Origin of the sequence: Bacillus sp. IS1, from assembly GCF_032461585.1 — a bacterium.
In the GTDB taxonomy this organism is placed as follows: domain Bacteria; phylum Bacillota; class Bacilli; order Bacillales; family Bacillaceae; genus Bacillus; species Bacillus velezensis.
This window is the reverse complement of record NZ_JAWCWR010000004.1, coordinates 173,014-278,753: the sequence shown is the minus strand read 5'-3', so window position 1 is coordinate 278,753 and position 105,740 is coordinate 173,014. Positions and strand designations below refer to the sequence as shown.

104 protein-coding genes, 1 rRNA gene and 1 pseudogene are annotated in these 105,740 nt (G+C 47.6%); 37 read left to right on the top strand and 69 right to left on the bottom strand.

Features of this window, described 5'->3' with window-relative positions:
• Both RUW00_RS16680 and RUW00_RS16675 read right to left on the bottom strand, forming a co-directional pair.
• Positions 1-124: ribosomal RNA gene (locus RUW00_RS16680) — 16S ribosomal RNA — on the bottom strand; the annotation flags it as partial.
• Between the two features lie 229 nt (positions 125-353).
• Positions 354-1,238: a nucleotidyltransferase-like protein gene (locus tag RUW00_RS16675; protein ID WP_014417244.1), complete on the bottom strand. Its 885-nt coding sequence runs from the start codon at positions 1,236-1,238 to the stop codon at positions 354-356.
• A gap of 202 nt (positions 1,239-1,440) precedes the next feature.
• Between RUW00_RS16675 and RUW00_RS16670 the strand changes: the two genes are divergently transcribed.
• Positions 1,441-1,794 (top strand): YgzB family protein, encoded by a 354-nt coding sequence (locus RUW00_RS16670; RefSeq protein WP_007408568.1) that lies wholly within the window; start codon positions 1,441-1,443, stop codon positions 1,792-1,794.
• 34 nt (positions 1,795-1,828) lie between these two features.
• On the opposite strand, the gene perR is transcribed toward RUW00_RS16670, so the two are convergent.
• Positions 1,829-2,266: a peroxide-responsive transcriptional repressor PerR gene (gene perR, locus RUW00_RS16665; protein WP_003155465.1), complete on the bottom strand. Its 438-nt coding sequence runs from the start codon at positions 2,264-2,266 to the stop codon at positions 1,829-1,831.
• Between the two features lie 124 nt (positions 2,267-2,390).
• Complete coding sequence (gene bcp, locus RUW00_RS16660) at positions 2,391-2,864, bottom strand: thioredoxin-dependent thiol peroxidase (RefSeq protein ID WP_003155466.1); 474 nt, start codon at positions 2,862-2,864, stop codon at positions 2,391-2,393.
• 157 nt (positions 2,865-3,021) lie between these two features.
• On the opposite strand from bcp, the gene RUW00_RS16655 reads away from it, so the two are divergent.
• Entirely contained in the window at positions 3,022-4,311 is a 1,290-nt protein-coding gene (locus tag RUW00_RS16655) for a glutamate-1-semialdehyde 2,1-aminomutase (protein ID WP_061890505.1), read from the top strand.
• Positions 4,312-4,520: 209 nt separating this feature from the next.
• Positions 4,521-5,585, top strand: a complete 1,065-nt coding sequence (locus RUW00_RS16650; RefSeq protein WP_007610190.1) for an aromatic acid exporter family protein — start codon at positions 4,521-4,523, stop codon at positions 5,583-5,585.
• Between the two features lie 79 nt (positions 5,586-5,664).
• Here RUW00_RS16650 and RUW00_RS16645 read toward each other — a convergent pair whose 3' ends face one another.
• The 5 genes and pseudogenes from RUW00_RS16645 to fabL form a co-directional block, all read right to left on the bottom strand.
• On the bottom strand, positions 5,665-7,407 hold the full coding sequence (locus RUW00_RS16645) for an ABC transporter ATP-binding protein (protein WP_280144958.1): 1,743 nt from the start codon (positions 7,405-7,407) through the stop codon (positions 5,665-5,667).
• An 83-nt stretch (positions 7,408-7,490) separates the two neighbouring features.
• The gene (gene ntdP, locus RUW00_RS16640) at positions 7,491-8,021 is read right to left on the bottom strand and encodes a nucleoside tri-diphosphate phosphatase (protein ID WP_003155475.1); all 531 of its coding nucleotides are present in this window, start codon (positions 8,019-8,021) and stop codon (positions 7,491-7,493) included.
• 135 nt (positions 8,022-8,156) lie between these two features.
• A complete protein-coding gene (locus tag RUW00_RS16635; protein WP_003155476.1) occupies positions 8,157-8,423 on the bottom strand; it encodes a YgaB family protein in 267 nt (88 codons plus the stop codon).
• Positions 8,424-8,583: 160 nt separating this feature from the next.
• Positions 8,584-8,736: pseudogene (locus RUW00_RS16630) on the bottom strand (gamma-type small acid-soluble spore protein); the annotation flags it as partial.
• A gap of 83 nt (positions 8,737-8,819) precedes the next feature.
• Positions 8,820-9,572: an enoyl-[acyl-carrier-protein] reductase FabL gene (gene fabL, locus RUW00_RS16625; protein WP_003155478.1), complete on the bottom strand. Its 753-nt coding sequence runs from the start codon at positions 9,570-9,572 to the stop codon at positions 8,820-8,822.
• Positions 9,573-9,653: 81 nt separating this feature from the next.
• Here fabL and RUW00_RS16620 point away from each other — a divergent pair, with 81 nt between their 5' ends.
• Positions 9,654-9,878, top strand: a complete 225-nt coding sequence (locus RUW00_RS16620; RefSeq protein WP_013351495.1) for a hypothetical protein — start codon at positions 9,654-9,656, stop codon at positions 9,876-9,878.
• 6 nt (positions 9,879-9,884) lie between these two features.
• On the opposite strand, the gene mutY is transcribed toward RUW00_RS16620, so the two are convergent.
• Entirely contained in the window at positions 9,885-10,982 is a 1,098-nt protein-coding gene (gene mutY, locus RUW00_RS16615) for an A/G-specific adenine glycosylase (RefSeq protein WP_022552792.1), read from the bottom strand.
• Between the two features lie 225 nt (positions 10,983-11,207).
• Here mutY and RUW00_RS16610 point away from each other — a divergent pair, with 225 nt between their 5' ends.
• Positions 11,208-12,191, top strand: coding sequence for a metal-dependent hydrolase (locus RUW00_RS16610; protein WP_017419155.1), 984 nt, complete (start codon positions 11,208-11,210; stop codon positions 12,189-12,191).
• Here RUW00_RS16610 and RUW00_RS16605 read toward each other — a convergent pair.
• The 6 genes from RUW00_RS16605 to RUW00_RS16580 form a co-directional block, all read right to left on the bottom strand.
• Positions 12,188-14,773 (bottom strand): YfhO family protein, encoded by a 2,586-nt coding sequence (locus RUW00_RS16605; RefSeq protein ID WP_280144957.1) that lies wholly within the window; start codon positions 14,771-14,773, stop codon positions 12,188-12,190. The two genes, RUW00_RS16610 and RUW00_RS16605, sit on opposite strands and share 4 nt — an antisense overlap.
• A gap of 36 nt (positions 14,774-14,809) precedes the next feature.
• A complete protein-coding gene (locus RUW00_RS16600) occupies positions 14,810-15,790 on the bottom strand; it encodes a glycosyltransferase family 2 protein (protein WP_003155484.1) in 981 nt (326 codons plus the stop codon).
• Between the two features lie 210 nt (positions 15,791-16,000).
• A complete protein-coding gene (locus tag RUW00_RS16595; protein WP_267543760.1) occupies positions 16,001-16,861 on the bottom strand; it encodes an alpha/beta fold hydrolase in 861 nt (286 codons plus the stop codon).
• Complete coding sequence (locus RUW00_RS16590) at positions 16,854-17,189, bottom strand: SdpI family protein (RefSeq protein ID WP_017419152.1); 336 nt, start codon at positions 17,187-17,189, stop codon at positions 16,854-16,856. Before RUW00_RS16590 ends, RUW00_RS16595 begins: the two co-directional genes overlap by 8 nt.
• 85 nt (positions 17,190-17,274) lie before the next feature.
• Positions 17,275-17,802: an SH3 domain-containing protein gene (locus RUW00_RS16585; RefSeq protein WP_015417063.1), complete on the bottom strand. Its 528-nt coding sequence runs from the start codon at positions 17,800-17,802 to the stop codon at positions 17,275-17,277.
• A gap of 131 nt (positions 17,803-17,933) precedes the next feature.
• Positions 17,934-18,203: a YfhJ family protein gene (locus RUW00_RS16580; protein WP_003155492.1), complete on the bottom strand. Its 270-nt coding sequence runs from the start codon at positions 18,201-18,203 to the stop codon at positions 17,934-17,936.
• Positions 18,204-18,326: 123 nt separating this feature from the next.
• Here RUW00_RS16580 and RUW00_RS16575 point away from each other — a divergent pair, with 123 nt between their 5' ends.
• The 3 genes from RUW00_RS16575 (at position 18,327) to RUW00_RS16565 (ending at position 19,887) form a co-directional block, all read left to right on the top strand.
• Entirely contained in the window at positions 18,327-18,479 is a 153-nt protein-coding gene (locus RUW00_RS16575; RefSeq protein ID WP_003155495.1) for a small, acid-soluble spore protein K, read from the top strand.
• A gap of 144 nt (positions 18,480-18,623) precedes the next feature.
• A complete protein-coding gene (locus RUW00_RS16570; protein ID WP_029973980.1) occupies positions 18,624-19,535 on the top strand; it encodes a trypsin-like serine peptidase in 912 nt (303 codons plus the stop codon).
• Positions 19,498-19,887 (top strand): DUF2606 family protein, encoded by a 390-nt coding sequence (locus RUW00_RS16565; protein WP_022552786.1) that lies wholly within the window; start codon positions 19,498-19,500, stop codon positions 19,885-19,887. Before RUW00_RS16570 ends, RUW00_RS16565 begins: the two co-directional genes overlap by 38 nt.
• 39 nt (positions 19,888-19,926) lie before the next feature.
• Here RUW00_RS16565 and RUW00_RS16560 read toward each other — a convergent pair whose 3' ends face one another.
• From RUW00_RS16560 to recX, 3 genes are all read right to left on the bottom strand, one after another.
• Positions 19,927-21,120: an MFS transporter gene (locus RUW00_RS16560; protein ID WP_025284446.1), complete on the bottom strand. Its 1,194-nt coding sequence runs from the start codon at positions 21,118-21,120 to the stop codon at positions 19,927-19,929.
• A 144-nt stretch (positions 21,121-21,264) separates the two neighbouring features.
• Positions 21,265-21,579, bottom strand: a complete 315-nt coding sequence (locus tag RUW00_RS16555) for a YfhH family protein (RefSeq protein ID WP_007408553.1) — start codon at positions 21,577-21,579, stop codon at positions 21,265-21,267.
• 6 nt (positions 21,580-21,585) lie between these two features.
• Positions 21,586-22,377 (bottom strand): recombination regulator RecX, encoded by a 792-nt coding sequence (gene recX, locus RUW00_RS16550; RefSeq protein WP_003155502.1) that lies wholly within the window; start codon positions 22,375-22,377, stop codon positions 21,586-21,588.
• A 91-nt stretch (positions 22,378-22,468) separates the two neighbouring features.
• Between recX and RUW00_RS16545 the strand changes: the two genes are divergently transcribed.
• The 3 genes from RUW00_RS16545 to RUW00_RS16535 all read left to right on the top strand — a co-directional run bounded on the left by RUW00_RS16545 (position 22,469) and on the right by RUW00_RS16535 (position 23,798).
• The gene (locus tag RUW00_RS16545; protein ID WP_095273209.1) at positions 22,469-23,368 is read left to right on the top strand and encodes a TIGR01777 family oxidoreductase; all 900 of its coding nucleotides are present in this window, start codon (positions 22,469-22,471) and stop codon (positions 23,366-23,368) included.
• A gap of 57 nt (positions 23,369-23,425) precedes the next feature.
• On the top strand, positions 23,426-23,536 hold the full coding sequence (locus tag RUW00_RS16540; protein WP_003155504.1) for a YfhE family protein: 111 nt from the start codon (positions 23,426-23,428) through the stop codon (positions 23,534-23,536).
• A 70-nt stretch (positions 23,537-23,606) separates the two neighbouring features.
• Positions 23,607-23,798, top strand: a complete 192-nt coding sequence (locus RUW00_RS16535) for a YfhD family protein (RefSeq protein WP_003155508.1) — start codon at positions 23,607-23,609, stop codon at positions 23,796-23,798.
• Between the two features lie 39 nt (positions 23,799-23,837).
• Here RUW00_RS16535 and RUW00_RS16530 read toward each other — a convergent pair whose 3' ends face one another.
• The 3 genes from RUW00_RS16530 to mprF form a co-directional block, all read right to left on the bottom strand.
• A complete protein-coding gene (locus RUW00_RS16530) occupies positions 23,838-24,422 on the bottom strand; it encodes a nitroreductase family protein (RefSeq protein WP_007408549.1) in 585 nt (194 codons plus the stop codon).
• A gap of 76 nt (positions 24,423-24,498) precedes the next feature.
• Complete coding sequence (locus RUW00_RS16525; protein ID WP_022552781.1) at positions 24,499-25,383, bottom strand: PhzF family phenazine biosynthesis isomerase; 885 nt, start codon at positions 25,381-25,383, stop codon at positions 24,499-24,501.
• A 95-nt stretch (positions 25,384-25,478) separates the two neighbouring features.
• Complete coding sequence (gene mprF / locus RUW00_RS16520) at positions 25,479-28,049, bottom strand: bifunctional lysylphosphatidylglycerol flippase/synthetase MprF (protein WP_280144956.1); 2,571 nt, start codon at positions 28,047-28,049, stop codon at positions 25,479-25,481.
• Between the two features lie 168 nt (positions 28,050-28,217).
• Here mprF and RUW00_RS16515 point away from each other — a divergent pair, with 168 nt between their 5' ends.
• Both RUW00_RS16515 and RUW00_RS16510 read left to right on the top strand, forming a co-directional pair.
• Complete coding sequence (locus tag RUW00_RS16515) at positions 28,218-28,700, top strand: MarR family transcriptional regulator (RefSeq protein ID WP_014417231.1); 483 nt, start codon at positions 28,218-28,220, stop codon at positions 28,698-28,700.
• A gap of 108 nt (positions 28,701-28,808) precedes the next feature.
• The gene (locus tag RUW00_RS16510) at positions 28,809-30,401 is read left to right on the top strand and encodes an MFS transporter (RefSeq protein ID WP_280144955.1); all 1,593 of its coding nucleotides are present in this window, start codon (positions 28,809-28,811) and stop codon (positions 30,399-30,401) included.
• Here RUW00_RS16510 and bstA read toward each other — a convergent pair.
• The 5 genes from bstA to RUW00_RS16485 all read right to left on the bottom strand — a co-directional run bounded on the left by bstA (position 30,361) and on the right by RUW00_RS16485 (position 35,574).
• On the bottom strand, positions 30,361-30,903 hold the full coding sequence (bstA, locus tag RUW00_RS16505; RefSeq protein ID WP_007610139.1) for a bacillithiol transferase BstA: 543 nt from the start codon (positions 30,901-30,903) through the stop codon (positions 30,361-30,363). The genes RUW00_RS16510 and bstA overlap by 41 nt on opposite strands.
• Before the next feature lie 25 nt (positions 30,904-30,928).
• Positions 30,929-31,201 carry a ribonuclease inhibitor Barstar gene (locus RUW00_RS16500; protein ID WP_007408543.1) on the bottom strand — a complete coding sequence of 91 codons (273 nt, stop codon included), beginning with the start codon at positions 31,199-31,201 and terminating at the stop codon, positions 30,929-30,931.
• Positions 31,202-31,223: 22 nt separating this feature from the next.
• Positions 31,224-33,635 carry a PEP/pyruvate-binding domain-containing protein gene (locus RUW00_RS16495; RefSeq protein WP_280144954.1) on the bottom strand — a complete coding sequence of 804 codons (2,412 nt, stop codon included), beginning with the start codon at positions 33,633-33,635 and terminating at the stop codon, positions 31,224-31,226.
• 257 nt (positions 33,636-33,892) lie between these two features.
• Positions 33,893-34,981 carry an acyltransferase family protein gene (locus RUW00_RS16490; protein ID WP_280144953.1) on the bottom strand — a complete coding sequence of 363 codons (1,089 nt, stop codon included), beginning with the start codon at positions 34,979-34,981 and terminating at the stop codon, positions 33,893-33,895.
• Positions 34,972-35,574, bottom strand: a complete 603-nt coding sequence (locus tag RUW00_RS16485; protein ID WP_280144952.1) for an NAD(P)H-dependent oxidoreductase — start codon at positions 35,572-35,574, stop codon at positions 34,972-34,974. Before RUW00_RS16485 ends, RUW00_RS16490 begins: the two co-directional genes overlap by 10 nt.
• A gap of 233 nt (positions 35,575-35,807) precedes the next feature.
• Between RUW00_RS16485 and RUW00_RS16480 the strand changes: the two genes are divergently transcribed.
• Positions 35,808-36,359, top strand: coding sequence for a PadR family transcriptional regulator (locus RUW00_RS16480; protein WP_014417225.1), 552 nt, complete (start codon positions 35,808-35,810; stop codon positions 36,357-36,359).
• A 35-nt stretch (positions 36,360-36,394) separates the two neighbouring features.
• Here RUW00_RS16480 and cyoE read toward each other — a convergent pair whose 3' ends face one another.
• The 20 genes from cyoE to RUW00_RS16375 form a co-directional block, all read right to left on the bottom strand.
• Positions 36,395-37,342, bottom strand: coding sequence for a heme o synthase (gene cyoE / locus RUW00_RS16475; protein ID WP_014417224.1), 948 nt, complete (start codon positions 37,340-37,342; stop codon positions 36,395-36,397).
• Between the two features lie 361 nt (positions 37,343-37,703).
• Positions 37,704-38,561: a catechol 2,3-dioxygenase gene (gene catE, locus RUW00_RS16470; protein WP_032870709.1), complete on the bottom strand. Its 858-nt coding sequence runs from the start codon at positions 38,559-38,561 to the stop codon at positions 37,704-37,706.
• A 16-nt stretch (positions 38,562-38,577) separates the two neighbouring features.
• A complete protein-coding gene (gene catD, locus RUW00_RS16465; protein ID WP_007408534.1) occupies positions 38,578-38,982 on the bottom strand; it encodes a DoxX family oxidoreductase CatD in 405 nt (134 codons plus the stop codon).
• 167 nt (positions 38,983-39,149) lie between these two features.
• The gene (locus tag RUW00_RS16460; protein ID WP_280144951.1) at positions 39,150-40,967 is read right to left on the bottom strand and encodes an ABC transporter ATP-binding protein; all 1,818 of its coding nucleotides are present in this window, start codon (positions 40,965-40,967) and stop codon (positions 39,150-39,152) included.
• On the bottom strand, positions 40,948-42,681 hold the full coding sequence (locus RUW00_RS16455; RefSeq protein ID WP_280144950.1) for an ABC transporter ATP-binding protein: 1,734 nt from the start codon (positions 42,679-42,681) through the stop codon (positions 40,948-40,950). Before RUW00_RS16455 ends, RUW00_RS16460 begins: the two co-directional genes overlap by 20 nt.
• 281 nt (positions 42,682-42,962) lie before the next feature.
• Positions 42,963-45,287 (bottom strand): peptidase G2 autoproteolytic cleavage domain-containing protein, encoded by a 2,325-nt coding sequence (locus RUW00_RS16450; RefSeq protein ID WP_280144949.1) that lies wholly within the window; start codon positions 45,285-45,287, stop codon positions 42,963-42,965.
• A 176-nt stretch (positions 45,288-45,463) separates the two neighbouring features.
• Complete coding sequence (locus tag RUW00_RS16445; RefSeq protein WP_108654886.1) at positions 45,464-47,050, bottom strand: alpha-glucoside-specific PTS transporter subunit IIBC; 1,587 nt, start codon at positions 47,048-47,050, stop codon at positions 45,464-45,466.
• 16 nt (positions 47,051-47,066) lie between these two features.
• Positions 47,067-47,828 (bottom strand): MurR/RpiR family transcriptional regulator, encoded by a 762-nt coding sequence (locus tag RUW00_RS16440; protein WP_045206999.1) that lies wholly within the window; start codon positions 47,826-47,828, stop codon positions 47,067-47,069.
• Positions 47,829-47,896: 68 nt separating this feature from the next.
• Positions 47,897-49,246 (bottom strand): maltose-6'-phosphate glucosidase, encoded by a 1,350-nt coding sequence (gene glvA / locus RUW00_RS16435; RefSeq protein ID WP_007610111.1) that lies wholly within the window; start codon positions 49,244-49,246, stop codon positions 47,897-47,899.
• Positions 49,247-49,416: 170 nt separating this feature from the next.
• Entirely contained in the window at positions 49,417-49,599 is a 183-nt protein-coding gene (locus tag RUW00_RS16430; protein WP_003155535.1) for an H-type small acid-soluble spore protein, read from the bottom strand.
• 66 nt (positions 49,600-49,665) lie between these two features.
• A complete protein-coding gene (locus RUW00_RS16425) occupies positions 49,666-51,474 on the bottom strand; it encodes a sigma-54-dependent Fis family transcriptional regulator (RefSeq protein ID WP_061861980.1) in 1,809 nt (602 codons plus the stop codon).
• Between the two features lie 106 nt (positions 51,475-51,580).
• Positions 51,581-52,960 (bottom strand): dihydrolipoyl dehydrogenase, encoded by a 1,380-nt coding sequence (gene lpdA / locus RUW00_RS16420; protein WP_315956677.1) that lies wholly within the window; start codon positions 52,958-52,960, stop codon positions 51,581-51,583.
• 14 nt (positions 52,961-52,974) lie between these two features.
• Positions 52,975-54,168: a dihydrolipoamide acetyltransferase family protein gene (locus RUW00_RS16415; protein WP_315956676.1), complete on the bottom strand. Its 1,194-nt coding sequence runs from the start codon at positions 54,166-54,168 to the stop codon at positions 52,975-52,977.
• Between the two features lie 14 nt (positions 54,169-54,182).
• On the bottom strand, positions 54,183-55,211 hold the full coding sequence (gene acoB / locus RUW00_RS16410) for an acetoin:2,6-dichlorophenolindophenol oxidoreductase subunit beta (protein WP_315956675.1): 1,029 nt from the start codon (positions 55,209-55,211) through the stop codon (positions 54,183-54,185).
• Position 55,212: 1 nt separating this feature from the next.
• A complete protein-coding gene (gene acoA / locus RUW00_RS16405) occupies positions 55,213-56,214 on the bottom strand; it encodes an acetoin:2,6-dichlorophenolindophenol oxidoreductase subunit alpha (protein ID WP_003155540.1) in 1,002 nt (333 codons plus the stop codon).
• Positions 56,215-56,490: 276 nt separating this feature from the next.
• A complete protein-coding gene (locus tag RUW00_RS16400) occupies positions 56,491-56,970 on the bottom strand; it encodes a DUF6884 domain-containing protein (protein ID WP_267543776.1) in 480 nt (159 codons plus the stop codon).
• 157 nt (positions 56,971-57,127) lie between these two features.
• The gene (locus tag RUW00_RS16395) at positions 57,128-58,111 is read right to left on the bottom strand and encodes a tRNA dihydrouridine synthase (protein ID WP_115941307.1); all 984 of its coding nucleotides are present in this window, start codon (positions 58,109-58,111) and stop codon (positions 57,128-57,130) included.
• 847 nt (positions 58,112-58,958) lie between these two features.
• Positions 58,959-59,240, bottom strand: a complete 282-nt coding sequence (locus RUW00_RS16390; RefSeq protein ID WP_088056273.1) for a YfzA family protein — start codon at positions 59,238-59,240, stop codon at positions 58,959-58,961.
• Between the two features lie 643 nt (positions 59,241-59,883).
• Positions 59,884-61,284 (bottom strand): 23S rRNA (uracil(1939)-C(5))-methyltransferase RlmD, encoded by a 1,401-nt coding sequence (gene rlmD, locus RUW00_RS16380; RefSeq protein ID WP_007408520.1) that lies wholly within the window; start codon positions 61,282-61,284, stop codon positions 59,884-59,886.
• Between the two features lie 134 nt (positions 61,285-61,418).
• The gene (locus RUW00_RS16375; RefSeq protein WP_280144947.1) at positions 61,419-62,282 is read right to left on the bottom strand and encodes a DNA-3-methyladenine glycosylase family protein; all 864 of its coding nucleotides are present in this window, start codon (positions 62,280-62,282) and stop codon (positions 61,419-61,421) included.
• A gap of 106 nt (positions 62,283-62,388) precedes the next feature.
• On the opposite strand from RUW00_RS16375, the gene corA reads away from it, so the two are divergent.
• The 3 genes from corA to RUW00_RS16360 all read left to right on the top strand — a co-directional run bounded on the left by corA (position 62,389) and on the right by RUW00_RS16360 (position 64,970).
• The gene (corA, locus tag RUW00_RS16370) at positions 62,389-63,348 is read left to right on the top strand and encodes a magnesium/cobalt transporter CorA (protein ID WP_280144946.1); all 960 of its coding nucleotides are present in this window, start codon (positions 62,389-62,391) and stop codon (positions 63,346-63,348) included.
• Positions 63,349-63,411: 63 nt separating this feature from the next.
• Entirely contained in the window at positions 63,412-64,059 is a 648-nt protein-coding gene (locus RUW00_RS16365; RefSeq protein ID WP_043020672.1) for a hypothetical protein, read from the top strand.
• A gap of 50 nt (positions 64,060-64,109) precedes the next feature.
• Positions 64,110-64,970, top strand: coding sequence for an NAD(P)-dependent oxidoreductase (locus RUW00_RS16360; RefSeq protein ID WP_280144945.1), 861 nt, complete (start codon positions 64,110-64,112; stop codon positions 64,968-64,970).
• 37 nt (positions 64,971-65,007) lie between these two features.
• Here the strand turns inward: RUW00_RS16360 and pdaA are convergent, their stop codons facing one another.
• The gene (gene pdaA / locus RUW00_RS16355) at positions 65,008-65,799 is read right to left on the bottom strand and encodes a delta-lactam-biosynthetic de-N-acetylase (protein ID WP_003155556.1); all 792 of its coding nucleotides are present in this window, start codon (positions 65,797-65,799) and stop codon (positions 65,008-65,010) included.
• A gap of 100 nt (positions 65,800-65,899) precedes the next feature.
• Positions 65,900-66,085 carry an SE1561 family protein gene (locus RUW00_RS16350; RefSeq protein ID WP_003155558.1) on the bottom strand — a complete coding sequence of 62 codons (186 nt, stop codon included), beginning with the start codon at positions 66,083-66,085 and terminating at the stop codon, positions 65,900-65,902.
• Positions 66,086-66,231: 146 nt separating this feature from the next.
• Here RUW00_RS16350 and yfkAB point away from each other — a divergent pair, with 146 nt between their 5' ends.
• The gene (gene yfkAB / locus RUW00_RS16345) at positions 66,232-67,353 is read left to right on the top strand and encodes a radical SAM/CxCxxxxC motif protein YfkAB (RefSeq protein WP_032872324.1); all 1,122 of its coding nucleotides are present in this window, start codon (positions 66,232-66,234) and stop codon (positions 67,351-67,353) included.
• 6 nt (positions 67,354-67,359) lie between these two features.
• Complete coding sequence (locus RUW00_RS16340) at positions 67,360-68,193, top strand: mechanosensitive ion channel family protein (RefSeq protein WP_095273227.1); 834 nt, start codon at positions 67,360-67,362, stop codon at positions 68,191-68,193.
• 28 nt (positions 68,194-68,221) lie between these two features.
• Here RUW00_RS16340 and RUW00_RS16335 read toward each other — a convergent pair whose 3' ends face one another.
• Positions 68,222-69,016, bottom strand: coding sequence for a YfkD famly protein (locus RUW00_RS16335; protein ID WP_088056277.1), 795 nt, complete (start codon positions 69,014-69,016; stop codon positions 68,222-68,224).
• A 70-nt stretch (positions 69,017-69,086) separates the two neighbouring features.
• On the bottom strand, positions 69,087-70,142 hold the full coding sequence (gene cax / locus RUW00_RS16330) for a calcium/proton exchanger (RefSeq protein ID WP_007408511.1): 1,056 nt from the start codon (positions 70,140-70,142) through the stop codon (positions 69,087-69,089).
• Between the two features lie 158 nt (positions 70,143-70,300).
• Here cax and RUW00_RS16325 point away from each other — a divergent pair, with 158 nt between their 5' ends.
• Complete coding sequence (locus RUW00_RS16325) at positions 70,301-71,479, top strand: MFS transporter (protein ID WP_029974039.1); 1,179 nt, start codon at positions 70,301-70,303, stop codon at positions 71,477-71,479.
• A 186-nt stretch (positions 71,480-71,665) separates the two neighbouring features.
• On the opposite strand, the gene RUW00_RS16320 is transcribed toward RUW00_RS16325, so the two are convergent.
• The 3 genes from RUW00_RS16320 to RUW00_RS16310 are packed head-to-tail and all read right to left on the bottom strand — an operon-like array spanning position 71,666 to position 73,330.
• A complete protein-coding gene (locus tag RUW00_RS16320) occupies positions 71,666-72,505 on the bottom strand; it encodes a YihY family inner membrane protein (protein ID WP_007408509.1) in 840 nt (279 codons plus the stop codon).
• Between the two features lie 11 nt (positions 72,506-72,516).
• Positions 72,517-72,843 carry a hypothetical protein gene (locus RUW00_RS16315; RefSeq protein WP_014417197.1) on the bottom strand — a complete coding sequence of 109 codons (327 nt, stop codon included), beginning with the start codon at positions 72,841-72,843 and terminating at the stop codon, positions 72,517-72,519.
• Between the two features lie 13 nt (positions 72,844-72,856).
• Positions 72,857-73,330 (bottom strand): low molecular weight protein-tyrosine-phosphatase, encoded by a 474-nt coding sequence (locus RUW00_RS16310; protein WP_012117078.1) that lies wholly within the window; start codon positions 73,328-73,330, stop codon positions 72,857-72,859.
• Positions 73,331-73,485: 155 nt separating this feature from the next.
• Here RUW00_RS16310 and RUW00_RS16305 point away from each other — a divergent pair, with 155 nt between their 5' ends.
• The 5 genes from RUW00_RS16305 to RUW00_RS16285 all read left to right on the top strand — a co-directional run bounded on the left by RUW00_RS16305 (position 73,486) and on the right by RUW00_RS16285 (position 78,131).
• On the top strand, positions 73,486-73,701 hold the full coding sequence (locus RUW00_RS16305; protein ID WP_003155571.1) for a DUF1128 domain-containing protein: 216 nt from the start codon (positions 73,486-73,488) through the stop codon (positions 73,699-73,701).
• Between the two features lie 329 nt (positions 73,702-74,030).
• Positions 74,031-75,224: an MFS transporter gene (locus RUW00_RS16300; RefSeq protein ID WP_280144944.1), complete on the top strand. Its 1,194-nt coding sequence runs from the start codon at positions 74,031-74,033 to the stop codon at positions 75,222-75,224.
• A 28-nt stretch (positions 75,225-75,252) separates the two neighbouring features.
• Entirely contained in the window at positions 75,253-76,014 is a 762-nt protein-coding gene (gene aroD, locus RUW00_RS16295; RefSeq protein WP_280144943.1) for a type I 3-dehydroquinate dehydratase, read from the top strand.
• A 65-nt stretch (positions 76,015-76,079) separates the two neighbouring features.
• The gene (locus tag RUW00_RS16290; RefSeq protein WP_014720860.1) at positions 76,080-76,964 is read left to right on the top strand and encodes a shikimate dehydrogenase; all 885 of its coding nucleotides are present in this window, start codon (positions 76,080-76,082) and stop codon (positions 76,962-76,964) included.
• A gap of 135 nt (positions 76,965-77,099) precedes the next feature.
• Complete coding sequence (locus RUW00_RS16285; RefSeq protein WP_017419112.1) at positions 77,100-78,131, top strand: LacI family DNA-binding transcriptional regulator; 1,032 nt, start codon at positions 77,100-77,102, stop codon at positions 78,129-78,131.
• Positions 78,132-78,151: 20 nt separating this feature from the next.
• Here the strand turns inward: RUW00_RS16285 and RUW00_RS16280 are convergent, their stop codons facing one another.
• Positions 78,152-78,667 (bottom strand): type 1 glutamine amidotransferase domain-containing protein, encoded by a 516-nt coding sequence (locus tag RUW00_RS16280; protein WP_017419111.1) that lies wholly within the window; start codon positions 78,665-78,667, stop codon positions 78,152-78,154.
• Between the two features lie 220 nt (positions 78,668-78,887).
• Between RUW00_RS16280 and RUW00_RS16275 the strand changes: the two genes are divergently transcribed.
• The 3 genes from RUW00_RS16275 (at position 78,888) to RUW00_RS16265 (ending at position 85,287) form a co-directional block, all read left to right on the top strand.
• Positions 78,888-83,180 carry a multifunctional 2',3'-cyclic-nucleotide 2'-phosphodiesterase/3'-nucleotidase/5'-nucleotidase gene (locus RUW00_RS16275; protein WP_280144942.1) on the top strand — a complete coding sequence of 1,431 codons (4,293 nt, stop codon included), beginning with the start codon at positions 78,888-78,890 and terminating at the stop codon, positions 83,178-83,180.
• A 209-nt stretch (positions 83,181-83,389) separates the two neighbouring features.
• Positions 83,390-84,529 carry a YibE/F family protein gene (locus RUW00_RS16270; protein WP_280144941.1) on the top strand — a complete coding sequence of 380 codons (1,140 nt, stop codon included), beginning with the start codon at positions 83,390-83,392 and terminating at the stop codon, positions 84,527-84,529.
• Positions 84,526-85,287, top strand: a complete 762-nt coding sequence (locus RUW00_RS16265; protein WP_094296478.1) for a YibE/F family protein — start codon at positions 84,526-84,528, stop codon at positions 85,285-85,287. The genes RUW00_RS16270 and RUW00_RS16265 overlap by 4 nt, the downstream gene beginning before the upstream one ends.
• A gap of 35 nt (positions 85,288-85,322) precedes the next feature.
• Here RUW00_RS16265 and RUW00_RS16260 read toward each other — a convergent pair whose 3' ends face one another.
• The 4 genes from RUW00_RS16260 to treP all read right to left on the bottom strand — a co-directional run bounded on the left by RUW00_RS16260 (position 85,323) and on the right by treP (position 90,035).
• Positions 85,323-85,988, bottom strand: a complete 666-nt coding sequence (locus RUW00_RS16260) for an NAD(P)H-dependent oxidoreductase (RefSeq protein ID WP_061861964.1) — start codon at positions 85,986-85,988, stop codon at positions 85,323-85,325.
• Positions 85,989-86,120: 132 nt separating this feature from the next.
• A complete protein-coding gene (gene treR, locus RUW00_RS16255) occupies positions 86,121-86,837 on the bottom strand; it encodes a trehalose operon repressor (RefSeq protein WP_128496508.1) in 717 nt (238 codons plus the stop codon).
• 21 nt (positions 86,838-86,858) lie between these two features.
• Complete coding sequence (gene treC / locus RUW00_RS16250; protein WP_280144940.1) at positions 86,859-88,544, bottom strand: alpha,alpha-phosphotrehalase; 1,686 nt, start codon at positions 88,542-88,544, stop codon at positions 86,859-86,861.
• A 75-nt stretch (positions 88,545-88,619) separates the two neighbouring features.
• Positions 88,620-90,035, bottom strand: a complete 1,416-nt coding sequence (gene treP / locus RUW00_RS16245; protein ID WP_280144939.1) for a PTS system trehalose-specific EIIBC component — start codon at positions 90,033-90,035, stop codon at positions 88,620-88,622.
• Positions 90,036-90,304: 269 nt separating this feature from the next.
• Here treP and RUW00_RS16240 point away from each other — a divergent pair, with 269 nt between their 5' ends.
• From RUW00_RS16240 to RUW00_RS16230, 3 genes are read left to right on the top strand one after another with little or no spacing between them, the layout of a single operon-like run.
• On the top strand, positions 90,305-90,565 hold the full coding sequence (locus tag RUW00_RS16240) for a spore germination protein (protein ID WP_007408496.1): 261 nt from the start codon (positions 90,305-90,307) through the stop codon (positions 90,563-90,565).
• Positions 90,566-90,579: 14 nt separating this feature from the next.
• Entirely contained in the window at positions 90,580-90,822 is a 243-nt protein-coding gene (locus RUW00_RS16235; RefSeq protein WP_003155595.1) for a spore germination protein, read from the top strand.
• A gap of 15 nt (positions 90,823-90,837) precedes the next feature.
• Positions 90,838-91,269: an Hsp20/alpha crystallin family protein gene (locus tag RUW00_RS16230; protein WP_280144938.1), complete on the top strand. Its 432-nt coding sequence runs from the start codon at positions 90,838-90,840 to the stop codon at positions 91,267-91,269.
• A 9-nt stretch (positions 91,270-91,278) separates the two neighbouring features.
• On the opposite strand, the gene RUW00_RS16225 is transcribed toward RUW00_RS16230, so the two are convergent.
• Positions 91,279-91,656, bottom strand: a complete 378-nt coding sequence (locus RUW00_RS16225) for a DnaJ family domain-containing protein (RefSeq protein WP_003155597.1) — start codon at positions 91,654-91,656, stop codon at positions 91,279-91,281.
• A gap of 245 nt (positions 91,657-91,901) precedes the next feature.
• Here RUW00_RS16225 and ltaS point away from each other — a divergent pair, with 245 nt between their 5' ends.
• Positions 91,902-93,839, top strand: a complete 1,938-nt coding sequence (ltaS, locus tag RUW00_RS16220) for a lipoteichoic acid synthase (protein ID WP_017419102.1) — start codon at positions 91,902-91,904, stop codon at positions 93,837-93,839.
• Positions 93,840-93,879: 40 nt separating this feature from the next.
• On the opposite strand, the gene RUW00_RS16215 is transcribed toward ltaS, so the two are convergent.
• Positions 93,880-94,323 (bottom strand): YfmQ family protein, encoded by a 444-nt coding sequence (locus RUW00_RS16215; RefSeq protein ID WP_061861961.1) that lies wholly within the window; start codon positions 94,321-94,323, stop codon positions 93,880-93,882.
• A 126-nt stretch (positions 94,324-94,449) separates the two neighbouring features.
• Complete coding sequence (nagE, locus tag RUW00_RS16210) at positions 94,450-95,832, bottom strand: N-acetylglucosamine-specific PTS transporter subunit IIBC (RefSeq protein WP_017419100.1); 1,383 nt, start codon at positions 95,830-95,832, stop codon at positions 94,450-94,452.
• A gap of 164 nt (positions 95,833-95,996) precedes the next feature.
• Between nagE and map the strand changes: the two genes are divergently transcribed.
• The 4 genes from map to RUW00_RS16190 all read left to right on the top strand — a co-directional run bounded on the left by map (position 95,997) and on the right by RUW00_RS16190 (position 97,666).
• The gene (gene map / locus RUW00_RS16205) at positions 95,997-96,746 is read left to right on the top strand and encodes a type I methionyl aminopeptidase (RefSeq protein ID WP_014417181.1); all 750 of its coding nucleotides are present in this window, start codon (positions 95,997-95,999) and stop codon (positions 96,744-96,746) included.
• A gap of 56 nt (positions 96,747-96,802) precedes the next feature.
• Positions 96,803-97,114, top strand: a complete 312-nt coding sequence (locus RUW00_RS16200; protein ID WP_003155607.1) for a DUF3243 domain-containing protein — start codon at positions 96,803-96,805, stop codon at positions 97,112-97,114.
• Between the two features lie 82 nt (positions 97,115-97,196).
• A complete protein-coding gene (locus RUW00_RS16195; RefSeq protein WP_003155608.1) occupies positions 97,197-97,352 on the top strand; it encodes a hypothetical protein in 156 nt (51 codons plus the stop codon).
• A gap of 179 nt (positions 97,353-97,531) precedes the next feature.
• Complete coding sequence (locus RUW00_RS16190; RefSeq protein WP_003155609.1) at positions 97,532-97,666, top strand: YflJ family protein; 135 nt, start codon at positions 97,532-97,534, stop codon at positions 97,664-97,666.
• A gap of 40 nt (positions 97,667-97,706) precedes the next feature.
• Here RUW00_RS16190 and RUW00_RS16185 read toward each other — a convergent pair whose 3' ends face one another.
• Positions 97,707-98,366, bottom strand: a complete 660-nt coding sequence (locus tag RUW00_RS16185; RefSeq protein ID WP_061861959.1) for an MOSC domain-containing protein — start codon at positions 98,364-98,366, stop codon at positions 97,707-97,709.
• A gap of 67 nt (positions 98,367-98,433) precedes the next feature.
• Between RUW00_RS16185 and RUW00_RS16180 the strand changes: the two genes are divergently transcribed.
• Positions 98,434-98,706, top strand: coding sequence for an acylphosphatase (locus tag RUW00_RS16180; RefSeq protein WP_014417178.1), 273 nt, complete (start codon positions 98,434-98,436; stop codon positions 98,704-98,706).
• Here the strand turns inward: RUW00_RS16180 and nosA are convergent.
• The 6 genes from nosA to RUW00_RS16150 all read right to left on the bottom strand — a co-directional run bounded on the left by nosA (position 98,700) and on the right by RUW00_RS16150 (position 105,508).
• Complete coding sequence (gene nosA / locus RUW00_RS16175) at positions 98,700-99,791, bottom strand: nitric oxide synthase (protein WP_061890486.1); 1,092 nt, start codon at positions 99,789-99,791, stop codon at positions 98,700-98,702. The two genes, RUW00_RS16180 and nosA, sit on opposite strands and share 7 nt — an antisense overlap.
• A gap of 123 nt (positions 99,792-99,914) precedes the next feature.
• The gene (locus tag RUW00_RS16170) at positions 99,915-100,709 is read right to left on the bottom strand and encodes an MBL fold metallo-hydrolase (RefSeq protein WP_014417176.1); all 795 of its coding nucleotides are present in this window, start codon (positions 100,707-100,709) and stop codon (positions 99,915-99,917) included.
• A gap of 51 nt (positions 100,710-100,760) precedes the next feature.
• On the bottom strand, positions 100,761-102,059 hold the full coding sequence (gene citM / locus RUW00_RS16165; RefSeq protein ID WP_014417175.1) for an Mg(2+)/citrate complex secondary transporter CitM: 1,299 nt from the start codon (positions 102,057-102,059) through the stop codon (positions 100,761-100,763).
• A gap of 192 nt (positions 102,060-102,251) precedes the next feature.
• On the bottom strand, positions 102,252-103,214 hold the full coding sequence (locus tag RUW00_RS16160) for a tripartite tricarboxylate transporter substrate binding protein (RefSeq protein WP_280144936.1): 963 nt from the start codon (positions 103,212-103,214) through the stop codon (positions 102,252-102,254).
• Between the two features lie 12 nt (positions 103,215-103,226).
• Positions 103,227-103,907 (bottom strand): response regulator, encoded by a 681-nt coding sequence (locus RUW00_RS16155; RefSeq protein WP_007610021.1) that lies wholly within the window; start codon positions 103,905-103,907, stop codon positions 103,227-103,229.
• Complete coding sequence (locus RUW00_RS16150) at positions 103,904-105,508, bottom strand: sensor histidine kinase (RefSeq protein ID WP_014417172.1); 1,605 nt, start codon at positions 105,506-105,508, stop codon at positions 103,904-103,906. The genes RUW00_RS16155 and RUW00_RS16150 overlap by 4 nt, the downstream gene beginning before the upstream one ends.
• Between the last annotated feature and the right edge of the window lie 232 nt (positions 105,509-105,740).

The following is a 105,740-nucleotide window of genomic DNA, read 5'->3' as shown; positions in this document are numbered from 1 at the left end:
CCCACGTGTTACTCACCCGTCCGCCGCTAACATCAGGGAGCAAGCTCCCATCTGTCCGCTCGACTTGCATGTATTAGGCACGCCGCCAGCGTTCGTCCTGAGCCAGGATCAAACTCTCCGATAAAGTAGTTTGACTGACTACGCACATCGCTGTGCGATTTATTTAAAACTTTGAATTAACAGGTACGTTTTGTCTTGTTTAGTTTTCAAAGATCATCTCAACCTCATCTCGAGGCGACTTTTTCAGTATAACATTCCAGCAAGTTACTGTCAAATGTTTTTTTGTTTTTATTTCTCCGCCGCTGTGAGCTTTTTGTTGAAGCGCATCAGCGACGTTTAATAATATACCATGCCTATGATTCAGCGTCAACACTTTTTTTGAAAGAATATCCTCGATGATATACTTCCTGCCCTTTGGTCTCTATTTGAGATACTTCAACAAAGCCTTTTTCCGTCAGGTAATCAAGCATGACACCAAGATCTTGGGTGAAGTGCAGCAGTTCAGGGTGCTGAAGCAATTCTCCAAACTGCCACATTTCTTTTTCTTTCATCACTTGAAAAAGGTGCGCAGAACCGATTTCAGCTTTTGAATGGATGAGAAAATCATTTGCTAAGAATAATAATTCGAGCCTTTTCTCCAAACTTTCGTGACTCTCGACAAGTTCGGAATATAGCTTATATACCTGCGGCTCAATGTGACGGACCTGGTTCCAGACTGTCGTTTCGGGATAAAACCCCCGGTCAATCACTTCTATGCGGGCCAAATGGTGAAGAGCATGCACTACCGCATAATATGCATCCAGAAAATGATCAGCTTCAAAAAACGCTTTTCCTTCTACAAATCTTCTGATCAGCTTGCCGTATTCCATTCCGATCTTTAATTTCCGCTCGGCGAAAGGAAAAGTGCTGAGCCGGTCATTGAGTTCAGATATATATTCATTGCGGTCAAACAGCACTTTGCCGTTGATGATCCAATCTATGACTCTTCTATTTGTCCCAAGCAGAATCCATTCCTGAAGCAGAGCATCCGTTACAATATGTAAAGAAGCGGTTTTTTGTTCGAATTCATAATGCTTTATAAAAAGAGGTTCATCAGCCTGTTTGACAATGACAAGCATGACCGCATCAAAGTTATCCGTGATGGATGATGCTTTACTCCTTCTCTCAATCATAAGGACGGCCAGCGTATCGGGATGACTTGCTCTTTCTTGGTAAATTGGACGGAGAAGATTGTCCATTACGATTCCTCCAATGCGATTGTTTCACTAGCTATTGTTTCTACATTTCTATGATAAAACATGAAAGTCCTTTTTTCTAAACACATTGCACTATTATAACAAATTTCCTTTCAGGTGCCATATTTATTCTTCCCTTTTCTTACGAAAACATGAAGAATATGCCATCTGTTTTGTGCTATAGTTAAACGAGAGGGGGATGGACATGGCGAAATACTCAAGCAAAATTAATAAGATCAGAACGTTTGCGTTAAGTTTGGTTTTCGTTGGGTTTATCATTATGTACATCGGGCTGTTCTTTAAACAGTCTGTTTTGCTTGCCAGCTTGTTTATGATTCTCGGCCTGCTGTCGATCGGGCTCAGCACCGCCGTTTATTTTTGGATCGGCATGCTGTCCACAAAAGCGGTCCGGGTGATGTGCCCCGCTTGCGAGAAAGAAACGAAGATTCTGGGCAGAGTGGATATGTGCATGCATTGCAGAGAGCCGCTTACATTGGATAAAGGATTGGAAGGCAAAGCGTTCGATGAGTCTTATAACAGAAAAAACAGTGTAAAATAAACGAAGCTGACCGTATCAAAGCGGTCAGCTTCGTTTAGTGGTTTTCTTTTTTGGAACATTCTTGGCAGACGCCGTAAATCTCCAAACGGTGGTGGCTTACCTTAAACCCCGTGACGTGAGCCGCAAGCTGTTCCACTTCGTCAAGCCCGGGATAATGGAAGTCTACGATTTTTCCGCAGCTTTCACAAATGGCGTGATAATGGTCAGAGGTGACAAAGTCAAATCTGCTGGACGCATCTCCGTACGTCAGTTCCTTTACAAGCCCCGCTTCCCGGAATACACGCAAATTGTTATACACTGTCGCAACACTCATATTAGGGAATTTCCCTTCCAAGGCTTTATATATATCGTCCGCTGTCGGATGTGCCATAGAATCCACGAGATATTCCAGAATGGCATGACGTTGAGGAGTAATCCGGACTCCCGTATCCTTCAACGTGTCTAAGGCTTCTTTTAATTCATGTGCAGCCATCCGTCATGCACCTCTCTTCTAAAAAAGATTCTTACTTTATAATGTTTATAATTAGTGTACATCTTTTTCCGGTCTCCTGTCAAATGTAATCTGAAGAAAACCCCGTGAGTTCAGCATTTGTCCATTAATTAGACGCAATTTGTTCCAATTCGCGAAGCGCCTCGGCAACGTGATCTTTCACTTTTACCTTTCTCCACTCCTTCACAAGACGGCCTTCTTTGTCTAACAAAAAAGTAGATCGCTCGATACCCATATATTCTTTCCCAAAATTCTTCTTCAGCTTCCACACATCAAAAGCTTCCGCCAGTTTGTGCTCATCGTCAACGAGGAGCTGGAAAGGAAGATCGTGTTTTTGCTTAAATTTTTCATGTTTATCACGGCTGTCAGGGCTTACTCCGATGATAACCGCATCAAGTCCCGCGAAACTTTCGTGCTGATCACGGAAATCACATGCTTCCGTCGTGCATCCGGGTGTCATGTCTTTCGGATAAAAATAGAGAACGACGTACTTCCCTTTAAAATCCGTCAATGCTACTTCTTCCCCGCTGTCATTCACTAATTTCATATCCGGTGCTGTTTGTCCGATTTCAATCGTCATTTCTTATACCTCCGGGTTTTTTATTAAGCGTATCCAATTCACGTTAAGATTACAACCGTTATCCTCCCGCTCTTTTCTGGAAGCATGAACCGTTGTGCTTGCAATGAAGCATGCTACAATAGAACATGATGTAAGGAGATATTAGGAGGGTCATTTTTTGTATACAAAATCAGTTGAACTTCATAAGGAAGCGTTAGAGCATATCGTCGGAGGCGTGAACAGCCCGTCCAGATCCTATAAAGCGGTAGGCGGCGGTTCACCCGTTGCGATGGAAAAAGCGAACGGCGCTTATTTCTGGGATGTAGACGGGAATCAGTATATTGATTATTTAGCGGCTTACGGCCCGATTATTACCGGACATGCCCACCCGCATATTACTCAAGCAATTAAAACAGCGGCTGAAAACGGTGTGCTGTACGGGACGCCGACCAAACATGAGGTCACTTTCGCCAAAATGCTGAAGGAGGCCATTCCTTCACTTGATAAAGTACGATTCGTAAACTCAGGCACTGAAGCGGTAATGACAACGATCCGGGTTGCACGCGCTTATACAGGCCGGACAAAAATCATTAAATTCGCAGGCTGCTATCACGGCCATTCTGATCTCGTACTTGTCGCTGCGGGTTCCGGTCCGTCTACGCTCGGCACCCCTGATTCCGCCGGCGTGCCGAAAAGCATCGCCAATGAGGTGATTACCGTTCCTTTCAATGACATTGAAAGCTACAAAGCCGCGCTGGATAAATGGGGTTCGGAAATTGCAGCGGTTCTCGTCGAGCCGATCGTCGGCAACTTCGGCATCGTTGAACCTGAAGAAGGATTTTTAGAACAGGTAAATGAATTGACCCATAAAGCGGGCGCGCTCGTCATTTATGATGAAGTGATCACGGCGTTCCGTTTTATGTATGGAGGCGCGCAGGATCTTCTTCAAGTGAAGCCTGATTTAACGGCGCTCGGTAAAATTATCGGGGGCGGCTTGCCGATCGGCGCTTACGGAGGCAAAAAAGAGATCATGGAGCAGGTTGCTCCGCTCGGCCCGGCATATCAAGCCGGTACGATGGCCGGAAACCCGGCATCTATCCTATCAGGCATCGCCTGCCTGGAAGTGCTGAAGGAAGAAGGCGTTTATGAGCGGCTTGATGAGCTCGGCGCCAGACTTGAGCAAGGCATTCTCGCCCATGCGGAGACACATGGCATTACCATCACCGTAAACCGTTTAAAAGGCGCGCTCACGGTTTACTTCACTGATGAAAAGATCGTCAATTACGAGCAGGCGGAAAATACGGACGGAGAAGCATTCGCCAAGTTCTTCAAGCTGATGCTTGAGCGCGGCATCAATCTCGCTCCATCGAAGTATGAAGCTTGGTTTATCACAACCGCACATACTGAAGAGGATATCGACGCCACTTTACAAGCCGTTGAAGATGCGTTCAGACATATGAAAAAATAACTGCTAAAACAAGCGGGAGCCCGGGGCTTCCGCTTTTTCTTTTTGTCCGATTTGTGAGATAATGGTTTTTTCAAAAAAAGACCTTGAATAATTGGTATGATCCCTGTATATTACTTTATTGTTTAGCAAATCAGCCGACAGGGAAATGTAAGTGTCAGCCGTTCGTTCGGCACATAATTTATTAGAGAAAGGAATGCACGCACAAACCAATGAAACTTGGTGCCCGCATTTTTAAAACAGGGATTGCGATTACGCTCGCGCTCTACTTAGCATCATGGATCGGACTTCCGTCGCCGATCTTTGCCGGGATTGCAGCTATATTTGCCATACAGCCCTCTATTTACAGGTCTTTTCTTATCATTATTGATCAGGTTCAGGCAAATATCATCGGCGCTGTCATCGCTACGGCATTCGGACTGATTTTCGGACCGAGTCCGATTATGATCGGATTGACCGCAGTGATTGTCATCACGATCATGTTAAAACTGAAAATTGAACACACCATTTCGATTGCGCTCGTGACGGTTATCGCGATTTTAGAAACACCGGGAAACAGCTTCCTGACGTTCGCTCTGATACGAACAAGCACCGTTATTTTAGGCGTGCTGTCTTCTTTTATTGTGAACCTTGTGTTTCTTCCGCCTAAATACGAAACGAAGCTGACTCATCATACGGTTGAATATACCGATGAGATCATGAAATGGATCAGGCTGACGATGCGCCAGTCCACGGAACACTCGATATTGAAAGAGGATATTGAGAAACTGAAGGAAAAGATGATGAAGCTTGATCATACGTACCTTCTTTATAAAGAGGAGAGAAGCTACTTTAAGAAAACGACGTATGTAAAGTCGCGCAAGCTTGTATTGTTCAGACAGGCGATTATTACGGCGAATCGGGCGCTTGATACGCTGAAAAAGCTGCACCGCTATGAAAACGAGATTTATCATATGCCGGAGGAATTTCAGGAGACGCTGACAGAAGAAATTGATTATCTGCTTCATTGGCACGAAAGGATTCTGATGCGGACGGTCGGCAAGATCAAGCCGCATGATGACGATGCTGAAGAAAGCATAAGATATAAACAGCTTTTGACGAAGTCTTTCTTGAAAAATCAGCAGAACTGCGAGGATGAACTGCTTGATTACAATATGCTCAGCATTATGGCTGCGGTTGCGGAATACCGCGAGCAGCTGGAGCATCTCGATACATTAATTACAAGTTTTCAGACATACCACCCGAAAGACAGCGAATTAGAAACAGACGAAGAGTAACCCGGTGCTTCCGTAAAACCGGGTTTTTTTGCATTCAAAAAAACTTATGCCGCCCATTCGGACGGCATAAGTTTTTGTATCAGTTCAAATTCTGAATCGTAAATAAGTGTCTGTACTGGCCGCCTTGGGCCATTAATTCCTCGTGCGTGCCGGTTTCGACGACGGCGCCGTTTTCCATGACGACAATTTTATCCGCATGCGTAATCGTGGACAGCCTGTGGGCGACGATAAATGTCGTCCGGTTTTTCGCAAGCTTTTCCATCGCTTCCTGAATGTAGTGTTCACTTTCAAGATCAAGAGCCGATGTCGCTTCATCCAAGATTAACAGCGGCGGATTTTTTAAGAATACACGCGCGATGGAAATCCGCTGTTTCTGCCCGCCTGACAATTTGACGCCCCGTTCGCCGACTTTGGTTTCGTAGCCTTCGGGGAAGTTCATAATAAATTCATTGGCATTTGCCGCTTTCGCTGCCGCAACCACCTCATCCAGAGACGCTCCCGGTTTACCGATGGCGATATTTTCACGAATCGTCTCACTGAACAGAAACGTATCCTGAAGCACCATACCGACTTGATTGCGGAGGCTTCTCGCTTCATAATCGCGAATATCTGTGCCGTCAATCAGCAGGCTGCCGCCGGATACATCATAAAAACGCGGTATGAGGCTGACAAGCGTCGATTTTCCGCCGCCGCTCATCCCGACGAGCGCGACGGTTTCCCCTTTTGTCACCTTTAAGGAAACGTCCTGCAAAATCGTTTCTTTTCCTTCCTCATAACGGAACGAGACATTTCGGAATTCAACTTCGCCCTTAATGCCGTCAGCTTTTACTGCATTCGGTTTATCAGTCAGCTCATACGGCTCGTCGATAAATTCAAATATGCGGTCCATCGAAGCGATCGACTGGGTCAGCGTCGTCGATGAGTTGATCAATCTTCTGACCGGGTTGTACATTCTGTCAATGTAGCCGACGAACGCAACCATCGTCCCTACCGTCAGCGGGCCGTTTATGACAAAATAACCCGCAAACGCGATAACAAGCAGCGGCGCCAAATCCGTAATGGTATTCACGACTGCAAACGTTTTTGCGTTCCAATTCGTATGACGGATCGCTCTGTCCAGAAAATGTCCGTTTTTTTCATCAAAATTGGCTTGTTCATAATCTTCAATGGCAAAACTTCTGATGACGGGCATCCCCTGAACTCTTTCGTGCAAATGTCCCTGAACTTGGGCGAGTGCCTGAGAACGCTCACGTGTCAGTTTTCGGAGGCGGGCGTAAAAGTATTTCACTGAAATTCCGTATAACGGAAACAAAATGACAGATATCAATGTCAGCTTGACATCGAGTGTAAACATAATGCAGATGACGATCAGCACCGTCATCATATCAAGCCAGATATTCATCAGTCCCGTAATGACAAAGTCTTTTGTCTGTTCGACATCATTTATCACCCGGGAAATGACTTCGCCCGTTCTGGTGTTGGCATAAAACCTCAGGCTCAATTTTTGAATATGATCAAACAATACCCCCCTGATATCGTAGAGCACCCGGCTGCCCGTCCATTGCGCGAAGTATTGCCGATAGTACTCTACCGGGGGACGCAGAATTAAAAACAGCACGAACATGATGCCCATTATCGTGAATAGCGATGATGTTTTAGCGCTTGCCGTTCCGCTCCCTTGAATAATGTCATCGACCACGTATTTTAACAGAAGCGGGAGAGCCAGCGGGATGGAGAATTTTATGATGCCGATTAACACTGTGATAAAAATTTGTTTTTTATAAGGTTTTACAAATTGCATATAGCGTCTGATTACGCCCACACTTTATCCCCCTCTCTCTTTAAGGCGTGTGAGCCCATGTGAAAAACCTGTTGACACCCCAACAGGTTTTTTTATTGTATTCTTTATTTTGTATAGCGCAGATACCGTTCATACCACATATCAACAAATTCCGGAGCAAACGGTCCTTTCCGCTGATGAATCCAGTGCAGCAGCGTATTCAGATACTCCTTCAGAATGCTGTCGATCTCTTTAGGGTAATTCATTGATTTGCGGTGGTCATCGTATTCATCCTCGTCAAGAATGTTATACGTCATATCCGGAAACACCTTGACATCCAAATCGTAATCAATATATTTGATGGCCTCTCCGTCATAAGCGAACGGCGAGCTGATGTTGCAATAATAGTGTACCCCGTCATCTCTCAGCATTCCGATGACGTTAAACCACTGACGGGCATGAAAGTAGCAGATCGCCGGTTCTCTCGTCACCCACGTCCGTCCGTCGGATTCCGTCACCATTGTCCGGTCGTTGGCTCCGATGATACACAATTCCGTACTTTTTAAAATCGTCGTTTCATTCCAAATTCGATGAAGCAGCCCGTTATGCTTATAGCTGTGAATTTGAATGGTTTCTCCTTCCTTGGGATATCCCATATTTCTCCCCTACTTTCTGTAAAGCCCTGCAGTCAATGCAGCCGCAATTGCTTTCCGACAAGTCTTTTCACTATTATAACGTTACGAATTAAAAAATGAAAATAAAAGAACCACTCCGCTTCCGGAATGGCACATTCATTTCTGCACATAGGAAGACGGCTTTTCCGTGCTGCGATAAGACTGGATGACTTGCTCTGTCTGCCTTTGGAATAACTCCTGTATGCCGGCCAGGTCTTTTCGCTTTGTCGCAATTTCGTCCTGTACATTGTCCAGCTTTGCATCTCTTTCCAGACTGATGAGTTCCGCTTCCACCTGCCGGCAGCGGTCAAGTTCTGACTGCAGCTCGAGAAGCTGATCCATGATTTTCATCTGTTCACTTACAAGCTTTTCAAACTCTGACATCGGGTTCCTCCTTAGGCTTTTAGGTTGATACTCCTTACCATTTCGATTTTCCGCCGGAAAACCCTTTGACTCATTCTGTAGAGGAATCACAAGTTTTGTCGTTTCGGCAACAGAAAAAAGCACTTCCATCCGAAGATGAAGTGCTTTTTCGTTTCAGTGATTAGCTGTTTTGCTGTTTGTTTTGTTCAGCAGATTGGTTTTGCTTTCTAACCTGCTGCGCATCAGTTTCACTGCCGAATTCAGTGCCGAATTGACCCTGACCGGAAGCTGATTGCTGGTTTTGTCTTTTCACCTGCTGAACGTCTGTTTTGCTGAATTTTGAGTTTGCCATTGTTATCACCTCCACGCACTATAGAATGCGCAGGAGACGATAAGGCTATTCATCTTTTTTAAAACTTATACGAGCAGAGAGCGTCCGCCGTCAATTATGATGGTCTGGCCGCGGATCATGTCCGCTTTTGAAGAAACTAAAAACTCCACCGTATCGATCATATCTTTAATTTCGACCATTCTGCCGGCCGGCGTATTTTGGCGGGCATCTTCCAGCAGTTCATCTCTGTTAGGGAAATGCTTCAGCGCGTCCGTATCAATCGCTCCGCCTGACACCGCGTTTACGATGATATTTTTCGGAGACAGCTCAACCGCCAGATAACGGGTTAACGATTCTAAAGCGGCTTTTGAGACACCGACCGTCGTATAGTTTTCAAGATAGCGGATGCTGCCGAGCGAGCTGATGCTGACGATGTGGCCGCCTCCGTTTTTCTCCATCATCTTTGCCGCTTCCTGGGCGCAGAAAAGCAATGCTTTCGCATTGATATTCATCGTCCAGTCCCAGTGTGTTTCTTCGAGTTCCATAACCGGTCTCAGCACGCCTGAAGCCGCATTATTGACGAACACGTCCAGTCTGCCGAATGTTTCGTCAATCTGGCGGAACATGTCTTTGATTTTTGCCGGCTGGCCGACATTGGCTTTAATGACGAGCGTTTTAACGCCGAGTTTTTCAATTTCTTCGGCGGTTTCTAATGCCGCTTTTTTACTGCGGGCGTAATTGATGACGATGTTGTATCCTTTTTCCGCGAGTCTGATGGCGGCTGCTTTCCCGACGCCGCGGCTGCTTCCCGTGATCAGTGCGCATTTATTTTGTTCCATTTTTCCTCAGCTCCTTGCTGTGTATAGTTCTTTTCATTCAACAAACAATAAAAGCAATATGTGTTGAAAGGGGTCTTTTATATGTATGTCGGACGTGATATGGGCGAATTGGCCATGATGCCCAAAAAAGATTGGAAAGATTCAGAGCTCGCCTATTTCCATCATGCCTTCCAGCAAATTATGCCGTATTTAAACGAAGAAGGCCAGTCCAAATACCGGGAACTGATTCAGGAAATCGAAGCCCGCGGCGGACTGAAACGGAATGAAGCGGATTACGGCCACGGCACTCGCGTCAGCTATGACTGACGCTTTTTACAGGCGGCCGCTTTCTTCCGCCATTTTCCATATCTTTTGATGGGAAACGGGAAATGCGTATTCCTCGAGCTCCTCTTTTGTAACCCGTATGAATTCCGTTGTATCCGACACTTGTTTTACTTTACCGAAAAAGACCGAAATATTCCAGACGAGATGGGTGAAAACATGCTCTACGATGCCTTCCAGCTCCCCGATTTCAGCGGTTGTTCCCATCTCTTTTTCTAAATAGGTTTCAAGCTGCTCTCTCTCGGTTTTGATTCCTTTCTGGGTTTCGGTATTCGGAAACTCCCACAAGTTGGCGAGCAAGCCTTTTGGCGGCCGTTTATGAATATAGACATCGCCTTGATCGTCTGTCAGCACAACGGCTGCCATTGTTTTTATTCCGGGCTTTTTCTTTTTGCTTTTAACGGGCAGCTCCCGCTCTGTCCCTTCCGCAAATGCCGAACAGTGCTTTTGTACGGGGCAAAGCAGACAGGACGGCGATTTCGGGGTGCAGATGATCGCGCCGAGCTCCATTAAACCCTGATTGAATTCAGATGGTTTTTCATGAGAAATGAAAGCGGATACCGCCTGTTCGAAAATAGTTCTCGTTTTAGGTTTTGCGATATCGTCCCATATGGAAAGAATTCTCGACATGACACGCATCACATTGCCGTCTACGGCGGGAATCGGTTTGTTGTATGCGATGCTGAGCACGGCGCCTTTTGTATAAGGGCCGACGCCTTTCAGTCCGCCAAATTCCTTTTCCTCGGCAGGGACGACTCCCCCGTACCGCTCATGCACTTCTTTTACGGCACTTTGCAGATTTCTTACACGGGAGTAATAACCTAGCCCTTCCCAGGCTTTGAGCACTTTTTCCTCATCGGCTTCAGCGAGCGCCGAAACGGTCGGAAATTGCTCAACAAACCGCCGGAAATAAGGAATGACGGTTTCTACGCGCGTCTGCTGCAGCATCACCTCTGATACCCACACCCGATACGGGTCCTGATTTTCTCTCCACGGCAGAATTCTCTGTTCTCTTTCGAACCATGTAATTAAGTCCTCGCGAAATTTGTCTATATCTTTTTGTTTCATTTTTTCTTCAAGTGCGTTCATATCTTCTCCTCAGATGTTTCGGGTTCCGCTTTTCTTGACACCGTATTTTGGTGTAAACTTAGGGCACGTTACGATAATATGTTACATTAAATAGTGATAAAGAAAAAGCGGAAACATATGAGAACGGCGGATAAACGCCATGATTGGGCAAACAGAAAATGGGGAATATCTTATAATGCGAAATATGCGGGCGACTGATTTTTAACGCCTGCTAGGAGGTCAACAATGGATACTGGCACTCACGTTGTCATGGGTATCGCGCTTGGCGGAATCGCAACTCTTGATCCTGCCGTCGGCATGCACACCCCCATGTCTCAGGCAGTTATGATCGCCGCTCTTGCCGGCTCTCAGGCACCTGATATTGATACCATATTGAAGCTGAAAAATAATGCCGTTTATATTCGAAATCATAGAGGGTTCACGCACTCCATTCCCGCCGTATTATTTTGGTCCGTTCTGATTCCGGGTATTTTGTTTATGTTTTATCCGGAAGCGAACTTATTGCACCTGTGGCTGTGGACGCTTCTCGCTGTCGTTTTGCATGTGTTTGTTGACATTTTTAACGCGTACGGCACGCAGGCCATCCGCCCGTTTTCGAGAAAATGGATCGCTCTCGGTTTAATCAATACCTTTGATCCGTTTATTTTCGTCAGCCATTTGGCCGCGATTGCCGTGTGGTATATCGGAGGTCATCCGGGCGTGACATTTCTGATGCTTTATATCATCCTCGCAGGGTATTACGCCGTCCGGTTTTTGATGCAGCTGCGGATAAAGCGAAGGCTGCGCGAGATGATTGAAGAGGAGATTGAAACCATCATTATTTCGCCGACGATGAAATTCAGGCAGTGGCGTATCGCCGTGACGACGGCGCATGCCTTTTATGTCGGCAGAAGCCTTGACGGCCATGTCGTGATATTGGATACATTCAACCGCGTGCCCGTTCCGGAAACCGATGTGATGAAGGCCGCGAAACAGGACGAAAATATTGCGGCCTTTCTTTCCTTTTCTCCCGTTTACAGGTGGGAGGTCGATACCTTTAAAGATCATTATGAGGTGCGCTTTATTGATTTGCGCTACCGGAGCAAAGGCCACTATCCTTTTGTCGCCATCGTCCATCTCAGTCATGATTTAGAGCTTCTCTCTTCTTACACGGGCTGGATTTTCAGCGAGGAAAAACTGCAGAAAAAATTAAAGCTCGGCTCTGTTTAAGAGCCGGGCTTTTTTTGTCTTCTCACATATATAGCGGCAAACACGAGGCTGATCACCGATAGAGCGGCCGCGGGTTTAAAAAACGGCGGGTAATACGTTAATTGAATATCGTTTTTTCCTTTTTGCGCTTTAAATCCGATAAAGGAATAATCCGCTTTTTCAATCTGCTCTTTTCTGCCGTTTATCTTCAGCTCCCAGCCTTTTTCATATGGAATCGGAAGCATGATATACGGCGCGCGGGTTTTGTTATCATACGAGATATGAAGCGTATTTCCGCGCCAGCTGAGATCGGCCGGCGGTTCTTTTTCCGCTTTTCGGTATGCACTTTTCAGCGTATCGTACCGCTCTTCGTAAAGCGCCAGTCTGTCAAGCTGATACGATCCTTTCGGCAGACGGATTTGGATGTTTTTTGTTTTCGGCACTCTGACAGTAAGATCGTTGACACCTGTTTTGTAAATGGATTGATTCGATTTTCTCGTTGTCGTGTAATCGTTCACTTTTAATGTAAAGCCCTGGTCCTTCGCTTTATTCTTCAAATAAAAGCTGACGTAATAATCGCCGCCGTCCATCTTAGCGGCTTGCGGCTTAATGATCAGGCCGCCGCCGTCTTCGTTTACCGTCAGGATGCCGTTATGATAATCGCCATGTTCGGCCGCTACCTCTGCATGGCGGATCATATTTTTCGCCTCAGGCGCTTTTTTCGTGTTGGTTGTGCTTGATTCCATGACGATCCCGTCAAGCATTGCCCGTTCCCTGGCAAGGGCGGGCGCTTTTTTCAGACCGCCCTCGTTATATACGCGATCGGCTGTCCGTACGAACGGAAGCATATATTGATTTTGATAAACCGCATAATGGGATGATTCCATGATTTTTTTGAACCCGTACGGCACGCCGGCCTCGTTTGTTTTTTCCGTCATATAATATTTTCCGTAAAGCAGGCTGTATAAATTAGCCCTGTTTCCTAATGTCGCATAGCGGCTGACGCTTTCTCTGCCCATGTCAATCCGGAGGTCGTTCCAGTAAAAGGACAGCAGATTGCGGTTCAGTATGCTTGAGTATACGCTGAATCCGTTGAATCCGTATATGATCGGGGTGTTATTGAAAACACCGTTCATCCAATCTAAACGGGCAAACGGATCAGGGTCTTTTTCTTTCAGACGCTGAATGAGCTCTGATTGCTCTTTGCCTTTATAGTCAGCACCCGTCATAAATGTATGCGATACCGTATAAATCTTCCCGCCTTCTGATAAAGCATATTTTTCATATGTATTAGCCGTAAGCACCGCCGTAAGCAAAATGACGGCATAGACGGCGGGCACCGCGCCTTTCAGTCTTGTCTTTGCTGCGAAGAAAGCGGCTATGGTCAGCACCAGAAGAAGGATGACGGGCAGGTTGGCGTGATCAGAAATATCCAGACTGTACCGCCTCACCTGGCTCCAATAGAGCAGAACGACGAGTACGGCGGACATCAGCATACTCTTCATGCTGATGTCTGAAAGCTTAGAAAGCCCGGCTGAAACCGTTCCGGCAATCGTGAAGCATAGGACGTATTCAAACCTGTTCTGCGGAGCTGAAAAACCGTTAAAGGCACTTGCCGCGAACGGACTGAAGTGAAACAGAATATACAGCAGACTGATTCCCGCAAACAGCCGGAACAAGCGGTTTTTGTATAAAGAAAATGTAAATAGAAAGAGCAAAAAAGCCGCCGGCAGGATGATAATCCGGCTTGAAAATAAAATGTTGTCGGAAAAATCAAGCCATGCAATATGCTCTGAATACGGCGGCCGCAGATTATGAAGGTATCCGTATACGACAGGAATAAAGGAAACTGCGCTTATGCCGAACCCGAGAAGGCCCGACAGAATAAATATCCTGCATTGAGTGAGCCTTTTCGCCTCATTGCCTTCAAGAGGAATCATCCACCTGAATAAGATATAAATGCCGATGAAAATTAGATTAATATACGCAAAATAAAAGTTGTTGATCAATGTCAGCGCACAGGCGAAGATAAACCACGCCGGCTTTTTTTCCCTGATGATTTTTTCCGCGCCGAGCACGAGCAGCGGCAGCCACACCATACTGTCAGTGAAAAAGTCCCAATATACCTCATGCCGGAAGTAGATAATCGAGACCCCGTACAACACGGCGCCGGCAAAAGCAGGCACCGTCCGTTTGACGAAATAACGGAACACACACGCCGCCGTGAATATGATAAAACTCTGCTTGGCGATGCTGATAAAAACGGAGGCCTGCGCCCAGAACAGCGCATCAGCCTCGCCCGTCAGCTGAATAAGCTGCAAAAAGCGGACAGCGGCGGAGATAAACAGGAATAGAAAAGAAGTAGAGAAATAATAGCCGAGCTGACTGTACACGCCCCCGCCCAGTCCGAACGAATAGCTGTAAAACAGCCTGCCGTTCATATATTGATCAAACAGCAGCTTTTTGAAGACCGCCATTTGGGCGATCCCGTCTCCAGACCCCGTCATATAGCGGCCTGCCGACCACTCTTTTAAGAAAAAAATATGAGCGGCTGCCGCAGCCAGCACACAGGCTGCCGGCAAGATCCATTTATTTTTTTTCATACAACGTCCCCAGACCCTGCGCACAGCGGCGGCTGTTTAATGGTTCCACTTGCGCTTTTTTGTATAATTCGTTTCATTTTGTTCTCCATACGTTATATTCGCTTCTTTAATTAAGTAGTGCGGGCGTTTTTTTGTTTCATAGTAAATCCGGCCGATGTATTCTCCGATGATGCCGAGACTCAAAAGCTGGATGCCCCCTAAAAACAGCACGGCGGAAATAATGGTGAAGTATCCGGGTACGGACACGCCGTGTGTCAGAATATGAACAAAGGTCGTTACAATATAAACCATCGACAGAAGCAATATCAGAATACCGGTGAAAAAGCATACCCTCAGGGGCTTGTTGTTGAAGGAGACGACCCCGTCCATTCCGTAGTTGAACAGATTGCTGAATGACCATTTGGACGTGCCGTTCTTCCTTTCGACATTTTCATAAAATACGATTTTCTGGTCAAACCCGATCCAGCAGAACAGCCCTTTCGAGAAACGGTTCCCTTCACTCAGCTTCAAAAGGGCATCAACGGCCTGCCGGCTCAGCAGGCGGAAATCCCCGACCCCGTCACGCAGGTCCACTTCGACGGCTTTGTTGATAAATTTATAATACAGGGAAGAAAGCACGGAACGCACGGGGCTGTCCCCTTTTCGGTTGCGCTGCGCGATGACTTGGTCATACCCTTCTTCATAGCCTTGAATGAAGTCTTTCAGCAGATGGGTCGGATGCTGCAGATCGGCGTCCATCACGATTACCGCTTCGCCCTGCACGTGTTCAAATCCTGCCAAAATGGCCGCTTCTTTCCCGAAGTTTCGGGAAAAAGATATGTATTTGACGCGATGGTTTCTGGCGGCTAGTTCTTTAATCTGCTGAAGGGTGTCATCCGCGCTTCCGTCATTGATGTAGAAAATTTCATAGTCATAATGAATCGTCTGAAACTCTTTTTTTAAAGATTCATGGATGAGCTTGACGTTGTTCCCTTCATTGTAAGACGGAATAATAATTGAGATTAACCTTTGTTTCATGAAGGCACCTTCTTTGTATTATTCTTTTTTTAGGACGTCCTTAAAGGAATTGTCCGCAAAACTTCAGTAAGGCTTTTCCTTTTTTTAATGACGTTTAAACCCTTTTTTTGTTACAGGGAAAGAAAATTTTTTCTGCATATGGTTTATATTTTGTCATGTTTTTCGGCAGATATGAGAAAAAAAAGAAAAAGTCTGTACGCGGGACAGACTTTATTGCTGAAGGTATTCATGAATCAAATGGCTGACGATGCGCGTTTTTTCGTGAATGACCCAATGTGAGGCATCGTCTATAAAGATTAAGTCGCCGTTTGGAATCATCCGTTTTGTTTCCTTGGCAAGCTTTTTGCTCAGCGCGCGGTCATTGACGCCCCATATTAATCGGTACGGAACGGGCATTTTAAGCGGAACGGCAGGGCCTAAACCGCCGGCTCTGATCGCCCGGTACCAGTTCAGCATCGCCGTGAGCGCTCCTTTTCTGCCCCATGCTTCTTTGTAGCTGCCGATATCTTCCCGTGAAAAAAGCGCCGGGCGTTCGGATAAGCCGATCGCGTGATCCAATACGCGATAATCGTCTTCAGACAATCTCCGTTCCGGCTTTTCCGGAAGCTGAAAGAACGCGATATAAGAGCTTTTCTTCCACTGCGGCGGGTAGAACGGTGTGACCTTCCGCATAACAGCCGGGTGCGGGATATTGACCGTGATCAATTTTTCAACGTATTGCGGCCGCGTGGATGCCAAATGCCAGGCCACGGCTCCTCCCCAATCGTGGCCGATGACGACGGCTTTGTCATCTGTAAAATGAGTGATCAGCCCGATAATGTCGTCTCTGAGCGTATCAATGGTATAGTTTTCAAGGCCCTCCGGTTTGTCACTGAGATTATAGCCGCGCTGATCAGGCACGACAACATGGTATCCGGCATCCGCCAGCGGTTTGATCTGGCTCTTCCAGCCGTACCAGAATTCCGGAAATCCGTGCAGCAGCACCGCCAAAGGACCGTCTTTCGGACCGGCTGAAGCCGTGTGCAGCGTCACTCCGTTTGTTTCGATCATGTGAAACGTAATGTCATTCATCGATTCTCCTCCCCGTTTGTTTCAATCTTCTTTCTGTTAAGACGATGATCAGTACGCTGATCGCAATCAACAATACGGCCTGAACGATCAGGGCGAACGGCTGAGTCAGCCGGATAAGCAGGCTGCCCGCAAATCCAGCTGCCGCCGAAATAAGGCCGAACAAAATCATGAGGAGCGCACTGAATCGATTGCCTTCTCTCCACTGCGACTCATCCGCCATAGAGCGCTTCGTCCGATATCCGTACAGGCTGTTGATCGACTTCGGCGGAAAAAATGTGACTAAAATGCCGGCTGCAGCCATCAGAAGGCCGCCGATCACCATTATCATATCCCTCACTCTCCTTTTCATCTTTTACGAAAGGAAAGGCGGAAAGTTTCAGAAAAAAAGCAGGCTCATTCGCCTGCCTGAATCTTTATTTTTGAGTTAAGTCGGCCGTTTTCACATAACCTGCTTTCCCGCCGTATGTGACGTACGCCCATTTACGGTCAAACCCTCCGTCATGGCTGAACCCCCAGCCGAGCACATTGACGGTTTCACCCGCTTTAACGGACCCTTTTTTGCCGGTTTCCAAAGTCGGCGTATAAAAAGCGGTTTGTTTCGCCGTCACCGCCTTCACCGGCTGCTTCATCAGAAAATGTGTGGAGATATAGGCTTTGTGACCTTTGTAGTCAATCTCAGCCCAATCTGCTCCTTGAAGCCGTTTAACCTTTACAGAATCCTCTGAACGAAGCGTGCCGATAATCGACCCTTGTTTATTTGGTTCTTTGCGGACGTTAAGTTCTCCTGCTTTCACGATATATGTATCTGCTGCGGTGTCTATTTTTGTCTGGTGAACTGCTGCGGCATTCGCTGCCGGATCGAAAAAAACGGTGCCTGCGGCTAAAAATAAGCAAAGTCCTGCGGCCGGAATAAATGCGGTTAACCCCTTTTTCATGTTCATTGTGGTTCCTCCCCGCTATTTTATAAGTTATTACACATTTCCACATTCCGCCGGTCGTCAAACATGATTTTCCCATTTCTTTTATAAAAAGAAAAAACCGCCGGACGATATCCGGCGGGCGCACTGCTATGTTAATGCAGGAGACCCCTGCTTTGATCCAAATAATGAGAAACGTCTTCCCGAACGCTCTGGAACATATGGAGCTTGCTGCCGTATGATTCGATCCATTCCTTGACGACGCGTTCCGTCATTTGCTCTCCTTGATACGGGCGGCCGGCTTTTGCGTAAGTCGCTTCGAAATCTCCCCATAAAAGCTCAACCCAAGTTCGCGCTTGCAAATAGCTGAGCATGTCATTTTTCTCAAGCAGCAAATTCGTCAGTTTGTCGATATATGTATTCATGTCTCTGTCTCCTTTCCTTGGGAAAACCTGCTGCTTTTACGCAGCTTGTCACAGGCATATACTAACTTTACGTCTTCAGTCCAGAAGGCGCAACCTTTTGATATTGGCCGAGGGGGAAAACAAATGGTCCGGAACAAGGCAAAAGGATTTCCTAATCAGAACAATAATAAGTTTGAAGGCGAACCGCGGGCAAAGGATGACTACGCTTCTAAACGGGCGGACGGTTCAATTAATTCGCACCCGCAAGAGCGCATGAGAGCTTCAGGCAGACGATAACACACACCGTAAGAGACCGGGAATGATCCGGTCTCTTTTTTGCGGAGAAAAACATTCTTTTGAGGTCATAACGCTAAATAAATTCCATAATATGTTAAATATTCAACCGAAAGCCGGTAGACAAAAAAGGAGGGGTTTTATAAAATGAAGACAGTTTCAAAACGATTGCTGAGCCTTACCGCATTCTTACTGTCAGTTTCATTATTTGCTGTTTCAGCAGAAGCAGAGGGCAGCCCGCAGACATCTGTATCAAACAGCGGTGAGGAGTTTGACGCACATCTGAATCAGCCTGTACAAACAACACAGACATCCCCCGCTTATGAAGGAACGGGTCTCACCAAAAGACAGCTTGCACAAAACAGCAAAGCTGACATCAAGTCATTAAAGCCTTCCAGTATTATTGGGACAGACGAACGAATCAGAATTTCTCCTACAACATCATTTCCATATCGCGCGACAGCACAGCTGACCGTTACATACAGCGGCAGCACAAGCACTTACGGATGCACCGGTTTTTTTGTCAATGCCGACACGATCGTTACGGCGGGACATTGCGTGTATGATCAGAAAAACGGCTGGGCATCGAAAATTACGGCAGCTCCCGGCCGCAACGGGTCATCGTACCCGTACGGCTCTTATTCAGGAAAGACATTCTACAGTGTCAAAGGGTGGACAGAAAACGGTGACACAAACTATGACTACGGCGCAATCAAAGTAAACGGGTCGCCCGGGAATACTGTCGGCTGGTACGGCTACCGGACGACCAACAGTTCCAGTCCGGCCGGGCTTTCCTCAACCGTGACAGGGTATCCGTGCGACAAAGTGTCCGGTTCCATGTGGTCGGACAGCAAGCCGATACGTTCTGCCGAGACATATAAACTCACCTACACGACAGATACGTTCGGCTGCCAGAGCGGATCGCCCGTTTACCGCAATTACAGCGACACCGGCCAGACCGCCATTGCCATTCATACAAACGGCGGGTCGTCTTACAATCTGGGAACAAGGGTGACAAACAGTGTATTCGACAACATTCAATATTGGTCAAATCAATAAAGCTTTTGTTTTCTTGCTCGCCGCGGCCGTTTTATGCGGATGCGGCAAAGCGGATGATTCCGCCGCCAAAAAAGCACTGCCTGTTACGCTCCATGTTGAGGATGCAGACGGTTCACCGGCGGCCGGTGTGACGGTCACCGTGATGAAAGCGGCGGAGTCAGATCATCAGCCGAATATAGACCGCGGAGAGATAATAGGCAAGACTGATCACCACGGCGAGATTGCATGGAAAAGCGGCGCGAAAGGAACCTATACCGTCGTTTTTGAAAAAGACGGAGTACCGGAAACCAGGAGTATTTCCTTAGCTGAGAGTGATAAACATACGGTGATCAGCATTACATTGAAACACTGAAAAAAGCTTGCAGGCGGAATATCACCTGCAAGCTTTTTGTTATCCTTTATGCACTTGGTATTCATAGACATCTTTCTTCTCAGACAGATGAGCGAACGTGGAAAGCACAAGGCCGAGAGCCGTCATCAGCGCACCGCCGGCAAACAGCCATGAGTAAGATCCCGTTCCCCCGAGAATCAACCCGCCGATCCAGGCGCCGAGCGCGTTTGCCAGGTTAAAGGCGGAAACGCTCACCGCAGCGGCGATTGTCGTGCCGTTTTCAGAGGAAGAAATAACCTTGGTCTGCAAAAGCGGCGGCGTGCCGAACGCACATGCGCCGAATAAAAATGTCGCTGAAACCGCGGCGGCTGGAAAAACGGCGATATAAGGGAAAATCGCCAAGACGCCGATCAAGCCGATCATCACACCGATCATCGTGCGTGTCAGCAGTTTGAGCGGCACTTTGCCCGCGAAGAAATTCCCCGCCACTCCGCCGAGACCGTAGGCGAATAATGCGCCTGTAATGCCGACTGTGCCGAACCCCGCTGAATCTCTTAAAATCGGCTCAATAAACGTGTAAGCGATAAATACGCCTGAGTAGCCAAGAATGGTGATCGCAAAGGAAAAAATCACTTGTTTATGCTTAAAGACACTCCATTCATTCATCAGCATCGGAATCACTTTCGGTTTCCGGTTCGGTACGACCAGCATCAGTCCGATCAGCCCGATCATGCCTAAAACGGAAATAATGAAAAAGACGGCCCGCCAGTTAAGGGCATCCCCTAAATAAGAGCCGAACGGGACACCGAGCATCAGCGCCACGGTTAATCCGCCGTTCATGGAAGCCGCGGCGGCGGAACGTTTTTCAGGCGGCACCATTTCACTCGCAAACACCATGGCGATCGCAAAAAAAGCTCCGTGGATGGATGCGGATAAAATTCTGGAAATCGCCAGCACGGCGAAGTTCGGCGCAAAGACGCTCATCAGGTTGGCAAGGACAAAGATGCCCATCAACCCTAGCAGCACCGGCTTTCTCGGCAGCTTAACCGCGATAATGGTTACGATCGGGCCCGTCAGGCAGACGCTTGCCGCGTACGCCGTAACAAGCATGCCCGCTGAAGATACATGTATATGAAAGTCATCGGCAATCGACGTCAGAATACCCATGACAGCATATTCCGTATACCCGATGGAAAATGTGCAAATCATTAAAACAAAAATCATTAATTTCACAGATGGCTGTTTCATTTTGATATTCAACGCAAATCGCCTCCTTTTTATTTAAAAAACAACGAATTCCATCTTAAAAGATATCAAAAATGAATTCAATCATTTTTTACTGAAAGGTTGAAACGAATGTGCCCGAAAAGAAAAAGAGGCCGGAACCGGCCTCTTTTGTTATTTTTTTTCTTTTAAAACGGAAATCGGCAGTGCTTCTTCCCCGTCAGACGGGGAAGATCTGTGTCCCCAGGCGAATACGCCGTTGATGTAATCAATGCGGAAAGTGTCATCAGAACCTTCTATCTGATACACCCCGCCGGGCCGAAAGTCTTCCGGGTTCAGCATGTAAGCTTTGGCCATCGTAATTTTCCGTTCAAGCACGGCCAGTTCATTTACAATGCCCATCTGTTCCGCTTTTCGCGCTTTTTCCGTCAGTCCCGCAATTTCTGTCTGTAGTTCATGAGGCGTCATTTGACTGTATCGTTTGTCCATTTCAGTTTACTCCTCTTCCTGCAAGAATTGATCAATATCGTCAATCGAGAATCCTTTTCTGAATAAGTACTGTTTGACCTTCATTCCGCTTTCATAGCTGCCGTCATAACGGTATTTCCTGATCGCTTTTTCCGCATGAGCCTTCAGAGCTTCCATCTCGGCTTCATCATCATTTTCATACTCCGTCTGCTCCAGAGCGGCATTGATGACGTCGAAAGGGAAACCTTTTCGCTGAAGCTGCATCTGCGCCCGCTGTCTGATCTCTTTTGTGGACAGCTTTTTGTCTTTTTTCAGGATTTTGCCGATATGTTTCAGCGCTTCTTGTATCTGCTCATCAAATGTAAACGCGCTGAGCGTCTCCTTGATGGTATCGTCGTCTATTCCTTTCGCTTTCAGCTCGCGGAACAGGACGTCAGGGCCTTTGCCATTTGTTTTTTTATGGGTGCTCGCATAAGCTTCGGCAAATTCTTTGTCATTTAAGTAGCGGTAATCGTACAGTTTATGGATGACTTCAGAAATGACCATATCCGGTGTTTCTTTTTTCTTCAGATGATCCCGGACTTCTTTTTCAGAGCGCATCCGGTATGATAAAAATTCTACGGCGCGATTAAAGGCTTTTTTCACGTCATCGCCATGCTGGATTTCAAGAATGTCAAGCTCGTCCAGTTCTTTCCCTTTCTTCAGGTCAAAACGCACAAGCACGTCCGCGTCGACGCTGAATGCATATTTCTCATCAAGAAAGATGTTGAAGCGCTCGGTATTTTTCTTTTGGGTCGATATTTTTGTAATAAACGGCATCCCGGTCTCCTTTCCCGCCCCGATGTTCAGGCGTTTTTCTTTTTGGCAAATGAGGTACAGTATATGTATCAACGTGTAAGGAGAGATGGATATGAATATCGCGATGACAGGCGGCACCGGTTTTCTGGGCCGGCATCTGACAGGTGTGTTGACCCGCCGGGGACATCATGTCTATATTTTATCAAGAAAACAGAGAGAAACCGAACAAAAAAATGTGACATATGTTCAATGGCTGGCCGAAAACGCGGCGCCTGAGCGCGAGCTTCCCCCTATTGATGTATGGGTGAACCTCGCCGGCAAATCCATCTTTGACCGCTGGACGGACACAACGAAAGAACAAATCATCTCAAGCAGAATAGAAGCGACGAGAGAAGTCAGACGGATTATGAAGCAGCAGCCGAAAAAACCCCGTGCTTTGATTCAGGCCAGCGCCGTCGGCATTTACGGCACAAGCACAGAGAAAACATTCACCGAACAGTCAGATACGTCAAATGAAGATTTTCTCAGTCATACGGCTCATATGTGGGAACGTGAAGGCCAGAAAATTGAAGCGCTCGGCATCCGGACGGTATATGCCAGATTCGGGGTGATGCTCGGTGAAAAAGGCGCCCTGCCGCTCATGGTTCTCCCTTATAAGCTGTTAGCCGGCGGCACCATCGGCTCTGGACGGCAATGGCTGTCATGGGTTCATGTGGATGACGCCGCGGAACTTATTGCTTTTGCGGCGGAGCATGATGACTTGTCCGGTCCCATGAATGTGACATCGCCGAACCCCGTAGAAATGAAGCAATTCGGAAAGACGATCGCAGGCGTCCTGCACCGCCCCCATTGGATTCCCGTACCGGAACTTTTTCTGGAGAAGGCCTTGGGAGAAATGAGCCTGCTGATCGTAAAAGGCCAGCGCGCCCTGCCTAAGCAGGCGCTGACATCCGGTTTTCAATTTACGTATGAAGAGCTTGATTTCGCTTTAAAGAATCTCTTATCTGCATAAAAACGGAAATAAAAGCCAATCCTATTGGTATTCTGTTTTGAAGGAGGGTCTTCTTTTATGGAAAAGAAGCGCGAAAAACATCAACAGGGAGCCAATCTGAAAAAAATGCAGGAAGTCCTTTATTCCGGTGAATTCAAAAAAGCGGAAAGAGCAGCCAAACGGAAATAAACTGAATAAAGATCGGGGCCGGGCAGATACTATGTTTGTTTGATATCACTTTTTTCAGGGGGCGATTGATATGGGCAGAAATCATACTCACAAAAACCGTGATAAAAACAAACAAAAACTTCCTCAAGTTCCGGATGCTTTGAAACGCGAAACAGACGGCACATATGAGGAATATTCAAGCGAGCTTGCTGATTCCGCTGACCGTGAAGCGCAGGCGCGGATGAAAGCCGCTGACAACAGAGCTAAAAGCAAAACCCGCTAATACGAAATCCCCGCCTCTGTATAGAGACGGGGATTTTTTTTACAGTTCGGTAAACAGGCTTTTTGCCGGCGTCCGTTCTTTCGCCTTAGGCTGTTCATCCGGATAGCCCGTTTGAATGATGGCGGCAAAGCGCTCATTGTCAGCAAGGCCGAAGTCTTGGTGCACCTGTTTGTCATACATAATGCGGCCGCTTTTCCAGACCATGCCGATGCCGTTTTCATGTGCGAGAAGCTGAAGGTTTTGAATCATGCCGCTCAGCGCCGCGAAATCATCGTTTCTCGTAAATTCATTTTCATCTTCTTTTAAGACGACCAGCAAAAATCCCGGAACGGCGCTGAGGTTTTTTCTCATGTTCCGCTCTTTTTCCTCGTTGAAATCATCTTTTATCTTTTTGAAAAATGAGACGTAGCTGTCCGCAAGCTTTGCTTTTCCCGCTTCGCTTGCTGCGTAGATAAAACGCCACGGCTCCGTCAGTCTGTGGTTCGGTGCGTAAACGGCCGTTTCAAGCATATCTAATATGACTTCAGAAGGTACGGTTTCCGGTTTAAACGACCGGATGGATCTTCTGTTTCTGATTGTATGTGCAAGACTTTCGTTTTGCTGTAATTGTTCGGTTTTCGGCATGCCGATTCACCTTCCTATCCAAATGAAAATGATTATCATTTATAATATAACGGATACGACCGGCTTTTGTAAACCGTTACGGAAGCTGAAAATTAATTGTTTCGGCATACACGGCCGTTCCCGTCATCTTGATGTTCATCTTTTCGTTATCTTCTGTAATCCTGATTTCCACTTTTCCGTCTTTCCCGATTTCCTGGCCTTGTTCAATCGTGAGGCATTCGGCTTCGGAGCCTCCGTATTGCCGCATATAGGCTGCCATGACGCCTGAAGCGGTTCCCGTGACGGGATCTTCGGTCGTACCGGAGAAAGGGGAAGAAAAATGGCGTCCGTGCAGATCACTTTCCGGATGAACGGTTTCCAGAGAAAACGGATGAACGCTCGCTTTCGGAAGATCGCGCAAAATAGCGGGGAATTGTGCGTTGTCCGGCACCATATTCCGTGATGCTTTAAGTGATCTCAGCGGAACAATCAGTGTCCAGATCCCCGTTGATCCGTAAACAATCGGCAGCCCGCTGTGAAAATCCTCAGCCGTAATCCCGAGCGAGGCCGCAAGCTTTTCTTTGTCGCCCGTAAACGGCAGAAATTGCGGGGGAGCCTGTTCGAGCGTGATGTATACCCGGCCGTTTCGTTCAGCGGCTTTTGCGGGAAGAATGCCGGCTTTTGTTTCAATTTGATATGTCTGATCAGCCTGAAGCCTTCCCTTTTCAATTAATGCGTAAAGAGAGGCGACGGTAGCATGTCCGCATAAATTCATTTCATGGCCGGGTGTAAAATAGCGGATGCGCAGATCGGCTTCTCCGCTTTTACAGAGAAATGAGGTTTCATTGTACCCTGCCATTTCGGCGATCATCTGCATCTCTTCATCTGAATAATCATCTCCGTTAAAGACGATTCCCGCGGGATTTCCCAAATCCGGAATATCGGAAAACGCTTCATATTTAAACACGGTTGCCTGTTTCATTCATCAGCCTTCCTTTCACCTTATGATCATGTTATTCAGTATAACAGAGTGAAATTAGAATTTTTAGTCAATTATTCAAAAAAAAAAGACGCCTTTTAACGGCGTCTTTTTTTGGTTTTTCCGATCAGGCGGGTGACGAGGATCATCGTGACGGACAGCGATCTGTTTTTGCGGTACGCCAAGTATTTCCCGCGCCACTCCGGTTTGTATTTTTCTTTAAAGGCCCGCAGCCCGCTGAAGCTGTACATATACCGGACGTTGTTGAAGATGACGGCCGCGATTCTTTCCGACCAGAAAGATGTAAAAGCCGTTCCTACGTTTGACAAAGGCGCCATGCCCATATTGAAGGTGGTATAGCCTTTTTCCTGCGCCCAGAGAAACAGACGGATGAAAAGCGCGTCCATAATACCGTTCGGCGCGCTTTTCCGATAACGCATCAAGTCGACTGATATCTCGCCTTCCTGATACATCGGCATCAGGTTGGCAAAAGCAATGATCTCCCCTTCCGCGTCTTTCACGTAAGCAATCGGCGCCTGTTCCAGATAATCCCGGTCGAAGAAACCGAGGGAAAAACCTTTCTCTTTTTTCGGACCGAGCCATTCGTCCGAAATGTCTTTCAGCTTGGCGATAAACTCGGAGGAAAACGGCGGTTCCCCGACATGAAATGTGTAGCCTTCGCGGTCAAATTTGTTGTTAATCGCCCGCAGCCCCGCTTTTTTCTTACCTGACAGCGTAAATGCCTCCATATCCACGAACGCTTCTTCTCCAAGCTTGAAGAAGTTATAGCCGAAGTCATGGTACAGCGCCAGATCTTCACGTTCGATCTGATAAAACATGACACTCAGCCCCTGCTTATGCGCTTCATTCAGAAATTCCTCAATCACAAGCGGAAAAGAGTCTCTCTGTCCTGACGGATCACCGAGCACGACAAGCCTTCTGGAAATCTGGCTGAACAATAAAAGCGCTTTTCCGTCGCTTGAGAAATAAAACCGCTTATCCCCGAGAAAGCCGAGATGGCTGAGGGCATTTCCGCCTTCTTCCGCCAAAAAGGACTTCAGCCGTTCAGGATCGGCCTCTTCTCCGATCGGCTTCGATCTTTTATGATAAAAGAACGTAAACACAAGGAAAAACAGCGGCACAACAATAATGGCCGTCATCGTGGCATATGTAATGTGCGAATTGTTATGGACGAAATAGTCGTGGCGCAGCAGCCGATTCATTTTATCCCAAATAAAGCCGGCAATGAGATTGTAGTTAAACAAGGCGATAATAAACAGAGCGGCCGCAAAAATCATCTGGCCGAGCGTATACGATGCCTGCTCTCTGATAAACTGCCGCTTTAACAGCACAAGCAATACGATGACGACAGGCAGAATAAAGATCGCGCTGATGTTCATTCCTTTTAAGAAACTGAACACAAAGCCGCCGACCAGCGCGGCAACCGCCATTGAATAAGAACGTTTCGTCCGTTTGTATAATTCAATCGGCAAAATTAATAGAATCAAAGCCGCGCTTAGCGATAACCCGTTAAACGCAAGGAGCGCCGGGCGCGGAATGTGCGGAATGACCGTCTCCCTGTCGATCGGCAGGGCGACGGACGCAAGCACGACGACTCCCGACACGAAAACCAAAAGCGACAGCGAACCGTAAAGCACCCTGATCAAGATAGCGCGCTGGAATACGAGAAGCACGTTCGTCGTTTCCACGGCAGGCGCCATCTTCGGATTTGATTCCAGCCGTTTAAGCGTATTTTCCGTTAAGTCCCCGGCCGCAAAGAACAGACCGAACACAAACGGGATAAATGAATACACAATCCGGTAGATGACGATGGATGTCACGACCGCCTCCTGCGGAAAGCCCATATTCTGCATGCCGAGCAGAAACAGAAGGTCAAACGAACCGAATCCTCCCGGCACAAGGCTGATGATTCCCCCGATGGCGGCAATGGCAAATACACCGAATACATGGCGGACATCCGCGTGAATCCCCATGACATGCAGTGAATAATACATGACGACGGCCGCCGCAAACCATTCGGCAAACGAAGCTCCGATATAAGAAAAAATCGGATGCCTCGGTTTTGCTTCACCGTCTTCTGCGCCAGCTTTTTTATTGTTGATCCAAGCGGCGATTAAGGCCACCGGCACAATAAGCGCCACGCCGGCGATGACAGCCCACAGCCACGGTTTCTCACCTGTAATCTCTCCAACCGGCAGAACCCGGGCGATGGTCAGGATACTGAAGACGGACAGCCCGAGCAGCGCTGAGGACGTAAGCCAGGCGATGCCTGCGACGAGGCGTTTTACGTCATTCGTATGTTCTTTGTAAAGCATCGTCCGCAGCCCGACGCCCGCCAGACCGCCGAATCCAAGGACATTGTTAAAGGAATTGGCGATAAAGGAGACCCTGAATACTTTCCAATTCGGAATGTTGAGGCGAAGCGTCCGTTTCAGCACAAAGTCATAAAAGGACATCGCGCTGACGGCAAGGAGGCCGAGCAGAACGAGAATAAATAAATCGTAACGCTCAATCCCGTTAATAATGTACAGCGTTCGTTTAAAAGAAAGGTCTGTCAATTCCTTTTTGGACTGATAAATGACTAAAAGCAAAACTGCAATAGGAAATAATACTTTTAATATCGATAAGGCATTCTTTTTAGTCAGCAATGTTCTCTCCAATCATCATAAAATAGCTTATTTATTATAATTCCCCCAATAATCTCCAACATATTATACACTACCACCTCACATTCAAACAAAACTCGCCTGCAACTTTCTTTCTCTGATTAAAATCAGTAATATGGTATGCAGGAGTATGAATGAGGAAGTGAGACGATGGATTATAATCTGCATGATACAACGGTATTAGGCGGCGATATTTTTTCTCCTGAGGAACGGGATATTTGGGTGCTGTACATGAAAGTGATGACATCGGCGGGGCTCGGCGATGTGTCGGAGTGGATGAAGCTTGATATGAGCATGCCGCAAATGAAGGTGCTGATGCTTCTGAACAACCACGGGACGCTTAAGGTAAGTGACATAGCGGAGAAAATGGGCGCTTCCCTTTCAAATACGACGGGGCTCCTTGACCGTTTAGAAAAATCATGTTTCATTACACGCGCTCCGTCAGAAGAAGACCGCCGTTCAGTCGTCGTTCAATTAACGGAAAACGCGAAAGATATTTTCCGCAGCCTTTATCAAAAAGGACATGTAAAATTGAAGCGTTCATTGGAAACGCTGACCGCTGAAGAAAAACAAACGGTCAATCAAGGGCTTGCCATTTTGGCAAGAGCGCTTGATTCTTCCAAACAGGGATAGAGATGAAAAAGGCCTGCCGGTATCGGCGGCCTTTTTTTGTTTGACATTTAATTCACTCAAAGTGAATAATATATTTGAAGTGAATTAAAAACGGAAGGATTGATCAGTATGCCGGAGCCTTTGCAAACAGAAAAAAACCAGAGCTGGGCCATCACTCTCTTTACGATCGGTGTGTTCATGGCGGCGCTGGACAACGGAATTATTTCCGCTGCTCTGACGACGATTAACAGCTCTTTTGATGTTTCTCCTTCATGGGGATCGTGGGGAGTGACCCTTTACACATTGGGACTCAGTGTCAGTGTGCCGATTGTCGGCAAGCTGTCGGACCGATACGGGCGGAAAAAGCTGTTTATGATTGAAGTCGGGCTGTTCGGACTCGGCTCTTTGCTTGTCGCACTCAGTCAGAGCTTCCCGATGTTTTTGGCGGCACGGCTCATTCAGGCGCTTGGCGGCGGCGGAATTTTTATAATCGGGAGTTCGCATGTGCTGGCCGTGCTTCCGAAGGAGAAACAGGGGAAAGCTCTCGGGCTTTTAGGGGCGATGAACGGTATGGCGGCCGTCCTCGGACCGAATATCGGGAGCTTTTTGCTTGATGTAACCGGGTCGTGGCATTGGCTGTTCTTAATTAACCTGCCGATTGCCGCCGCTTTGGTTGTGTGCGGCGGTTTGTTTATCGCTGAAACGAAAGAGCCTGAGGCGAAACGGCTTGACCTCGCCGGCACAATGCTGCTGTCTCTTGCGATCTTATCTTGCATGATCGGTATCACGAATCTCGATGGGGCGAAGCTGTCAGAAAGCATAATGGACGTAAAGGTGTACGGGTATCTTTTAGGATCGGCACTTCTCTTTCTGGTGCTGCTTAAGGTCGAAAAGCGGGTTGAAAACCGAGGGGGCGATCCGATTCTCGCCTACTCGCTGCTGCAAAATAAAGTGTTTCAATGGACGCTCGTCATCGGATTTTTATCGGGAGGGCTGCTCGCTGCGGTCATTTTTATTCCTTCTTATGCGGAGCAATATTTGCACGTATCGGCGGAGAAAGCGGGTTATTGGATGACGCCGCTCGCGTTGGCGTCAGGCATCGGAGCGTGGCTCGGCGGGGCGATCACGGATAAAAAAGGGCCGGTCTTTTCCGCGGTTGTATCAGGCGCCATCGCATTTGCAGGCTTCAGCCTGTTTCCGTTATGGGTGACGGATAAATGGGAATTTGTCACAGCGAGTGTCATTGCGGGGATCGGTTTCGGATTTCTGCTCGGGGCTCCGCTGAATGTGCTTGTATCAGAAACGGCGGGCCAAAACAAAGGAACAGCGCTAGGCACGCTGTCACTCGTAAGGCAGGTCGGGCTGACGCTCGCTCCGGCTTTATATGCCGGCTTCATTACAGCGGGCTTTGACCGGATCGGAGATGACATCAAAAACCGTTTAGCGAAAAGCGGCATTCCCGCTGATCAGGCGCAAACGCCCGATATCGGCGGCGGACTTTCTTCGTTGCAGGAGCAGGTAAGCCGAATCCCCGTTCCCGCCGTCAAAAAAGCGGTTTCTGATGCGATTGAAGCGGGCATTTCCAGCGGCTACCACCATCTTTATACGGCAGCCGCCGTCATTTCATTATGCACGATTGTGTCTGCGGCTGTTTTGGCGTTTTTCCGGAAGCCGGCATCCTCTAAGACAGATGCCAGCCCATCCGCCGGGAAAGCTCAGTAATATGGGCGATGTGATGTTCAGAGTGCCAGACATATAGTCCGAGCGCCTGTTCCAGCGTAACCGTCTCTTTAGACACAGGATGGAAGTATGTCCGTTTGAATTGGGCTTCCGTCATGGAGCGCAAAAGAGCGGCCCATCTTCTGTGCAGGATCGTTAACAGCTCAAGCGCATCCCCGCAAGCGGCGGTTTTGGAATCATGAAGATCAGCCCAGCCTTTTTCATCATAAGGGCGGATTTCCGGTTCATTCTCTGTTAAGCTCAATTTAAACCGGGTATAGCCGTTCATGTGGCTGTCCGCCAGATGGTGAACCACTTGGCGGACAGTCCATCCCCCTTCGCGGTACGGCGTATCAAGCTGACTGTCCGACATCGCTCTGACAGCTTGTTTCAGTTTGGCCGGAGCGTGTTCCAGCGCATTGATCCATTCTTGTTTCTGTCCGGCCGAAATCGATTCAGCCGGCTGATACTCTCCAATCGGATAGCTGAGGGTTTGTTTTTCCATTTTTGTCTCTCTCCCGCTGATCGTATTATGAAAGTATGATGGTGATGTCGCAGCCTTCCGCTTTCGCTTCACGAAAGACCTGAAGCACACTCTCGGCGCCATTTTCTGTAAGCTGCTTGCTTTGTTCAAACTGTCTCCATTCCAAAACAAGCGGGTACTCCACCCACCCGGTCAGACAGTCCCATAAAGCGTCAAGGTTTTCACCGTAGTATTCAGGAAGGGCAAGTTCCTTTTTCAATGTCTGATGCAGGTCGCTCATACTTCTGATTTGCTCCCCGTTAATAACTGCTTTATTCATGCGCGGCTCCTTTCTCATGATTTTATTCTATCAGTTTACCATTTTCCTCTTCAGAAGTGGCCGGAGTCTGCCGCGGTTCCAGCTGGACGATGCCTTGCCCGCCGTCAACGGCCACCCTGTCCCCCGTTTTCAGTTTTGACGTTGCATTTCCGCACCCTACAACAGCAGGAATCCCAAGTTCCCGGGCGACGATCGCCGCGTGGGACAAAGGGGCGCCGACGTCCGTTATGATGGCAGCCGCTCTCGGAAAAAGCGGGGTCCAGCCTACATTGGTTGTCGAAGTCACTAAAATTTCCCCCGCCGCAAAAGAATCCCCGTCTTCCGGAGCATCAAGGACACGGACAATGCCCTCCACTCTCCCGGCCGCTCCCGCGAAACCTTTTAAAGTATGCGCATCATCAGTTTCCGCAGGCATAAAAGCATCGTAATAATCCGCTCTTCTGTCAGGCTCCTCAGCCCATTTAAACGGATTGAATCTTCCGTTAATAACGGATGGGAACGGCGGCAGTTTTTTATAGGTTTCATAGTTTTGCTTTCTCGCTTGAATCGACGCAACCGCCGGCTCTTTCCCCGCGAGCAGATCGGTTATTTCATGCAGATACAAGAAGAAAATGTCGTCCTTCATGCCGGTCATTTCCGCCGCTCTGAGCGCGAATGCTCTGGCTGTCCGGTACACCCTGACAAATTCGGATCTGGTTGTTTCTCTAATATTCGCGTATTCTGACGCTTTTTCCATTTTGGCTTTGAGCCATTTGACCTTATGAGGAAACTTTTCTTCAAATCTTCGGAAGGCCTGTTCATGCGCCCGCTGCTGTTTCAAAAGCAGTTGTTCGGCATCAATACCCGACTCCTTGTGTTCTTTGATCTGCTTCGTCAGCCAATCCCGGTTTTCTCCCGGATGCGGTATGGAAAGTTCGTATTCATGCGGGCCTCGGTGGCCTTGGTTCCTGAGATATTCTTCCTCGCTCATACGGCCTTTTATGACTTGATCAATGCCGATAATCGGCTCCAGGCTGGCCAGTCCGCCTTTTCCCCTCAGATTGGAAAGCAGGAGATTCGCATCTTCTATTCCTGCGAGTTTTGTTAATTGAGAGGTTAATGACGAAGAGGATTGCGCAGAATCACGCCCGCCGGATATTAACGCAAACCACGCGTTGCATAAATACGGATAGATCTCATTGTTCCATATCGCTAATAATGCCCGCTCCGTTTCGGCACGTTTCAGCTTTTCCTCAATATTCCGGCACCACTCCGGCGATTCGTCCAAATAGGAGGACATGTTTTTTTTCGCGTGCTTCATTTTCGACAGATACGGTTTCAGTTTTTTCGAGATGATCTTCAAAAGTTCATACTTTGAGAACGGATATAAAGGCATCTTCATTTCCGCCGGGATTTCTCCCAATGTATCGCTCATCATTTTTCCTATTTTTCCGCCTTTCGGATTCAGACCGAAAGCGGCGAGAACGGAAAGAGGCTGGCTCATATTGTTATAGGCTCTGCCGCAAATATTGCCGGACCAGACATAATAACCCGGAATGATGCCCGACTCTTCATCCAGATTCCGGAGGAGCGACCATGTCAGCGGCGTCATCACATCGGGAATCGCTTCTCCTATATTTGTGTTTGTCCATAAAAAATCACCGCTGAAAGAATCATTCCATTCATAGGTTTCCAGATTTCCGGCTTGTAAGGTCGTAATCGGGCGGGATTGAAGAATATACAATGTCCCGCCCGCGGCGGCCCATTCAATATCCTGCGGCCCTCCAAGGTCTTTTTCCAGCTTTTTCGCCAGTTTATAGAGCTTTGACGCATATTTGCGAAATTCCCCGGGGCCGTCATATTTTTTCTTGGGCCGTGCCAGTTTAAAAGAATAGGCATCAGCTTCCCCGGAAACGAGCTGCTCCCCGAGACCGTAGACGTAATTGCCTGTCATCTCCCGCCTGCTCCCCGTAATCGGATCTGCGGTAAACAGCACTCCGGATATCTCAGACGGTATCATCAGCTGGATGACGATTGCGATTTCATGCTCATCTTCCATTCCCTGAACGGCGCTGTACACCTTTACTCTTTCTGACTGTGCCGACCGGCGGACTTCATCAATCGCCCTGGACATGTCTTGATCTGTTTTGACATTCAACACCGTATCGAATTCTCCGGCAAAGGAAGCCTGAGCGGAATCCTCGCTCAGCGCGGATGAGCGTACGGCAAACAACGCAGATGCATGGCGGCTGCGGATGGAATTCACATATTGATCAATAGCCTCTCTCGCCTGATGGCGGAGCTGTCCGTCCTGAAAGGCTGACGGCAAAATCACAAACCCTTCAGGCACAGGATACCCGCTTTGATACATTTTAGAGAGAATGCTTCCTTTTCCCCCCGCAAAGGAATAAAGTTCGGCCGGAAGTTCTCCGAATGTTTTGACACAGTCATTCATAATGTCCCCGCTCCTTTTTAGTCGTTCATCCAAGCTCACAGTTTTTCTCTTTTTCACTTTTTTTGAAAGTATTTCCTATAAGTATACATTATATCGGTCTTCACAAGGGAGAAAATCGATGGCGTTATTTTGTCATAAATGCATCCGTCAAAACGGCCGCAGGCGGGGGTCTGTGTTTGCAGGATGTACAACTATCCGTCCTCGTGCCTGATAAATCGGACCCGTATCAAAAAGGCGGCCGAAACGCCGCCTTTTTTTCAGACTGTGCGGCCATGATGCGCCGCCGTATTTCTTTTGGTCTGCTTCGGCTGATACACTTTCCCGACAAACAGGTATCCGTATCTGAAATGGTTGCACACCCAAGATACGAAAATGGGACCGAGCGTGCAGATCAAAAATAAAAGAAGGATGGCAGCCGGCAAAGGCATCGACCGCAAATAGCCTTCCAGAAGATATCCGCTGATTAAAAAGTAGGAGTGCAGCAGATAGATTGAAAACGAATAGTTGCTGATCATCATCACAATCGCGGGCACTTTTTTGAGCTTTGAAAACAGATGAAAACACAGAAAGATCATACTGACCGCGTAAATCATAATATCCGGACGCTTAGAGGAAATGGAGCCGCCGCTGATATATGAAACGGCCACAATCAATATTGCCGATACGGCCGCACTGAAGTAAACCGCATAACGGTACTGATTGATGAGCGCTAAAAAACGCGGATATTCCTTTCCGCAATAAAATGCCAGACAGAAATAAAACACCCAGCCCGGAAACGGAACCCAAAAGAACGGAAAAATAGAATCAAGCCCCGATGATGCCGGCGGATGAAAGATGGAAAAGTAAGCCAGATAGACGGCGTTGATGATAAACGAAACAGACAGCACCCACACGGGAGATGTGTTGTTCAGCCAGCGGTGCAGCAGCATATGGAGAATGTAAAATTGAAAGATCACAAGAATGAAGTAGCCGATGAAGTTTCCTAAAAACACATTTTCTAAAAATTTACCGATCACTGAAACGAATCCGGCTCCTTCTTCCGCCACGCTTTTCATTAAAATGGCATCCACCGCGGCAATAAACAGAAACGGCACGAAAATGACTTTGCCCCTTTTCTTTAAAAAACCAGCGGGAACGCCTCCCGGGTATGACCTGGCAAGCAGAAATTCCGAAATAAAGATAAACGCCGGCGTGCTGAACATCAACAGGGTCCGAAAAGCATCAACCGTATGGGCGGCACTGGCTAAGGACTCTTCCTGAATCATCAGCACCATTGAAACAACGTGAAGCAGAACGACACTTAAACAGGACAGGCAGCGAATCACGAAAATTTCTTTTATCTGCATACGGCCGCTCCTTTTTCACAAGCGCGCCGGACTTTGGCGTATGCTTGGCGCAGCCATTTTTCCCGCAGCTCGGGTGTGCTCGTTTTGACGACAGAAAAAAGGTTCCGCTCGGCTTTTTGAATGCCGCAAAATTGCAGAATGCCTTTTTTCAGCGTAATCCAGTCCGAGTTTTTCCGGAACCACTTTAAGTACCAGCCCGGGGAGTCCGCCGTATAAAAGACCTGTGCCGTCTCTGCCCGGAGCAGTCCTTTTACGCGGCCGTTTTCATATGTGTAGGCTTCTCCGGCGACAAGCACTCTGTCAAAAAAGCCTTTCATAATCGCCGGAACGCCTCCCCACCACAGCGGGTAGATGAAAATGAGATGATCCGCTTCTTTCATCAGTTTCCGGTATTTCTTCGTTTCAGCGTCCCGGTTCATGTCAGAGCGCTTTTTTTCGCCGCCGTACTTCAGCACGGGATCAAATTGGTCGGCGTATAAGTCAATGACCGTATAGCTTTGGCCGCTGTCCTTTAAAGCCATGACGACGTATTTTACGAGAGCCGCATTGAAACTGTTCTCATCCGGGTTTGCATACACAATCACCGTCTTCATATGTCCCTCCCAATATTTATTAATTTTTACAATGATTATATCATGATGTCATATGAATGAGGCAAAGACATGAGAAAGGCTTTTTCCGGTTCCGCTGCCGTTTCGATAACCCCTTTCTGCATATTTTCGCTGATTTTGCCGCCGCAGATTCAATGACAAGCATCCGGCACTTCTGCGTTTTTGAGCGGCGGTATGGTATACTAGCTGTCAAATGAATGGGCTTGGAGGACAACATGAGAATTTTAAAGTACGCGATTTTAGGGCTTTTGCGAAAAGGCGAATTGAGCGGATATGATATATCGAGCTATTTTAAGGAAGAGCTCGGCCAGTTTTGGAGCGCAAAGCACAGCCAGATTTATCCGGAATTAAAAAAACTGACGGCTGAGGGATTTATTACGTTTCGCACTGCGATTCAAGGAACAAAGCTTGAGAAAAAAATGTACACGCTGACTGGCAAGGGAGAGCTGGAGCTTGCTGCCTGGCTGACGAAAAAAGACCCGATTCCGGAAACGGTGAAGGATGAATTTATGCTGAAGGCTTATTTCATCTCAGCTTTGACGCAGGAAGAAGCGGATGAGCTATTCACCGACCAGCTCGTAAAGCGGAAGGAGAAATTGTCCGATCTGGAAAACAGTTATCAAGAACTGATGACATCGTCCGCGGAGGCGGATTCTTTTTCTTCTCCTGATTTCGGCCATTATCTCGTGCTGACAAAAGCGCTTGAGCGGGAACGGAATTATATTTCCTGGCTTGAAGATATTTTGGCTCTCATCAAAAAAGCATAAACAAAACGGGGCGGCTCTGTATCTGCAGGGCCTGTTTACGTTCTGAGAACCGCATTGATAAACGAATCAGCCATTAAAATAAGAAAAAGCAGACTGAAATACACAATCGAATAAAAAAACATCCCCTTCGACCATTGCGTGTCATCCGCCGCCTGAAAGCCTTTGATGCTCCGGTACAGCCAGATGGCTCCGAGCAGGAGAGCGGACGCGGTATAAAACGGGCTGACGTCTATATAAAGAGGAACGAGCAGCGAAACCGCAGTCAGAACGGCGATATAGCGCAGCATTTTTATTTTTGTGACGCGATTGCCTTTTATAATCGGCAAAAGCGGAATGCCGGCGGCACGATACTCTTCCTTTCGCCTGATTCCGATCGCCCAGAAATGCGGCGGCTGCCACAAAAACATAATCGCGTATAACAAAATCGCGGGCATATCAATGTACCCGGTCAGCGCGCAATAACCGATTAAAGGCGGAGCCGCCCCCGGAAAGCTGCCGACAAATGTGCTCCAGACGGATTGTCTTTTAAACCAAAGCGTATAAACGACGGCATACAGCAAAAATGCAAGCAGCCCAAGAACGGCGGTCAGTACATTAAGCGAAGCAAGCATGATGAATCCGCATGCGCCGAGGCATGTGCCGTACAGGATCATGACCGGCGGCGGTATTCTCCCCGTGACGCTTGCGCGGGTGCGGGTTCGCGCCATTTTTGCGTCCATGCCGCGGTCAAAGAAGTTATTAAAAACAGTGCTTGATGCCATGACTAACGCCGTTCCGATCATAGCAACCGCCATGGCGGCAAATATACCGGGCCCTCCGCCCGTCCTTTCCGACTGAAGCCATGCGATCCAAAATCCGCCCAATGCGGCGAGTGAATTTGAGATGATAATCCCCGGTTTGGCAAGAATGATAAAGTCCTTGACCGTCATCCGGTTTCCGTTATGCTTCATAGACTGTTCCGTCTGTGCTGCATTTGAGTTCATTTGTTCAGGTTCTCCTTTTTCGGCTTATCATATCAGGAAGAATCAGGAAGCACAATTGTTTTGGACATTTTTCACACAATTGTAAATTGTGTGAAAAGCCGCATCTTGTGTCCGGATGCGGCTTTTCCCTTTTTCTATTCAAAGTCTGCCCATACAGCACCCTGATCTGCTGAACGGATACAGTTTTCAATCCAGCGGATGCCCTGAGCTCGGGCCGGCGATGGCGGGCTCTACGCGTCATTTTTGCGCCTCACTGAGATGTTCGCTCTCTTCAGTCACAGATGTTCTTCTTTACCGAGCCTTTTCAAGAAAACTTCAGAAAAATAAAAACCCTTGCCGGTTAGACGGCAAGGGTTGTTTCTTACAGTGTAAATGCGATATCCGCCCCTGATACAGGGTCTTTGACGAATACGCCCTCTTCTTTTTCTTCGATCTCAAAGCCGGCATCGGTCAGCGCTTTTGTCACACGTGACAGCTCTTTTTGATGCGGCAGCGCGATGGTGTAATAATCCAGCCCGCTTGCATTTCCCGGTTTCGGCGGCGCATGTTTTCCGGCCCATATATTCAGACCGATGTGATGATGATACCCTCCCGCCGAAACAAACAGAGCGGACATGCCCGCGTAATTGCCGACAATGTCAAAACCGAGAATATCGGTGTAAAACGCTTTGGCTTCCTGTAAGTCCGTCACATGAAGATGGATGTGGCCGATAACAGTTCCTTCTGGGAGACGGCTTTTCCGTTCAGCTCCGGCTTCTTCCAAAAGCCCGTCCACATCGACGGGCGCCGTTTGCATGACATAATTGCCCTCTGCATCCCGGCGCCACGTGCTGCGGGGACGATCGGCGTATATTTCAATACCGTTGCCGTCCGGATCAGACAGGTAAAGAGCCTCACTGACCGCGTGATCCCCCTGACCGAGCGCGATGCCGTTTTCAATCAGCCTGGCCAATGCGATGCCGAGTTCTTTCCGGTCAGGCAGAAGGATCGCGAAATGGTACAGGCCGGTGACAGACCGCTCCGGCAGAACGACGGCGCTTGGATTTTCTTCAAGCACCAGCAGGACGCGTTTTCCGTCTGCTGACAGTCTTGCTGAACGATCTGTCTGCGAGATGACTTGAAGGCCGATTACATTCCGGTAAAAGCCGAGCGAGCGTTCCATATTTTTAATGGTCAATTTGACATAACCGATTGCCGTATCTTGATGAATACCGGTCATATGAACGCCTTCTTTCTTATGCTGAAAAAGTTTCTCCCTTTTTTGATTTGAAAAGGAGCTGATCCAATGAAAGCAGACGGCTTCCTGAAAGCGCTAAGTGAATTGACGCAACCAGTAAGATGAAATCAAATTCCGATCCGCCCATAAATGGTGAGGAAAGCTTCGCCGTGAAGATGGCGCCCACTAATGTGACGGCAAACAGAACGCCGATAATGCGCGTTGCCAAACCGAAAAAGATCAGAACCCCGCCGACAAGCTCAATCGTCGCGATGACATAGACCATAAAGGCCGGAATCCCGATGCTCTGGAAAAATTGCGTAGTTCCTTCCAACCCTTGAAACTTGGATAAACCGTGAACAAAAAAGATAATACCTGTTACAACCCTTAAAAGCAGTGTTCCTGTTTCGAATGATTTATTCATAAAATCCTCCTTGAAAATTATTATCACTTACTTTATGTAAGCTAGTATATATACATAACTTATTTACGTCAAGTAATTTTGTTACATTTAACGAAAATAACTTAAAAGTACTATTTGCCTTCGCGAAAAAAAGACCTCCGCACTCTGTCGGAGGTCTTTTTCCCTATCTATGATTCCCGGAACTGGCTTTCATATAATTCCCGGTAAAACCCGTTCTGGCTGAGAAGTTCGGCATGGGTCCCTTTTTCAGCCATTTCGCCGTCTTTCAGCACAAGAATCTGATCGGCTTTTTGAATCGTGTTCAGCCTGTGAGCGATGATGACGCTTGTTCTGCCCGCCATTAAACGGCCGAGCGCTTCTTGTATTTTCACTTCCGTCACCGTATCAATGTTGCTCGTCGCTTCATCCAAAATGAGCAGCACCGGGTCCGCCAGCACAGCTCTCGCGATGGAAATAAGCTGTTTTTGTCCTTGGCTGATGCCCGCGCCGTTTTGGGTAAGGACGGTATCGTAGCCTTTCGGGAGCCGTTCGATGAATCCGTGGGCATTGGCGGCTTTTGCGGCTGCCTTCACCTCTTGATCAGATGCGTCCAGACGGCCGTAACGGATATTTTCCCTGATGGTGCCCTGAAAGAGAAAGGAATCCTGCAGGACAAACCCCATGTTTTTTCTCAGACTGGATCTCGTCAGTTTTTTGATGTCCGTTCCGTCAATGAGGATTTTTCCGTTATTCGGCTCGTAAAAACGGGCGATCAGGCTCGTAACGGTTGTTTTACCAGCTCCGGTCGGTCCGACGAAGGCGATTGACTGTCCTTTCGGAACGCTGAAGGACAGGTGTTTTAAGATCAAGCTGTCTTCCTGATAGCCGAAGGAGACATCTCGGAATTCAATTTCTCCCGTTTTGATCGGCTGGTACAGCGCATGCTCTTCATCTTCCCGCTCCTCTTTTTCATCCAGCACGTCAAACACCCGTTCAGCCCCGGCGATGGCCGATAACATCGTATTGAACTGATTGGCTAAATCATTTAAAGGGCGCGTGAACTGCCGCGAGTATTCGGCGAATACGACGATGGCACCGATCGAGATCCATCCCTTCAGCGCAAACAGCCCGCCGACCGCCGCTATAATCGTAAAGCTTAAATTGTTTAAAGAGTTCATGACTTTCGGAATGAATCCCGAAATTGTCTGCGCCCAAAAACCCGATGATTGTAACGCCGCGTTTTTTTCTAAAAATTGTTCCATGACGCGGTCTTCCCTCGAATAGGCTTTAATGACCTTCGCCCCTGATATCGACTCTTCAATAAAACCGTTCAGCTCGCCGAGGTTTTTCTGCTGCTGTTTAAACAGCAGTCCCGTCCGGTTGGTGATCCATTTAATGCTCAAAAGCATGATCGGAATAATCAAAAGCGTGATCAATGTTAAAAGCGGACTCATGTACAGCATGACGGCGATTGTGCCGACGAATGTAATGACGCTCGACAGTACTTGAATGACGGATGTATTTAAAGTGGAGCTGACATTTTCGATATCATTGGTGACCCGGCTCATTAAGTCCCCGAGCCGCTGTTTATCAAAAAACGGAATCGGCAGCTCATGCAGATGGGTAAACAGCTCGCTCCGCATTTTAAACACGGTGCTTTGCGAGATATTGATCATCCAATAGTTTTGAAACCATAAGGACAATGATTGCACGAGGTAAATCACAAACAGCATGAACAGCACCCCCGCCAATCCGTCTGTCGTCTGTCCGACGATAAAATGATCAATCGCTTTCCCGATGACGAACGGTCCGAGCAGGCCGAATATGGCGCTTATGACTACCATGATGATCACAAGGGTTAAAAGCCCTTTTTTCTCGGCTACATAAGACCAGATTCTGCGCAGCGTGCCTTTTGTATCTTTTGCTTTCGCGCGTTTTCTGCCGCCTTCATTTGATTTGAGCGGTATTTTCGGATATCGGAAAGGTTTACGAATGTCTTTTTGCATTGTCAGCTCCCTCCTTTCCGAATTGTGATTCATAAATCTGCCGGTACAGATGAGACTGTGCCATCAGCTCTTTGTGCGTGCCTTTGGCCAGCAGTTCGCCGTCTTCAAGCAATAAGATGGTGTCAGCCTTCATCGCAGTCGTTATTTTCTGCGTAATAATCAGTGTCGTGCATTCATAGGATCTGATCGCTTGTAAAAGCTTTGCTTCCGTCTGAAGATCGAGCGCGCTCGTACTGTCATCTAACAGCAGGAGGGACGGCTTTCTGATAAAAGCGCGCGCGATGGAAATCCGCTGCTTCTGCCCGCCTGACAAATTGACGCCCCGCTGTCCCAGCACCGTGTCGTATCCGTTTGACTGCTTCATAATCGTGTCATGGATTTGCGCGTCTTTGGCCGCTTCCATTACTTCATCTAGTGAAGCATCCTCCCGCCCCCAGGCGATATTTTCACGGATTGTGCCCGAAAACAGAAGCACTTCCTGCGGAACATAGCCGATTTCCCTGCGCAGCCCGCAAGCGGAGAATTCACCGATCGGTTTGCCGTCTATGAAAATACTGCCCGAATCAGCCGTGTACAGACGCGGAATCAGCTGAAAAAGCGTTGATTTTCCTGAGCCTGTCGCGCCCATAATGGCAACCGTTTCTTTCGGGCTGGCAGAAAAGGACACGTGATGCAGCGCGTCTTTTTCCATGCCCGGATAGCGGAAGGACACTTCGCGAAACTCAATCGCGCCTGCAAGCGCCCGTGCCGGGTCCTGCCCCGTTCCCTCGCCGCCTTCTGTTTCCAGCACCTCGCCGATTCTTTCCCCGGAAGCCTTCGCCCGGGAAAATACCATGATGAGAAAAGGAAGGACGGACAGCGCGCCTGTAATCCGCGTCGCATAGTTAATGACGGAAACGACATCGCCGACCTGCGCTTCGCCCTGAGCAATGCTTTTGGCGCCGAACCATAAGATAAACAAAATGCAAATGTTCATCAGCAGCATTAAAATCGGCATCGCCGCTTCCACGAGACGAAAAGCGGAGACCGTTTTTTCCATCAGCTTCGTATTCGATTTCAAAAAACGTTTCACTTCGTGGTTTGCACGGAGGAGCGCTTTAATCAGTTTGATCGCCGTCAGGTTTTCCTGCATGATCGTGTTGACCTGATCAAGCCGCTTTTGCACAGACCGAAACAGCGCGCCGCCTCTTTTCAGCACCCACAGCAAAAACAAAAGCAAAATCGGCACCGTGATCAGCAGAAAAAACCCGAGTTTCGCATTGACGGTCAGCGAGAGAATAATGCCGCCCGCGATCATTAACGGCGCACGAAGCATAAACCGGAGACTCATGAAAAGCATATTTTGGACCTGTGTCACATCGTTTGTCAGCCGGGTGATAAACGATGTGGATGAGAATTGCGCAAACGTCGAATAAGAGAAGGATTGAATTTTTTGAAAAATCCCTTTTCGCGTATCATACGCATAGCTCTGGCTGATGTGGGCGGAGTAGAATGAATTTAAAATGCCCGATGCGAATGAAACAGCGGTCAGTCCGATCATCACGCCGCCCCACAGCCAAACCGTACCGAGATCCTGCTTTAAAATTCCTTCGTCAATGATTTTCCCGATCAGCAGGGGCTGTATCAGCTCTACCGCAAGCTCGATGAGCATGAAAAACAGAGCGATTCCCGCCAAAAGAGAATACGGTTTTACATATGATAAAGCCTTTGACATGTGTAAGCCTCCAAATCCTTTGTTCAATATGTATGTATATTTATTTTATTTGTTTGTCTTAAATGAATAAAGGATTAACCCTTGAAACCGCACTTTTATTATGTACTTTGTGTAAAATGATTGAAGATAAAAATGAAGGGATGAGGGGTGCAGATATATGGAGGCTGTCTTACCTTTTCTTTTTACCAGCTCCTGAACCGGAGCCTTGATTTTAAAATGAATTAGCGGAGCCTTTAAAAAGGCGTCCGCTAGTCAGGATGGTCATTTATGCTTTGTCACATTTAACGAATGAAAACGAGAGCGACCCCGAATCCTTTATCAGCATCAAACTCATTGATCACTTTCATGACCTGCCAACGCTGTTTTGGAGCATCAGATTTTGTTGCAATCCCGTTATGAGCGTGAATAAAATCTCCCGCTTTCACAGTCTCATCGCATCTGACATATACCTGGCCGATGAGTCCGACAATGTTCCACTCGTCTCTCTCTTCTCTTGAAGCGTAGTCTTCTTCAGGCCGAAAGTCCGGATTTTCCTTTGGCGCCATGACCGTATGGCCGTTCGCATCTTTCTGTTCTTCATAAACATAGCCGCCAAATTCATTCTTTACGTATCGTCCCGACCAGTGAAAACTCGACTCACCAAGAATCACTCCGGCGGTCTCGGAAATGACCCCAAGCATGAGGTCACCTTTTTCAGCCGGTCTGATCTTATCACCTTCAAGTGTGACAAGTGTTCCCGTCGGAATCTTTTCCCCTCTCAGGCTTTCAAAATACTCGGCGTAGTCAGAGAATGTCGAGGAACCTGTTACGCCTCCCGCAGCCTTAATTGTTCCTTCTTTTGCGTGAAGCTCAATCTTTCTGTTGGCTGATGACGGAGTGCTGCCGGAACCCCAGCCCCATACAGTTGAGTTCGCATTTGGGTTAATCGTATTATATGAACCGATTACTCCAGATTGAGAACCTCCTGCAGCCTGTCCCCGGACAGTACCGATGACAAAGCCATTAGTTCCTGTAACATGGGAATCTTTAGATGCCATAACAGAAGATCCTTTATGTTTAAACAACTCATACGGTGTTTTTTTACCGCCTACATGAAATGTTGTTTCATATCCTTGAAAATCAATATTCGATATATTCAGATCCGGACCCGAAGAATAGAGTCCGACCGTTCCGCTGCTGGCTCCCAATCTATGCCCGTATACATTGCTCACTGTACAATTATCAACGCCTCCGCCAAAAGTAAGTCCCGTCGTGCCGCCATCAACTAGAAAAACGCCGTCAATCATGCACTTTCCTACCGCATTTTCTCCGCCAAGAACATACAGATCATGAGCAGCGGAGCGGAACCCGCGGATCGTGATATTCTTCAGATTGACATACCGCCCTTTGTAATAAATCATAATGATCGTGTCATTGCTGTAATCGTATGAACGATCTTCACAAATAGCTTGGAAATTCACTATATTAACTGAATCATAGCCCGAAACAACCAACGCACTCGCTCCGACGCCTTTATATATAGAATTTTGTTTAGGATTTGTTGCCTGACAATTTACTAATTGAACATCATGGGCAGTTTTTGATGTCGGCTCAGCCGATAAATGATGGCCAATATGTCTAATGCAAAAACCGATCGCATTTTCGTAAGCACGGCAATTAGCCAGTTGAACTCGTTTAGCCGCCGGTGCATAGTCATGCGCCTTAATTTCAAAACCGCGTGCACCGCCAATTGCAACACAGCTATCTACAAATACATCTTGAGAACCGTCATCAATCTCAAAGCAATTTGAATTTGACGTGCCATTCCCATTTCCCATCGGGTGATAGGAAACACAGTGGCTGAAAGTAGTGTGGAATCCAAAATGACAAGTAAAGTTATCATCCCCGGACCCTGTTGCTTCACAATGTGAAAACGTTACAAAGTTACAGCCGTTGGGCTGATAATAAGTTGGATCATCTTTTTCTCCATGTCTGTTATAGTTCGGGCTCGTGGAATCAAAGCCGTGCAGGCCGGCGTTCTTCGCAAACACATGCTCAACAAAAGAATAGTCAACATTCGCAAAAAGCAAACAGCTTGAAGTGGGACCTTTCGGAATCTTCCAGCCGGCAGGACGCGTATCCTTGTTCCAATCCAAAGTGAGATGGCCGACGTAAATATTTTCATTACCGTTCGTATAATCACTGTTGGTCAGAACAGAATGGCCGACCGGTGTTTCGTCTAATAATTTAATGACCGTTCTTTTCTTGCCTGCTCCGACAAGCATTGTATTTGACGGAACGAACAATCCCGATGTTCTGAATACACCCGCGGGAACTGTTACGACATAACCTCCGTCGGCCATGGCATCATGAAATGCCTGCGTATCATCTGTTACGCCGTCACCTTTAGCTCCAAAGTCCATAACGTTCCGCTCTGTAACATGTTCAAACCTGTTTTCATACATTTTAAGTCTTTCGTTTAAATTTTCATAAGTTGACGTGCCATCACTAAGGGCTGCACCGATTTTGCTGTCAATCGCTTCAAAATTTTGAGCAATGCTTTCAACCTCAATCCCCTCCGTTTTATCGGGTTTGTAAAGTCCTAAGAAAGTCGTATAGTTTGTCATTGCCTTACCTCCTATTTTTGAATTGCTGTTTAAAACACCGAACACCACAGAAGTCTTTCGTTTTCACTCCTGCATGTACAGGTGGCAAAGGTATGACAAATTCATACATTTCTTCAAAACATAAAAAGAGCGCCGGATTAACAAGCGCTCTGCACATAGTCTGCTGCTGCAGTATTTTAACCGTTCAATATTTTCTCGACACGCTCCCGCATTTGCGGAACGCCTAATCCGACAATGACCTGAAGCGCCCTGCCTTTTCTGACGACCCCGTGGGCTCCCAGCTCTCTGAAATCGGCGTCACTTTTGACCTTTGATTCATCAGCGACAGTGACGCGGAGACGGGTGGCGCAATTGGTGACCTCCGTAATATTGTCCTTTCCGCCCAGCGCTTCAATATACAAAGCGGCTGTATCCCGCTGTGTTTCGTCTGCCGCCGCTGTTTCTTTTGAAGCCTGCTTCCGTTCTCTGTACTCCTTTTTCGAATAGAGCTTTGTTTCCTGCCCTTCCTCTTTTTCTCTGCCCGGTGTGGCGATGTTGAATTTGAGAATGAGGAAACGGAAGACGAAAAAGTAAACAGCGGTAAAACACAACCCGATAATGATCTGGTATACATACGTCAAGCCATGGCTTGACGCCAGCGGGATCCAGTTCAAGGTCGCAGCTTCGATCAAACCGCCTCCCATATTTCCGACGACGCCGGCCATATACATGACGGTTGCCATGGAAGCGGCAAGCAAAGCATGAACCGCAAATAAAAACGGCGAGATAAAAAGGAATGTAAATTCAATCGGCTCTGTAATTCCCGCGACAATGGACGTCAAGGTGACCGGGATCAATAGGCCGGCGACGATTTTTTTCTTTTCCTTTGAAGCCGTGGCGTAAAAAGCGAGCGCGATTCCCGGAATGCCGAAGATTTTCGAGTTTCCGTGAAGCGCGAAGCCCCCCTGCGGGAACAATTCTTTCAGCGGTTTGACGCTTTGAGAGTATTCCCCGAGATGCTGCGCCCAATAGGTGACGATACCGCCTTCAGCCACAGCCGGACCGTAAACAAACGGCGAGTAAATAAAATGATGCAGGCCGGTCGGAATTAAAATCCGCTCCAGGAATGTGTAAATCCACACGCCGATCGCCCCGGAAGAAACGAGAAAACTTTGCAGCGAGCCGATTCCGGACTGAACCATCGGCCATACGTATGCCACCGCAAGTGAAATCGGTATCATAATGAAGAAAGAAATGATAACGATGTATGAAGATCCTTGAAAAATACCCAGGAAATCCGGCAGTTTTTTATCAAAATAACGATTGTGCAAATACACGACAATAGATGAAATAAAGATGGCGCCGATAATATTCGTATCAAGCGTTTTGATTCCGGCGATCATCGTCAGCCCGCTCGTTCCGCCGGCTTCCTGATTCATATCGACGTGAAAAGCCCCGCCCCAAACCGTCAGAATCGCATTGATAAAGTAATTGAATGTCAGATAAACTGTAAGCGCTTCCAAACAAGCCCGCGCCTGCGCTTTTTTCGCTAAGGCGACAGGGATGCCGATCGCAAACAGGAGCGGCATTTGATTAAAGACGGTCCAGCCGCCTTGTTCAATGACATACCAGCATTGATACCAAAGCCCGTCAGGATCAGCCAGCGGCCCCATCAGCGTTTTATTTTTAAACAGCGTACTCAGACCGACAATAATACCGGAAAATGCAAATAACAAAACAGGCACAAACATCGCGCTGCCGAAGCGCTGGACTTTTTGCATCATTTCACGTGACCTCCCGCTATTTATCAAAATTTTCAAGCTCTTTATAATCAACATATGCACGGAATAACGATTCGCCCACCAGAAAAAACGGGGCAAATGCGACAATTTCCGTTTTATCGCTTAACATCACCGGCTTGCTGGTCGCATAAAGATTATACGGCGTCATTTGCGCCAGTACGTTGTTTTTCAGATTGGTGATTGAAATAAACGGAACTCCCTTTGCGGACAGGGTCCTTACCTGCGGAATTAATTCGGGTGTTTCGCCTGATAAAGAAATAATGATGAATACGTCATCAACCTTAAAATCATCACACATGATATCAAACTCTGTGATGTCCTGAATTAAAATCAGATACTTCCGCCGGGATACAAACATCCGCTGCAGCTCACGGGCGCACACCCTCTGAGCCGTGCCCGATCCGTAAACGAAAATCCGTTTTGCTTCATCTATCAGCCGGCACATCTCCGTCATATCTTTTGACTTCACATATTTTACATTGGCTTCAATATCATCCAGCAGCTTTTCAAATGTCATATTCTCGCCCTCTTCAGGCTGATCCTCCCATTTCAGAAAAACCCGGAATTCACTGTAGCCGCTGAAGCCCAGTTTTTGGGCGAGCCGCAGGACGGAAGACCGAGAGACATTGCAGGCTTTCGCCATGTCATTGATACCGAGATGGTAGCACGTATGTTTATGATTCAATATATATTTTAAAATATAAAAATCGTTGTCATTTAATTTCGCGTAATGCTGATTAACCAGTTCTTCAAGACTCATCCCAAAAATCCCCCCGTTTTCTTTCTATTATATAGAATAACAGATAAAGAAAACGGGGAAGATTGTCATCAGGAAATAGGAGACGGACTCACATCAAGCTCAGGCCAGTAGTCCTTATTAGCCTCCATCAGATCTTCAAGAATCAGTCTTGCCACACGGGCATTCGGCACTGTTTTTGACAGGATCAGCGCCTGCCACAGCTTTTGAAATGACCGCTCTTCCCACGCTTCAGCCGTCAGTTTTTCGACAGACACCTGCTGTTCCATCAGGCCTTTTTGAAATTGCGGTATATTCCCGACTGAGAGGGGTTCCGGTCCGTTTGAGCCTACGAGACAAGGAATCTCAACCATGGCTGATGGATCAAAGTTTGCGATCGCGCCGTTATTTTCAACGATTAACAGCATTCTCTCCCCGGTGTTGTAAGCGATGGCCCGGGCAAGGTCGACGATATAGGAAGCATGATCATCAATTTTAATTTCACTGTTCTCCGATGATTGTTCGCGCGTAATCATATCGCATTGGCTGAAAATGAAAGCTTCGCGCCCTTCCATAACTTCATTGGCTCTCGTATGGTTCGGGTTTGATTTTTTCACCATATCATCCGGGAATAAGTAATATTGCAGATATGTGTTCGGGAGCGTATCCGGATCAGCCGCCTGTACGTCGCGCGCTTTTTTGAATGTGTCATTCCAGCTTGCTTCAGTCTGTTCGGCCTCCGTCTTCGGAACGTAGCCGTATTCACGGACATGCTCTTTCAGCTTCGGCATTAAATCATTGCCATGCCGGTCTGTGATGGACGTCCACCAGCCAAAGTGGTTTAAGCCGTAGTAACGGACGTTCATTTCTTTTCGTGAAGATAATCCGAGGATGTTCGCCATGCGATCCTCAATTCCGACCGGCATGTCGCAGATGTTCAATATTTTTGAATTCGGTCTTAGGCGTCGTGTAGCTTCAGCCACAATCGCCGCCGGATTGGAGTAATTCAGCATCCATGCGTCAGGCGAGTACGTTTCCATATAATCAAGAATCTCCAGAACACCGCCGATAGAGCGCATGCCATATGCGATTCCGCCCGGCCCGCATGTTTCCTGGCCGACCACGCCGTACTTCAGCGGGATTTGTTCATCAAGCGCGCGCATCGCATATTTTCCGACGCGGATATGCGCCATGACGAAGTCAACATCCGTAAAAGCCGTCTCTGGGTCATCAGTCGCCAGAAATTCAATGTCCGGCGCTTTTTCTTTTATGAATACCTCACACGCACCCGCAATCCGCTCCTGCCTTTCTTTATCATTGTCATAAAGTTTCAGCTTTCTGATCGGAAACTCTTCCAGGTGATTCAAAAGCATTAATACAATTCCGGGGGTAAATGTGCTGCCGCCGCCTGCAATAACGATTGAGAATGATTTGTCTGTCATGTGAAGCCCTCCTCTGATAACGTTTACATTTTATTTATATCATGAGAAGGTCCGATCTGTACCGGGTTTAGAGGAGTTAGATCATTTAATCATTTTTAGTTATTTTTCTCAAAAAGCGGGAAAGTTCCCACAGGTACGAAAGAGGCCTGCTGTCATCAGCAGACCCATTCTCAAAAATGCTCTTGTAAATCAGAAAGCAGCACTTCCTGCTCAAATTGCGGATTTCCGATCGGAAAAATTCTGGCTGTTTCCTTGTCTTCGTTGACATGCTGAATATAAATCGGGACTCCTTCATATGTCACATACGCCATGGCGGCGGATTCCGAAATGTCTTTCGCACGCTGTGTATTCACGTTTCAAACCTCCTTTAGGGCCTCACACATAACGTGTCCGGCAGCCAAGAGAAGTATGCTTGTTTCTTACAATTGTCCGGCGGTGAGTTTGAATTTTTTGAGGCGTTTGTAAAACGTGCTCCGCGGGATTCCGGCCATTTTGGCGGCCAGCGTAACATTCCCCTTCGCTGATTCAAGCGCGTTTACGATGATGTTTTTCTGAATGTGCTCCCGGATGGAGGCGGGGGACGCTTCTTCCTGTTCATAAGACTCGGCCGCCTCTTTAAGACCTGACGCTTCAAGCAGGGCTGCGATGGGGCGCCCTGACAGCCGCCCGTCCGGGAACATGACGGAAAGACGTTCAAATACATTAAACAATTCCCTGATATTCCCCGGCCATTTCCGGCTCTTTAATAGGTCTAAAAAGTCATCAGGAAGCTCCCCCCGCCAGCCGCGATTTCGCTGAAATTCAAGGAAGAGTCCGGGAATGTCTTCGGTGCGTTCTCTTAATGGAGGGAGATGGATCGGACAGACGTGAAGCCGGTAAAATAAATCTTCTCTCAGCTTTTTGCATTCGACAAGCTGTCTCAGATCAGTGTGGGTGGCAGTGATGATTCTGATGTCGACGGGAATCTCTTTTGTCCCGCCGACCGGGGTGACTTTCCGTTCCTGCAGCACCCGTAACAGAGCGACCTGCATGGAGTGTGATATTTCTCCGATTTCATCGAGGAAAAGCGTGCCTTTATCGGCTTTTTGCAAAGCGCCGTTATGTCCTTTCCGTTTGGCCCCGGTGAAGGCGCCTTCCGAGTAGCCGAACAGTTCGCTCTCAATCAGCTTTTCGGGGACCGCTCCGCAATTGACGGCGATAAACGGGCCGTTTTTCCTGGAGCTGTTGTTATGAATCGCCCGGGCGGCAACCTCCTTTCCCGTCCCGGTTTCTCCCGTAAGACAGACGGTTGCGTCCGTTCGGGCGACAAGCTCCAGCTGCTGGAGCATATGTCGGGATGACGGGCTTTTGCCTGCCGCACCATGGAATAAAAAAGAAGGCTTTTCTTCTCGTTTGGATAAGTAAATGCACGTGTAGCCGTTCTCCTCCCGCTTCGCCTGCTTGATGTGAAAGCCCTGTTCCTCAAGCTCGCGCAGCGTATGTCCGGTAAAATGCTGAACGGGACGGCTTGCGGCGATAACCCGGCTCATTTCATTGCAAAGCACGATCGGATCGTGAGACCGGGTAAGCCCGGCGAATTTGCTGATCATGTCAAGTTCTGTCATTTTGATCTTTAGGGCAAGCTCCCGTTCCGCCGTATAAGCGATGGAGGAGGCAATTCCGAGCATAAAAGGCTGAGCGCGGGCGGCGGGGCAGGAAATATCAATGACACCCGCCAGCCGTCCGTCTTCATAACGGATCGGCGCGGCGGAACAGCTCCATTGATGAGAAGCGAGCGAATAATGTTCAGAGCCGTGTATCATGACCGGCTCATTTGTATAAAGAGCCGTCCCGATCGCATTCGTGCCGACGGCCGTTTCCGTCCAGCGGGCGCCTTTTAAGAAATTGATGCGGTTCGCTTCATGAATGGTGCGCGGGTGGCCGTCAACTGAATGGACAACGCCGTCTGAATCAATCAGGAGAACCATCATTTCCATTTCCCGCATTGCCGTTTTCATTCTTTCTGCATACGGCGTTGAGGCCGCTAAAAATAACGCATGCTTTTCGGCCTGCCTTTCTAAATGATCTGCCGGCATTACATTCGGCCCCTTTTCGAGATAAGGATTGACGTCGGCTTTTTTGCAGCGGTGCCATGAGGCGGCCACCCGCTTCTGAATACGGGATTCATCAAGCACGCCTTCTTTCACAAAGCGCTTCCAGGTTTTAAAATCATTCCGAATGACATTCATTGTATTCGCTCCCCCCTGTTCAGACCATCTTTTCATATATTGTAGGGGAAAAATAAAGCGCTTTCAACGAAAAATACCCCTTCTCATCTGAGAAAGGGTATTCCGGTTATACGGAATGCACCGCAAGTCCGGTGACATTCAGCAGAGCTTCCTGAAGCGTTTCTGACAGAGTCGGATGCGCCGCGATAAAGTGCTCCGACATATCCGCCGTCATTTCACCGTTCATCATCATGACCGCCTGACCGATCAATTCCGTCACGTCCGGCCCGATCATTGACACGCCGACGATTTCTCCGAATTCCGGTTCGGCAATGATTTTCATTTTGCCGCCATGCTGATGTTTAATTAACGCTTTTCCGTTAGCAGAAAATGAACATTCTCCGATTTTCACATCTCCGTATGTTTCTCTCGCCTGTGTTTCCGTCAGCCCGACAGCGGCCATTTCCGGCGATGTATAAATACAGCGGGGCACCGCCCGCATATCGACTTTGCTGTCCTTTCCCGCGGCATGCGCGGCGGCTGTGATTCCTTCATGAATGGCGGCATGCGCGAGCTGCATTCCTCCGGCCGCATCGCCGCATGCGTATATATGAGGCACATTGGTCTGCATATGGTCATTGACTTCAATGCCGCGCGGAGAATACCGGATGCCGGCCTGCTCCAGATTCAGCTCTTGCAAACGCGGTTTTCTCCCGATTGCAACCAAAACGTGATCAGCCTGCGCCTCAATTTCTTTGCCGTCTTTTGTCCACACGGCAGTTTTCCTTTCTTTGTCAATCCGTTGAAGGGCGGCTTTTGTCTGAATATCAGCCCCGCTGTCTCTTAAAGAGTCTTCGAAAACGGCGGCGATTTCCCCGTCTTCTGCCGGGAGCAGCCGGTCAGCCGATTCAATCACCGTCACTTTCGTTTTAAACCGGCTGAATAAAGAGGCAAATTCACAGCCGATCACACCTCCCCCGACAATAAGCAGAGAAGAAGGGATTTTCTGTAAAGAAAGCGCGTCTTTGCTGTCGATCACCCAATCGCCGTCAAATGGGGCAAACGGCAGCTCCGCCGGTTCAGATCCGGATGCAATCAATATCCGATCCGCTTCCAGAATGTCTTTTGCGCCTCCTTCTCCTTCAACAAGCAATGTCTGCTCTGTGAGAAATGAAGCTGTCCCGCTGATGACTTTAATCTGATTTGCTTTCATTAAGTATTGAATTCCCTGCACGAGCCGGCTGACGATTTGCCGTTTGCGCCCCTGCATGCGGGCCCAATTGAGTGTAATGTTTTGCGGCAGTTCGATGCCGAATGTATTTGCATGCCTGATTTTATCGAGCACATTCGCGCTTTCCAAAAGCGACTTTGTCGGGATGCATCCCTCATTGAGACAAGTGCCTCCGAGCGGCCCTTTGTCGATCAGAACGACTTCTTCTCCCCTCCGCGCGGCAGTCACGGCAGCTGCATATCCGGCAGGCCCGCCGCCGATAATGGCTAGTGTCAATCTCTTCACCCTCTCTATAAAATCAATCCGGCCGGCTCTTCAAGCAGCGCTTTGACCGTTTTCAGGAAGTCCGCAGCCGGTGCGCCGTCACATACTCTGTGATCAAAGGTAAGGCTCAGCGGCAGCATGGTGCTTTTGACAAGCTCATCTCCTTTAAACGCCGGCGTTTCATAGCTTGCGCCCACTCCGAGAATACCGGCTTCAGGCGGATTAAGAATCGGGGTGAAATGCTCAATTCCGTAACCCCCGAGATTTGTAATAGAAAATGTCGATCCGCCCAGATCATCTCCGGAAGCATTGCCTTCCCGCGCCCGGCGTGCCGATGTGCTGATATGATCCGCTAGCTCAAGGAATGAAAGCTTTTCCGCATCCCGGATCACCGGCACGACGAGACCGTTTTCAAGAGAAACCGCCATCCCGAGGTGGACATATGGATAGGTGATGATCCGCTCCTCTTGATAAGAGCTGTTCAGCTCAGGATGCTGTTTCAGCGCAAGCACCGCGGCTCGGGATACGAAATGTGTGACCGTCAGTTTAACACCGTTCCGCTTTTTCGCGCTGTCGGCGAGCTGCTGCTGCCATTTTATAAGCTCCGTAATGTCCGCTTTCATCGTCAGCGTCAGCTGGGCGCTGTTTTGCAGGCTTTTGTGCATTCGGTCTGCAATCACTTTTCTCATCGCTGAAGCCGGTTTTCCCTCCGGCTGTGCCGTCTGAACCGAAGACTGCGGTTCAGATTCCGTCTTCATGGCCTTGATGACGTCAGCTTTTACGATTCTGCCTCCGGGCCCCGTCCCGTTCAGCGTATCAACTTTCAACCCGGCTTTCTCCGCCATTTTTCGGGCAACGGGAGATATTTTCACGCGGTGTTTACGCTTTTGCCCGGCTTTGGGAGCAGGAATATGTTCAGGTTCAGATTGCGGTTTCCCGGCATTTTCAGGAGCCGGCGCCTCCTTCTCCCGCACTTCTTCGCCGTTTTCCCCGATATAACAGATGGGCGTTCCCGGCGGGACTCCTTCTCCCTCTTTGACTTTAATATGAAGAAGCGTGCCGCTTTCAGGCGCTTCTATTTCCATTTCTATTTTTTCCGAGTTGATGCTGGCGATGCTTTCTCCCTTTTCAACCGGGTCGCCGACTTTTTTATTCCAGACGGATACTTCACCTTGCTTCATCGCCATTCCCAGCTTCGGCATTACTACTTTTACAGCCATTCTATATCCCTCCTTTAATTCATTGCCGGCTCGCCAAGCAATTCAAGCGTGACGCTGACAATTTGGTCTGGTGTCGGCAAATATTGATCTTCAAGCACCGGCGAAAACGGCACCGGTGTATGCGGCGCTGTAATCCGTTTAATCGGCGCATCAAGCAAATCAAAGCCCTTATCGGCGACAATCGCAGCAATATCCGTGGCGATGCTGCAGCGCGGATTGGCTTCGTCAATGATGATCAGCCGGTTTGTTTTTTCTAACGATGTGAAAATCGCTTCCTCATCTAAAGGAGACAGACTCCGGGGATCAAGCACCTCGGCGTCGATGCCTTTCTCAGAAAGCTGCGCAGCCGCTTCAAGCGCGGTATTGACCTGCTTGCCGACCGCAAACAGCGTGATGTCGCTGCCTTCGCGTTTGATATCCGCTTTTCCGAGCGGGATTGTATAATAATCTTCCGGCACCTCGCCCTTCATGCTGTAGGACGTTTTATCTTCAAAAAAGAATACCGGATCATCGTCTTCTATTGCCGAAAGCAGCAAACCTTTGGCGTCATATGGATTGGACGGCACAACCGTCTTCAGACCCGGGATGCTGGTGAACAGGCCATACAGTGCCTGCGAATGCTGAGCGGCTGCCCGGAACCCGGCTCCGTATGTGGTGCGGACGGTGATCGGCACTTGCGCTTTACCGCCGAACATATAGCGGAATTTCGCCCCTTGGTTGATCACTTGGTCAAAGCACGTTCCGATAAAATCGTTAAACATCAGCTCGGCAATCGGTCTCAGCCCGGTTGATGCCGCAGCCATAGCCGCACCCATGTAGCCCGCCTCAGAAATCGGTGTGTCCAGCACTCTTGTGCGCCCGAATTCCTGTACGAGTCCCTTTGTGACCCCTAATACACCGCCCCATGCTTCATCATCCTGCAAATGATCGACCGCCGCTCCCCCGGCGACATCTTCACCGATTACAAGCACATTGTCGTCTTTTCTCATCGCAAGCTTCATTGCTTCATTGATCGCGTCCGACATGCTTATGACTCTCGCCATCTCACATTCCCCCTTTTTCATATGACACGTAGACGTCTGTCAACAGCTCAGACTCTTTCGGATATGGACTCTTTTCGCTGAACGAGACGGCTTTTTCAATCGATTCGCTGACACGCTGTTCGATGTCTGACAGTTTATTTGCATCTGTTTCTTTTAGAAGATAGTTTTTAAAGCCTTGAATGGCATCCTTTTCTTCAAGATGCTCAGTCTTTTCATCCTTTGTTTTATAAGTTTGGGCATCCCCTTCGAAATGGCCGTAGTTTCTGTAAGTCATACATTCAATCAAAGACGGGCCTCCGCCGTTTCTTGCTCTTTCTATCGCTTCCCCGGCTGCCTGATAAACCGCTAAAATATCTTTTCCGTCCACCGTGACTCCCGGCATGTTATAGGCAGCCGCCCGATCGGCGATTGAATCACAGGCTGACGCGTACTCAAATGTCGTGGCTTCGCCGTAGCCGTTGTTTTCGGCGATGAACACGACAGGAAGGTTCCATACTGCCGCTAAGTTCAGCCCTTCATGGAAAGTCCCTTGGTTATTGGCTCCGTCCCCAAAAAAGCAAACGCTTACATTTTTAGTTTGTTTATATTTAGCCGTGAGCGCTGATCCGCATGCGAGCGTGAATCCGCCCCCGACGATTCCATTTGCGCCTAACATGCCTTTATCAAGATCCGCAATGTGCATAGAACCGCCTTTGCCTTTACACAGTCCGGTCGCTTTTCCGAATATTTCCGCCATCATGCCGTCCAGATCACAGCCTTTGGCGATACAATGGCCGTGTCCCCTGTGTGTGCTTGTAATGCTGTCGCCATCATCTAAATGAGCGCACACCCCCGCAGCTACCGCTTCTTCACCGGCATACAAATGGACGAATCCGGGAAGCACTCCTTGCGCGAAAAGTTCATGCACTTTGTCTTCAAAGCCCCTGATTTCCAGCATCTTTTGGTACATCCACAGCGCTTTTTCCTCAGTTAATGACAAGCCTTCTCGTTTTAACAATTCCATTTTGTGCGCCTCCTTCTATTTAGGGTTCACACTTATAAATGCAAGAAGCATGCCAGCCTTTGAAGCCCGTAAAATGAATGTTTTTATGTTTACAATGGAGACAGTTTGAGACAGGTGTCTCATTTTGTCTCGATCTGTTCCCTTTGTCTCGTTTTATGGCATACAAAAAAGACCGGGCATCACCCTGTCTTTGACAATGATCGACGTATTTATTTCCTCGGAAATCTTTTAACTGCTTCATTCTTCTGCATACAGTCTATCGTGGCGTTTGAGTGGTTACACTCTTTTTTTCATATCCACGCGCTGCAGTTCATGCTTTTCTTCAACAGCCCGATTCAGCGCTTGAAGCATGTAGCCAATGCCTTTATACGATGACAAAGGCCAGGTGATATGCTGATGCTCTCCGATGACGGCGTTTAGGACGCTTCGGTATTTTTTCCCGCCAAGCATGACAAGCTCCTCGATGTCGGAGAAGCCTTTTTCATGAAATTGACGGCGCAGCTCGTCCGCTGCCATGATCTCCGGATGACCGGTTCCAAAAGTGACATCGTAATTTCCGGGAACAATATCATCCGGACGAAGGAATCCGTGCTTCGCCGACAAAATCACCCACTCATCGAAAAATGCTTTCGCATATCGCTCGCACGCCTGATGAAACGGGCTGAGATAAGCGTCTTCCGCCCTTACCGGACCTGTATCTGAATGGACATCCCAAATTTTTTTCTTGCCGCAGGGGATGATGCACAGTCGTTTCATTTTTCTCTCCCCCTTTATGATGTATCTCCTATCAATGTACCATTATTCGTTTATTTCTGCATGACGAAACTGGCCATGGATCTGTCTGGGTAAAAACTGCACACAAAAAGACCCGGAATTCAAATCGAAATCCGGGCCGGATGAAGAGTTGTTTATGTCACTCTTGCTCCATCCCATCAAGATACTTTTTCTCAAAGTCATCGAGCAATGCACGCACTTCATCTGTTGACTTTGTATTCATGCATTGATTTCTTAATTCACTTGCTCCCCGGAATCCGCGGAGATATATCTTGAAAAAGCGGGGGAGCGGTTTATATGCTCGAGCTTCTGCTTTTGAATATTCATCATGAAGATCCAGATGCAATCTCAAAAGATCAAGCAATTCCTTACTGCTATGCTCTCTCGGCTCCTTTTCAAAGGCGAATGGATTGGTAAAAATGCCTCGTCCAATCATAATCCCGTCAACACCGTATTGTTCAGCGAGTTTCAAGCCGGTTTCACGGTCAGGAATATCCCCATTGATCGTCAAAAGGGTATCCGGCGCTATCTCATCACGAAGTTTCTTGATTTCCGGGATGAGCTCCCAATGCGCATCTACTTTACTCATTTCCGCTCTTGTACGCAGATGAATGGAAAGATTCGCAATGTCTTGTTTCAGTATGTGTGTCAGCCAGCCGCGCCATTCGTCTATATCCGTGTAGCCAAGTCTGGTCTTCACACTTACCGGCAGACCTCCTGCTTTCGCCGCCTGTATTAATTCGGCTGCAACTTCAGGACGGCAAATCAGGCCGCTTCCCTTTCCATTCCCCGCCACATTAGGTACAGGACAGCCCATATTGATATCCAGGCCCTTAAACCCTAATTCCGCCATCCCAATACTCATTTGGCGAAAGTTTTCAGGCTTATCTCCCCATATGTGGGCAACCATCGGCTGTTCATCCTCCGTGAAAGTCAAACGGCCGCGCACACTATCCTTCCCATCCGGGTGACAATAGCTTTCTGAGTTTGTAAACTCTGTGAAAAACACATCAGGTCTGCCTGCTTCACTCACAACATGGCGAAAAACGACATCCGTCACATCTTCCATTGGTGCAAGTACAAAAAATGGCCGTGGTAATTCACGCCAGAAATTATCTGTCATAACAAATCCAAATCCTTTCATGATGGGATACAGCCAAACCTTTATCCAAAAATTAAAAACTGACCATGCTTCTTTTACACTTATAGCATGTGTCAGCACTTCTTATCAAACGATAGTAAATTTTGAACATTTCACTTTTTACTCGTTAAAAAGTGAAAAGCAAACTGAAGTAGAATAGATATGATAGAACACCTTACAACTCCTTAACCATATAATCGGTTCGAAAGAGAAAAAAGTGTGCTGATTATCTACACCTATTTTTTATTTATATTGTGGTTTATTAATAGTAGCGCTGACCTTCATCTTTCTTAGCGGCCTTACTTTTGCTCTTTTTGGACAAAAAGGATTCCAACCTAAATAGAATATCATAAGAGTTCTCCCTATTACCAATGCAAAATAATTGTCCTGTTATCGAAGATAAAATATTTAACGCTGCACCATATCCGTATCTCAATATCATTTGCGGAAAACGAATTTCAAGAAATAATATGATTAAGCAAAATGAGTTGGGGATGGTATGGAGTAAGGGGATGGGAAGAGAAAATAAACTCGAACTTAAAAGAATTCAAAACTTCAATCTGGACCATTTGAGATTTGCTCATGGTTTAGAAATAACCAACGCAACAAGTGGCTTCTGGCTCTATACAGTATATGTACTAAGGGTCGATTGGCTTTCAAACCCCTTATGTTAATATCTTTATACAATCACCTATATATGTTTGTATAAGATTACGATTCGGTAATCCTGATCCAGAACCAATAAAATAGACTGCTGACTAAGTGCCGCAGTCCTCACTCATAAGATTAATAAGAAAGTGTTCATTTTCTTTCATCATTAAATAAGGCATCAGAAGTTATTGCTTTCATTTCGAATATCCTTTGTTATACCTGTGATTATTTGTATAACAGTGAAAACCCCCAAGAAAACAGTGACAATATTAAACCATGGATTATCATAGAATGAAAGATATGTTTGAAAGAAATCCAGTTCAGCTATGTTTGCTGGGAATCCATTCATTTCTCTATAATTAGGACCCCATCCCGTTAATTCTGCAAAATTAAAATAAAGCTGTGAAACTAAAAATGCCAAAACCGTGAGAAACCAACTTTTTTTATATACTTTACCCATTTCATTATCCATTTCCTTTTCTGCAATACTTTTTAGCCAAGTGTCAATCTAACATCATTATATGATGAAGCATGATTGTCGCGATAATTACTTATTAAGGATATAACCATCGCAGGTATTACTGTAATAGTTGTTATCACTTACGATTCCGCCTCGGCGCTATTATTTAATTGTTGTAATGCTAATACGTTATACATTAAAGTAAGCCACCTTTGCCTTTTGCAGCTTCTACATCAGAACCTTCAAACAGTTGTTGAAGTTCCAATACATCTCTTATTCAATTCCACCTCCTTTTTATCATTTATTACAACTATTGCTAATAGTATTCTTTAAGAAAGGAGTTTACAAAATATTAACGGGAATTACAAGTATTCACGGAACTTGAACGACTTGTTATTGCTTCTGGTTCACAACAAGATCTTCATATTTTGTCTGTAATGCCGTTTCCAAACGGAAAAAAGAAAGTGTTAATAGAAAGCAGCCTGCTTGGCTGTTTTTCACTTGCTTTTCCATACGTTTTTTCAACTCTTTTTATCAGTTAAATAAAGACAAAAAACAGTCAGGACAAGGGCAAAACATGAAAAAGACCCGGAAATCGGAAATGTTTATACCGAAATCCAGGTCTGATTACGAATTGTTTATTTTAGTTAGACGATTTCAAAACAAGCTTCGCCACGGCTTCTACATGAGCCGTCTGCGGAAACATATCAACAGGCTGAATATATTCGACGCGATAGTCCTTCGACAGCGTCTGCAAGTCTTTCGCCAATGTGGAAGGATTGCAGGATACGTAGACGAAGCGTTTCGGTTTTACTTTTTTGATGGTATCTAAAAATGTTCTGTCACAGCCCGTTCTCGGCGGGTCGACGATGACCACGTCAGGGCGGAAGCCTTCTTTCGTCCATTTCGGGAGCCAGTGTTCGGCTGTTCCTGTGACATATGCCGCGTTTTTGATGCCGTGTTTTTTGGCGTTTTTCTTCGCATCGTCAATTGATTCTTTAATGACGTCCATGCCGCGGATCTCTTTTGCGCCGCTTGAAACCCACATGCCGATCGTACCGACGCCGCAATACGCGTCTACGACTTTTTCTTTTCCTGTCAGCTGAGCCGCTTGTTTCACTTCGTCATACAGCTTAACCGTCTGCTCAGGGTTGAGCTGGAAGAAGGCGCGGGCGCTCAGTTCAAATGACACGTCACCGAGCACTTCTTGAATGGCATGGCTTCCGGCCAGCGCTTTTGTTTTGTCACCGAAAATGACGGATGTGCGCGCGCCATTGACGTTTTGAATAATCGATTTCACTTCCGGCAGCCGATTCTGAATGGCTTTGACGATCTCATCTTTATTCGGCAGTGTCTCTTTAGCGGTGACAAGCACGACCTGCACTTCGCCTGTTTCAAAACCGACTCTCGTCACGATGGTGCGGACATCGCCTTTTTTGGTCCGTTCGTTATAAACAGATACGTTGTGTTTTTCCAAAATACGGCGGACGATACCCGTTGTTTTGTTTGTTGCCGGATGCTGGACAATGCATTCCTTAATCGGAACGATTTTATGGGAATCAAGTCCGTATAAGCCGGCAATGATGCTGCCGCTTTGCGAGCGTCCGACTTGGAACTGGCTTTTGTTCCGGTAATTCCAAGGGTTGTCCATTCCGATCGTATCTTTAATGTTCATTTCTTCGACATTGAATCTCGTATGACGTTCCAGAGACTGAATGACGATGTCGCGTTTTTCGCGAAGCTGCTGGGTGTATGCCAGATGCTGAAGCTGACAGCCGCCGCACTGGTCGTAGACCGGGCATGGCGGCGTGACGCGGTGTTCAGACGGCTTGCGGATTTTTTTGACGCGTGCTTCTGAAAATTTCGGCTGCACATTTGTCGCTTCGGCAACGACTTCTTCACCGGGCAGAGCGCCGGGAACGAAGACAACTTTTTTCTTAAAATAGCCGACGCCCTCTCCGTTAATGCCGAGACGTTTGATGGTCAGCGGAAATGTCTGTCCGATTTTCAATTCGGCAGGCGCCTTTTTTTGATGTTGATTCACGTTTTTTTCTCTCCGTTTCTATATAAAGCCTTCCTCATGGGAAAACGGCTGATTTGAAATATCACATCTTTTCAGTATAACATGCAGCCGGCGGTTCCTTCATGTTTTTCACTGGAAGTTTCCAAAAATCCTCATCATTCAATGCTTCTCCACAAGTACAAGGACGCATAGCTTAAATACGGCGCCCATTCGCTGCTTACCTGGAGCATTACGTCTTTTGACGGTTTATCCTCTAGGGCGAAGCGGCGTTTGACGGCGTTTTGCAGGCCGATGTCCGCCAAAGGAAACAGATTCGGGCGGCCGAGACCGAACATGAGGACGTTTTGGACGGTCCACGGGCCGATGCCTCTGATGGCGATCAGCTTTTTCATAATGTCTTCATCCGATAAATGGGTAAGTTCCGCCAGATTGAGCGCCCCGTCTGCAATCATCCGTGAAATGTCAATCGCATATTCCGCTTTTCTCATGCTGAACTGGAGCTCCCGCAAGTCCTGATAATCAAGCGCCGCGATCGTTTTCGGCTCGGGATAGCACCAGACGCCGTCTTTTTGTTCACCGAAGGCATGGACGAACCGTTCCGTTAAAGTAAAAGCGAAGGAAAGGTTGAGCTGCTGGTGGATGATGCATTTCATGAGACAGTTGTAGACGTCATACTCCAAGACGAGCGGGGTTCCCGCATGCTCCTCAAAAAGCGCCGACAGATTTGTTTTTGAGAAATGATCAAGCACAGGCTGAAGCGGCTGCTCCCACTGAAAAATGTGTTTGATCCGTTCAATCATCTCCTCGCGGTCCGTTTCTCCGCTGACGAGGAAAACCGGGTCTGCGGCGGTGCCTTCCCCTTGAACCGTGATGACGGACAGTTTGCCGTCCCGTGTTCTGAGCGGCACTTTGATTGATCTTGCATGAAGATCGACCGCATTCAGCGGATCGAGCGACAGCCTTTCAAGTACTTTATCAAAATGATACGGCGGCGTGACCGAAACCGTTTCCTTCCACATATGCTCCACCCCTTTTTGTCCAAGTATATCATGAAGCGGCCTGGCGGCAATTCGTATACTTTTCTTCATAACGCCGCATGATATAATGGCAGGCGGAGGGTTGTTTATGATACATATAACCGCAATCACAACACATAATGAGATATTAGATAATATCCCCCTATCACGTACAGAACAACCGGACATCGCATGGTACTGGGTTGATTTTTTCGGCGCTGAGATGCATGAAATCGAGCTGCTGCGGGATTATTTTCACTTTCATCCGCTTGCGATCGAGGATTGCTTTCAGCACATGCAGCGGCCGAAAATCGACCATTATGACGGCTACCGTTTTTATGTGCTCCACGCCTTGAACCCGGACACACTGGAAATGGAAGAGGTGGACATTTTTCAGTCCGACCGTTTCATCGTCAGCTTCCATTTGCACGAATCGCCCGGCGTCTCAAAGGTGAGAGATCGGTTTTTCGCTTCTCCGGGATTAGCCAAAAAAGGGCCCGGGCACATCACTTATATGATTATGGATCAGCTTGTCGATGAATATTTCCCCGTGCTGTACAAAATTGAAGACCGGCTGAATGAAATTGAAGACAGCAGAACCCATAAATCTTACGGCACTTTAATGAATGAAGTGTTTGAATTGCGGACTGATCTTTTGAACCTGAGGCGGACGATCATTCCGATGCGCGATTTAATGTACCGGATTTTGAGCCTTGACCATGTAAAAGAAAGCCGTGAAACGAAGGCGTATTTCAGCGATATTTATGACCACCTGTTAAAACTGGCTGAGCTGATCGAGTCAAACCGTGATATGACGTCAGATTTGCGGGACAGCTATGTGACGCTGAATTCAAACCGGATGAACGCCATTATGATGACATTAACTATCGTCTCGACCATTTTTATCCCGCTGACGTTCATCGCGGGGGTTTACGGCATGAATTTCGATAACATGCCTGAGCTTCATTGGAAATACGGCTATTTTATCGTTTTGGGCGTAATGGCCGTCCTTGTGGGCGCCATGCTGTTTTGGTTCGCCCGCAAAGGCTGGTTTAATATTTTCAAGTAAGAACGGCTGCCGGCTGTTCTTTTTTTTGAGAAAACATGATAGTCTGGAAAAAAACGTAAAGAGGTGTGCGCCGTTACCATCCTTTCTCACAAAATCATTTCTTCTGTCCTCCTGGCTTTCAGTGTCATGTCCATTGCCCCGCTGTATAACGGCCGTACGGTGTCTGATTACATCTTTGAGTTGCTCGGCTTTTCCTCTTGGCCGGAAGATGGAGCCCATATCTCCGTCATTCCCGGGGTCGTGCTTTACTTTGCGGCGTTAATCTGGTGTGCCGCCGCGTTCAGGCGGACGCTTCCCGCGGCGGGGCTGTTTCTGATCTTTCTCAGTATGGGGGCCGCTTCCGGTATCAGTCCCGCCACTGAATATGCCGCTTTTTCCTTAAAACAGTTCGCGCCCGAAAAAGAGGCTGTCGAATATTTGAAGCACCGCAGCGAATGCAGTCATTTGGTTGAGCGAAAAAGAGCGGGCATGAGCTGCACGCTTTATATCAATCATTACGGAAAAGGGGAACAAACCATTTCTGTCACCCCGGATTTATCAGAAAACATAAAGGACGTCACATTCAAATCAAAAACATTCACTGTAAAACCCCGTTCAAAAACAATCATCAAAACCCGATTTACCGGATTTTATAAGGGGAAAGCCGCCTCAGACTCCGGATGGTCTTCCGAACCTGAACTGAAAGTGGCAATCCTGTACACAGCAGATTAACCATTTTGCATGTATAATGGTGGAAAACTTTTCATTGGAGGGACTGTGAAATGAAGATCGCCATCGTCGGACTCGGCAATATGGGCCGCCCCATCGCCGAAAATATCATGAAAGCCGGATACAGTCTGACTGTATATAACCGGACGAAAGAAAAAGCGGCTGACCTGCTGGAAAAAGGGGCCGAATATGCCGAAACGCCCCGCCAGGCAGCTGAACATGCAGATATCGTGCTGTCCATGCTGTCAGACGATGAAGCCGTAACAGACGTGACTTTCGGAGCTTGCGGCATTATTGCCGGGTTATCTGAAAACGGCATTCATATTTCGATGAGCACGATCAGTACAGCGCTGTCAGAACAGCTTTCCGCCGCACATTCGGGCAGAGGGCAGTTCTTTATCGCCGCTCCCGTCCTCGGCCGCCCCGATGCCGCTGAGAAGGCCGAACTCCACATCATCACAGCCGGACCGGCAGAAGCGAAGAAAAAGGCCGAACCGCTGCTTAACATCCTGAGTCAGCAAGTATTTGACACTGGTGAAGAAACAAAAACGGCCAATGCCGCGAAAATCAGCATCAATTTCTTGCTCGTGTCCATGCTGGAGGCGTTATCTGAATCATTCTTAATGATGGAGAAGTTCGGGTTAGAACAAAAACAATTTTTAGAAATCGCCGGCGCACTCTTTGGCTCTCCCGTCTATCAAAATTACGGAACCATGATGGCTGAGGAGAAATTTGAGCCGGCCGGCTTCAAAATGTCTTTAGGGCTCAAGGATACCAATCTGGCGCTCGCCGCCGCTGAACAGGTCTCCGCAAAACTCCCTCTTGCCGAGCTGGCCAAGAGCCATTTTGAAAGCGGGATCGCACAAGGCTTCGGGGATCTGGATTGGGCTGCACTGATTAAAAGCTTAAAATAACAAAATAACACCTCTCCATTACCAGGAGAGGTGTTTTCTACAGGCGCGGCAGCTTCATTTCTTTCTCAAACATCAGGTCATCAATGCTTTTAAACGTGTAGCCTTCTTTTTTCAAATCGGTAATGGCATCGTCCAGAGCTTCTGAATTGTCCTTTGAAACGGTGTGAAGAAGGTAGATCGCGCCGGGATGCGCCTGCTTTATCATGTGATCATAGGCGTATTGTTTCCCTTTTTGCTCGTTAACCTTCCAGTCGACAAATGCGACGGACCAGAAAACGGTTTGGTAGCCGAGGCGCTTCGTTTCTTTGAGGACATATTCGCTGAACACGCCGCGCGGCGGACGGAGATACAGATTGTCCCGCTTTCCGGTAATGTTGTACACAGCTTCCGTGACAGAATCGAGTTCGTCTTGAATCTGATCGCCCGTTTTTGTCGTCAGATCAGGATGATGAAAAGAATGATTGCCGATGATATGGCCTTCCTTTGACATCCGTTTAATCAAATCAGGCTGCTCTTTCACAAAATGACCCGTGACAAAAAAAGTGCCCGTGACGTGATGTTTTTTTAACACATCAAGCACTTTCGGGGTGTACCCATTTTCATATCCGTTATCAAACGTTAAATAGATGGTCTTTTCTTTCGTATTGCCCAAATAAAAAGCATCATATTTTTTGACCAGATTGTCCAGCTGTCTGCCGGCATCCGGCGGCTGATGATTGACGCTGCGTTTAAAGCCCCAGTTTATCCGTTCATTCGGAACGGCCTCTGCGCTGTTTATGCCTCCCGCAAGTAAAACGGCCATGCAGCAAATTGAACAAAACCATTTCATGACCAGCACTCCTTCTGCATTTTTCCTTATTTTGCAGTAGGCCCTGCCCTTTTATACAGCCGCATTATGGAAAAAGAAAAACCCCGGCATCCGCCGGGGTTTATTCCCAATCCTTTTTAAAGCGTTCGTATTTTGCTTCCAGATCATCAAGCATGCCGATGAGCCGGTCTATATCTTCAACGTCCGTTGATTCAGGGTCTAATGAATCAATGACATTCATAAACATATCGAGTCTGTTCTTTAAGTAATCGAGCTGCTGATCTTTGCTGTTTACTGCATTCCCCATACTTCCACTCCATTCATTTTTTATAATGGTAGCGTATTTTTTGCCGTTTTTCAATGGTTCCGCTACTTGCGATCTTGGCAGATCAGGTCTAAAATTAACAGTTGGCAGACGTTAGTATGCCCCATTTATAAAGGAGTTAGATAGTCATGACACAAAACACAACACTGCGTCCGATCACACCGGAGTACGATCCTTGGGAAGCGTACATGGATGTCGACCAGTATGGAGATATGAAACTGACGAACGTTGAATTCACAACGACGACTTTGTGCAATATGCGATGCGAGCACTGCGCCGTCGGGTACACGCTCCAGCCGAAAGACCCGAATGCGCTGCCGATCGACCTTTTATTAAAGCGGCTTGATGAAATTCCTCTGTTACGCTCTATCAGCATTACGGGCGGCGAACCGATGCTTTCGCTGAAATCGGTAAAGGAATACGTCGTCCCGCTTTTGAAATATGCGCATGAACGCGGCGTGCGCACACAGATCAATTCAAACCTGACGCTTGATATCGGGCGCTACGAACGGATTATTCCTTATTTGGACGTTCTTCACATTTCTCACAACTGGGGAACGGTCGAGGACTTTGCCGACATCGGATTTGCGATGATGGAGAAGAAACCGACATTTGAACAGCGGGCGCGCTATTTTGACAAAATGATTGAAAACAGCCGCACGCTGGTCGAAGCAGGTGTAATGGTTTCAGCGGAAACGATGCTGAACAAACGGACACTGCCGCATATCGAACATATTCACCGGCAGATTACCGAAGAAATGAAATGCCAGCGGCACGAAGTCCATCCGATGTATCCGAGTGATTTCGCCAGCGCGCTTGAATCACTCAGCCTGACGGACATGAGACAGGCTATTCATCATCTGCTCGACATTCGCGATGAAGAGACATGGATGCTGTTCGGTACGCTCCCGTTTTACGCATGCAGCCCTGATGAAGAAGACCAGAAGCTCCTCCGCCGCCTGCGGGAAGCGAAAAACGTTACGGTGCGAAACGACCCTGACGGCCGCTCCCGCCTGAATGTCAACATTTTTGACGGAAATATCATTGTCACGGATTTCGGCGATACACCGCCGCTCGGCAATATTAAAACAGACAGCCTTCCTGAAGCATATGACAAGTGGAGACAGACGAAGCTGAGCAAAGAGCTGAACTGCCGCTGCACAAACGTCCGGTGCCTCGGCCCGAACGTCCTTGTCAAAAACAGTTATTATCAGGACACGGATTTTTCATTACGAAAAGCCAGAGGTTAACAGAAGATGGAAACGACAATTACGGACATTTTGAAAAGCAAAGTGGTTGAGATCATCATCGTCGCTCTCGTGCTTTACGCCGGTGTTTTTCTGATCAACCGCTTTGTCCAGGTGTTATTTAAACGCACGGATTTCTTAGAGGAACGGAAAGGGAAGACGATTGAGAGCCTCGTCCGGTCCATCACCCAGTATACGGCGACGATCGGTTTTATCTTTTACGTCATTTCTTTATTTGTTCATGATTTCGGCCGAATTTTAGCCGGGGCGGGCGTTGCCGGTATCGTTATCGGTTTCGGCGCCCAGTCGTTAATCAAGGACATTTTGGCCGGTATCTTTTTAATATATGAACGCCAGCTGCATAAAGGCGATTACGTGACGATTAACAATCTGTTCAACGGCACAGTGGAAGAAATCGGACTCCGTTCCCTCCAGATCCGTGAGTGGACCGGCAAGCTGCTTACCATATCTAACGGTGAGGTCAGACAGCTTCAAAACTATAACATTGATTATATGCGGATTACCGAGTCCGTCGTGATCAGTTACAAGGAAGATCCCGAGCGGGTCTATGCCGTCTTAGAAAAAGCGTGTGACATGCTCAATGATGAGCTTCGCGATTCACTGAAGCGGGATGAATTTCTCAATGCGACGGAGCCGTTTCAAGTGCATGGAATCATGAGCCTGAACAAATTGACGAGAGGCATAGAATTTACCGTCAAAGGCATGGTTCAAGACACAGAATACTTCTCGGCAAGCCTTGCGGTGAGACGCGTTCTTGCCCGGGAGCTGTACAACAACAATGTTCAATTGCTTGAGGAAATGTATCACACACAAAAAAGCTGATTCCCGAACCGGAATCAGCTTTTTTTATTTATCTCGGCTGCGCTGTCGTTTGAAAACCGAATGTGACATGATCCTGCACCGGAATCCAAGCCCCGATTCCTTGCGAAGTCACATTTTTGACGACAAGTTTCCGCTTGCTGCCTTTCAGCACCAAATACACTTCACCGTATGTTACTTTTCCTTTTTCATTAACGGCCGGAGCGTAGGCGTGCAGGTAGCCGAGCCGCTGCGGAGAAATTTTGTAGGTTTGATCCCGTTTTGTGCCTGCGCCGATAACCGTTTCAAACGCGAGCGGCAGTTTTGTTTTCTTCATCGCCTTTTGCATCATCATGCTTTTTACGTCTTCTGCGTTCGGCACCTTCGCTGTGAGCCCGCCTTTGATTTTGTATTGCTGTTCTTGGGCGTATGAGATAACCGCGGTTTGCTGTCCGCCCCGGTTATCCGCTCTGTTTGTGTTGATTTTTTTATATTCCCAGTTGGCGACCGTTTCGTTCGATTGATAGCCGAGCGCCCATTTCCCGAGAAATATTGTCGCCCGGTATCCGATGGCAAGCGGTGAACCGGAAACCGAGGATTCATTCAGCATCTTTATCAGATGCGGATTTTCGATGTTGATCTCGGATGTATCTAACAATTCCTTCGCCAGTTTGCTCGGCTGAAGCATCGGCTGGTCCTGTGAAGCATTCGGATACGTATTTTCCTTTGAAATGCTTACGACAGAGTTGGGAACTTTAAACGGTTTTTTTGCACCGGCAGACGGCGTTGCGAAAAAACTAAAGGATAACAGCAGAATCAGTGTGGCATGAAACAGCTTTCTCATCATATCACTCTTTCTATAGCATTTTCCTTTAGTCTTTTCCTCCGCAATCGTTGTTATCCGCATTTTTTACAGGTTAAAGCAGGAAAAAACCGATCGCCATGATGACATAAGCGGCAAGGAGAGTAGCCCCCTCAAACCAGTTCGAATCACCGTCATTTGAAATCATCGTCATCAAAAGGACGGATGATATCATCGCGACAAGCTCGGGCAATGTGAATACAAGCGGCATATTGACCGGAAAAAAGATGGAACAGATCACAAGAACCGGGGCCACAAACATGGCGATCTGCAAAGTCGAGCCTACCGCGATTTCAACGGCGACATCCATTTTGTCTTTGTATGCCATAATAATCGCCGACGCATGCTCTGCGGCATTTCCGACGATTGCCACGATAATCACTCCGATAAACAGCTCGCTCCAGCCGAACTGTTCAGCCACCGCATGAAACGTATGGACAAGGTTTTCAGATATGTAGGCGACGATAATTGTTGAAATAAATAAGACGGCTGTCGCTCTTTTCCCCGACCACTCAGGCTGCTCCTCTTCTTCCTTTGCCTCCGGCTGATTCGGCTGATAAACACCGCGGTGGGTGACGAGCTTGAAATAAAGAGCTGCCACGTACAAAAGGATCATGATGATGCTGATGCCGACACTCAAATCAAGCTTGTTTTTTTCCCCCATATCCATGGAAAACACTTCGGGAATGACAAAAGCTACGATAATGGCAAAAATCAGCAGGCCAGAATTATGCCGGGCATCATGAATATTGAATTCCTGCCGCTTGTATTTCAAACCGCCGATAAAAAACGACAGTCCCGCGACGAGCAGAAGATTGCCGAGCACCGAACCGGTCAGTGAAGCAAGCACGATGCCCGTCAGCCCTTCTTTTAAGGCAAAAAGCGATATAATCAGCTCTACCGCATTGCCGAACGTGGCATTCAGCAGACCGCCGATCCGCGGTCCCGCGATAATAGCAAGAGATTCGGTCGCTCTCCCCATATAACTTGCAAGCGCAATAATCGTCAAGCAATAAATAATAAACAAAACCGCTGACGGCCAGTGCATCAGGCCGCCGATGACTGAAAGCGGCACTCCCGCCGCAGCCGTAAAGAAAAAAATCCGATTCATATCTGCCTGGCTCCTTTTTTCGAATGAGTCTTTTTATATCCTTCTCAAAAACTCCCTCAATTACACTTCCGCGGCAGCCCGAATTGGCATTTTCAGGTTGCCGGACGCGACAAATCCGTGTACGATCAAGAAAGATACTGAAGAAGGAGAAATACGCGATGTCACGACTGTACTTCTTTATTTTGGTTCTGCTTGTTTCCATCTCCGGATTTTCCCAAGGCATGCTTCTGCCGGTGATCTCCGTCATTTTTGAAACGAACGGAGAATCCGCAGCCATAAACGGACTTCACGCAACCGGCCTTTATATCGGTGTGCTTCTGGCGTCGCCGTTTATGGAGGCCCCGCTGCGCAAGCTCGGATTCAAACCTCTGATGGTCATGGGCGGATTTCTTGTTATCATCAGCTTATTCAGTTTTATTTGGCTTCAATCCATATGGTTATGGTTTTTTCTGCGGCTGCTTATCGGAATCGGGGATCATATGCTGCATTTTTCAACCCAAACGTGGGTGACGTCAAAGTCAACGCCCCGAAACAGAGGAAGAAACATTTCGCTGTACGGACTGTCCTTCGGGCTTGGATTCGCTGTCGGCCCGTTCATGGTCCCTCTTGTGAAAACAAGTCCTTCCCTTCCGTTTATCGTATCCGGCTGTATCAGTCTTGCCGCCTGGCTGTTTGTGTTTGCCTTACGTAACGAGTACCCGGCGCAAGGTCCGGATGAAACATCCGGGGATAACAGCGCAAAACGGTTTTACCGCGCCCTTCTTTTCGGCTGGGTCGCTTTTCTCCCGGCTTTCGGGTACGGTTTTTTAGAAACGGCGCTGAACGGAAGCTTTCCCGTGTACGCCCTGCGTTTAGGCATATCCGTTGATGCCGTCGCGCTGATATTGCCCGCTTTTGCTATCGGAAGTATTGTATTCCAGTTCCCTCTCGGTTTATTAAGCGATCGATTCGGGAGAAAACGTGTCCTGCTCGTCATCTTATTAACGGGTGCCCTTTGCTTTTTGACGGCCGGACTGTTTCCGTCGCCTTCTGTCATCGGCTGCTGCTTTTTCACGGCGGGAATGGCGGTCGGCAGTATGTTTTCCCTCGGCATCAGCTATATGAGCGACCTGCTGCCGTCCCATCTGCTGCCGGCGGGCAATCTGCTCTGCGGCATTTCCTTCAGCCTCGGCAGCATGATCGGCCCGGTGGCGGGCGGCTGGTATATGCAGCGGTTTGAAAGCGCCAACTTGTTTTACTTTATTACGGTGATTCTGGTCTGTATTTGGCTTGCGCTCGTCTTCGGGAAAACAAAGCACAGTCCCGCATCCGAATCCCATTCTTTTCCGGCCTCATAAAAAAGCCGCCTGATCTGAGTCAGGCGGCTTCTTTCTAGTGGTATCCGTTCTGCCCGTTAGCGCTTCCGCTTGTTTTATTCTTCGGGCCGTTTTTTGAGTTTTGTTTATTATGGCTTCCGCCTTTTTTCGTATGCTTGGTCATAATCGATTCCCCTCCGTTTTTCAGCTTGAACGTCATCCGTTCCTCTATAGCTTGCTCCCGCGGTACGGATTTTCATCAGGAAGCTTTTTACGTTTATGTAAAAGCGCGTTGATTTCTCCTCCTAAAATCAGCAGTGTTCCCGTAAGATAAAACCAGATCATAAGGACGATAATTCCCCCGATGCTCCCGTATGTGGCGCTGTAGTTGGCAAAGGTGCCGACGTAAAATGAGAACAGCATACTGACGATAATCCAGCCGGCTGCCGCGAATACGGCTCCCGGCAGCACAAAACGGAGGGAAAGCCTTTTATTCGGCGCGAAAATGTAAAGCGCGGTAAACACGATTAAAAGGATAAGCGGACTGATACCCCAGCGGACAACCGACCATACCTGCAAAAACAGGCCGGAGGCGCCGATGAAATCTGCGGCCAGCATTCCGATTTCTCTGCCGAACACCGGCAGAAGCAATGCGATTAAAATCGTAACCACCATCGCGATGGTTAAAAAAATTGAGGTCAGGCGAATGATGATAAATGAGCGGTTTTCCTCGACTTCGTAGGCATGGTTAAATGCTCTGACAATCGCGTTCATACCATTCGAAGCCGACCAGATGACGGCGATAATCCCGAATGACAAAAGTCCGCCGCTGCGCTTGTTCAGCGTTTGCTCCGTAATGGATTTCACCATGGACATGGCGCTGTCGGGCGCGTATTGATCGACCGCCCCGAGCACGTCTTCTGCAGATATGGGAAGATAGGCGGTGAGCGTCAGCATGAAAATCATCAACGGAAACAATGACAGCAGGAAAAAATACGCCAGCTCCGCCGATTTACTTTGTCCTTCATGCAGAGAAAACCTTGCAAACAGCTCCTTTATAAAACTCATGACATCCCACCTCAATGATCGTTTTTCGAAAAATGCTCCTTCGTTTCTTTTAACAGGTCAATGACCTGCGGCGTCGTCTGCTTCAGCTTGGTGATCTGCCCGTTTAAAAAACCCAGATCTTCCGATACGGTATTGGCGATGATTTTCACTTGATCCAGTTTTGCAGAAGCCTGCTGTTTCAGGGCTTCAGGATGTTTCCGGTAAAATGCCGCCCGCCGCCTGCACGCGTCCATGTTCCGGAAACAGGCCTCTCTCGTCGGCTTATGTAATAAGGACAGTGCTCCGCCGGCGGCAGCGCCGATCAGAATCGCTTTTGCCATGATGCGTGCCTGCTTCATCGGTCAATCCCCCTTATAAATGATGGTCTTTCTTTATTGTCTCCAGCAAATGACGGCACCCGGATTCGACCAAAGCGTACACCTCGCTGAAATTCCCGGTATAATACGGATCGGGCACGTCCGCAAGGTCCGACTCCGGTACATAATCAAGCAGCCTTGCAATACGCGGCGCCGCTTTTTTATAACCGGCCATGCTGCGCAGATGTCCGATATTTTCTGCATCCATCGCAATGACGTAATCAAAATCGGTCAGATCAGACTCACGCACCTGCCTCGCCGTGATGCCGCTTGCGCTGATCCCTTTCTTCTTCAGGATCTCCTTTGTCCCTTCATGCGGCGGATTTCCCGCATGCCAGGCGCCGATTCCCGCTGAATCAATGTTAATCTGCCCGTTCAGCCCGTTTTTCTTCACCATATCAGAAAACACCGCCTCTGCCATAGGCGACCGGCAAATATTTCCCAGACAGACAAACAGCACATGTATCATATCAATAACCTCCCTATTCTTTCCCCGCATTTTGAGGATCAAAAACCTTATCATCATCTTAGCAACTTTTCTGCGGCTGTGGAAATAAGCTTTTATTCTAAATGAATTCTGTTAGAATAAAGGGTACGAAAACGGTCATGAAAGGATGCATGAATTTGCCGAGCCAACAAACAGAAACGTTAAACAAAATGATTGAAGACATTTCGCAAAAGCTCAACATGCTCAATGTCGGCGTCATCAGAGCGGAAGATTTCAGTGATGAAAAAATAGAAGATCTTACATACCTTCATCAAATGGTCATGAAAAAAGCATCATTCAGCCCGAGTGAAATGCAGGCCATTGCCGAGGAGCTCGCCTCTCTCAGAAAATAAACCCATGTCAGACCTGCCGAAAAACGGCGGGTCTTTTTTTGATTTAAAAAAGTAAAAAAGTTCATCGGTTTGACACATATAAAAAGAAGGAGTATAGTAACTGTGAACTTGGTGTAACGATATACTAAATGAGCGGGCCGCTTATCTTTTTTTATTTAGTAGAACGATATACCCGTTGTGATCTCAGCGTTATTCAAGTTTGTTTTGCAACCGTTTTATCAAACAGTTTTCAAAGAAAGGCAGTGGTTCAATAAAGGGGAATGGTGCTGTTCTTTTATCAATTTAAAAAATAATTTAATTCTTTATTAACCGCATTAGGGGATGTCATCATGAAAAACATATACACCAAAATGGCAGCGGGTCTTTATATTAACTATTTCCTGCTGGGCATGATCAATATTATTATCGCATCCAATATGGAGGCATTATCAAAACAGCTTCATACATCCGCAGCCGGGGTCAGCTATTTGGTCTCCGCCATCGGAATCGGGAAGCTGATTTCGCTTCTGTTTGCCGGGAAGCTTTCGGATACATTCGGGAGACGGCCGTTTATCGTATCGGGCGCCTTTCTGTATCTGATTTTCCTAATCGGAATTCCGCTTTCGACAAACTATACAGCCGCGTTTATCTTCGCCATTTTCGCCGGGATCGCCAATTCCTTTTTGGATTCCGGGACATATCCGGCGCTTATTGAAGGATTTCCGAAAAACGCAAGCTCTGCAACCGTGTTAATCAAAGCGTTTGTATCCATCGGCGCGACGGTGCTTCCGTTTTTTATCGCGTTTATTGCGGACAGGCATTTGTTTTACGGCTGGACGTTTTTCGTACCGGGCATTATTTTCTTCCTGAACGGCTTTTTCCTGTTAAAAGTTCCGTTTCCGAATCATAAGCAAAAAGAAGACGGCGGCCGGACGGAAGCCTCTCCGTCTGATGACGCGTTCACATCACAGCCGTCGATATGGCGCGAAGGCCTTGCGATCATTCTGTTAGGCTTTTCATCTACGGCGCTGTTTATGCTCGTTCAAGTATGGCTTCCTAAGTTCGGGCAAACCGTTTTGGGCATGCCTGAGGTGCAGGCCGTCAAATTGTTGAGCTATTACAGCATCGGGGCGCTTGTATCCGTATTATTGCTGGCAGTGCTGTTAAACAGAGTGATTCAGCCGATTACGGTAATGGTGCTGTACCCTGTGATCGCGGCAATCGCGCTGCTTGCTCTGATTTTCATTCATCAGCCGGCCGTATCAGTCATCAGCTCCTTTGTCATCGGACTTTCAACTGCGGGCATTCTGCAATTGGGGATGACGGTTATGGCTGTTTTATTCCCTAAAAATAAAGGTACGATCACATCTTTTGTTAATATAGCATCAAGCTTATCTTTTATTGTCATTCCGCTTGTAACGGGAGCGATATCCAAAGCGGCCGGCCTGACGCCTGTTTTTCTGCTTGATATCGGAATTGCGGCCGTCAGCGCCCTTCTCGCATTGTTTATCGGAATCCGCTTTAAGCAAGTGATGAAAGCCTGACTATTTTTTAAGGGAGAGGATTTATCAAATGCAATCTATCACGATCAGAAACACGGTCATCGGCGAAGGGCTTCCGAAGATCATTGTGCCGCTGATGGCGGCCGGAGAGAAAGAACTGCTCGAAGAAATTGAAGCCGTCAACAGGCTTCGCCCGGATATCATTGAGTGGCGGGCGGATGTATACGAGCACGTTGACAGCCTGGACGCCGTAAAAGGCATGCTTGAAAAGCTGCGGAAAGCCGCAGGTGCAACACCGCTGCTTTTCACATTCAGAACCCATAAAGAAGGCGGAAATAAAGTTATTGATGACCGCTTTTACATTGAATTGCTTAAAAACGTCATCGAAACAAAACACATTGACCTTGCAGACGTTGAGTTGTTTACGGGAGAAGCGGAAGTCAAATCAATTGTGAAAACCGCTGAAGACAACGGCGTATATGTCGTCATGTCCAATCACGATTTTCATCAGACACCGAAAAAAGAAGAAATCATTTCCCGGCTGCGGAACATGCAGGCGTACGGCGCGCACATTCCGAAAATCGCGGTGATGCCGCAAAGCACTGAAGATGTTTTCGTCTTATTGGATGCCACTCACACGATGAAAACACAATACGCAGACCGGCCGATCATCACGATGTCAATGGCGGGAACAGGCCTGATCAGCCGCCTGGCCGGCGAAGTCTTCGGCTCAGCGTGCACGTTCGGAGCGGGCAAAGAAGCATCAGCGCCCGGACAGATTCCCGTTGAAGAATTGCGCAGCGTACTCAGCATTTTAAATAAACATATGTAATCAGCGTTTTTCTGCCCTCAAAGCGGGATGAAAAACAAATGAATGGACTAACGGAGGAATACATCATGAAGAAAGATTTAGGACGGATTAACGGAAAAACTCAGCTTATCGGATTATTCGCGACACCGATCGGACACTCTTTATCTCCGGCGATGCACAACCTAGCGTTTAAAAAATTAGGATTGAACTACGCTTACCTCGCGTTTGAAGTCGGCAATGAACAGCTGGAAGATGTAGTAACGGGAATGCGCGCCTTAAACGTCAGAGGATTCAATGTCTCGATGCCGAACAAGATGAACATTCTCCCTTACCTCGATGAACTCGCGGATTCAGCGAAATTCACCGGCGCGGTGAATACAGTCGTTAATGAAAACGGCAGACTGATCGGACACTCCACTGACGGTATGGGATACGTCCGCAACTTAAAAGAACACGGCATCGATATCACAGGCAAAAAAATGACGCTGGTCGGTTCCGGCGGGGCCGCCACTCCGATAGCGATTCAATCCGCATTGGAAGGCCTCGGAGAAATTTCCATTTTCGCCCGCAATGACGCGTTTTTCGAAAAAGCGGAAGAAAACGTCCGCATCATCAATGAAGAAATGAAGGGATCTTCTTGTAAAGCGAAAGTCTTCCCGCTCGAAGATCAAGATGCGCTGCGTGCTGAAATCGCTTCAAGCGATATTTTCACAAACGGAACAGGTGTCGGCATGAAACCGCTTGAAGGCTTGAGCGTCATTGAAGATACATCCATGCTCCGTCCTGATTTGATTGTGACAGACGTCGTTTACAACCCCGTTACGTCGAAATTGCTTGAACAAGCTCAAGCGGCCGGCTGCAGCACCATTAACGGCCTCGGCATGATGCTTTGGCAGGGCGCCATGGCGTTTGAATATTGGACAGGCCGTGAAATGCCGGTTCAGTATATTAAAGAGCAAATGTTTGAATAACCTATTGTAATAGAAGCGCCGAAGGACAATCCGTCTTCCGGCGCTTTATCATTTTCTCCCCTCTCTCTTTCTTCTCATGCGCCAAAACGCTTATAATGGATGTAACGAATAAAAACCAAGTGAGGAATGCGACGTATGAAACAGCAAAAAAAACGCCGGGTGACATTGCAGCAGGTCGCTGAACATGCCGGCGTCTCAACATCCACCGCTTCATTAATCGTCCGCAACAATCCGCGAATTTCCGAAGCGACCCGTGAGAAAGTGCTGCAATCCATGCGGGAGCTGGGGTACGTATATGATCGGGTCGCCGCGAATTTACGATCACAGACGTCCACAACGGTAGGATTGATTATTACTGACATTTCCAATACGTTTTTCTCAGAGTTTCTGATCGGCGTTCAGAATACGCTTGAGGAAGTCGGATTAACGGTCCTGTTAGGCACGACATTTGATTCCGTCGCCAAGCAGGAGCAGCTGATCTCGACCATGCTGGAGCACAGGGTCGGCGGATTGATTTTGTGTCCGGTTTCAGGTACAGCTGAGGAAACCCTTTCCCGCCTTGAGCAGCTTGACATTCCGGTCGTGCTCGCCGTCAGGGAGATTGCCGATGCAGATTGTGATTTTGTCGGAGCCGATTATGAGGAAGGCACCTATAAGGCAGTGCGTCATTTCATTGAGAAAGGCCATCAGGAGATTGCGTTTCTGGGCGGCGTGAAGCACTCATCAACATGGACGAAGCGTATGAAAGGGTTTAAAAAAGCGCTCCGTGAAGCGGATCTGGAAGTGAAAAATGAATATGTCATTGACAGCGCGCCGACCCGCGAAGCAGGCTGTGAAGCCGTGACGGAGCTCCTCCGCCGGTCTGAGCGCCCGACCGCGATTTTCTGCTTCAGTGATTTGGTCGCGTTCGGCGTCATGCAAGGGATCAGAAAAGCCGGGCTCGTTCCGGGCGAAGATATTGACATTATCGGCTTTGATAACGTGCCGGAAGCTGAAATTTCTTATCCCCCGCTTACAACCGTTTCTTCCTTTCCGCGGCAGTCGGGAAAAGAAGCGGCTCAATTGCTGCATCATAAAATCACCAGTTCCCAGCACAAAAAACAACGCATTATTCTGGCGCCTGAGCTGGTCATCCGGGAATCTTCACAAAAAAAGCGGAACGCCTGATACGGCGCTCCGCTTTTATATTACGCAAGCAGTTTTAATGATTCGCGGTTGAATGCCGGAATGTCATCCGGTGTGCGGCTTGTAACCAGCTGGTTCTGGCAGACGACGACTTCTTTATCCACAACATTCGCGCCCGCGTTTTCCATGTCGATTCGGATTGAAGTAAACCCTGTCGCTTTGCGCCCGTCCAGTGCTTTCGCGTTGATGAGAAGCTGAGGTCCGTGGCAGATGGCGAACACCGGTTTTTTATCATCCATGAACGCTTTGGCAAATTGGACGAAACGGTCATCCGCACGCAGCATGTCAGGAGAGAATCCGCCCGGGATCAGCAATGCGTCAAAGTCTTTCGGATTCACATCATCGATGGACGCGTCCACTTTCACTTCCGCTTCCCCTTGTTTGCCTTTGACTGTTTTTCCTTTTTCCTGTTCAATTACGGTTAATTCATGACCCGCATCTTTAAAGGCTTTCGCAGGTTCAGTATACTCGACATCCTCAAAATAATCCGTTAATACAACTGCAATTTTTTTACCCATAGTTACTACCTCCTGCTTGATGAAGTCTACATAAATCCATGTACCCCAGCCACACTAACATCAAACATAGGTAACGCGTTTGCCGCTCATCCGTTTTACATAGGTCATTATCCTCATTTTTCATCTTTTTACAAGAATCATCATGAAATCTATATGAACTTTCACAAAATATTCTTACAATGGTACTGCATGACAAAATTTGTTGAAAGGTGGAGAACAGGTGAGAATACAGAAAAGACGATGCAGCGTCAATATGACACTCCGTATTCTGCTGCCCCTAGTTATGATACTTAGTCTAATCCTCCCAACATCACCCATTAAAGCAGAAGAAAACAAATCCTCCAGTGTGAATCTCAGCATTTTAGCCACAACTGACGTTCACGCTAACATGATGGACTACGATTACTACAGCGACAAACCGACAACGGAATTCGGGCTGGCCAGAACGGCTCAGCTTATTGAGAAGCACAGGCGTGAAAACCCGAATACGCTGCTTGTCGATAACGGAGACTTGATTCAGGGGAATCCCCTCGGAGAATACGCCGTAAAATATGAGAAAAATGATATCATTTCAGGCGCAAAGACCCATCCGATCATTGAAGTGATGAACAGTCTGCATTATGACGCAGGAACACTCGGCAATCATGAATTTAATTACGGGCTTGAATTCCTGGACGGGACAATCAAAGGCGCTGATTATCCGATCGTTAACGCCAATGTGAAAACATTAAGCGGCGAAAACCGTTATACGCCTTATGTCATAAAAGACAAAACCGTCAAGGATGAAAACGGCGGCAAGCATCAGATAAAAGTCGGCTACATCGGCTTTGTTCCTCCCCAAATTATGACGTGGGATAAGAAAAATCTCGAAGGCCGCGTTCAGGTCGAGGACATTGTGGAATCCGCAAAGAAAACCGTTCCGAAAATGAAAGCTGAAGGAGCCGATATCGTCATCGCCCTCGCCCACAGCGGCATCGAAAAAAAAGCGCAGTCTTCCGGAGCGGAAAACGCCGTTTTTGACCTGGCAACGAAAGTCGGCGGAATTGACGCGATCGTATCCGGCCATCAGCACGGGCTTTTCCCTGATGCCGAATACAAAGGCGCTGATCAATTCGACGTCGATAAAGGCACGATTAACGGCATCCCCGTTGTTATGTCAAGCAGCTGGGGCAAATATGCGGGCGTCATCGACCTCCGGCTTGAAAAAACAGACAGCGCGTGGCATGTGGAAGATGCAAAAGGCAGCATCGAGCCGATTGCCGGCAATGTGACGTCGGAAAACGAAACCGTCGTCAATACCGTCAAAAAAGCGCACGAAGGCACTTTGAAATACATCAGAGAACCCGTCGGCCAGACAAAAGCCGATATCAACAGTTTCTTCGCCCAAGTCAAAGATGATCCGTCCATTCAAATCGTAACGGATGCGCAAAAATGGTACGCCGAAAATAAGATGAAGGATACGGAATACAAAGATCTGCCTATCCTCTCGGCGGGCGCTCCGTTTAAAGCCGGCGGGCGGAACGGCTCAAACTACTATACAAACATTTCCGCTGGCGACCTCGCCATCAAAAACATCGGTGATTTGTACCTGTATGACAACACGGTTCAGATCGTCAAGCTGAACGGAAGCGAAGTGAAAGACTGGCTCGAAATGTCCGCGGGGCAATTTAATCAGATCGATCAGGCAAAAGGCGGCAGCCAAGCGCTTTTAAATGACGCCTACCGCTCATACAATTTTGATGTCATTGACGGTGTCACCTATCAGGTCGATGTCACAAAACCGGCGAAATACAACGAAAACGGAACAGTCATTCATCCCGATGCAAGCCGGATCGTCAACCTTTCTTATCAAGGAAAACCCGTCAGCGCCAAGCAGGAATTTCTGATCGTCACAAATAATTACCGCGCTTCAGGCGGCGGAGGATTCCCTCACTTAAGCAATGATAAAATCGTATATTCATCAGCCGATGAGAACAGGCAGGTCTTAATGGATTACATCATCCAGCAGAAAACGATTAATCCGCAGGCTGATCATAACTGGTCCATCCTTCCGGTCAAAGGGACAAACCTGACATTTGAATCTTCCTTGGCCGCAAAGCCGTTTGCCGACCGCGCAGATGACGTCGCCTATATCGGTGAATCACAAAACGCGGGCTACGGACAGTACAAGCTCCAATTCAAAGATGATGAACCGGGCACAGAGCCGCCGAAAGATGACGCATGGAAACTCACCGTTATGCATACAAACGACACGCACGCCCACCTTGATAACGCGGCGAGGCGGATGACGAAAATCAAAGAAATCAGAAGCGAAACCGACCGCAGCATTTTACTGGATGCGGGAGACGTTTTCTCAGGCGATCTCTATTTCACAAAGTGGCAGGGGCTGGCTGATTTAAAATTGATGAACAGCATGGGCTACGACGCAATGACCTTCGGAAATCATGAGTTTGATAAAGGTCCGGGTGCTCTCGCCAGCTTCCTGAGCGGTAACGGGAGCGCGGCTGATCCGTCCGGAAAATACAATTTTCAAGCGCCTGACTTTCCGCTCGTCAGCTCAAATGTCGATGTGTCCAAAGAGTCAAAACTCAGACCATTCATGAAAAAAGCAGATACTTTTACGGCAGGGAAAAAGAAAAAAGCAGGCATCTATCCATACATTCTGCTTGATGTAAACGGAGAAAAAGTCGCCGTATTCGGCTTAACGACAGAAGATACGTCCGTCACATCAAGCCCGGGAAAAAGCATTGTCTTTCATGATGCCTTCCAATCCGCACAAGATACGGTAAAAGAAATACAGAATAAGGAACATGTCAATAAAATTATCGCCCTGACCCATATCGGGCATCAGCGTGATCTCGATCTCGCCAAAAAGGTAAAAGGCATCGACTTGATCGTCGGCGGACATACGCATACGCTTGTAGATAAAATGGAAGTTGTCAAAAACGAAGAGCCGACCATCGTCGCCCAGGCAAAGGAATACGGCGAATATTTAGGCCGTGTCGATGTCGCATTTGACAAAAACGGCGTCGTTCTGCCGGAACAATCCTCTCTTCAGGCGCTGCCGGTGAACGAGCAGACGAAAGAAGACCCGGATCTGAAAAAAGAGCTTGATCCGTTTAAAAAAGAGCTCGTCTCAGTCAAAAATGAAAAAGTCGGTTCAACGAAGGTCGCACTTGACGGCCAGCGCGAGCATGTCCGCTCCAAAGAAACCAATCTCGGAAACTTCATCGCAGACGGCATGCTGCAAAAAGCGAAGGAAGCGGCCGGCGCCCAAATCGCGATCACAAACGGGGGCGGCATCCGCGCGGGCATTGATAAAGGAGACATCACACTCGGCGAGGTGCTGAATGTGATGCCGTTCGGCAACACGCTTTACGTCGCGGATTTAACCGGAAAACAGATCAAACAAGCCTTGGAACAAGGATTAAGCGGAATTGAGGCTCAAGGCGGCGCCTTCCCTCAAGTTGCCGGTTTAACATACACGTTTACACTGAATAAAAAGCCGGGACACCGCGTTCTTCAAGCTGCGGCCGTACAGGATGACGGCAGCGTAAAGCCGATTTCTGATAAGAAGACATACAGAGTCGCCACCAGTAACTTTGTCGGTGAAGGCGGAGACGGATATTCCGTCTTTAACGAAGCGTCCCATAAAGAAGACCTTGGCTTTGTCGACTATGAGGTCTTCACCGAGCAGCTTGAAAAAGCGGGGAAAGCGGTGGAACCGAAAGTTGACGGCCGCGCGCAGGAAGTGTACCTGCCGACGAAACAAAAAAACGGCTCGTGGACGCTTGAAGATGACAGCGCATTTGCCGTCTATGCCAAAAACGCTAACACGCCGATCGTGTATTACGATAAGAATGACGGCGCCAAAAAACCGATTGATCTCAGCGTGACAAAAAAACAAATCGGCCTGTTAAAGGACAGAACATCGGATTCTTCCCTTACGATCCTGCATGACAAGTTCAGCATGAAAATGCCGATGGCAAACGCTGCTTCAGCTGATACACGATTCGGCGTGACGCCGAAAGGAAAAGTAAGCGGGGCGCTTTCAAATGTTTACGACTTTACAATGAAGCAGAAAAACAAAGACATCAAAACATTCAAAGCGCCGGTAAAGCTCACCCTGCGCATTGAGAATACGAAAAAGGCGAAACAGCCGGGCATTTACCATGTAGACCGGAAAAAGAACGTCTATACAAAAACAGACAACGGTTCGGTTTCACACGATCTCGTCACGGGCTATACAAATCATTTCAGTGAATACACCATATTAAACGCAAATACGAAGAGCGCGCCGCCGACAAGCGGAGATCACGGCTCCGGAAAGCAGCCAAGCGGACAAAAACCGTCATCCGGCCCTGCGCAGGACGGGGTATCGCCGGGCGGCCTGCTTCCTGATACGGCCACAACGATGTATTCCATCCTTCTTGCCGGCTTTCTCATCAGCGCGCTCGGAACGGCACTGTATCTGTATCAAAGAAGAAAAGCAAAAAAAGTGAACGAAGCATAAAAAGACCGCTTTTATCGGGCGGTTCATCCCAAGAGCTCTCCTGATCTGATTTCAGGGGAGCTTTTTCTCTCGGTCCCCCTCTGAGTCGACAGCCGTACGGCCGAGTGATAAAATATGAACGTTATTCGCGAAAGACTGCATCCGCATCGTTTAACACTTCACGGCAGGGCCTCTCTTTCACACGGCGCCGCCTGTTTGGAGGACTTTTTTTGAAGATAACAGGAAACAACCGAAACCGCATGTCTTACAAGAAAAAGCTGTTTTACGTGATAACAGCGCTTTGTTTTATCAGCTCGCTCATTTTCGTCACTCACAACGCTTCTTTTTATGAGCGCCCGATTGCCAAAGTGACGAAAACAACATTGGAACATCAGTCTGACGTACAAGACATGCATAAAAACAAAGATAAGATTTTCAATCAGACGATCACTGCCAGACTTGAAAACGGCAGTCAGAAAGGACAGCTCATTCATTTGTCCAATCAGTATTCATCATCCGGAGCGAACGATCAGAAATATTCGATTGGCGATGAAGTATTCGTTTCTATTGATAAAGGGAAACCATCAAACAAAGATATATCGGGAAGCATTATAGATAAAAAACGGGATAAACAGCTTTTGCTGATCGCTTGGGTTTTCATCTTCACCTTGCTTATCGTCGGCAAAAAACAAGGCTTCTTTTCGATCGTCAGCCTGATGTTTAACGCCGTTTTACTGTCGTTTGCATTAGATTTGTACAGGAAGCATCCTAATATAGGGTTAATTTTCATCTGCGGTATCTGTATTCTCATCTTTACTGTCATCTCTTTGCTGCTTGTCAGCGGTTTTCACGCGAAAACATACGCCGCCATTGCCGCGACGCTCGCAGGCACTTTCGTTTCCCTGCTGATTACGTATCTGGTGATGCTGGCAACTGGAGAGAAAGGTCTCAGATATGAGGAAATGCAGTATTTAACCCGTCCTTATCACACGGTGTTCATGGCCGGGGTATTTATCGGATCACTGGGAGCGGTCATGGATGTAGCCATTACCATGACGTCATCTGTCTTCGGATTATATGAAGAAAACAAGGGTATCTCATTACAAGCTCTCAGACGTTCCGGGATGGAGATCGGAAAAGACATCATGGGGGCGATGACCAACATTCTGTTTTTTGCTTATATAAGCGGCTCTATTCCGATGATGCTGTTGTATTTGAAAAATGATTCCCCGATAGGATTCACTCTTTCTATGAACATTTCCTTGGAAATAGCCAGAGCATTGGCCGGAGGGATCGGAATCGTATTAGCCATACCCGCCAGTCTGTATGCTTCTATCTTTTTTATTAAACGAAAGAAGGCAAGCTCATGAATGTCATCGTAATTCTCGCGGCGATTTTATTTCTATTAATGGTCATCATCGGCGGAAAAAAAGGAGCGAGGTCTTTTATTGCGTTATTCTTAAATTTCGGTGTTCTCTTTCTCACCATCATTTTCATGACAGACCCGCATATCAATCCGATTGTTTTAACATTGCTCTCTTCCGCCGTGATTTGCAGCATTACTCTTTTTTATATTAATGGAGGAAACGTCAAAACCGTAACCGCCTTTATTTCCGCAATGCTGACGATTGCATTGCTGCTGTTTTTTATTATGTCTGTAACAAAACATACTTCGATTCAGGGATTCGGTGAAGAAGAATTGGGTGATATCGGCATATTCACACTGTTTGTCGGGGTGGATTTTGTGAAGGTTACCGCAGCCATGATCATCATGGGCACGATTGGGGCGATTATCGATGTCGCGATTTCCATTACTTCACCCATGCGGGAAATTTACAGTCATAATCCGTCCATGAGCAGAAAAGATCTGTACACATTCGGATTAAGCATCGGGAGAGATATTTTAGGAACGAATACGAATACGTTATTCTTTGCTTTTTTCGGCAGCTATTTGGCTTTAATTATCTGGTTTAAAGACTTATCATACTCAGCTGAAAAAATTGTGAACTCAAAAGTATTCAGTGCGGAAGCCGTCACCATTCTTTGTGCCGGAATCGGGATCGGCATCATCATTCCCGTTACATCCTGGATCACCGCCTGTTTTTTAGCAAAACCAAATAAACATTAAAAGCTGCCGGGACACGCCCGGCAGCTTTTTTTATCTTATACCCACTTTACAATGTCTTTTGAGGCAGATCTTGTTTTCGGGCGCGGTTCTCTGACACGGTAGCCGAATGCGGCCATAACAGAGATGTCGAAACTTCCGTTTTCCAGAAGCCCTTCTTCTTCAAGAATCCGGTGAATTTCTTTGTAGTTGAAGCCTTCTACAGGGCAGGAGTCGATTCCGATCTGCGCAGCGGCAGTCATCATATTGCCGAGGGCGATGTAAGTCTGTTTGGATGCCCAGTCAAACAACGCGCGATCTGATTCAAGCAGATTGAAATCATTTTTCTGGAAATCTTCCGTTTTGCTGATATAGCCTTCATACATATCTTCCGGCATTTTTTTGACTTCCCGCAAGTGATTTTTGACATAGTCGGCGTCAAAACGGATATCCTTTGCCGTCCGGGCAAGCAGAAGTACGAAATGGCTTGCGGTCGGCAGCTGCTTTTGCGCGCCCCATGTGAACTCGCGGAGTTTTTCACGAAGCTCCGGATTTTGAACGACGACAAATTTCCAAGGCTCCAAACCGAGTGAGCTTGGGGATAATCTTCCCGTTTCTAAAATGAATTCAAAATCGCTTTCTGAAATTTTTTTCTCAGGATCAAATTCCTTTGTGGCGTGTCTGAATTGATACGCTTCGATGATCTGCTGTTTTTTATCTGACATTCATGATCTCTCCTTTTCAATCGTTATGTACTATTGTAGCCAATATTTTTGAAAGTACCAGTACGCACATTTTTGTTGGATAGTATTCATTTTGATACTGACAAAAAAAACGGCTGCCGCGGCAGTCCGTTTTTATTTTTCTCTTCTCGCAAAGTCGACGAAACGGAATTTATCGAGCCTGTGCCGGCTTTCCGTGTACTGAAAGAGGCTGGTATCCTCCAAAAAGACGCGGTTTTTCACGACCGCCATATGGCTGAATCCGCCGAGATCCAAATACTTCCGGTCCTCTTCCCCCGCCGGCTCCACGACAATTTCCTTTTGCGCGTAGCTGATGGACAAGCCGAGCTCTCCTTCGAGATACTCATAGATCGAATCTTCGCAAATCGCCTTCGTCAATAGAGGCACGTGTTTTTTCACAAAGTAATCCTTGTCCAAAATAATATGTTCTCCGTCAATCCGTCTTGATCTGACGACTTCCCACACCTTTTCATCCGCTTCTGCACCAAGCTCTTTTGCGGCTTCTGAGGGAGGCGGGATCAGCCCGAGACGGTGAACCGCCGTTCTCGTCTCTTTTCCGAGCGTTTCTGAAAGCTCTTTGAAGCTGATCAGGCCTGAGACGGGAAAACGCATTTTTTCTCTATCTAATATGACGGAGCCTTTGCCTTTGATTTTCTGGATGTAGCCGTTTTGCGCCAGCATATTGAGCGCTTTGCGGACGGTTTCTCGTGATGTGCCGTATTGATCGCACAAATCATTTTCAGACGGAAGAACGTCTTCAGCCTTCCGCTGGCCGCTTTCGATCTGCCGCACCATATCTTTATAGATTGTGATGTATTTATTCACTTTCATTTGACCACCCAGATTAGTGTATCACGCTTTTGTCAGATGATAAACGATCGATTCATACGGACGGAGCGTCAATCGTTCCGGCCGCCCTTCCCTCGGTTCATCATTCGTCAGCAGCACCGTAAACCGCCAGCCGTCCGTGTCTTTAAGCGGAACCGTAAAGTCCGCTTCTTTCCCGTAGAAGTTGTTGATGCACAGCAGTTTTTCATCCTTGCCGTGTCTGACGTACGCCAGAACCGCCGGATCGTCTTCAGCAAGCAGCTCAAACGTTCCTTCAGTCACGATGTCATATTCCTTTCTGAGCTTGATGAGCTTCTGATAATGGTAGAAAATTGAATCCGGGTCCCGCAAAGCCGCTTCCGCGTTAATGTCCCTATAATCATCCGCCGCCGGAATCCAAGACGTTCCCGTCGTGAAACCGCCGTGCGGCCCGCTGTTCCACTGAATGGGGGTTCTTGCATTGTCTCTTGATTTCTCTTTTAAAATGGCGATAATGTCATTTTCGGGCACGCCTTCTTCCTTCATCTTTTTGTAAATGTTCAATGATTCGACATCGCGGTATGAGCCGATGTCATCGAATTTCGGATTGCCCATGCCGATCTCCTCACCTTGATAAATGTAAGGCGTGCCCTGCATCATATGAATGGCCGACGCCAGCATTTTGGCTGATTTCGTCCGGTATACGCCGTCGTCTCCGTATCTGGATACGGCCCGCGGCTGGTCATGGTTGCACCAGAATAATGCATTCCAGCCTCCGCCTTTTTGCATCTCCGTCTGCCAAAACGCTAAAATCCGTTTCAGCTTCAGAAAATCAAACGGAGCGAGCGCCCATTTTTCACCATTCGGATAATCCACTTTTAAATGATGAAAGTTAAAGGTCATATCGAGTTCTTTATTCTCAGGGTTTGTGTACCGGATGCAGTGGTCAGCCGTTGTCGAGGACATTTCACCGACCGTCATGCTGTCATATTTCGAAAACACTTCCCGGTTCATCTCATGGAGAAATTCGTGCACGCGCGGCCCGTCCGTATAATAAGGGCGCCCGTCACGCCCATCCTCGGCATCAGGAAACGATTGGTCTTTAGAAATGAGGTTGATCACATCCAGCCGGAAGCCGTCGATCCCTTTTCGGAACCAAAAATGCATCATGTCGTAAACCTGTTTTCTCATCTCTTCATTTTCCCAGTTCAAATCGGCCTGCGACACATCAAATAAATGCAGATAGTGCTGGCCTGACACCGGGTCGAGCTCCCAAGCGGAACCGCCGAATTTTGATTCCCAGTTGTTCGGCGCCCGGCCGTCTTCCTTTCCGTCTTTCCAAATGTAAAAATCCCGATACAGACTGTCGGGTGACGAGACCGCTTCTTTGAACCACCGATGCTCGACTGATGTATGGTTTACGACAAGATCCATGACGACCTTGATTCCTCTTTTGTGCGCTTCATCGAGAAGGCGTTCAAAATCCTCCATCGTTCCGTATTCCTCATAAATGGTGCAGTAATCGCGAATGTCATAACCGTTGTCATTCTGCGGCGAATCGTAAATCGGCGTAAGCCAAATGACATCAATCAAAAGCTTCTGCAAATAATCAAGCTTCTCGATAATACCGTTCAGATCACCGATCCCGTTTCCCGTCGTATCATTAAAGCTCTTCGGATAAATTTGATATACCGCTGCCTTTTTCCACCATGGTGTGCTGTCTGTTTTCATTTTTCTTCACCGCCTGTAATGTTTTGAATTGAAAGGGAAAAGGGACAGCCTGATAGAAGGCGCCCCGCAGGTTTTCTATTTTTGCCGTTTCAGCCGCGCATACCCGTATGTGCCCGCAAACGGGAGAATCAGCACGATCAGCATTCCGATCGCAAACGGACCCCAGTACTGACTCATAATGGAGAAGATTCCCGGCACGCCGCCGACTCCGACCGAGCTTGCGAGAACGCCTTTGACGGAGATGAACATCCCCGCGATTCCCGAACTGATCATGGCGATCACAAACGGAAATTTGTAACGCAGATTCACGCCGAAAATCGCCGGCTCGGTAATGCCCAAATATGCGGAAATGCCGGCCGTCAGTGAAAGCCCCCGCTGTTTTTTATCTTTTGTGATCAGCATCATGGCCAAAGCCGCCGATCCTTGAGCGATATTTGACAATGCGAGCATCGGCCATAAAAATGTGCCGCCGAGCTTTGATCCGATTAATTGAAGATCGACCGCCAGAAACGTATGATGCATCCCCGTGATCACAAGCGCCGAATACAGCCCTCCGTACAGCAGGCCTCCGATGGCGGAGAATTGGCCGAAAACGGCAATCAATCCCGCCGTCAGCGCGTTACCGATCGCAAAGGTAATCGGACCGATGATGACAAAGGATAGAAAACCGATGACCAAAAGCGTCACCGGCGCGACGACCAACAGCTGAATGCCCTCCGGCGTCCGTTTCGTCAAAAAGAGCTCAAGCTTGGCAAGTAAATAAGACGCCAGCAAAATCGGGAGCACCTGACCTTGATACCCGACTTTCTGCACCTCAAGGCCGAACAGGTTCCACACCGGAATATCGCCGCTCTGCTCGGCGGCCCCGTAGCCCCATGCGTTTAACAGATCAGGATGCACCAGCATCAGCCCGAGCACAATGCCCAAAAGCGGGCTTCCTCCGAACCGCTTCACTGCCGACCAGCCGATTAAAGCCGGCAGAAAAGCGAAGGCCGTCCCCGCGATCAGATTAATCATATTGGCGAGATCCGCCCATTGCGGATACACTTGGACAATCGATTTTTCGCTGTAGAAAATGCCTTCCGCCGTTAAGATGTTGTTCAGACCCATTAAAAGCCCGGCCGTGACGATCGCCGGCAAGATCGGAATAAAGATGTCCGCAAGCGTTTTCACAGCACGCTGTAAAGGATTCATTTTTTGCGTTGCCGCCTTCTTCACGTCATCCTTGGACGCTTCGCCAATCCCCGTTTCCTTCACTAATTCCGCATATACTTTGTTGACCGTCCCCTGCCCGATCACGACTTGAAACTGCCCGTTTACCGCAAAAGATCCTTTGACAATGTCTATTGCATCAAGCATTTTTTGGTTTACTTTGGTTTCATCTATTAATGCAAACCGCAAACGCGTCACACAATGAGTCGCCGCCTCAATATTTTCGATTCCGCCGACAGCTTCAGCGATCTGCCGCGCAGCCCGGTTAAACTCACCCATGCCATCCCCTCCGTAACCGTTTTCATTTTGTCTTACAAACTTGTATATACATGTTTATGACTCTATTGTAATGATGTATATACATGTCGTCAATCTATTTTTATAGCGCTTTCATCACAAATATACTGCGAAAGACCCTGAAACAAAAAAAGCCCCGCCGGAACCGGGCCTTGACTTCTTGTTTATCGGGAACATGTCCGGGCGGAATTCACAACAGGAGCACAAAAAGCATACAGTACTGTACAACTAAGTTAAAGAGGTGTGAAGAGATGCCATCCACTGTTATCAACCTGTACTATTTGAAGATTAACAGTATTTCTGGCAACGGATCTATTACGATTGGGGAAGCGGCATACAACAGTCCCACCACAAATAACAAATCACAAGGACTGAACTCTTCATTCGGCGATACGTCACCTATAGAATCGATGATGGAGAACTTGTTAAATGATCCTGATGTCAACGACCAGACAGCCATCGGAACCGCAGATACTGCAAATATTACGCCGGTGCCGCCCATTATAGATTAAAGGGGTTTTTATGAATGCCTTACCAAATTAACGTCGTCAATATAAAAGTAAACGGAGCAACGCAAAACGGAAACGTCGATATCGGTCAGACCGTACAAAACAGCCACACCGCCAACAGCAAATTTGTCGGCGCGAACTTTTCTTTAGGGGATTTTTCGCCGGCCGCCGGATGTTTGAATTCGGGTCATCTTGACCCTGACGTGAGCGATCAGGATCAGATCGCCAACCCGTCAATGCCGATCGCAAATCAAATATAGGGAGGTTCTGCCGAAGTGGATATCGAAAAAATGAGAAAGTGGCTTGAGATTACGAACGAGCACAAGCCCAGCGACTTTTGGACCAATGTCCTGAAACGGAAATCTCCCGAAGATTTTTTCTCCTTACAAAAAAACACCCTGACTTATGATATTTATCAGGATGAACAGCACACATTTGTCATTGTGGAAATGCCCGGCGTTTACGAAGAAGAATTGACATTGAGGCTGCTGTCAAGAACACGGCTGCATATAAGAGGAAACATCACACCCCTTTTTCCGAAGAACATGGGCGTCTGCCAAAACCGGTATTACGGGGAAATCGATGAGACGATTGAGCTTCCTGAACCGGCTGAGCCCCACCTGTTACAGGCGCAGTGCGTAAACGGCCTGCTCCACATTTCCTACCCGCGCCTTATGGAGCACATTCCTTTTCAGAAAAAAACCTAAAGAGCCGGCTTACGGGCGGCCCAGCCGTCTGTACACTTTCTCCTTATAATGAGAAGATGCGGGTTTTGAGAACATGGCTTTCTCCTCGGTCAGTTTGTCGAGTCTGACTTGTTTTTCCGTCCGTTTGTTCCGCAGGTGATCCCGCTCCTGTTCATTGCGGCACTTGGCGATCAAATAATCGAGCGTCATCAGCTCTTTCTTCAGCGCGCCCTCATCCTCGGCGATCCCGGCGTTTTTTAATATGCGGTAACCCATTCTGAGCGACTCCGGAAGATGTGCGGCATCGTCTTTCGGCAGGGGCTTTCCCATTCCATTGATGCCGGCGAACTCTCCATCCTTAATGGCGCGCTTGATTTTATCTTCAGCCACGATATGGGCAATATCCATCACTGTTCACCTCTTTTTTCAATAGAACCGGGTGTGATCATACGGAAATTCACATCCCAGTTTGTGCCATTTGTGTTTTTTAAAGCTGTCATTCAACAGATGAACCGCCGTTGCGACAGCGTTTTTCGCCCTTTTTCCGATGAGCCTTTTCCACCTTTTCTATTTGCTGGTTTCATGGTATATTGATTACGTTCGTTTTTTCTATCGTTCCGTTTAAACCGTGATCGGAAAAAAGGAGTGTAACAATGAAAACATTTATAAAAGAAAGAGGACTTGCCTTCTTCTTGATAGCGGTCGTGTTATTGTGGGTGAAAACATATGTCGCTTATATTTTAAACTTTAACCTCGGCATAGACAACACGATCCAGAAAATATTGCTTTTTGTGAATCCGCTGAGCTCCAGCTTGTTCTTTCTTGGATTTGGGCTTCTTTTCAAGAAAAAATTACAGCAGACAGCCATTATTGTGATTCATTTTTTATTGTCTTTTTTGCTTTTTGCAAACATCGTCTATTATAGATTCTTTAATGATTTCATTACCATCCCGGTCATGATGCAGGCAAAGACAAACGGCGGCCAGCTCGGAGACAGCGCGTTCTCGTTAATGAGATGGACAGACGCCTTCTACTTCCTGGATACCGTCATTTTGATTATTTTGGCCCTTAAGATGAAAAAACCGGCTGAAAAACCGGCGAAGAAATCATTCAGAATCGTTTTGGCTTCCGCCGTGCTTGTGTTCCTGATCAACCTCGCCGTCGCGGAATCAGACCGTCCTGAGCTTTTGACACGCTCATTTGACCGAAACTATCTGGTGAAATACCTGGGCACGTACAACTTTACGATTTACGATGCCGTGCAGAATGTGAAATCAAACAGCCAGCGCGCGCTTGCCGATTCAAGCGATGTAACGGATGTGGAAAACTATATGAAGGCCAACTATGACGTGCCGAATAACGTCTACTTCGGAAAAGCCGAAGGAAAAAACGTCATCTACGTCTCATTAGAGTCTCTGCAATCCTTTATCATTGACTATAAAATTAACGGCAAGGAAGTGACGCCGTTTTTAAACAAACTGGCGCACGATAATCAAACATTCTACTTTGATAACTTTTTCCACCAAACGGGACAAGGTAAAACATCTGATGCGGAATTTATGATGGAGAACTCTCTGTACCCGCTTTCGCAAGGTTCGGTTTTCGTCAATAAAGCGCAAAACACGCTGCAGTCCGTTCCTGCGATCTTAAAAGGCAAAAAGTACACGTCTGCCGCTTTCCACGGAAATACGCAGACTTTCTGGAACCGTAACGAAATGTACAAAGCGGAAGGCATCGATAAGTTTTTCGATTCAGCTTATTATGACATGAGCGAAGAAAACACGAAAAACTACGGCATGAAAGATAAACCGTATTTCAAAGAATCCATGCCGCTCTTAAAGAGCCTGCCGCAGCCGTTCTATACGAAGTTCATTACGCTGTCCAACCACTTCCCGTTCGGAATGGATAAAGAAGACACGGACTTCCCGGCGGGAGACTTTGGCGATTCAGTCGTCAATAACTACTTCCAGTCCGCGAACTATCTGGATGAATCAATCGAACAGTTCTTTAATGACCTGAAAAAAGACGGCCTGTACGATAAGTCGATTATCGTGATGTACGGAGACCACTACGGCATCTCCGAAAACCATAATAAAGCGATGGCGAAAGTGCTCGGCAAAGATGAGATCACTGAATACGACAATGCCCAGCTTCAGCGGGTGCCGCTCTTTATCCACGCTCCCGGCGTGAAAGGCGGCCGCAATCATAAATTTGCCGGTGAAGTCGATGTTGCACCGACCGTTCTTCACCTGCTCGGCGTCGATACGAAAGATTATCTCATGTCAGGTTCAGATATCTTATCGAAAGAGCACAGAGAAGTCATTCCGTTCCGTAACGGAGACTTCATCTCACCGAACTATACGAAAGTGTCCGGCAAGTATTACGATACGAAAACCGGAAGACTTTTAGATGATTCAGAAGTCGACAAAAAAGAAGACTCTCTCGTCAAGACTGAGCTTGAAATGTCTGATAAGATCATCAACGGCGATCTGCTTCGTTTCTATCAGCCGAAAGGCTTTAAGAAAGTGGACCCTTCACAATTCGATTATACGAAGCGTGAAGATTCCTCAGCAGATGATCAAAAAGAATAAACAAAAGCCAGATCATATCAATGATCTGGCTTTTTTATGTTCAGCTCCCGGCAGCGGCCATAGAGCGCTTTTGCAGGCTGTCGGAAAGAACTGAATAAGCGACGACTTTCTTTTTCTGCTGTTTGACGACATCTACATGATCTTCGTAGCTGTATACAAACACCGTCACATCTTTTTTTCCTTTTCTCGTCTTAATGACAAGCGGATCGGCTCCGTTTTGCGGATGAAGATAACGCTCTTCATCCCCTGGGTATATATAATGCCGTTCGATAAACACGGCTTCGTTAAAATCATCAATCACCCGGCGTTTGTCCTCGCCTTCCAGACGTTTTCCGCCGAGGGAAACGGCAGCGGACGCGTCACTGAGCTTTGAATGGGTTTCAAACTTGCGGAGAATCCATTCCACCGCTCCGGTAGGAAGGCATGTCAGCAAAATCTTAATCAGGCTTATGACAACAATTGAAACAACTGCAATCCATGTCACCTTACATCATCTCCATACTTGTTCTACATGAATCTTAACATAGAAGAAAACATTGTTTTTTGTACATTATGTGAAACTTGATATATGTTCAAAAAAAATCCGGATCACATAGGTGATCCGGATTTTTCAAGTCTGCTTCTGGTCGTCACGGCTGACGGCCTCTCTCAGCTCTTCCGCGACAAATTCGACGTTCGGCCCGATAATGACCTGCGCCGTTTTATTCCCCGTTTTGATAACCCCTTTTGCTCCCGCTTTTTTAAGCGCCGCCTCATTAATGAGAGACGTATCCTGCACGGTCAGTCTGAGGCGGGTCGCACAGTGATCAATCGTTTCGAGGTTTTGCCTGCCGCCGAGCCCCTTGAGCATGGCATGTTCTTCGACGGAACCGGCCGTATCTTCACTAAGCACTTCTTCCTCTTCCTCATCATCTTCCCGTCCCGGCGTTTTCAAGTTTAACGTTTTGATGAGCATATAGAATACGACAAAATAGATCACCGCATAACAAAGCCCGACAACGAGCAGCAAAAGCGGTTTTTCGGCAATGCCGTAGCTGAGGAGATAATCGATCGCCCCCGCCGAGAATGAAAAACCTGACCTGATTCCGAGAACATTCACGATAAATAAAGAGAACCCGGTTAATATAGCATGAACCCCGTACAAAAGCGGTGATAAAAACATAAATGCAAATTCAATCGGCTCTGTAATTCCGGTAATAAATGCCGTCAGCGCGAGACCGATCATCATTCCGGCCGTCGCTTTGCGCTTACTTGGCTTAGCCGCGGCAATCATTGCCAGACATGCGGCCGGAAGCCCGAACATCATAATCGGGAAGAATCCCGTCATATAAGTTCCCGCCGTCGGATCCTTCGCAAAGAAGCGGGCCAGATCTCCCGTTTTTCCGTGAAAATCGCCAAACTGGAACCAAAAAATATTATTCAGCACATGATGAAGACCGAATGGAATCAAAAGCCGGTTAAAAATCCCGTAAATCCCGGCGCCGATCCCGCCAAGCCCGATCATCCATTCCCCGAAGGACGTAATCACCGACTGAATCGGCGGCCACACAAATCCGAAGATCCCCGCCAATATAATGGTAATCAGCGCCGTTACAATCGGAACGAGCCTGCGCCCGCTGAAAAACCCGAGATATTCGGGCAGCTTCGTATCCTTAAAGCGATTATACGTGTATCCCGCAATTAACCCCGCGATAATCCCTCCGAAAACGGCCATATTATTTGTCGAATTGATTGATTTTACAGCCGCGTCCAGCATGATATAAGAAATTGCTCCCGACAGAGCGGCGGCCCCGTTGCTGTCTTTGGAAATCCCGATCGCGATTCCGATCGCGAAAATCAGCGGCAGATGATCAAATACCGCGGTCCCCGCCGCGTAAATGAACGGAATATTTAATAAGTCCTCTCTGCCGATGGCCAAAATAATACCAACGGCGGGCAGAACGGCAATCGGAAGCATAAATGATTTTCCGAGTTTTTGCAAAAATTGAAGCATTTTACCCATCCCCCTTCTTTTTTCTTAAATATACCACATAAGTTATCTAGTGATCTATACCAATTTTCCTTCATTTATTCACATAAGGCTTGTTGGTTTTCTATTTATAAACCAGTTGTGGTAAGCTTGAATCAGATGATTAAAAATAGAAAGCGGGAATGACAATGATTGTAACGAACGATCAAGAATTAGAAGGGCTTAAAAAAATCGGCAGAATCGTCGCGCTGGCGCGTGAAGAAATGAAGAAAAAAGCCGAGCCCGGCATGAGCACGAAAGATCTTGACCTGATCGGAAAGGCTGTGCTTGACGAGCACGGAGCCGCTTCCGCTCCGGAGAAGGAATACGATTTCCCGGGCGTGACATGCATCAGTGTAAATGACGAAGTCGCTCACGGCATTCCGAGCGCCTCTAAAATCTTAAAAGCCGGAGATCTTGTAAATATCGATATTTCGGCGGAGTTCGGCGGTTTTTATTCCGATACGGGCATTTCATTTGTGCTCGGAGAAGGCGATGAACGTCTGCAAAAGCTTTGTAACTGCGCAGCATCCGCATTTCAGAAAGGATTGGATCAGGCAAAAGCCGGCAAACGCCAAAATCAGATCGGCAGAGCCGTCTACCATGAAGCCCGCTCCAACGGATTTACCGTCATTAAAACGCTGACGGGCCACGGAATCGGCAGAAACCTCCATGAAGCGCCGAACCACATCATGAATTACTACGATCCGTTTGATAACGCGCTTCTTAAAAACGGAACCGTGATCGCGCTTGAGCCGTTTATTTCCACGAAAGCGGAAACGATTGTTGAAACGGGAGACGGCTGGACGTATAAAACGCCGGATAAAAGCCTTGTCGCCCAAGTGGAACACACCATCGTGATCACAAAAGACAAACCGATTATTTTAACTGCACTGTAATGTTTCATCTCCCTCCCAAACAGGTATACAACAACTAACCCGAAGGAGGGAGACGCATGAAAAAAGATAAAGAAAAAATCAAAATCGAAAACGAAATACACGCCATGCACGGCGTAACGAAACAGCAGATTTTAGAGGATTTCGAGGAATTTAAGGCGTACCTTCATCAGAAAATTTCCGCCGGAAAAAAACTGGGTCTGGATGACAGCAAAATCATCAAAAGCGCCGCCATCCTCGGGGACTATCTCGCCAAACACGAGGAGCCCCGCAATGCGGAAGAAAAACTCTTACAAGAACTGTGGGACATTGCGGATGACAATGAAAAACAGCATTTGGCCCAGCTTCTCGTCAAACTTGCCGGACACTGATACAGTGCCCGGCTTTTTTATGCCCCGTTATAAGAGTTGTGCTACACTGGACATATGTCTGTGAAAGGAGCCATTTTTCAACATGTGGTTTATTATCTTCGGGTTTATTTTCTTTATTGAAAGCATCATTCTCACCGTTTACGGAGTGAAGAAAAAGAAGGGGATGCTGATTTATTTCGGCGTCGTTTTCGGAATCATGACACTCGGAACGGTGCTGTTAAAATTAACCGGCCATTAAGCATGAAAAGACCGCCCTTTACATATATATGTAAGAAAGCTTTACATCTCTGAATCGAAAGGCTCAGTTTTTGCTTTATCCCTTTTCAGCGTCTTTTTATAGATGTTACAATGCCAAAAGTTTGGCAAAAACTGAAGAAACTCTCCCCAGCGGGAGAACGGAGAAAGGAGTTTTCTGACATGCATTATGGCAGTAAAGGCTGGTATGTAGAAGAGTTAAAGAAAAAAGGAATTACCCACTATGAAGGAAGAAAGCTTCAAAGCTTCAAAAAGTACTTCCTTGCCAATCTGCTGGAAACAAAGAAACAAGCATAACGTAAATCAGCCGTGCTGTCAGTGCAGCACGGCTTTTTTTCTATTCATTAGTGAGCCTGTCCCTTTTTTTAAGGAAGGACTCCCTCCAGCTTTCTGACAGCGCTTCTTCCCGCAGTATTTCTTCAATCGCTGACAGATTGCCGGAATCACGATATTTCACTTCATTCGCATACCAGACGGAAATGCTTTCTTTGCCCCTCGACAGACGCTTGAGGACGGGACGCGGATCGACATATCCTTCTTCAAGCACCCTGAAATAAAAGCCGGTAAATCCCGTCTGCTGTACACGGAGCACCATATCTTTGATGCCATATTTGAGCGCGAGTTTGACGCAGGGCTGGCGCGGCTGGCTTACTTGAACGACGGCTTCCCCCAGCTGAAAGACGTCTCCGATCCATACGTCTTGTTCGGCCAGTCCTTTGACCGTTACATTCTCTCCGAACGCGGCGGCGGGAAGTTTTCTCGCGAGCGTTGTTTCCCAATATGAATAATGCTCGGCGGGATACACGCACACCGCTTTGTCGGGGCCTCCGTGATTCTTCAGATCAGCCTGCCCGTCCCCGTCAAAATGGGTTTTATACAGCATGACGGGCGAATCTGCGGGCCGCTTTATGATGCCGGAATTGATTTGTCTGCCGGCAAATTCATGAATTGCGGGCTTTCCGAGATTGATAGATAAGACAGAATAGTCTTGCGTCACCTCGTTCACATCCTTTGCGAAATATCATATCTTTCCTTTATCATAGTAAGAAAAAGGTGGTTTTTCCATGCTTCAATATCATATGATGGCAGACGGCCGGGTTCAGGGCGTAGGTTTTCGCTACTTCGTCCAGATGGAAGCCGACAGACATAAGATAGCCGGCTGGGTAAAAAACCGTGATGACGGCCGGGTGGAAATCCTTGCCGAAGGCCCTGAAGAGTCGTTAAAACAATTTGCCGAAGCAGTCAGAAAAGGCAGCCCCTTCTCAAATGTCACAGGCGTAACCATCGAAGAATCACACCGTCTGAAAGGATACCGCACTTTTTCCATCAGTTACTGATAAGGCTTGTCCTGATAATAATAATTCGGCTTCACAATCGTATTGTCATATGATTTATGGAAAATGTGGGTGGAAGCCGGCGAGATCGGCGGAATCAGCCAGGTCCAGTCGCCCGTCAGCTTTCTGCCCGCGTCTTGTTCCTGTTCTTCAAAGCGTTTAAATTGATTCGCCGCCGTATGGTGATCGACAATGCTGACACCGTGTTTTTTGTATGAATAGAGCACTGCCTTATTCAGTTCCACCAGCACCTGATCTTTCCACAGGTCGGTATTCAGGCTGGCGGAAATCCCCATGACCGCAGCGGCTTTTTTGAGCATATCATACCGTTTTTCGTCAGCAAGGTTCCTTGCGCCGATTTCGGTTCCCATATACCATCCGTTAAAAGGCGCCGCGTTGTACGACAGTCCGCCGATTTCAAGCCTCATATCGGCGATAATCGGAACCCCGTACCATCTGAGATTTAAATCGGCAAACTCTTCAATATCCGGATGGGTGATCGGCACTTCTTTCACGAGCGTCTGAGGCAGGTCATACCAGACCGGCTGCCCGTCCCCTTTCATCCGGAAAAGTAGCGGCAGAATATCAAAATCGGTCCGCTTCCCGCGCCAGCCGAGTTTTTCGCAGACAGCCGTCAGCTCATATGATGCCGGATCACCGACTCTTCCTTTTTCAGTCTCATACCCCGCATAGCGGATGAGCTGGTGATTCCAGATCTCCACTTGTTTCTCCCCATTCTTCTCAGGAGGGAAAATCGTAATTGTCGGTTTAATTTTTCCGCCGTTCGTGGCGATTTCAATATGTTCAAATAATGCGTCGCGCACCTCTTCTTTCGTGTTCACACCGCGCCGGTCAATGACGTTCAGCGATTGCCAGAACAGACGCCCGATACAGCGGTTGCTGTTGCGCCACGCCATTTTCGCCCCGTGTTCAAGCTCTTCCGCCGTATGGACGTAACTTCCCGTCCGCTCTATCTCATCTTTTATCGCGTGTAGACGCGTGTTGATTTGCGATTCCATTCCGAGTTCCTGATAGCAGACATCAATAAAATCCTTCGCCTCATCCCAAAGTATTTCCGTATGTTTCAAAAAACTCTCTCCTTCAATTTACATCTGTTTCCCATTGTATCGTTTTTAGGAGTGAACACAATGGTTTTTTTGTATCATACTGGAAACTGCAAAGAAAAAACACCTGTGATTTTCGCAGGTGTTTTACAAAACGGAATGCAATTTTTCAGCCAGTGTAAGCAAATCCTCACGGTAGTTTTTTCCCGTCATCGGAATTCCGTGACCCGTCAAAAGCGCTTCCGGCTCCAGTTCGGCCAGTTTCTGAACGGATGCGGCCGCCGTCTGTGTATCCGCTGTAAAATAGGCGGGCGGCCCGTGAAGCTCTTGCTTTTGAATGACAACGTCCGCAAGCGATTCCTGTTCAACAGTGATCACGGCATCACCGGCAAGCAGAACGCGGTCTTTATCCCGGAATAATGAAATATGGCCGGGTGTGTGGCCGGGCGTATGCACCCATTTCCATTCTTCAAGAAACGGAACGGTACCGTCTGAAGGCAGTGCCTGAACGGACGGAATACGGATCGTATGGCGCGGAAACAGCGGTGACAGCTTTGCGACAAGCCCTTTTTTCGCATCGGGCCTGGCAGGCGGATAATCCGCTTTCCCCGTGACGTACGGGAGCTCCTTTTCATGAATGTAAACCGGCACATTCCAAAGCTCAAGCAGCTCTTCAATCGCACCGACATGATCAAAATGACCGTGTGTCAAAATGACCGCCTTCAGCTGATACCCCTCTTTGAACCGGCGTTTCATTTCTTCTGTTATCATCTCCGCCGATTGCGGCATTCCCGCATCAACCAGAATGATTTCCCGCGGAGCTGAGGGATTTTCGATAAAGTAAACATTCGCAATCTGCACGGTCAGTCCGTAAACGCCGTCCGCCGCTTTAAAACCGGCACCGCTTCTCACTGAAAAAAGCGGCATAAACGGATCACTCATCATGGCACCTCCTCTGATGCCTTTAGTGTGCGACGAACCGGGTGTTTTATGTTAAAAAATCGTGATTGCGCCGATGATGAGCGCAAAGGCCGTCATGACGATAACGGCAAGAACCGCCCATTTCATCGCAAATTTCTGGTGTTCATCAATGGTGACCCCGGCAAGCCCGACTAATAAATGCGTCGACGGCACGAGCGGGCTTAACATATGAATCGGCTGGCCGATAATCGAAGCGCGGGCGATTTCCACCTTATCTACACCGTACGCCACGGCGGTCTCGGATAAAATGGGCAGCACGCCGTAAAAATAGGCGTCATTAGGCATCAGAAACGTAAAGATACCGCTCGTTAAGGCAACAATCGCCGGAATAAATCCCCCCATCTGTTCCGGAATAAGCGATACGAGGGAAATGGCCATCTCATCGACCATCTTCGTCCCCGTTAAAATTCCGGTAAACACGCCTGCGGCAAAAATCATCGAACCGATCGCAAGCACATTGCTCGAATGGGCTGAAATACGCTCCCTTTGATCGTTAAGCTTCGGATAGTTGACAATCAGCGCGATACAAAACGCAATGATGAACAGCACGGTTAAATTCACTTTTCCTGACACTAAAAATCCCACTAAAGAAAGCGTTAACATTAAATTGAACCACCACAGTTTCGGCCGCTTCCATTCATCTTCCGCAGCCGCAGCCGTTTCATTTGTATGGGACGGCTGCTTTAATTCGATCACCCCGAGCCGTTTCCTTTCCATCCTTCCGAGTACATAAGCGACCACAATCATACACACCATTCCGCTCGCAATGACAGGCAGCATCGGCCCCGTCAGCTCTGCCGGGTCAACGCCGAGCGCACTCGCCGCACGCGGCGTCGCGCCGCCCCATGGTATCGTGTTCATGATACCCATGCCGACACCGGCGATTCCCGCTAAAATAATCGGACGGATTCCGAGCATGATATACAAAGGCAGCATTGCGCTTGTCGTAATCATATACGTCGTCGAGCCGTCTCCGTCCAGTGCGACAAGCATGGTCAAAACGGCTGTTCCGACTACAATTTTGAGCGGGTCGCCTTTAACCAGCTTTAAAATACGCGACACCATCGGATCAAATAAACCGGTATCAATCATAATGCCGAAATAAAGAATCGCAAACATAATCATGACTGCGATCGGCGCCACCTGTTCAATACCGGAGATCATCATCTCGCCGACCCGGTTAAAAGAAAACCCGGCAAACAGCGCAAACACGATCGGCGTTAATACGAGCGCCGTTAACACTGAAAGCCGTTTTGTCATAATCAGCACCATAAAAACAAGCATCATAAGAAAGCCTAAGATTGCTAACACAGTATGTCCCCCTTATCATGAATACGCTTACATTTTAAAGGCCCGATCCCCTTTATCCGCCTTTTTGCTATCTTATGAGAATTGGATATTGAAGTAAATATTTTGGATTTTAAAGATTTTTAATTTTTTATAACCTTTTCGTTCATTTTGTTCATTTATAAATAAAAAGCCTCCCGCAAATATGCGGAAGGCTTATTTTTCGCTGCTCATCATCTCTTTATAAAACTCGGTCTGCTCTTCTAAAAAGCGTTTTGCGCCGCTGCTGTTTTTATAAAAGCTCTCCCAATCCCGTTTTTTCAACATTTGTTTCCACTCCGCGGATGAGGTAATCTGTTTCAAAGCCTGATCCCAATAGGCGATCTCGCCTTCGGTCATGTCTTTCGGCCCCATGATGCCTCTCCAGTGCGCAAAGACAAACGGCACCCCCTGCTCTTTCCATGTCGGCACATCGCTGAAGCCGGAGAGCCTTTTGTCCGACGTAACGGCCGCCAATGTGATTTTCCCTTTCCGATAGGCGTCTCTCGCTTCTGAAATGGTCATTGAGGCGGCGTCTATCTCGTGGCTGATAAGAGCTTCAATGACTTCATTGCTGCTCCCGTATTGAAAAAAGCGGATATCAAACGGAGAAATTCCGGCCATTTCCGCCGCTCTCGCAAAGGAGAGCTGGTCATCATTTCCGAGGCCGGGCGCAAATCCGATTTTTATGCCGCCCGGATGTGCTTTAATATCGCCGAGCAGCCGCTTTCCGCTTTTTATCTTTGAATCCTTCGGAAGAGCGACGGTCTGCCACTCTTTTGCGATAATGGCCAAAGGCGTAAAATCAGCTGCCTTCAGCCGGCTTTGTCCCAAAATTTCATTGCTTAACAGCAGGCTTGAATTCATACTGATGACATCCGTTTTTCGTTCGTTTACATATTTCCAGCCGCTGTCTCCGCCTCCGCCGGGTTTATAGACGATCTTTACGGGCCGGCCTAATATTTGCTTCCGCTCTATTACCGATTGCAACGCTTTTGCCGTTACGTCCCAGCCCCCTTGAGGCGCCGCCGGGACGACAATTTCAACCGGCCCTTCAGCTGAACGGATGCCCGACATCTGCCGTCCGTCAAAAGAAACCAGCGCCGCCAGCATGACAAGAAGCACTCCCAACCGCTTCATTTCTCCCATCCCTTATTCATGTGCTAAATAATATTTCCGTTCCGGCCTGCCGATAATGCCGTACTCTAATTCAGCGAGCGCTTCTTCCCGAGAAACGAGAAACTCGGCGTAGCGCCGCGCCGTTGTTCTGGAGGCGCCCATTTTTTCGCCCAGTTCTTCAGCCGTCATCCCTTTTTGGGCTGCTCTGAGCGCGTTTTTGATTTTTTGAAGTGTAATTGAATTAATCCCGGTCGGCAGATCATTGAGCTGTTTTTGTTCTTTCTGACCGCTTCCGAAAAACATGTCGATAACGGACTGGCTCAGCTCCGGCTGTGAGTGCAGCCATTCTCTTTTTTCACGGTACTGCAAAAGCACTTCTGTAAATTTATGTGCCGACACCGGCTTTATGACATAGTGGGAAACGCCTGACCTAAGCGCTTCCTGCAGCAGTCTTGTTTCGGCAGAAGCCGTAATAATGATGATATCAACGGAAGGAAAACGGCCGCGGATGAGGGGAAGCAGATCTGTCCCCAGCTCATCAGGCATATAAATATCCAAAAGCAGCAGATCAGGCTGCCGTTTCTCAAGCAGCGATATGGTGTCTTTGGCATTGATTGCTTTGCCGATGACATTGAATCCATCAAGATGTTCGATAAATTTTTCGTGAATTTGCGCTATTCGAAAGTCGTCCTCTGCAATCGCGATGTTAATCACACCGATTCCCCCTTTGACCTTTCTTTCGGTATAAACACCGTAAATACGGCACCGCCGCTCTTTTGCTGCGAAATCTCTATCGATCCCTGCAATTCACTGACGGCTTCTTTCAGATTGGCTAAGCCGTATCCTCTCCTCGTCCCCTTTGAAGAGTAGCCCTTTTCAAATATCGTTTCTGTTTTTTCCTGAGGCACGCCGTCTCCTGAATCCGCCACTTCGATGACGATATCCCTGCCGATATCGGTCATAAAAAAGGCGACCTCTTTTTTCTCTTTTTCGGCGACGGCTTCGAAAGCGTTATCAATAAGATTTCCGATGATCGTAATGAGCTGGGATGAACCCACATGCTCCGGCAGCGATTCTAAAAAGCTGTTTTCATCTATTGAAAGCTTCACTTTCTTCTCAGACGCCTTTCCCATTTTTCCTAATAGTATGGCCTGAACCCGCTGTGAATGAATGTTTTGAAAGAGGATTTCGTGCTGTTCATTCTGGATGGCGTACTCTTCTTTTATCAGTTCAATGGCTTCATTATATTCTCCCAGCTCTAACAGACCGAGGATCGCGTAAAGCTTATTCGAGAATTCATGCGTTTGCGCCCGGAGATCCTCCGAGTATTTTTTCATTTCAGTCAGCTTGTTAATGAGTTTCTTGAGCTCCGTTTTTTCGCGGAAGCTGATCACCGCTCCGTATACTTGTCCGGTCTGCTTCATTTCTTTCACGTTTAAGATAAACACTTTATCTCCGGCACGCACCTCCACGTTCGGCGGTAATTCTCCCCCTGCCAAAACCGGCATAAGATTTGCGCCCGGCATGATTTCTTTTATATGCCTTCCGATCATCGGTGCCGGAAGATTCAGCATATCAGCCGCAGATAAATTCATCATGGTTACCGCGCCTTCTTTGTTTACGGCGATAATCCCTTCTTTCATCGCAAGGAGCATCGCATTGCGCTCCCGGTACAGCGCTGCAATTTCATGCGGTTCAAGGCCGAGTGTATCTTTACGGATGCTTTTTGCGAGCGCTGCCGCTCCCCCGATGCCGATAAGAAACACCAAGCATGCAAAATAGCCTAAATGCCGCAGATGCGCTTTCATATCTTTTTCTATCTCATCTTGTAAAAACTCGACTGTCACCGTTCCGACGACTTCGTTATGATTTTTTTCCTCCAGAATAACCGGGGCGCTTCCCCGGACCGCCGTCATTCCGTCGGAAACCGGAGACCCGCCGAACATGACGGTTTTATTTTGCAGATTTTGATTTTCTTTCGGAATGCTGCTGCGGGCCGAATGAAATGCAACATGCCCTTTTTGATCAGTAATATAGACGGCGTGCGCGCCTGCCTGTTCTTTCATTTGTTCAATGACGTCTAACTTTGTAAAAGCTTCTTGATCCGCAAGCCGGAACGCCTCTTTTACAGGAGGCATGTATGAAATGGTTTTTGCCGTTTGCACCGCCAGTTGTTCAGCCTGCTTCTGGCCTTCCTTTAATTGCTGAAAGGCAAATATAACAGTGAGCGTTCCGATGACAAGTATTAATAAAGCCGTGATTAATCCGGCGATTTTCATTTGCAGAGAGACATAAAACCGCTTTGCTTCCAACACAGCACCAGCCGTCCTTTCCTCCTAAAATCATACCACTTTTTAAATCTTTGTTTCTCATTTTTGAGAATTTTCGTGATCTTTTTCTCTTGTCATTTCTTTCAAAAAGTGCAGTCTGGTATAATTTCCCTCAAGAGAGATAAGAAGGATGAACTTTTTATAATCGCTGCGCAAAAAAAGACTGACAGAAGCCAGTCTCGGGATGTTTAACAACGGACGTATATTCAGTTGACAA

Excerpts from the sequence above, each read along its gene's own strand:
- RUW00_RS16675 (WP_014417244.1), bottom strand. The coding sequence starts at position 1,238 with ATGGACAATCTTCTCCGTCCAATTTACCAAGAAAGAGCAAGTCATCCC.
- RUW00_RS16670 (WP_007408568.1), top strand. The coding sequence starts at position 1,441 with ATGGCGAAATACTCAAGCAAAATTAATAAGATCAGAACGTTTGCGTTA.
- perR (WP_003155465.1), bottom strand. The coding sequence starts at position 2,266 with ATGGCTGCACATGAATTAAAAGAAGCCTTAGACACGTTGAAGGATACG.
- bcp (WP_003155466.1), bottom strand. The coding sequence starts at position 2,864 with ATGACGATTGAAATCGGACAAACAGCACCGGATATGAAATTAGTGAAT.
- RUW00_RS16650 (WP_007610190.1), top strand. The coding sequence starts at position 4,521 with ATGAAACTTGGTGCCCGCATTTTTAAAACAGGGATTGCGATTACGCTC.
- ntdP (WP_003155475.1), bottom strand. The coding sequence starts at position 8,021 with ATGGGATATCCCAAGGAAGGAGAAACCATTCAAATTCACAGCTATAAG.
- RUW00_RS16635 (WP_003155476.1), bottom strand. The coding sequence starts at position 8,423 with ATGTCAGAGTTTGAAAAGCTTGTAAGTGAACAGATGAAAATCATGGAT.
- fabL (WP_003155478.1), bottom strand. The coding sequence starts at position 9,572 with ATGGAACAAAATAAATGCGCACTGATCACGGGAAGCAGCCGCGGCGTC.
- RUW00_RS16620 (WP_013351495.1), top strand. The coding sequence starts at position 9,654 with ATGTATGTCGGACGTGATATGGGCGAATTGGCCATGATGCCCAAAAAA.
- mutY (WP_022552792.1), bottom strand. The coding sequence starts at position 10,982 with ATGAACGCACTTGAAGAAAAAATGAAACAAAAAGATATAGACAAATTT.
- RUW00_RS16610 (WP_017419155.1), top strand. The coding sequence starts at position 11,208 with ATGGATACTGGCACTCACGTTGTCATGGGTATCGCGCTTGGCGGAATC.
- RUW00_RS16605 (WP_280144957.1), bottom strand. The coding sequence starts at position 14,773 with ATGAAAAAAAATAAATGGATCTTGCCGGCAGCCTGTGTGCTGGCTGCG.
- RUW00_RS16600 (WP_003155484.1), bottom strand. The coding sequence starts at position 15,790 with ATGAAACAAAGGTTAATCTCAATTATTATTCCGTCTTACAATGAAGGG.
- RUW00_RS16595 (WP_267543760.1), bottom strand. The coding sequence starts at position 16,861 with ATGAATGACATTACGTTTCACATGATCGAAACAAACGGAGTGACGCTG.
- RUW00_RS16590 (WP_017419152.1), bottom strand. The coding sequence starts at position 17,189 with ATGATAATGGTGATCGGCGGCCTTCTGATGGCTGCAGCCGGCATTTTA.
- RUW00_RS16585 (WP_015417063.1), bottom strand. The coding sequence starts at position 17,802 with ATGAACATGAAAAAGGGGTTAACCGCATTTATTCCGGCCGCAGGACTT.
- RUW00_RS16580 (WP_003155492.1), bottom strand. The coding sequence starts at position 18,203 with ATGAATACATATATCGACAAACTGACGAATTTGCTGCTTGAGAAAAAT.
- RUW00_RS16575 (WP_003155495.1), top strand. The coding sequence starts at position 18,327 with ATGGTCCGGAACAAGGCAAAAGGATTTCCTAATCAGAACAATAATAAG.
- RUW00_RS16570 (WP_029973980.1), top strand. The coding sequence starts at position 18,624 with ATGAAGACAGTTTCAAAACGATTGCTGAGCCTTACCGCATTCTTACTG.
- RUW00_RS16555 (WP_007408553.1), bottom strand. The coding sequence starts at position 21,579 with ATGGACAAACGATACAGTCAAATGACGCCTCATGAACTACAGACAGAA.
- recX (WP_003155502.1), bottom strand. The coding sequence starts at position 22,377 with ATGCCGTTTATTACAAAAATATCGACCCAAAAGAAAAATACCGAGCGC.
- RUW00_RS16545 (WP_095273209.1), top strand. The coding sequence starts at position 22,469 with ATGAATATCGCGATGACAGGCGGCACCGGTTTTCTGGGCCGGCATCTG.
- RUW00_RS16540 (WP_003155504.1), top strand. The coding sequence starts at position 23,426 with ATGGAAAAGAAGCGCGAAAAACATCAACAGGGAGCCAATCTGAAAAAA.
- RUW00_RS16535 (WP_003155508.1), top strand. The coding sequence starts at position 23,607 with ATGGGCAGAAATCATACTCACAAAAACCGTGATAAAAACAAACAAAAA.
- RUW00_RS16530 (WP_007408549.1), bottom strand. The coding sequence starts at position 24,422 with ATGCCGAAAACCGAACAATTACAGCAAAACGAAAGTCTTGCACATACA.
- RUW00_RS16525 (WP_022552781.1), bottom strand. The coding sequence starts at position 25,383 with ATGAAACAGGCAACCGTGTTTAAATATGAAGCGTTTTCCGATATTCCG.
- RUW00_RS16515 (WP_014417231.1), top strand. The coding sequence starts at position 28,218 with ATGGATTATAATCTGCATGATACAACGGTATTAGGCGGCGATATTTTT.
- RUW00_RS16510 (WP_280144955.1), top strand. The coding sequence starts at position 28,809 with ATGCCGGAGCCTTTGCAAACAGAAAAAAACCAGAGCTGGGCCATCACT.
- bstA (WP_007610139.1), bottom strand. The coding sequence starts at position 30,903 with ATGGAAAAACAAACCCTCAGCTATCCGATTGGAGAGTATCAGCCGGCT.
- RUW00_RS16500 (WP_007408543.1), bottom strand. The coding sequence starts at position 31,201 with ATGAATAAAGCAGTTATTAACGGGGAGCAAATCAGAAGTATGAGCGAC.
- RUW00_RS16495 (WP_280144954.1), bottom strand. The coding sequence starts at position 33,635 with ATGAATGACTGTGTCAAAACATTCGGAGAACTTCCGGCCGAACTTTAT.
- RUW00_RS16490 (WP_280144953.1), bottom strand. The coding sequence starts at position 34,981 with ATGCAGATAAAAGAAATTTTCGTGATTCGCTGCCTGTCCTGTTTAAGT.
- RUW00_RS16485 (WP_280144952.1), bottom strand. The coding sequence starts at position 35,574 with ATGAAGACGGTGATTGTGTATGCAAACCCGGATGAGAACAGTTTCAAT.
- RUW00_RS16480 (WP_014417225.1), top strand. The coding sequence starts at position 35,808 with ATGAGAATTTTAAAGTACGCGATTTTAGGGCTTTTGCGAAAAGGCGAA.
- cyoE (WP_014417224.1), bottom strand. The coding sequence starts at position 37,342 with ATGAACTCAAATGCAGCACAGACGGAACAGTCTATGAAGCATAACGGA.
- catE (WP_032870709.1), bottom strand. The coding sequence starts at position 38,561 with ATGACCGGTATTCATCAAGATACGGCAATCGGTTATGTCAAATTGACC.
- catD (WP_007408534.1), bottom strand. The coding sequence starts at position 38,982 with ATGAATAAATCATTCGAAACAGGAACACTGCTTTTAAGGGTTGTAACA.
- RUW00_RS16460 (WP_280144951.1), bottom strand. The coding sequence starts at position 40,967 with ATGCAAAAAGACATTCGTAAACCTTTCCGATATCCGAAAATACCGCTC.
- RUW00_RS16455 (WP_280144950.1), bottom strand. The coding sequence starts at position 42,681 with ATGTCAAAGGCTTTATCATATGTAAAACCGTATTCTCTTTTGGCGGGA.
- RUW00_RS16450 (WP_280144949.1), bottom strand. The coding sequence starts at position 45,287 with ATGACAAACTATACGACTTTCTTAGGACTTTACAAACCCGATAAAACG.
- RUW00_RS16445 (WP_108654886.1), bottom strand. The coding sequence starts at position 47,050 with ATGATGCAAAAAGTCCAGCGCTTCGGCAGCGCGATGTTTGTGCCTGTT.
- RUW00_RS16440 (WP_045206999.1), bottom strand. The coding sequence starts at position 47,828 with ATGAGTCTTGAAGAACTGGTTAATCAGCATTACGCGAAATTAAATGAC.
- glvA (WP_007610111.1), bottom strand. The coding sequence starts at position 49,246 with ATGACAGACAAATCATTCTCAATCGTTATTGCAGGCGGCGGCAGCACA.
- RUW00_RS16425 (WP_061861980.1), bottom strand. The coding sequence starts at position 51,474 with ATGAATGTCATTCGGAATGATTTTAAAACCTGGAAGCGCTTTGTGAAA.
- RUW00_RS16415 (WP_315956676.1), bottom strand. The coding sequence starts at position 54,168 with ATGGCTGTAAAAGTAGTAATGCCGAAGCTGGGAATGGCGATGAAGCAA.
- acoB (WP_315956675.1), bottom strand. The coding sequence starts at position 55,211 with ATGGCGAGAGTCATAAGCATGTCGGACGCGATCAATGAAGCAATGAAG.
- acoA (WP_003155540.1), bottom strand. The coding sequence starts at position 56,214 with ATGGAATTGTTAAAACGAGAAGGCTTGTCATTAACTGAGGAAAAAGCG.
- RUW00_RS16400 (WP_267543776.1), bottom strand. The coding sequence starts at position 56,970 with ATGAAACGACTGTGCATCATCCCCTGCGGCAAGAAAAAAATTTGGGAT.
- RUW00_RS16395 (WP_115941307.1), bottom strand. The coding sequence starts at position 58,111 with ATGACAGATAATTTCTGGCGTGAATTACCACGGCCATTTTTTGTACTT.
- RUW00_RS16390 (WP_088056273.1), bottom strand. The coding sequence starts at position 59,240 with ATGGGTAAAGTATATAAAAAAAGTTGGTTTCTCACGGTTTTGGCATTT.
- RUW00_RS16375 (WP_280144947.1), bottom strand. The coding sequence starts at position 62,282 with ATGTGGAAGGAAACGGTTTCGGTCACGCCGCCGTATCATTTTGATAAA.
- corA (WP_280144946.1), top strand. The coding sequence starts at position 62,389 with ATGATACATATAACCGCAATCACAACACATAATGAGATATTAGATAAT.
- RUW00_RS16360 (WP_280144945.1), top strand. The coding sequence starts at position 64,110 with ATGAAGATCGCCATCGTCGGACTCGGCAATATGGGCCGCCCCATCGCC.
- pdaA (WP_003155556.1), bottom strand. The coding sequence starts at position 65,799 with ATGAAATGGTTTTGTTCAATTTGCTGCATGGCCGTTTTACTTGCGGGA.
- RUW00_RS16350 (WP_003155558.1), bottom strand. The coding sequence starts at position 66,085 with ATGGGGAATGCAGTAAACAGCAAAGATCAGCAGCTCGATTACTTAAAG.
- yfkAB (WP_032872324.1), top strand. The coding sequence starts at position 66,232 with ATGACACAAAACACAACACTGCGTCCGATCACACCGGAGTACGATCCT.
- RUW00_RS16340 (WP_095273227.1), top strand. The coding sequence starts at position 67,360 with ATGGAAACGACAATTACGGACATTTTGAAAAGCAAAGTGGTTGAGATC.
- RUW00_RS16335 (WP_088056277.1), bottom strand. The coding sequence starts at position 69,016 with ATGATGAGAAAGCTGTTTCATGCCACACTGATTCTGCTGTTATCCTTT.
- cax (WP_007408511.1), bottom strand. The coding sequence starts at position 70,142 with ATGAATCGGATTTTTTTCTTTACGGCTGCGGCGGGAGTGCCGCTTTCA.
- RUW00_RS16325 (WP_029974039.1), top strand. The coding sequence starts at position 70,301 with ATGTCACGACTGTACTTCTTTATTTTGGTTCTGCTTGTTTCCATCTCC.
- RUW00_RS16320 (WP_007408509.1), bottom strand. The coding sequence starts at position 72,505 with ATGAGTTTTATAAAGGAGCTGTTTGCAAGGTTTTCTCTGCATGAAGGA.
- RUW00_RS16315 (WP_014417197.1), bottom strand. The coding sequence starts at position 72,843 with ATGAAGCAGGCACGCATCATGGCAAAAGCGATTCTGATCGGCGCTGCC.
- RUW00_RS16310 (WP_012117078.1), bottom strand. The coding sequence starts at position 73,330 with ATGATACATGTGCTGTTTGTCTGTCTGGGAAATATTTGCCGGTCGCCT.
- RUW00_RS16300 (WP_280144944.1), top strand. The coding sequence starts at position 74,031 with ATGAAAAACATATACACCAAAATGGCAGCGGGTCTTTATATTAACTAT.
- aroD (WP_280144943.1), top strand. The coding sequence starts at position 75,253 with ATGCAATCTATCACGATCAGAAACACGGTCATCGGCGAAGGGCTTCCG.
- RUW00_RS16290 (WP_014720860.1), top strand. The coding sequence starts at position 76,080 with ATGAAGAAAGATTTAGGACGGATTAACGGAAAAACTCAGCTTATCGGA.
- RUW00_RS16285 (WP_017419112.1), top strand. The coding sequence starts at position 77,100 with ATGAAACAGCAAAAAAAACGCCGGGTGACATTGCAGCAGGTCGCTGAA.
- RUW00_RS16280 (WP_017419111.1), bottom strand. The coding sequence starts at position 78,667 with ATGGGTAAAAAAATTGCAGTTGTATTAACGGATTATTTTGAGGATGTC.
- RUW00_RS16265 (WP_094296478.1), top strand. The coding sequence starts at position 84,526 with ATGAATGTCATCGTAATTCTCGCGGCGATTTTATTTCTATTAATGGTC.
- RUW00_RS16260 (WP_061861964.1), bottom strand. The coding sequence starts at position 85,988 with ATGTCAGATAAAAAACAGCAGATCATCGAAGCGTATCAATTCAGACAC.
- treR (WP_128496508.1), bottom strand. The coding sequence starts at position 86,837 with ATGAAAGTGAATAAATACATCACAATCTATAAAGATATGGTGCGGCAG.
- treC (WP_280144940.1), bottom strand. The coding sequence starts at position 88,544 with ATGAAAACAGACAGCACACCATGGTGGAAAAAGGCAGCGGTATATCAA.
- treP (WP_280144939.1), bottom strand. The coding sequence starts at position 90,035 with ATGGGTGAGTTTAACCGGGCTGCGCGGCAGATCGCTGAAGCTGTCGGC.
- RUW00_RS16240 (WP_007408496.1), top strand. The coding sequence starts at position 90,305 with ATGCCATCCACTGTTATCAACCTGTACTATTTGAAGATTAACAGTATT.
- RUW00_RS16235 (WP_003155595.1), top strand. The coding sequence starts at position 90,580 with ATGCCTTACCAAATTAACGTCGTCAATATAAAAGTAAACGGAGCAACG.
- RUW00_RS16225 (WP_003155597.1), bottom strand. The coding sequence starts at position 91,656 with ATGGATATTGCCCATATCGTGGCTGAAGATAAAATCAAGCGCGCCATT.
- ltaS (WP_017419102.1), top strand. The coding sequence starts at position 91,902 with ATGAAAACATTTATAAAAGAAAGAGGACTTGCCTTCTTCTTGATAGCG.
- nagE (WP_017419100.1), bottom strand. The coding sequence starts at position 95,832 with ATGCTTCAATTTTTGCAAAAACTCGGAAAATCATTTATGCTTCCGATT.
- map (WP_014417181.1), top strand. The coding sequence starts at position 95,997 with ATGATTGTAACGAACGATCAAGAATTAGAAGGGCTTAAAAAAATCGGC.
- RUW00_RS16200 (WP_003155607.1), top strand. The coding sequence starts at position 96,803 with ATGAAAAAAGATAAAGAAAAAATCAAAATCGAAAACGAAATACACGCC.
- RUW00_RS16195 (WP_003155608.1), top strand. The coding sequence starts at position 97,197 with ATGTGGTTTATTATCTTCGGGTTTATTTTCTTTATTGAAAGCATCATT.
- RUW00_RS16190 (WP_003155609.1), top strand. The coding sequence starts at position 97,532 with ATGCATTATGGCAGTAAAGGCTGGTATGTAGAAGAGTTAAAGAAAAAA.
- RUW00_RS16180 (WP_014417178.1), top strand. The coding sequence starts at position 98,434 with ATGCTTCAATATCATATGATGGCAGACGGCCGGGTTCAGGGCGTAGGT.
- RUW00_RS16170 (WP_014417176.1), bottom strand. The coding sequence starts at position 100,709 with ATGAGTGATCCGTTTATGCCGCTTTTTTCAGTGAGAAGCGGTGCCGGT.
- RUW00_RS16160 (WP_280144936.1), bottom strand. The coding sequence starts at position 103,214 with ATGAAGCGGTTGGGAGTGCTTCTTGTCATGCTGGCGGCGCTGGTTTCT.